This window comes from Bradyrhizobium sp. 197 (genome assembly GCF_023073375.1).
GTDB lineage: Bacteria > Pseudomonadota > Alphaproteobacteria > Rhizobiales > Xanthobacteraceae > Bradyrhizobium.
Window position 1 is genome coordinate 1 of sequence record NZ_JADPJJ010000146.1, and the last position, 115,343, is coordinate 115,343.

The 115,343-nt window shown below is 59.3% G+C and carries 97 protein-coding genes, 6 pseudogenes and 1 other annotated feature (1 of these 104 running past the window's edge); of the genes and pseudogenes, 22 read left to right on the forward strand and 81 right to left on the reverse strand.

All coding sequences use genetic code 11. The features are described 5' to 3' along the window. Positions 1–955 precede the first annotated feature (955 nt). From IVB27_RS33935 to IVB27_RS33970, 8 genes are all read right to left on the reverse strand, one after another. Positions 956–1,825: an ABC transporter permease gene (locus IVB27_RS33935; protein ID WP_247360228.1), complete on the reverse strand. Its 870-nt coding sequence runs from the start codon at positions 1,823–1,825 to the stop codon at positions 956–958. Continuing rightward, the gene (locus IVB27_RS33940; RefSeq protein WP_247447135.1) at positions 1,818–2,678 is read right to left on the reverse strand and encodes an ABC transporter ATP-binding protein; all 861 of its coding nucleotides are present in this window, start codon (positions 2,676–2,678) and stop codon (positions 1,818–1,820) included. The genes IVB27_RS33935 and IVB27_RS33940 overlap by 8 nt, the downstream gene beginning before the upstream one ends. Beyond that, positions 2,675–2,818, reverse strand: coding sequence for a hypothetical protein (locus IVB27_RS33945; RefSeq protein ID WP_247447136.1), 144 nt, complete (start codon positions 2,816–2,818; stop codon positions 2,675–2,677). The genes IVB27_RS33940 and IVB27_RS33945 overlap by 4 nt, the downstream gene beginning before the upstream one ends. A gap of 126 nt (positions 2,819–2,944) precedes the next feature. Then, a complete protein-coding gene (locus IVB27_RS33950; RefSeq protein WP_247447137.1) occupies positions 2,945–3,733 on the reverse strand; it encodes an ABC transporter substrate-binding protein in 789 nt (262 codons plus the stop codon). Positions 3,734–3,754: 21 nt separating this feature from the next. Then, positions 3,755–4,681 carry a TauD/TfdA dioxygenase family protein gene (locus IVB27_RS33955; protein WP_247447138.1) on the reverse strand — a complete coding sequence of 309 codons (927 nt, stop codon included), beginning with the start codon at positions 4,679–4,681 and terminating at the stop codon, positions 3,755–3,757. A gap of 302 nt (positions 4,682–4,983) precedes the next feature. Beyond that, the gene (locus IVB27_RS33960) at positions 4,984–5,610 is read right to left on the reverse strand and encodes a hypothetical protein (RefSeq protein ID WP_247447139.1); all 627 of its coding nucleotides are present in this window, start codon (positions 5,608–5,610) and stop codon (positions 4,984–4,986) included. A 27-nt stretch (positions 5,611–5,637) separates the two neighbouring features. Then, on the reverse strand, positions 5,638–6,057 hold the full coding sequence (locus IVB27_RS33965) for a SidA/IucD/PvdA family monooxygenase (RefSeq protein ID WP_247447140.1): 420 nt from the start codon (positions 6,055–6,057) through the stop codon (positions 5,638–5,640). A 68-nt stretch (positions 6,058–6,125) separates the two neighbouring features. Further along, positions 6,126–6,422: an FAD-dependent oxidoreductase gene (locus IVB27_RS33970; RefSeq protein ID WP_247447141.1), complete on the reverse strand. Its 297-nt coding sequence runs from the start codon at positions 6,420–6,422 to the stop codon at positions 6,126–6,128. Positions 6,423–6,792: 370 nt separating this feature from the next. Here IVB27_RS33970 and IVB27_RS33975 point away from each other — a divergent pair, with 370 nt between their 5' ends. The 3 genes from IVB27_RS33975 to IVB27_RS33985 are packed head-to-tail and all read left to right on the forward strand — an operon-like array spanning position 6,793 to position 9,276. Next, complete coding sequence (locus tag IVB27_RS33975; RefSeq protein ID WP_247447142.1) at positions 6,793–7,629, forward strand: class I SAM-dependent methyltransferase; 837 nt, start codon at positions 6,793–6,795, stop codon at positions 7,627–7,629. 45 nt (positions 7,630–7,674) lie between these two features. Next, positions 7,675–9,018: an LLM class flavin-dependent oxidoreductase gene (locus IVB27_RS33980; RefSeq protein ID WP_247447143.1), complete on the forward strand. Its 1,344-nt coding sequence runs from the start codon at positions 7,675–7,677 to the stop codon at positions 9,016–9,018. Positions 9,019–9,063: 45 nt separating this feature from the next. Further along, on the forward strand, positions 9,064–9,276 hold the full coding sequence (locus IVB27_RS33985) for a hypothetical protein (protein ID WP_247298893.1): 213 nt from the start codon (positions 9,064–9,066) through the stop codon (positions 9,274–9,276). A 750-nt stretch (positions 9,277–10,026) separates the two neighbouring features. Here IVB27_RS33985 and IVB27_RS33990 read toward each other — a convergent pair. Continuing rightward, complete coding sequence (locus tag IVB27_RS33990) at positions 10,027–10,650, reverse strand: NUDIX hydrolase (protein ID WP_039800203.1); 624 nt, start codon at positions 10,648–10,650, stop codon at positions 10,027–10,029. A gap of 151 nt (positions 10,651–10,801) precedes the next feature. Next, positions 10,802–11,290: a GNAT family N-acetyltransferase gene (locus IVB27_RS33995; protein ID WP_247447144.1), complete on the reverse strand. Its 489-nt coding sequence runs from the start codon at positions 11,288–11,290 to the stop codon at positions 10,802–10,804. 515 nt (positions 11,291–11,805) lie between these two features. Here IVB27_RS33995 and IVB27_RS34000 point away from each other — a divergent pair. Then, positions 11,806–13,023 carry an MFS transporter gene (locus IVB27_RS34000; RefSeq protein WP_247447145.1) on the forward strand — a complete coding sequence of 406 codons (1,218 nt, stop codon included), beginning with the start codon at positions 11,806–11,808 and terminating at the stop codon, positions 13,021–13,023. A gap of 435 nt (positions 13,024–13,458) precedes the next feature. After that, positions 13,459–13,751: pseudogene (locus IVB27_RS34005) on the forward strand (chorismate mutase). An 85-nt stretch (positions 13,752–13,836) separates the two neighbouring features. Here the strand turns inward: IVB27_RS34005 and IVB27_RS34010 are convergent. Then, positions 13,837–14,694, reverse strand: coding sequence for a protein-L-isoaspartate O-methyltransferase family protein (locus IVB27_RS34010; protein ID WP_247447146.1), 858 nt, complete (start codon positions 14,692–14,694; stop codon positions 13,837–13,839). A gap of 118 nt (positions 14,695–14,812) precedes the next feature. Between IVB27_RS34010 and IVB27_RS34015 the strand changes: the two genes are divergently transcribed. Both IVB27_RS34015 and IVB27_RS34020 read left to right on the forward strand, forming a co-directional pair. Then, the gene (locus IVB27_RS34015) at positions 14,813–15,397 is read left to right on the forward strand and encodes a hypothetical protein (RefSeq protein WP_247447211.1); all 585 of its coding nucleotides are present in this window, start codon (positions 14,813–14,815) and stop codon (positions 15,395–15,397) included. After that, positions 15,397–15,660 carry a hypothetical protein gene (locus tag IVB27_RS34020; protein ID WP_247396694.1) on the forward strand — a complete coding sequence of 88 codons (264 nt, stop codon included), beginning with the start codon at positions 15,397–15,399 and terminating at the stop codon, positions 15,658–15,660. Before IVB27_RS34015 ends, IVB27_RS34020 begins: the two co-directional genes overlap by 1 nt. Before the next feature lie 96 nt (positions 15,661–15,756). Here the strand turns inward: IVB27_RS34020 and IVB27_RS34025 are convergent, their stop codons facing one another. From IVB27_RS34025 to IVB27_RS34055, 7 genes are all read right to left on the reverse strand, one after another. After that, the gene (locus tag IVB27_RS34025) at positions 15,757–17,016 is read right to left on the reverse strand and encodes an MFS transporter (RefSeq protein ID WP_247447147.1); all 1,260 of its coding nucleotides are present in this window, start codon (positions 17,014–17,016) and stop codon (positions 15,757–15,759) included. Positions 17,017–17,071: 55 nt separating this feature from the next. After that, positions 17,072–18,022, reverse strand: a complete 951-nt coding sequence (locus tag IVB27_RS34030; protein ID WP_247447148.1) for a phosphotransferase — start codon at positions 18,020–18,022, stop codon at positions 17,072–17,074. 357 nt (positions 18,023–18,379) lie between these two features. Continuing rightward, positions 18,380–18,757: a nuclear transport factor 2 family protein gene (locus tag IVB27_RS34035; RefSeq protein WP_247405885.1), complete on the reverse strand. Its 378-nt coding sequence runs from the start codon at positions 18,755–18,757 to the stop codon at positions 18,380–18,382. 353 nt (positions 18,758–19,110) lie between these two features. Further along, complete coding sequence (pyk, locus tag IVB27_RS34040; protein ID WP_247447149.1) at positions 19,111–20,523, reverse strand: pyruvate kinase; 1,413 nt, start codon at positions 20,521–20,523, stop codon at positions 19,111–19,113. A gap of 299 nt (positions 20,524–20,822) precedes the next feature. Next, complete coding sequence (locus IVB27_RS34045; RefSeq protein ID WP_247447150.1) at positions 20,823–22,598, reverse strand: FAD-dependent oxidoreductase; 1,776 nt, start codon at positions 22,596–22,598, stop codon at positions 20,823–20,825. A gap of 30 nt (positions 22,599–22,628) precedes the next feature. Then, entirely contained in the window at positions 22,629–23,453 is an 825-nt protein-coding gene (locus IVB27_RS34050; RefSeq protein WP_247447212.1) for a phosphoenolpyruvate hydrolase family protein, read from the reverse strand. Then, positions 23,446–24,624, reverse strand: a complete 1,179-nt coding sequence (locus IVB27_RS34055) for a Tm-1-like ATP-binding domain-containing protein (RefSeq protein WP_247376955.1) — start codon at positions 24,622–24,624, stop codon at positions 23,446–23,448. The genes IVB27_RS34050 and IVB27_RS34055 overlap by 8 nt, the downstream gene beginning before the upstream one ends. A 323-nt stretch (positions 24,625–24,947) precedes the next feature. Between IVB27_RS34055 and IVB27_RS34060 the strand changes: the two are divergent. Next, positions 24,948–25,474, forward strand: a pseudogene (locus IVB27_RS34060) (transposase family protein); the annotation flags it as partial. Between the two features lie 35 nt (positions 25,475–25,509). On the opposite strand, the gene IVB27_RS34065 reads toward IVB27_RS34060, so the two are convergent. The 7 genes from IVB27_RS34065 to IVB27_RS34095 all read right to left on the reverse strand — a co-directional run bounded on the left by IVB27_RS34065 (position 25,510) and on the right by IVB27_RS34095 (position 32,984). Then, the gene (locus IVB27_RS34065; protein ID WP_247447151.1) at positions 25,510–26,211 is read right to left on the reverse strand and encodes an ABC transporter ATP-binding protein; all 702 of its coding nucleotides are present in this window, start codon (positions 26,209–26,211) and stop codon (positions 25,510–25,512) included. Further along, positions 26,204–26,938 carry an ABC transporter ATP-binding protein gene (locus IVB27_RS34070; protein ID WP_247447152.1) on the reverse strand — a complete coding sequence of 245 codons (735 nt, stop codon included), beginning with the start codon at positions 26,936–26,938 and terminating at the stop codon, positions 26,204–26,206. Before IVB27_RS34070 ends, IVB27_RS34065 begins: the two co-directional genes overlap by 8 nt. Then, on the reverse strand, positions 26,925–27,962 hold the full coding sequence (locus tag IVB27_RS34075; protein ID WP_247396732.1) for a branched-chain amino acid ABC transporter permease: 1,038 nt from the start codon (positions 27,960–27,962) through the stop codon (positions 26,925–26,927). The genes IVB27_RS34070 and IVB27_RS34075 overlap by 14 nt, the downstream gene beginning before the upstream one ends. 78 nt (positions 27,963–28,040) lie before the next feature. Then, positions 28,041–29,258, reverse strand: coding sequence for a substrate-binding protein (locus tag IVB27_RS34080; RefSeq protein ID WP_524536531.1), 1,218 nt, complete (start codon positions 29,256–29,258; stop codon positions 28,041–28,043). Between the two features lie 7 nt (positions 29,259–29,265). Continuing rightward, positions 29,266–30,123, reverse strand: coding sequence for a branched-chain amino acid ABC transporter permease (locus IVB27_RS34085; protein WP_026233434.1), 858 nt, complete (start codon positions 30,121–30,123; stop codon positions 29,266–29,268). A 36-nt stretch (positions 30,124–30,159) separates the two neighbouring features. Continuing rightward, positions 30,160–31,674 (reverse strand): amidase, encoded by a 1,515-nt coding sequence (locus tag IVB27_RS34090; RefSeq protein WP_018457733.1) that lies wholly within the window; start codon positions 31,672–31,674, stop codon positions 30,160–30,162. Positions 31,675–32,096: 422 nt separating this feature from the next. After that, positions 32,097–32,984: a helix-turn-helix domain-containing protein gene (locus IVB27_RS34095; RefSeq protein WP_026233435.1), complete on the reverse strand. Its 888-nt coding sequence runs from the start codon at positions 32,982–32,984 to the stop codon at positions 32,097–32,099. Between the two features lie 246 nt (positions 32,985–33,230). On the opposite strand from IVB27_RS34095, the gene IVB27_RS34100 reads away from it, so the two are divergent. The 7 genes from IVB27_RS34100 to IVB27_RS34125 all read left to right on the forward strand — a co-directional run bounded on the left by IVB27_RS34100 (position 33,231) and on the right by IVB27_RS34125 (position 39,045). Then, complete coding sequence (locus IVB27_RS34100) at positions 33,231–34,166, forward strand: ribokinase (RefSeq protein WP_247447154.1); 936 nt, start codon at positions 33,231–33,233, stop codon at positions 34,164–34,166. Between the two features lie 336 nt (positions 34,167–34,502). Next, complete coding sequence (locus tag IVB27_RS34105; protein WP_247447213.1) at positions 34,503–35,207, forward strand: 3-methyl-2-oxobutanoate hydroxymethyltransferase; 705 nt, start codon at positions 34,503–34,505, stop codon at positions 35,205–35,207. After that, on the forward strand, positions 35,204–35,332 hold the full coding sequence (locus IVB27_RS43060) for a hypothetical protein (protein ID WP_256468487.1): 129 nt from the start codon (positions 35,204–35,206) through the stop codon (positions 35,330–35,332). The genes IVB27_RS34105 and IVB27_RS43060 overlap by 4 nt, the downstream gene beginning before the upstream one ends. Before the next feature lie 109 nt (positions 35,333–35,441). Beyond that, positions 35,442–36,437: a sterol desaturase family protein gene (locus tag IVB27_RS34110; RefSeq protein ID WP_018457737.1), complete on the forward strand. Its 996-nt coding sequence runs from the start codon at positions 35,442–35,444 to the stop codon at positions 36,435–36,437. 154 nt (positions 36,438–36,591) lie between these two features. Continuing rightward, positions 36,592–36,912, forward strand: a complete 321-nt coding sequence (locus IVB27_RS34115; RefSeq protein WP_247447155.1) for a non-heme iron oxygenase ferredoxin subunit — start codon at positions 36,592–36,594, stop codon at positions 36,910–36,912. Between the two features lie 28 nt (positions 36,913–36,940). Further along, positions 36,941–37,816: a sugar phosphate isomerase/epimerase family protein gene (locus IVB27_RS34120; protein ID WP_247447156.1), complete on the forward strand. Its 876-nt coding sequence runs from the start codon at positions 36,941–36,943 to the stop codon at positions 37,814–37,816. Further along, positions 37,813–39,045 (forward strand): NAD(P)/FAD-dependent oxidoreductase, encoded by a 1,233-nt coding sequence (locus tag IVB27_RS34125; RefSeq protein ID WP_247447157.1) that lies wholly within the window; start codon positions 37,813–37,815, stop codon positions 39,043–39,045. Before IVB27_RS34120 ends, IVB27_RS34125 begins: the two co-directional genes overlap by 4 nt. A 154-nt stretch (positions 39,046–39,199) precedes the next feature. Here IVB27_RS34125 and IVB27_RS34130 read toward each other — a convergent pair whose 3' ends face one another. Further along, positions 39,200–39,382, reverse strand: a complete 183-nt coding sequence (locus tag IVB27_RS34130) for a hypothetical protein (protein WP_247447158.1) — start codon at positions 39,380–39,382, stop codon at positions 39,200–39,202. A 161-nt stretch (positions 39,383–39,543) separates the two neighbouring features. Next, entirely contained in the window at positions 39,544–40,803 is a 1,260-nt protein-coding gene (locus IVB27_RS34135) for an MFS transporter (protein ID WP_247447159.1), read from the reverse strand. A 502-nt stretch (positions 40,804–41,305) separates the two neighbouring features. Here IVB27_RS34135 and IVB27_RS34140 point away from each other — a divergent pair. Then, positions 41,306–41,980 carry a hypothetical protein gene (locus IVB27_RS34140; protein WP_247447160.1) on the forward strand — a complete coding sequence of 225 codons (675 nt, stop codon included), beginning with the start codon at positions 41,306–41,308 and terminating at the stop codon, positions 41,978–41,980. On the opposite strand, the gene IVB27_RS34145 is transcribed toward IVB27_RS34140, so the two are convergent. The 15 genes from IVB27_RS34145 to IVB27_RS34215 form a co-directional block, all read right to left on the reverse strand. Further along, a complete protein-coding gene (locus IVB27_RS34145; RefSeq protein WP_018457744.1) occupies positions 41,955–43,730 on the reverse strand; it encodes a phosphoenolpyruvate hydrolase family protein in 1,776 nt (591 codons plus the stop codon). The two genes, IVB27_RS34140 and IVB27_RS34145, sit on opposite strands and share 26 nt — an antisense overlap. A gap of 33 nt (positions 43,731–43,763) precedes the next feature. Then, positions 43,764–44,876, reverse strand: coding sequence for an ABC transporter ATP-binding protein (locus tag IVB27_RS34150; RefSeq protein WP_018457745.1), 1,113 nt, complete (start codon positions 44,874–44,876; stop codon positions 43,764–43,766). Further along, positions 44,876–45,703 (reverse strand): HAD-IIA family hydrolase, encoded by an 828-nt coding sequence (locus tag IVB27_RS34155; protein ID WP_247447161.1) that lies wholly within the window; start codon positions 45,701–45,703, stop codon positions 44,876–44,878. Before IVB27_RS34155 ends, IVB27_RS34150 begins: the two co-directional genes overlap by 1 nt. Further along, complete coding sequence (locus tag IVB27_RS34160; RefSeq protein ID WP_026233437.1) at positions 45,696–46,466, reverse strand: SDR family NAD(P)-dependent oxidoreductase; 771 nt, start codon at positions 46,464–46,466, stop codon at positions 45,696–45,698. Before IVB27_RS34160 ends, IVB27_RS34155 begins: the two co-directional genes overlap by 8 nt. Continuing rightward, positions 46,463–47,404, reverse strand: a complete 942-nt coding sequence (locus tag IVB27_RS34165) for a ribokinase (protein ID WP_018457748.1) — start codon at positions 47,402–47,404, stop codon at positions 46,463–46,465. The genes IVB27_RS34160 and IVB27_RS34165 overlap by 4 nt, the downstream gene beginning before the upstream one ends. Next, positions 47,401–48,231, reverse strand: coding sequence for a carbohydrate ABC transporter permease (locus IVB27_RS34170; RefSeq protein WP_247360773.1), 831 nt, complete (start codon positions 48,229–48,231; stop codon positions 47,401–47,403). Before IVB27_RS34170 ends, IVB27_RS34165 begins: the two co-directional genes overlap by 4 nt. Positions 48,232–48,271: 40 nt before the next feature. Continuing rightward, positions 48,272–49,234: a carbohydrate ABC transporter permease gene (locus IVB27_RS34175; RefSeq protein ID WP_247447162.1), complete on the reverse strand. Its 963-nt coding sequence runs from the start codon at positions 49,232–49,234 to the stop codon at positions 48,272–48,274. 54 nt (positions 49,235–49,288) lie between these two features. After that, complete coding sequence (locus IVB27_RS34180; protein WP_247447163.1) at positions 49,289–50,674, reverse strand: ABC transporter substrate-binding protein; 1,386 nt, start codon at positions 50,672–50,674, stop codon at positions 49,289–49,291. Between the two features lie 762 nt (positions 50,675–51,436). Further along, entirely contained in the window at positions 51,437–53,155 is a 1,719-nt protein-coding gene (locus tag IVB27_RS34185; RefSeq protein WP_247447164.1) for a dipeptide ABC transporter ATP-binding protein, read from the reverse strand. A gap of 1 nt (position 53,156) precedes the next feature. After that, positions 53,157–53,936, reverse strand: a complete 780-nt coding sequence (locus IVB27_RS34190; RefSeq protein ID WP_247447165.1) for an ABC transporter permease — start codon at positions 53,934–53,936, stop codon at positions 53,157–53,159. 89 nt (positions 53,937–54,025) lie between these two features. Continuing rightward, positions 54,026–54,982 carry an ABC transporter permease gene (locus IVB27_RS34195; protein WP_247447166.1) on the reverse strand — a complete coding sequence of 319 codons (957 nt, stop codon included), beginning with the start codon at positions 54,980–54,982 and terminating at the stop codon, positions 54,026–54,028. Further along, complete coding sequence (locus IVB27_RS34200; RefSeq protein WP_247447167.1) at positions 54,979–56,682, reverse strand: ABC transporter substrate-binding protein; 1,704 nt, start codon at positions 56,680–56,682, stop codon at positions 54,979–54,981. Before IVB27_RS34200 ends, IVB27_RS34195 begins: the two co-directional genes overlap by 4 nt. Before the next feature lie 47 nt (positions 56,683–56,729). Next, complete coding sequence (locus IVB27_RS34205; RefSeq protein WP_247447168.1) at positions 56,730–58,064, reverse strand: NtaA/DmoA family FMN-dependent monooxygenase; 1,335 nt, start codon at positions 58,062–58,064, stop codon at positions 56,730–56,732. Between the two features lie 1,636 nt (positions 58,065–59,700). Continuing rightward, positions 59,701–60,093 carry a tautomerase family protein gene (locus tag IVB27_RS34210; protein WP_247285611.1) on the reverse strand — a complete coding sequence of 131 codons (393 nt, stop codon included), beginning with the start codon at positions 60,091–60,093 and terminating at the stop codon, positions 59,701–59,703. A 169-nt stretch (positions 60,094–60,262) separates the two neighbouring features. Further along, entirely contained in the window at positions 60,263–61,945 is a 1,683-nt protein-coding gene (locus IVB27_RS34215) for a methyl-accepting chemotaxis protein (protein WP_247447169.1), read from the reverse strand. 325 nt (positions 61,946–62,270) lie between these two features. Between IVB27_RS34215 and IVB27_RS34220 the strand changes: the two genes are divergently transcribed. After that, the gene (locus IVB27_RS34220) at positions 62,271–63,134 is read left to right on the forward strand and encodes a LysR family transcriptional regulator (RefSeq protein ID WP_247447170.1); all 864 of its coding nucleotides are present in this window, start codon (positions 62,271–62,273) and stop codon (positions 63,132–63,134) included. Between the two features lie 15 nt (positions 63,135–63,149). Here the strand turns inward: IVB27_RS34220 and IVB27_RS34225 are convergent, their stop codons facing one another. From IVB27_RS34225 to IVB27_RS34260, 8 genes are all read right to left on the reverse strand, one after another. Next, on the reverse strand, positions 63,150–64,202 hold the full coding sequence (locus IVB27_RS34225) for a phenylacetaldoxime dehydratase family protein (RefSeq protein ID WP_247447171.1): 1,053 nt from the start codon (positions 64,200–64,202) through the stop codon (positions 63,150–63,152). A 15-nt stretch (positions 64,203–64,217) separates the two neighbouring features. Continuing rightward, positions 64,218–64,922, reverse strand: coding sequence for an ABC transporter ATP-binding protein (locus tag IVB27_RS34230; protein ID WP_247447172.1), 705 nt, complete (start codon positions 64,920–64,922; stop codon positions 64,218–64,220). A 29-nt stretch (positions 64,923–64,951) separates the two neighbouring features. Continuing rightward, positions 64,952–65,731, reverse strand: coding sequence for an ABC transporter ATP-binding protein (locus IVB27_RS34235; RefSeq protein WP_247447173.1), 780 nt, complete (start codon positions 65,729–65,731; stop codon positions 64,952–64,954). Beyond that, positions 65,728–66,927: a branched-chain amino acid ABC transporter permease gene (locus IVB27_RS34240; protein ID WP_247447174.1), complete on the reverse strand. Its 1,200-nt coding sequence runs from the start codon at positions 66,925–66,927 to the stop codon at positions 65,728–65,730. The genes IVB27_RS34235 and IVB27_RS34240 overlap by 4 nt, the downstream gene beginning before the upstream one ends. Before the next feature lies 1 nt (position 66,928). Beyond that, positions 66,929–67,849 carry a branched-chain amino acid ABC transporter permease gene (locus tag IVB27_RS34245; protein ID WP_247360745.1) on the reverse strand — a complete coding sequence of 307 codons (921 nt, stop codon included), beginning with the start codon at positions 67,847–67,849 and terminating at the stop codon, positions 66,929–66,931. Positions 67,850–67,887: 38 nt separating this feature from the next. Beyond that, a complete protein-coding gene (locus IVB27_RS34250) occupies positions 67,888–69,054 on the reverse strand; it encodes a branched-chain amino acid ABC transporter substrate-binding protein (protein ID WP_247447175.1) in 1,167 nt (388 codons plus the stop codon). Between the two features lie 390 nt (positions 69,055–69,444). Next, on the reverse strand, positions 69,445–70,800 hold the full coding sequence (locus IVB27_RS34255) for an MFS transporter (protein ID WP_247396833.1): 1,356 nt from the start codon (positions 70,798–70,800) through the stop codon (positions 69,445–69,447). A gap of 103 nt (positions 70,801–70,903) precedes the next feature. Continuing rightward, entirely contained in the window at positions 70,904–71,893 is a 990-nt protein-coding gene (locus IVB27_RS34260) for an NAD(P)H-dependent flavin oxidoreductase (RefSeq protein WP_247285549.1), read from the reverse strand. Between the two features lie 114 nt (positions 71,894–72,007). Between IVB27_RS34260 and IVB27_RS34265 the strand changes: the two genes are divergently transcribed. After that, positions 72,008–72,955: a LysR family transcriptional regulator gene (locus IVB27_RS34265; RefSeq protein WP_247285547.1), complete on the forward strand. Its 948-nt coding sequence runs from the start codon at positions 72,008–72,010 to the stop codon at positions 72,953–72,955. Here IVB27_RS34265 and IVB27_RS34270 read toward each other — a convergent pair. Further along, positions 72,921–73,808 carry a LysR family transcriptional regulator gene (locus tag IVB27_RS34270; protein WP_247447176.1) on the reverse strand — a complete coding sequence of 296 codons (888 nt, stop codon included), beginning with the start codon at positions 73,806–73,808 and terminating at the stop codon, positions 72,921–72,923. The genes IVB27_RS34265 and IVB27_RS34270 overlap by 35 nt on opposite strands. 106 nt (positions 73,809–73,914) lie before the next feature. Here IVB27_RS34270 and IVB27_RS34275 point away from each other — a divergent pair, with 106 nt between their 5' ends. Further along, positions 73,915–75,414, forward strand: coding sequence for a CoA-acylating methylmalonate-semialdehyde dehydrogenase (locus IVB27_RS34275; protein ID WP_247360736.1), 1,500 nt, complete (start codon positions 73,915–73,917; stop codon positions 75,412–75,414). A 220-nt stretch (positions 75,415–75,634) separates the two neighbouring features. Here IVB27_RS34275 and IVB27_RS34280 read toward each other — a convergent pair whose 3' ends face one another. The 11 genes and pseudogenes from IVB27_RS34280 to IVB27_RS34330 form a co-directional block, all read right to left on the reverse strand. Beyond that, complete coding sequence (locus IVB27_RS34280) at positions 75,635–76,621, reverse strand: pyridoxamine 5'-phosphate oxidase family protein (RefSeq protein WP_247447177.1); 987 nt, start codon at positions 76,619–76,621, stop codon at positions 75,635–75,637. Positions 76,622–76,648: 27 nt separating this feature from the next. Next, a complete protein-coding gene (locus tag IVB27_RS34285; protein ID WP_247447178.1) occupies positions 76,649–77,260 on the reverse strand; it encodes a glutathione S-transferase family protein in 612 nt (203 codons plus the stop codon). Positions 77,261–77,560: 300 nt separating this feature from the next. Further along, positions 77,561–77,705, reverse strand: a pseudogene (locus IVB27_RS43860) (hypothetical protein); the annotation flags it as partial. Between the two features lie 105 nt (positions 77,706–77,810). After that, positions 77,811–78,887 carry a carbon-nitrogen hydrolase family protein gene (locus IVB27_RS34295; RefSeq protein ID WP_018458429.1) on the reverse strand — a complete coding sequence of 359 codons (1,077 nt, stop codon included), beginning with the start codon at positions 78,885–78,887 and terminating at the stop codon, positions 77,811–77,813. Positions 78,888–78,979: 92 nt separating this feature from the next. Then, the gene (locus IVB27_RS34300; RefSeq protein WP_247447179.1) at positions 78,980–79,963 is read right to left on the reverse strand and encodes a molybdopterin-dependent oxidoreductase; all 984 of its coding nucleotides are present in this window, start codon (positions 79,961–79,963) and stop codon (positions 78,980–78,982) included. 88 nt (positions 79,964–80,051) lie between these two features. Further along, positions 80,052–80,945 carry a LysR family transcriptional regulator gene (locus tag IVB27_RS34305; protein ID WP_247377015.1) on the reverse strand — a complete coding sequence of 298 codons (894 nt, stop codon included), beginning with the start codon at positions 80,943–80,945 and terminating at the stop codon, positions 80,052–80,054. A gap of 189 nt (positions 80,946–81,134) precedes the next feature. Then, complete coding sequence (locus tag IVB27_RS34310; RefSeq protein WP_247447180.1) at positions 81,135–81,935, reverse strand: ABC transporter ATP-binding protein; 801 nt, start codon at positions 81,933–81,935, stop codon at positions 81,135–81,137. A gap of 4 nt (positions 81,936–81,939) precedes the next feature. Next, entirely contained in the window at positions 81,940–82,788 is an 849-nt protein-coding gene (locus IVB27_RS34315) for an ABC transporter permease (protein WP_247447181.1), read from the reverse strand. Further along, positions 82,788–84,212, reverse strand: coding sequence for a CmpA/NrtA family ABC transporter substrate-binding protein (locus IVB27_RS34320; RefSeq protein ID WP_247447182.1), 1,425 nt, complete (start codon positions 84,210–84,212; stop codon positions 82,788–82,790). Before IVB27_RS34320 ends, IVB27_RS34315 begins: the two co-directional genes overlap by 1 nt. Before the next feature lie 25 nt (positions 84,213–84,237). Beyond that, on the reverse strand, positions 84,238–85,803 hold the full coding sequence (locus IVB27_RS34325) for a solute symporter family protein (protein WP_247447183.1): 1,566 nt from the start codon (positions 85,801–85,803) through the stop codon (positions 84,238–84,240). Between the two features lie 9 nt (positions 85,804–85,812). After that, a complete protein-coding gene (locus IVB27_RS34330) occupies positions 85,813–86,106 on the reverse strand; it encodes a DUF485 domain-containing protein (protein WP_247447184.1) in 294 nt (97 codons plus the stop codon). Positions 86,107–87,293: 1,187 nt separating this feature from the next. On the opposite strand from IVB27_RS34330, the gene IVB27_RS34335 reads away from it, so the two are divergent. Continuing rightward, entirely contained in the window at positions 87,294–88,841 is a 1,548-nt protein-coding gene (locus IVB27_RS34335) for a Fic family protein (protein WP_247447185.1), read from the forward strand. A gap of 407 nt (positions 88,842–89,248) precedes the next feature. Here the strand turns inward: IVB27_RS34335 and IVB27_RS34340 are convergent, their stop codons facing one another. From IVB27_RS34340 to IVB27_RS34365, 6 genes are all read right to left on the reverse strand, one after another. Beyond that, positions 89,249–91,990, reverse strand: a complete 2,742-nt coding sequence (locus tag IVB27_RS34340; RefSeq protein WP_247447186.1) for a putative bifunctional diguanylate cyclase/phosphodiesterase — start codon at positions 91,988–91,990, stop codon at positions 89,249–89,251. A gap of 80 nt (positions 91,991–92,070) precedes the next feature. Continuing rightward, positions 92,071–92,964, reverse strand: coding sequence for a transporter substrate-binding domain-containing protein (locus IVB27_RS34345; RefSeq protein ID WP_247447187.1), 894 nt, complete (start codon positions 92,962–92,964; stop codon positions 92,071–92,073). A gap of 131 nt (positions 92,965–93,095) precedes the next feature. Continuing rightward, positions 93,096–93,803, reverse strand: coding sequence for a VTT domain-containing protein (locus tag IVB27_RS34350; RefSeq protein ID WP_247447188.1), 708 nt, complete (start codon positions 93,801–93,803; stop codon positions 93,096–93,098). 3 nt (positions 93,804–93,806) lie between these two features. After that, complete coding sequence (locus tag IVB27_RS34355) at positions 93,807–95,156, reverse strand: pyridoxal-phosphate dependent enzyme (protein WP_247447189.1); 1,350 nt, start codon at positions 95,154–95,156, stop codon at positions 93,807–93,809. Positions 95,157–95,904: 748 nt separating this feature from the next. After that, on the reverse strand, positions 95,905–96,546 hold the full coding sequence (locus IVB27_RS34360; protein WP_247342118.1) for a 2-hydroxychromene-2-carboxylate isomerase: 642 nt from the start codon (positions 96,544–96,546) through the stop codon (positions 95,905–95,907). A gap of 33 nt (positions 96,547–96,579) precedes the next feature. Next, a complete protein-coding gene (locus IVB27_RS34365) occupies positions 96,580–97,182 on the reverse strand; it encodes a helix-turn-helix domain-containing protein (protein ID WP_247285523.1) in 603 nt (200 codons plus the stop codon). A 279-nt stretch (positions 97,183–97,461) separates the two neighbouring features. Between IVB27_RS34365 and IVB27_RS34370 the strand changes: the two genes are divergently transcribed. Beyond that, positions 97,462–98,754, forward strand: a complete 1,293-nt coding sequence (locus IVB27_RS34370; protein WP_247447190.1) for an MFS transporter — start codon at positions 97,462–97,464, stop codon at positions 98,752–98,754. A 1,714-nt stretch (positions 98,755–100,468) separates the two neighbouring features. Here IVB27_RS34370 and IVB27_RS34380 read toward each other — a convergent pair. From IVB27_RS34380 to panB, 6 genes and pseudogenes are all read right to left on the reverse strand, one after another. Further along, positions 100,469–100,864: a hypothetical protein gene (locus tag IVB27_RS34380; RefSeq protein WP_247447191.1), complete on the reverse strand. Its 396-nt coding sequence runs from the start codon at positions 100,862–100,864 to the stop codon at positions 100,469–100,471. Between the two features lie 26 nt (positions 100,865–100,890). Next, positions 100,891–101,091 (reverse strand): hypothetical protein, encoded by a 201-nt coding sequence (locus tag IVB27_RS34385; protein WP_247447192.1) that lies wholly within the window; start codon positions 101,089–101,091, stop codon positions 100,891–100,893. A gap of 217 nt (positions 101,092–101,308) precedes the next feature. Then, positions 101,309–101,928, reverse strand: a pseudogene (locus IVB27_RS34390) (aminotransferase class III-fold pyridoxal phosphate-dependent enzyme); the annotation flags it as partial. 55 nt (positions 101,929–101,983) lie between these two features. Beyond that, a complete protein-coding gene (locus tag IVB27_RS34395; protein ID WP_247447193.1) occupies positions 101,984–103,186 on the reverse strand; it encodes a serine hydrolase domain-containing protein in 1,203 nt (400 codons plus the stop codon). A gap of 759 nt (positions 103,187–103,945) precedes the next feature. Further along, positions 103,946–104,803 (reverse strand): pantoate--beta-alanine ligase, encoded by an 858-nt coding sequence (gene panC, locus IVB27_RS34400; RefSeq protein ID WP_247447194.1) that lies wholly within the window; start codon positions 104,801–104,803, stop codon positions 103,946–103,948. Between the two features lie 2 nt (positions 104,804–104,805). Then, complete coding sequence (gene panB, locus IVB27_RS34405) at positions 104,806–105,684, reverse strand: 3-methyl-2-oxobutanoate hydroxymethyltransferase (RefSeq protein ID WP_018459036.1); 879 nt, start codon at positions 105,682–105,684, stop codon at positions 104,806–104,808. 294 nt (positions 105,685–105,978) lie between these two features. Between panB and IVB27_RS34410 the strand changes: the two genes are divergently transcribed. Then, a complete protein-coding gene (locus IVB27_RS34410; RefSeq protein ID WP_198293398.1) occupies positions 105,979–106,452 on the forward strand; it encodes a hypothetical protein in 474 nt (157 codons plus the stop codon). Between the two features lie 917 nt (positions 106,453–107,369). Here the strand turns inward: IVB27_RS34410 and IVB27_RS34415 are convergent. The 7 genes and pseudogenes from IVB27_RS34415 to IVB27_RS34445 form a co-directional block, all read right to left on the reverse strand. After that, positions 107,370–107,594, reverse strand: a complete 225-nt coding sequence (locus IVB27_RS34415; protein ID WP_083926545.1) for a hypothetical protein — start codon at positions 107,592–107,594, stop codon at positions 107,370–107,372. A 1,818-nt stretch (positions 107,595–109,412) separates the two neighbouring features. Then, a complete protein-coding gene (locus tag IVB27_RS34420; protein ID WP_247447195.1) occupies positions 109,413–109,622 on the reverse strand; it encodes a hypothetical protein in 210 nt (69 codons plus the stop codon). A gap of 726 nt (positions 109,623–110,348) precedes the next feature. Continuing rightward, a pseudogene (locus IVB27_RS34425) lies at positions 110,349–110,651 on the reverse strand (integrase core domain-containing protein); the annotation flags it as partial. A gap of 37 nt (positions 110,652–110,688) precedes the next feature. Beyond that, on the reverse strand, positions 110,689–112,062 hold the full coding sequence (locus IVB27_RS34430) for an IS30 family transposase (protein ID WP_247447196.1): 1,374 nt from the start codon (positions 112,060–112,062) through the stop codon (positions 110,689–110,691). Positions 112,063–112,108: 46 nt separating this feature from the next. Next, positions 112,109–113,040: pseudogene (locus tag IVB27_RS34435) on the reverse strand (IS3 family transposase); the annotation flags it as partial. After that, positions 112,643–112,759, reverse strand: a sequence feature (AL1L pseudoknot). (Overlaps the previous pseudogene by 117 nt.) Before the next feature lie 77 nt (positions 113,041–113,117). Further along, positions 113,118–113,981, reverse strand: a complete 864-nt coding sequence (locus tag IVB27_RS34440; protein WP_018458304.1) for an SDR family NAD(P)-dependent oxidoreductase — start codon at positions 113,979–113,981, stop codon at positions 113,118–113,120. Positions 113,982–114,137: 156 nt separating this feature from the next. Next, positions 114,138–115,343 carry the 3' portion of an AMP-binding protein gene (locus IVB27_RS34445; protein ID WP_018458303.1) on the reverse strand. Its footprint extends 282 nt past the window's final position, so only the last 1,206 of its 1,488 coding nucleotides appear in the window; the start codon falls outside the window, past its right edge; its stop codon occupies positions 114,138–114,140.

A 115,343-nucleotide genomic window follows, 5' to 3' on the forward strand; every position in this document is an offset into this window, starting at 1 on the left:
TTCGTTGGCAGATGCGGCTCTATCTGAGCCCACTGCTTGTCGTTGAGCCAGAACAGTCCTTTGCGCATCGAAGTCCCCCGTGCCGAATCAACTTGGCACGAGGGAATCAGAACTCGCTAATCAGGTACAGACCCTAGGTCCCGATCTCGGACCATGTTTCAACAAGTTGCGTACCAACCGTCAGGAAATGGAACGAGGAGCGAGGGGCCGTCCTCGTTGTTATCGTTTGCAGCTTCGGGCCTGCCGGTTGCTAGAGGCTCGGCGGCGAGCTCTTCCACCTCAACGGCACTCGCCGCGTGACGCCCGGCGCACCTTAAATCGCTTTGCATGAACAAAACTCCCCACCGGGGTACGATCAAATATGGAGCGTCTTCAAAGATTTCGATCAAAAGGTTACGACGACAAAATATCAGGTCTCCTTCCCAAGCGATAGGAGCGCGACCCTGTCCTTTCCGCATCCTTATCGTGCAGCGCCATCGGCGTTGCAGTGCAGCCAAGAGTCGCCCCTCATCGTTTGAGCAATGGGCGCTAGTCGCAACGGCGAAGCTCGCTCGCCACAGTCACGTCCATCTCAGACAGCGTACACACAATGTTGAAAGCCGCCGCCGTGATGCTTTGCGGCGGGAGGTGATCGGCCGTCACGACGTCGTCATGGAGCAGCTCGTAGGTAAGGTCATCTTCGTTCTCGAGCCCACTGTTTCGCGAGCACGTAGCACTTTTGAGCCTAGGCCAGAACCGGGGCGCGTCTGCATGTCGTTCTCCTCAACCGCCTCAGCATTGCGCTCGACAGCCTGTGCGACCAGGTCCATCGCGCCGCGCTCTTCATCGGGCGAGCGCGACCATTTTCGGCCGGATCACGATCGGCCGCGGCTCGACGATTGGGGGCAACGTCTGGGTGACCGAAGATGCGCCGCCAAACAGCTTCGTGACGCCGGCTACGGCCCGCAACAACGGGCTAGGCCGCTACGGGCGCCTTCCAGCGCATCAAGCGACGTTCCAGCGCCTCGAGGATCGCGTTGAAGACGAGGCCGATCACGGTGATGCCGAGGATGCCGAAATACATCTGCGGGATCAGGAAACTGTACTGGCTGTTGATGATGAGATAGCCGAGCCCGGACTTGGCACCGACCATCTCGGAAGCGACCAACACCAGCATCGCGGAAGCGCTTGCCAGCCGAATGCCGACGAAGATGGTTGGCAGCGACGCCGGCAGGATCACCTTGCGGAACAATTGGCTTGGCGTCGCGCCCATCGTCCGCGCCGACTTGACCAGCAGCGGATCGACCTGCCGCACGGCCGCGATGGTGTTGAGCAGCAGCGGCCAGGCGCAGCTATAGACCACCATCGTGACCTTCGAGAGCTCGCCGATACCGAGCAACAGAATGAACACCGGCAGCAGCGCCAGCGGCGCCGTGTTGCGCGCGATCTCGATGGTCTGGTTCAGCAGATCGCCAAGCCGGGCGTACCAGCCCGTGAGCAGGCCAAGCGGCACCATCAGAACGACCGCAATCAGGAATCCGCTCAGCGCCCGCAGCAGGCTTGCGCCGACGTCCTCATAGAGTTCACCGCTCTGCGCGAGCTGCCAACCCGCGGCGATCACCTCGGAGAACGGCGGCAGGAACGTCACGTCGATCAGACCCAACCGCGGCGCCGTCTCCCAGACGGTCAGGAACAGCAGCAGCAGCAGCGATCGCTGCCCGATGGCACCGAACCATCGCGCGAAGTCGCCCGGCGCCGCGGTACGCGCGCCGGCGCGTCGTGCGGCTCGGTCCTTCGGACTTCCCTCGGCCAGCTCCAGCAGCGTCAGCACCTCCAGATTAGACATGAGCCAATTCCTTCGCCTTTGCGACGCCCTCGCCGTCCGCTGCGGGGCCCTGAGCTCCTTGCGCCTTCAACACCTCGTCGCGCAGCAAGGACCAGACCTCGTGCCGCACACGCCCGAACTGAGGCAACGAGCGGACGTCCTCGGTTTCGCTATGCAGTTCGTCGGGAATATCGACGATCTGCTTGATGCGGCCGGGACGCGAAGTCATCACCGCCACGCGCTGGCCGAGGACGACGGCTTCGTCGATGCCATGCGTGATGAACAGGATGGTCTTTCCGGTGCTGCGCCAGATCCGCAACAGTTCGCCTTGCAGCGTCTCGCGCGTCTGCGCGTCGAGCGCCGCGAACGGCTCGTCCATCAGCAGCACCTCGGGATCGTAGGCGAGGCTTCGCGCGATCGCGACGCGCTGCTTCATGCCGCCCGAGAGCTCGTGCGGATAGCGGTCGGCAAAGCCGGACAGCCCGACCAGATCGAGATAGTGCAGCGCCTTCTCCCGCCGTGCCCTGGCCTTCAGGCCGGCGATGTCGAGTCCGAACTCGACATTCTGCGCGGCCGTCCGCCAAGGAAACAGCGCGTATTGCTGGAACACGATGCCCCGGTCGCGCGCCGGCCCGTTGATGGCCTTGCCGTCGAGCAGGATCCGCCCGCTGCTCGGCAGCGAAAGGCCGCCGAGCAGGTCCAGCAAGGTCGACTTGCCGCAGCCGCTCGGCCCGACCAGCGCAAGGAACTCGCCGGGCCGGACATCCAGCGTGATGTCGTCCAGCGCGGTGAAGCGTTGCGCCGGCCCGCCATCCTTGCCCCGGACCAGGAAGTCCTTCCGTACATGTTCGAATCTGATCTTGGTCGTAGTCATTTCGCCTCCGCGGTCTTGCCGGGGCGGAAATAGTTGAACTCGTTGGTGTAGAGATCAGACGGCCTGAGCTGGTCCGGCTTCAAGAGACCATCCTTGATCAGCCAGTCGATCCACACCTGCAGCTCGGCATCGCCGATCACGCCGCCCTTGGTCGCAACACCCGTGCTCTTCCAGTACTTGATCGGTGTGGCGTCCTCGTTCCGCTTGCGATCGGCGATGATGCGCTCGAAACGGGCGCGAACTTCCTCCGGCGGCGTCGTCTGCGCTCAGGCGATGGCACGCGACACGCCCTCGACCAGCCTGCGCGAGGTGTTGGGATTGTCCTTGATGAACTTGTCCCTCAGCACGTACGACCCGCCGGTGAAGTTTCCGAAGATGTCGGTATCGGCAAACAGCCTGCGGATGCCGCCGCGTTCGAGCGCCTTGTCGCGCAACACGCCGTTGAGCGTGGCCACCTCGACCTGTCCCTGCCGCAACACCTGCTCGCCGGTGACGGGCGGGATCGCGACCAGCGTCACCTGCTTCGCATCCGCCGGCGTAAGGCCGTTACGAGCCAAGTATTCGCGCAGCACGAATTCGAGATGTGCACCGAGCGTGTTGACCGCGACCTTCTTGCCGATCAGGTCCCGCGCGGTCTTGATCATGCTGTCATCCTTCACGTAATAGCCGTTGTAGGTGCTGTCGTCCGACCCGTAGTAGCCGACCACTGCCTTGATCGGCGCCCTGGCCGCGATCAGTTTGATGATCGCCCCATAGAACGCGCCGCCGATGTCGACGTCACCGGTCACCACGGTCTGGATGTCCTGCGGACCGCTAATGGTGTTGCCGATCCATTTCAGCTTGAGCGGGGCGAGATAGCCGAGATCGTCGGCCAGCTCGACGAACGTCACCTGTCCGGCCCAGCCCTGGTAGCGGATCTCGGTCTTTTCGAGCTGCGGCTCGGCCATGGCGCTGCCGACGAGTCCCGTAAGCCCGAGAGCGGCGAGGCCAAGTTGCTGTCCTCTTGCACGCAGACCGGCAACCAGGCGACCCAGCGCAGAGATAGCGATTTCCATTGTATTCACTCCTTGCTCGTTTCAGGCGGCCTTCGCCTGCGGCTTGGATGACTTGACGCGAGTGACGCTGTTGCGGCCGTCGATGCTGACCGGCACTTCACCGTCGATGGTTGCGCGCCGGACGACGCGATGCTGGTCGCCGTAATCGTTGACCGCGTAGTGCTGGGTGGCTCGGTTGTCCCAAATCACCACGTCTCCTTGGCGCCAGCTCCAGCGTACCGTATTCTCGGGCGCAGTAATGTGGGACTGGAACAGGTCGAACAGCTTCTGGCTGTCGTATTTCGACAGGCCGACGAAGCGCTGGACGAAATTGCCAAGCACCAGCGTCCGTTCTCCGGTCTCGGGATGGATGCGAACGACGGGATGCTCGGTCTCGTAGATCGTACCGGTGAAGACCTCCTCGAAGTGCTTCCTGTCGGCTTCGCTCGCGCGGGTCTTGACGGCGTAGTCATAGGCGTTGCTGTGCACCGCCCAGAGTTCGTCCGCGAGCTTGCGCAGCGGCGCCGGTAGATCGAGATAGGATGCCGCGGTGTTTGACCAGATCGTATCGCCGCCGAACTCGGGGATCACGACGCCGCGCAGCACGGAGATCTTCGGGTAGGCGTCGACGAAGGTAACATCGGTGTGCCACTGGTCGGCGCGGCCGCCGCCGCGTCCGGAATCGAGTTCCAGGATCGACGCCGTTCCCTTGGTCGCGCCGATCGTCGGGTGCGGAACCAGTTTGCCGAGCCTCACGGCAAAACTCTCCTGCCCCGCGTCGTCGAGATGGTTCTGGTCGCGGAAGATGACGACTTTGTGCTCGAGCAAAACCTGGTTGATCGCCGCGATTGTCCAGTCCGGGAGATCGCCCGAGAGCTTGATGTTCCTGATCTCCGCGCCGATACGTGCCGACCGCTTGACGATATCCGCGCGCGGAATGACGTTGTCGATGGTGATTGCGTCCGTCATGTCATTTTCCCCAAGATCGCGATCCCGTTTGGACAAGGCTCCGCCGTTCGCCGATCGCTGATGCGATGGCGGAGTAAATACACAGCTGATGGTCGTGATCGATCCTCTTGCAGTATCGCCGTCTGCTCTGGCGGCGATCGGGTCTGGCGGGATCTTCCCCGAGAGACGGCATCGATGCAGCCTCTCGCTCAGTCACAGGATGCTAACTCAAGACTTTCGGAAATAGCTTCCAAAGTTGGACGAAGGTGGAAAATAGTTGCACGCACCCGCACGACGTATCCGATTGATATCTGCGCTTTCTGCTATTCAGCCGCGACGACGCTCTGCGTGCGCCACACCGCAGGCGCATAAAGTGCAGGTTCGAAATCGTCGGCGATCGGCGCATTGATGCGGGCCTCATGCGAGGCAAGATCGTCCAGAAAGAGATCCCTGCTGATTTGCGCGACGACGGCCGGGATATCACGCTTGAAGCTCGGGACGTCTCCAATTGGCAAGCCGAAGCTCACGAATGCCGCAGGGTTGAAGACGTGGATGTTACGGAGATAAGGCGCGCGGCCGGGTGCCTTCTCGAGGAATTCGTGCCCCGACCCGAGATAGGGATGTGCGCCTAGGGTCTCGTCCTGCTCGTCCGCAGAAGGCGAAAAGCGGTCGCGCCACAACAGGATGTTATCGGAGAAGGCTGCCAGCTCCGGTGTTTTTGCGAGATCGACCCGATAACCCGTACCGGCGATCACGAAATCGAATGCGATATCGCCATGCGGCGTGGTCGCAAGCAGCCGCCGCCCGAACGGCTTGGCCGACGTCCACGGCGCCGCCAGATGAAGGTGGAAATTCGGGAACTTGACGGCGCGCGCGACCGCATCAGGCGGTGGCGTGGATCCGGCACGGCGGAAACGGATGGCCTGGTGCCAGCGAAGAGCGTCCGGCAACGATCCGCAATTGTCGTAAGCTCCCGGTTAGCCGCGCGTCCTGATCACCGGCTCCGAGGCAAACCCGTCGCGCCGCGCGAAGAGATGCACCTCCCTCGCCCCGGCTTCGAGCGCCACCGCTGCCGCGTCGAATGCGGAGGCCGCGCTGCCCAGCACCGCGACTGACCTGTCGCGCAGCTTCTCGAAATCGATCGCTTCCAGCGCATGAGCGTAAACCTCTTTTGGCAGATTGCGCGAGAGCACGTCGGGGACGGACGGACCGCCGTTACTGGGGAAGCCACTGGCAAGAATGATCTTGCGGGCCGTTTCCGTTCGCGCTTCGCCGGCCAGGTCGAGATGAAGCCGCACATGGTCAGCGGCCGGCTCGACACGGAGAAGCCGCGTCCGGTAGCGTACGTTGATGCGAAGCGTGCTGCGATACCAGTCGAGGTAGGCGGCCCAATCCACCCGGGCAATGCGATCGATCGCTTCATACGCGGCGGCGCCGTGGCGGGCTTCATACGAGGCCTGGAAACTCAGCCTGTCAAACCGAGCTCAGGCCCGGGCAACCGCTTCGGCGTACGCAGCTTGTTCATGCGCGCGCTGCTCAACCAGGGGCCGGACGAAGCAGCGTCGCCGGCGGCATCGATCAGGGTGACCTTGCCGATGCCGGCACGACGCAACGCAAAGGCGAACGCGCTTCCGGATTGCCCGCCGCCGATGATGGCGACGTTGTGATCGATCCCCTGACGGTCAGGGATCCAGTTCTGCGGATCGGGTCCAATCAGGCGCAAGGTCTCGCGCGCCGCAGTGTCGACATCGGACTGAAACATATTCGCACCTCGATTGTTCAGCATCAAATGCGGTCAAATCGTAGAAGCGAACGATACTCAGTCAATGAAATGGAATCGGCTTTGTTTTTCAACCCGCACAACGAACCCATCGCCGGGCTACGGCGTGTTGAAAGATTTGCGTAGTGTCGTGGAGCGAGCCAGAGACCGGGCGAGACGCTCGGCATGCGCGGGCATCCAATTGGCACGATCAGTTTGCAACATCATCTCTTCCAGGGATGCGCGCCGCTAGATTCATGCTCGCATCACACCGAACAATGCAAATCAATTTCATCGACATTCCTCGTTCCGACAACATAAACGTCGTCCAATCAAGCCGTCTCGTCGGCCCGTTGGAGATTTGAGAAGCACGATGTCGACCTCCGGCGTCATCAGCCTTGAACGAGACACACCCGAGCATGCTCGCACCTATGAGCAGGCCGGCATCCTCCAATTTCATCACGGTAAATTCCTCGTCGGCCCGCTCGCATTGAAGGCCGGGAATCACGTGCTCGATATCGGTGCCGGTACGGGCCGCCTTACCGAATTCGTCGCAGAACTTGTCGGCCCTGACGGCCGTGTGACCGGCATCGATCCTCTCGAGAACCGTATTGCCATCGCGCGTCTCCGCGCGTCGAAGACGTTGACATTCGCGGTCGGCCGTGCCGAAGACCTTTCGCGCTTTGAACCTGCGGACTTCGACGCCGTCTATCTCAACAGCGTGTTCCATTGGATCGCGGACAAGCGGCGAGCCCTGCACGAAATCCACCGCGTTCTCAAGCCGGGCGGCCGGATCGGGTTGAACATTCAGGACCCGACCAAACCTCACGAGTCCCGCACCGTGCTTCTGCAGGCGATCGAACAGGCTGGGTTCGCCGAGAGGAGTGGTGAAGCGCACCGGGTCCTCGGAGCCACCGACGACGAGCTCAAAATGCTCTTCGTTGAGGCTGGTCTCGTCGATTACCGAAGCGACCTGCGTTCACTGGTCGATTTTCATGACGACGTGAGTTCGGCGCTCGCATGGTCCGAGGCTAGCGCATTCGGTAACTTCCTCGGCGGCTTTTCCACAGCGGAACGGGAAGCGATCGAGCGCGCCTTTGCTGGCTTGGTCGAGGCGAAGCGCACCCCGGAGAGCCTCCGCCTGGAGCGATATCTGCGCTTCGCGTTCGCTCGAAAGCCGGAGCCACGGGATTCCTCTCCGGGTCTTTAATCGTTCAAGTCTCACCATTGGCCATCGCATCGGGACAAACGAACCATGAGCAACCAACGCCAGCTTGTTCTAAATCTCTTCATCTATCCGGGCGGCCATCACGAAGCCGCGTGGCGCTATAAGGGATCTGAACCGGACCGCATCCTCGACATCACCCATTATCAGGAGCTGGCGCAACGGGCCGAAGCGAGCAAATTCGACGCCATCTTCTTTGCCGACGGGCCGGCGCTGGCCGACAACGTTCGGTACGCCCAGCGCCTTCGTTTCGAACCAATCACCTGGCTCGCAGCGATTGCCGCCGTCACGAGCCGTATCGGGCTGATCGCGACGGCGTCAACGACCTATACCGAGCCGTACAATCTGGCACGGCTGTTTGCGTCTCTCGACCATCTCAGCCGGGGTCGCGCCGGCTGGAACATCGTCACCACCGGTGCGCAGCAGGCCGCACAGAACTTTGGGTTGCCTGAACATCCGCCTCACCACGAGCGCTATGAGCGCGCCCGCGAATATCTCGACGTGATCTCCCGGCTGTGGGATAGCTGGGAGGATGACGCGCTCGTCAACGATCCGGCTTCTGGCATCTTCGCCGACACCAGCAAGATCCACACGCTCGACCATATCGGCAAGCATTTTCGCGTTCGTGGCCCGCTGAACATCTCGCGGGCGCCGCAGGGACGGCCGGTCTACGTACAGGCCGGCTCTTCCGACGACGGCCGCGCGTTCGCCGCCCGGTTCGCGGAGGCAATTTTCACGGCGCATCAGACACTGGAGTCCGCGACGGCGTTCTATGCCGACATCAAGCGCCAGGCCCGCACCTTCGATCGCAGTCCCGACGAGATCAAGATCCTGCCCGGCATCAGCCCCTTCATCGGCAGCACGCAGGCTGAAGCCGATCGACTTCAGGACGAATTCAACGAGCTGATCCAGCCCGAATTCTCCCTGACGCAGCTGCGTCAGCTGATCGGCCTCGACCTCACCGGCTACGATCTCGATGGCCAGGTTCCCCGGGATCTCATTGACACAGCGAGCGCGCGCGGAGTCGCAAGCCGCTTCAAGCTCGTGGTCGATATCGTCGACCGCGAGAAGCCGACCATTCGCCAGCTGGTGCAGCGCCTCGCCGGCGCGCGCGGCCACTGGGTCATTGCCGGCACGCCGGAGAAGATCGCGGACAACATCCAGACCTGGTTCGAGGGCGGCGCGGCCGATGGCTTCAATGTTATGCCGCCATGGCTGTCCGGCGGCTTCGATACCTTCGCCGAGCAGGTCATCCCGATCCTGCGCAAGCGCGGCCTGTTCCGCGAGGACTACACCGGCACGACCTTGCGCGAGCACTACGGACTCGCGCGGCCGGCCAGCGTCTACTCCAGCGCAGTCAAGGCGATTGCCTGAGACTGTTTCCGCACCCACATCCAGACTCGCGAACAGCAAGCTGACATGAAGACGGCGTTCTTTCTCCTCTCCAGCCTTTTGGCCATTTTCCTCCTCGCCGCCGGGTCCTATGTCGATTTCTCAACAGGTGCTGAAGCCAACAACGCCGTGTTCAAGTCCGAGATCGACTCCATCCTGATTCGTACAGTCGTGTCGGCCTTCTTGCTATTAACGATCGGGCTGGCCAACTATTTCATTCTAAATCGACGCGACCGATAATAAGGTCCGGTTCTACGCGAAGGGCGGCCGACCGCGTCAACCGACGCAATCCCAAGGACCGAGTGTTGGAGAGTCGGCAGAAATGGGCGGTCGTTCGCCAAGGGCTAGTAAGTTCAGGTTGCGGGAGCAAACACGGTTTCTTGCGATTGATCGACAGTATAGTTCCGCGACGGATTGCGTGGCGTAAATGTCTTCCGCTCGCCGGTCGCAACGTCAGGCGACAGAAACGACGTTTACTGGGTGCCGGACGAGGATTTCGCGCAGAGCTTGAAGGACATGCCGAGGCAGATGCGGGTTGCTGCGGGATCCCCCTCGCCGACCGCTGACGCGGCGCGTGGACAGCCTCCCGATCATCGGCGCCCATCCCAAGCACGGGGCAAACGCATTTGAGCGTGGCATAGAGGCGGTCACCAATGCAGTCGAGTTTCAGCGCCCTTACGTTTGTTGGTCGACGTGATCGCTGATGAAGCTGCTTGACCAGCATCAGCTACGTTGGGCTGCGATGACGCAACCGAAACCATTGAGCGTTCTGCGCACCGACCGCTCTACACCACCGAATGAGTGCCGAAGGGCTCGGTCGCGATCTTCACTAAAAGCGAAGATAGCGACCAGCAACCGACTTTCAAAGCACGCGCAAGGCGCCGTGGTTGATGGCGCCCGAATGATTCTCTCTGTCATGCGGAGCTCTTCATTCGGCAAAATCGTTGCTGACGGAGGAAAGAGTGCGGACCGAGAGAATGGATCGAGCTCTCAATCGAAGAAGGCAGGTCTGTTCGCGTCAGCTGCGAATGCGAAGGCTGCTTCAACGTCACTCTCGATAGTTCTACCTCGCGACAGCGGAGGTAGACGATCTTTCGGGAAAAAAGTCGCCTCGCTCGTCTCCAATCTGGGCCGGGTCTCACCGCCTGAGAGCCTATCGCAAAGAAAGAAAACTTTGTAGAAATCCCGGACATCAGGCGAATAGGAAGCGCCGGCCTTGTGTCGGACCCCGTAGAGGCGACGAACAGACACTTTTAATCCGGCCTCTTCGTACAACTCCTTTGCGATATTTTGGGCAGCAGAAAGGCCAACGTCTGCAAAGCCCCCAGGCAAGGCCCAAAGACCATCGCTCTTCTCACGGACCAGAAGAACCTTGTTCTCTTCTACGATCGCTCCGCGCACATCGACTTTCGGTGTCGCATAGCCCTTCGCGAAATCAGAGACGAGCCTTTCTATCCTCTCGATGGGAACACTTCCCAAGTCGGCGAGCATTTCATTGGCTATAGAGGCAATCTCCTCGTAACGTTCTCGATCAAATTGATCTCGCGCAAAATGGAGCCCACTAGATGCAATAGCTTGCAATCGTTTCCCAAACGTCAGCCACTGAGGCTCCATAGCGCACTCCGTCATCATTCCGATGATATCATAGCAAACGGCGCATTGAGGCGAAAGCTTATGCTTTGGAATTCAGCCAGAGTCAGCGCAAACAGCGATGAATGACCAATCCCGAGTCGCCGCGCAATATAGCGAAGTCGCACCCGCGGCTCTATCGTGCCATTTCCATGAGGACAATCTCGATCGGATCTCCGCCAAGCCCATGAGAGAAGTAGCCCTTCTGGATGGCCCTGAAGCCATGACGTTCATAGAACCGTTGCGCGTTCAAGGTTGACTCGATTTTGATTGGTCTTGAGTGTTCCTTTGCCGCGGCTTCAAGACCAGCTTTGAGCAATCGCTCACCAATTCCGCGGCCTGCTGCCTTCGGCAAGACGAAAAGGCGGGTCACCTCGCCAGGAACTGAGTCGACGAACCCCAATACCTCGCCGTTCTGCTCGGCTATGATCGTGGTGCCCGCAGCGATGACATCCTCGTAATATTTGGCAGTACGTTCTCCCATCCACCGCTCCAGTTGCTCGGGCTTGTAATGGGTGATTGCCAGTTCTTGAACCGATTGTGCCGTCACGTCATAGAGCGCCTGGGCATCGCCAGTGCAAGCCGCGCGCAATACCGTTTCGCCATCAACTTTTGTGCTGCTCATTGGTGATTCCTTCGCAACCATTCACCAAAACTTATCTCAGATTGTGGCCGCAGCATTCCCGCAAAACTTGCAACGGGATGAGCCAAATTGTGATCTGTAGCGGGTCGCGTGCACCGAATCGCTGCATCCTGACGCTCCGCATTTGCACGCCCTGCCGGGCGAGAAGATGTACGCGTCATGCCAGCGTGAAATATCTCCACTTCGAAGGGGCCAGGCTGCGAGACGTCATACTCGCCGAGCTCGCCGGGGTGGGGTAGATCGACGCGAAAGCATCAAATAAAGCCGCTTTTCGAAACAACAGCGCCGGTTGTAGCGAAAAACCTCCTGGAAGGCTTGTATGATGCGGGGCTTACGCAGATTGGTGCTCGAATATCCCGCCGAACTTGAGATCACACAGGATGTGGAGAGGTGCTGGGGCCGTGGCAGCGCCGTCGTCCCCGGGTATTCAGGCACGACCATCGGCCGCCCCTTATCCTGAGTTGCATGACGGCTTTGAACACCTCGCGATGAACTGAATGGCCAGGATCATGAGCTTATCTCCTCCTGATAAACGAACAAAGCTAATCCTTGCCGCTCTGATGATCGCTGCGTTCGCTATTGGCCTAGATACGTTTGTCATCATCGGGGCACTAGAAGTGATTTCTGGTGACCTCAACATTTCAACCGGTGCGGCGGGATGGATAATCTCAATCTACGCACTCTCCTACGCTGTATTTGCGCCGCTGAATGCCTGGATGTTCCGGGCCGCAAGCCGCCGCAACGTCCAGATCCTATCCGTTTCAATCTTCATCATCGGCAACGTGATCTGTGCGATCGCTCCGAACTTTGCAACCCTTGCTGCAGCTCGCGTCATTTCAGCCTACGGCGCAGCCATGTTCACCCCGGCGGCCACCGCATTGGCAACCGAGCTGCTGCCGCCCGGTAGCAAAGGGTCGGCATTGTCCCTTATCTTCGGTGGTATGACCGTTTCACAAGTTGCGGGTGTTCCGGCGACCAGCTGGATCGCTGATGCCATCGGCTGGCGTTTTGCCTTCGGTTTTGTGGCAGTTGCGGGGCTCCTGGCATTGCTGATCTTTGCCCCTATGATGTCCGGTGTCTCTGCAAAGGCGCCGGAGCGCGGAAAAAGCCCGGCTTCGAAAGACTTTCCCAGGGCTATCTACGGTGTTCTTTCGGTTACCCTATTCGTGGTCATTTCCGAGTTCGTTGTTTACTCCTATGTGAGCGTCATTATCACCGGTTCTCTGCTTACAGGCGTGCCGCTGCTTTCAGCCGCGCTCTTTGCGTACGGTTTCGGAGCTGTGACAGGAAACGCAGCGTGCGGCTTTCTAACCGATCGCTTCGGCCCCTACAAAGTTCTCATTGCGGTGATCGGCGCACAACTAATCGTTCTCGTAGCTCTGGTTGGATTCGGGCATCATGGTGCCTTAACCGTGCTCATCGCATTTCTTTGGGGCAACGCGAGTTACATGTATCTCGTTCCGATCCAGCACCGGCTTCTCGATCTAGCCGGGGAGAGGTCGAAGCTAGTTTTGGCGATGAACAGCTCGACCACCTTCGCAGGAATAGCCATCGGGGCCGTTCTCGGCGGTATCCTCGTCGAAACTAGCGGGGTCACATCCCTTGCTGCAGGGTCGATCCTGATTGGCCTCATCGGCTTCGGACTGGCTGTTGCCTTTATGAGTGAAGTTGCAGCTGCAGAAGCTGCCACTCCGGCAGTCCGTGGGTTCGACTAAGGCATACCACCCTATGACCAGACCTCATAGAGCAAGGGCATCCACCACTTGGCACGCTCGACGATCCTTCACCGCGCCCAAATTAAGAATGCGGTGGCCTGGTCGCGCTGGCCCGCACCGCGGCGGCTGGCTAGGCACCGCGGATGCCGTTATTATGCCGAGCCTGAAAGTGCAGTAACGTACGTGGTTCTTGAGATTGTTGGCCGCCTGGCTATCCAAGACCCGCAGACCTCGATGGCCACATGGGCCAATACTGATTTACTGCGCTCGAGTCAGAAATGCTTTCAATGCCGAGGTGGCGTACTGAGATTGATCGAATTAGTTCAATCAGACCGGGCTGTTAGGGCCCAGTGACTCGGAAAGCCTGAAAATGTTTCAGCCAGAGACCCGGGTGTCCAGCTGGAAAGTATGGTTGCATAGAAAGGAGATGCGAACTTGGAAACTCCATCCGAATTGAACGAACTGCGGAGCAGCATCGACAATCTCGACGCGGCCCTTATCCACATTCTCGCGGAACGTTTCAGGTGCACTCGGCAGGTCGGAAAACTAAAAGCGCGACTTCAATTGCCTTCGGCAGATCCAGCTCGTGAGGAACGGTAGAAAGACTACGCACGCTCGCACAGGCAGCTAGCCTTGACCCAGAGTTTGCCGAGAAGTTCCTATCATTCATTAGCAAAGAAGTGATCCTGCATCACGACCTTACTCGTGGAGCAAACGCCGACGTGTAAAATTGCTCGACCACGCGCGTTCTCGTCGGAGCCGGTGATCTTCAACTTGGCTGAACAGGTATGCGCTCGATCAGTGTAGGTCGTCTTAGCATGGAGGATCACGCTCGAGCCAGAAGCCCGGCCCGCTAAACCACACATTCTCTGAGTCGTTAAATCTCGGCTCACCTACGTGCAACGCGCGAATTGGAAGGTTGCGAAGCGGCAACCCGTCGATCGCGTTATGTAGACGTCTTGCAGCGTCCTCATCGCGTCCACCCGTGCAAGGATAAATAGAGACGGCACCAATGGAAGAGGCCTCGAAATGGTCTCGACGCCGTACCACATGGAGAAGAAAGCCTTTCCAGGTATCGTCGGTCATAGGCATCAGAAGCCGGCCACCTTCGACAAGGCGATCAAGCCAGACACGGGATGGGTGAGTGGCTCCGGCGAACACGATGGCGATATCAACCTTGCCGACATCTACCGCCCGGCCGTCGCCCGAGACGACATCGACCTGGGGCCAGCTCTCGAGGTTCACTCGGGCCCGCGACGCCAACTCTGTGTCGGTTTCGATCGCCGTCACACGACCAGCGGGTCCGACAATCTCGGCCAGCACCGCCGAATAGTATCCGGTGCCGGCACCGACCTGAAGTACCTGCTCGCCGGCGGCGATGTTAAGATTATCAAAATTGCGGGCCCAGAAGCTGGGCATCCCATTGTTGAGGTTACGACTCGCATCGATCGTCACGAGAACGTCATGGTAGAGCCAGCGCGGGTCGTCATCAGGGGTCAGAAATGGGTCGCTGTATGGGTCGGAGATGATGCTCCACGGCCCAGGGCCTACGAATTGCTCGCGCCGAACGGTGGCGAAGGCCTCGATCAGCTTCGGGTTACGCAGGACCGGGACTTTGTATCCCAGGTCTTCTGCATACCAGCGGCGCGCCGCTGCCAACGTGTCGTCCATGAAGGCTCTCCTGTTGCGATACAGACGATGCGTCTGAACTCCGGTCGGGCAGACACGTCAAAAATGTCTTTCTTCGGCTGTCCGCACTGGGCTGGCTGGAGCGCATAGCACTGTGAACATGGAACCATTGACTATCACTCCCCATCCTGCCAACGCGGTCGCCCATGCGACTGATGTCGCATCTGCGATAGATGCCCTGTCCGATATCGATCTCGTGCGGCTCAAAGCTCTTGCACGATTGTGGAGCCGCGACCTGCCGGGAGGGCTCTCCTGGACCGACATCCTCCACGAGGCGATTGCACGCACCCTCGACGGCTCGCGCCCCTGGCCGCCCGGCGTGCCCATCCTGGGCTTCCTGTCGGGCGTGATGCGCAGCATCTGCAACGACCATTGGCGTCGTGCGCGGCTTGAGCAAAGGCTGTTCGTGAGCCGCGATAACGAGGACCAGCGGAGCGGGCCCGGTGGAGATGCCGACGAGGTGCCCGATCCGGAGCGGATCTTGGTTGCCGCACAGACGCTGGCCAACATCTATCGGCTGTTTGAGGGTGATCCACTGGCGCTGAAAATCATCGCAGGCATGGCTGATGGTCTGGCGGCTAGAGAGATTTGCAAGATCCATGAGATGGCTGAGCTCGATTACGACACGACACGACGACGGATGAGGCGCACGTTGCTGCGCCAACACCAGTACTGGAACAAGTGATGACACGCTGGCACCCGAGTCTCGATCTGGAGCGATTGTTCGAATCGCTAAGCGTGGAAATCCTTTCCGCCACCGATGAGGAGGTGCGCCAGATGTCCGACCGGCAAGGATGGAAGGTCGCTAATACGGCTCAAGAGCTCAGAAAACTCATCAGGGCTGCGGGGGCGGATGTTGGCGTGAAACAAGACTGCGACGGGCGCGGGAGAACTGGCGCAGGCGGCAGTATTGGCGCCGTTGAGCAAGCGGAGAAAAATCAGCAATAGACAAAAGTATGCCGGAGGATATCGTCCGCGAGCGTCCACGATGTCGCCCTTCGGCCCCAGAACTCGGCGGCATCGCCCATCGTCGATGCTGACCTGTCAGGTGCGAGCGGGTCTGCCGCGGCGAGTCCAGAGAGCGAGGAGCGCGGTCGCGACTAGGATCATCACGCCGCATGCCATGTAGAGCTGAGCTTCCGTCGTACTCGGAAGCAAAGTGGGAAGCAGGAAGATCAGCGCACCAATCGCTCCGGTTAAAAGACTAGTAAAAGCTTGAACGCGTCCGATTAGCGCGGAATCGACCACGGTTAAGAGATGTCCGTTCGCCGCCGCCCGCGATAGGTTCCACAGCATCCCAGCCGCCGCATAGAGCACAATTGCGACAAGCGGGTCGGTCGCAAAGGACAGGACGAGCAACGAGCCCGCCGCGGCGGCCACAAGGGGCGTCGTCATACGAGCCATTCTTCTGGCCACGGCTGGGATCCCCGCAGCGGCTAGAGCGGCCATGCCCGCAATCGCAGCCGTCATCTCGAGTGTACCGAAGAGGCGACTACCTCCGCCGAGCGAATGACTGACGAATCCAGGTAACAACAGGTTTGTGATCTGAATGACGGCAAATACCAGGCCCACTGATACCGACGCGGATAAGGTTTGGGGCTCGTTCACAAGATAGTTGATCGCTTCACGAGAAGCCGAAAACAGGTTGAGGCGCTTCGCTGCGTGTGTGCGCGTAGGATAGGTCAGATTCCTCAACAGGGGCAGAACGGAGATCGCGACGAAGGCAAACAGGGCGGCGGTCGTCGCGCTGCCGACGTGAGCGATGCCGTAGCCGGCCGCACCTGTGCCCAAAGCCATCCCCGCCTGATTGAAGAACGACAATCGCAGGTTAAAGCGCATGCGCTCGGTCTCGGGAATCAGCGACTGCAGGATGCCGCTCATCGCGCCTGCTAGAAGCGCGTAGCCGAAAGCTCCGAGAACTGTTGATAGAAGGAGGATAGGACGCGAGAGCGCATCGCGCAAAACTTGTACCGGAGCCAACATGAGCAAGCCCAAAGCTCTGACGAGTTGTCCCGATGCGGTGACCCTGAGGTGATTGTGACGGTCGACGAGATGTCCGCTAAGCGGCGCCAGGGCAAAACCGGCAAGACTGGAGGCCAGCAGAACCAGGCCCACCAGGTTCGATCCGCCCACATCGAACGCAACCCACGCCGGCATGACAATTCCGGCGCCGACGATGAAGAAGGAGATGGAAGAAAAGCCAATGAAGCAACGTCGCTGCATTACTTGCGAATGGAACCCGTGCATCTCTCTCGTTGGCTCACTGAAAGCGATCTCGGAAAACCCGCCCGTCGGGGCGGTCACAGTTTACGCCTGAGTAGCCTCGAGTGCTGCAGGCAATCACGAATAGATCCTCGCATCAGGAGACAAATGCGCGAAGCTGGCGGTGGGCGGCCTTGATCACGGTCGTCTTGGCCTGGGTCAGAACATCAGCCCACAGCGCGCCGTCGAGCTCGCAATAGTCAAACAAGAACCGCAGTATGCGCAGCTGGTGTCCAGCCACCATCCGGCACACAAAATAGACAAAGGACTCATTTTCGTCCACGCCATATCCGGTCAGGAAGGCCTTCCACAGTGCGCCAACACGGTCATCGGCCGTGAGTTCTAGCCAAAGCACCATGGCCGCCACGTCGAGCCATTGAGGGCCGCGGCCACAATCATCGAAATCGAAGAATGTGACGCGCTCGTCCTGAACCCGCATGTTCATCGGCCTGACATCGCCATGACAAAGCCCTGTCGGGCCAATCGACTGGCTTGCACCGGCGCCCAGGAGCAGACTTAGTGATTTGCTGATGTCGTCGGCAAGCCTTGGAGACCTCTCGGCGATCATCGCGAGCGTCTCCTTGTCCCTCGCCTCGCTCAGAACTTCCCTGCTCGGCGCCAGTTTCGTGAGCCTGGTCTGGCGGTGCAAATCGGACAGGGCAACGCCGGCGCGATACCAATCGGCCGGTGTAGCCGCGAGTTCCCGCCCCGCAGCCGGCGCGAAGACGCCAAGAAGGCGCTTGGTGCGGTCAGGCAATTCGAATGTGGAGAACGACCTTCCCTCATGGTCGATGAGGGGCCGAGAAGCGTCAAGCGCAGGCGTACTTTGAAGGGCTCGGAGCACGGCCATTTCGCTGGCCACGTCGGCAGCGGAGCGGCCCCATGTTCGATACAGACGAACGAAAGCCCGATCTTGGGCGCCGTCACGAACCACGAACGTCCAATTCGCACCTTTCACAACTGTCGAGACCCTGCCGGTTAGGCCATAGGTATCGGCAACGTAGGCGTGAATCGCTCGCTCGACGGCCGCGCGTAGTTCCTGTTGCATGTCCACCTATCCGATCGCCGATGCGCCGCCCGGATATCACGAACACCACGCCTCGTCTTGTGACGGCCGACAAGCGCCGAGCAGAGCAGATATGCGAGAGCATGGAGCTCTGGTCGGATAAGTGGGTGGGCGGCCTGGTCGCGCACCAGCTCGAAGGCGTCGCTTCGTTCGATCGAGGGACTGCCCTTCTGCCGTCACTCGCTTCAGCAAAACAGGCGTTACCTCGCTGCCGTCCTGTTTCTCGTTGCGAGCGCTGTTCGACAAATTTGGGCGATCCAGAGGCACGATGGGGCGAGAGGCAGCTTGAGTATGCCACTTCAGCTACAAACTCCGATACCGCAAAGCTTGGTTCGGCGATCAATCGGGGATGGCAGATGAGTGATGGTGTACGATCTTCCACACGCCGTCCTCGAGACGTAATACGAAGGTGAACCGAGCCGGCGTCGACACCTCATGACCATTCCGCATCCGTGAAAAGACATAATGTCCCACCACCAAAACAACGTTGTACGCCAACGTGACGGAATGCCATACGTCCATTCTTACGGTAGCGATACCATGAAAGTAAGTGCCTATCTCTTTAGCCCCGATGCAGAGCTTAGCACTCGATGTACCCTGAAACAGCGCATCATCGGCGTATAGCACAACCAGACGTTCCGGCGCGTGCACATTGAAGGTTTGCTCCCAGAGCTCCAGGAACTCGTTGACGTCCGGCACCAAGAAGTTGTTTTTCATTACAGATCTCGTTCGACGCTAAGACTCTGAAAAGCTGGAACGCCGTTCCCGTACGCCGTATATCACGGCTGACACCGGCTACTCGCAATCAAGCACTGCCTGTTCGAACCTCCGAGGAGCTCAAAAAAATGCCAGAGCATTGCATCCGGCCTGCCGCATCACTGCGCCATTTCGACCGAAAGCGTTTCTTCGATAACCGGGAGCAAATCAACGAGCCGAATGCTGTAGTCGAGCCCAAGCAAGGTCAGCTCCTGGTCTCACCGATGAAGAATCAGAGCGTTGTCGGCGATCATTGTTCGGCCCGCAGTGCTTCGTTTCTTAGGGCAGATGTAGCGAAATTGTCCTGAACCATTTTAGCAGGTGACAATACGGACGTTGTTGGTTGCACCTATTTGCCCAAACGGCACGCCGGATACGACGATCATCAAATCACCTGCTTCAAGATAACCTTCGTTGCACGCCACCGCTGCGGCTATCTGCGTCATCTCCTCGTCGGTGGCGGGATCGTCTGAAACGATGCTGTGCACTCCCCACAGCAGGCACATGCGCCGCGCGACTTTCTCATCTGGAGTGAGAGCAAGAACCGGCACCGGGGGCCGCTTGCGCGCGATGCGCGCCGCCGTCGTGCCGCTTGCGGTGAAACCGATGATCGCCTTCGCATTGAGGGTCACCGCAAGGTCTGCACCAGCGGCGGCGACTGCATGCGGTGGGGACATCTCTTCGTCGGCTTGCGAGGCTTGGACCAGCGACCGATAGAGATGATGCCGTTCAGTACTTCTGATTACTTTGTCCATCATGACAACTGCCTCGATTGGATAGGCGCCGCTTGCCGACTCAGCCGACAGCATGACCGCGTCAGCTCCATCGTAGATGGCGGTAGCGACGTCTGAGGCTTCCGCGCGCGTCGCTGTCGGTGCAGCCACCATCGACTCCAACATCTGTGTTGCGACGATCACGGGCTTTCCGGTCAGCCGACAGGCGCGGATGAGTTCCTTCTGTCGGCCCGGCACCTCCTCGGGCGGGATTTCGACACCGAGATCACCGCGTGCGACCATAATGCCGTCTGACAGGAGAATGATATCGTCGATACGATCGAGCGCCATAGGCGTCTCGATCTTCGCTATCAGACCGGCACGCTCGCCGATCAGCCCGCGCGCCTCTAGGAGGTCGGAAGGCTTCTGGACGAACGACAGGGCGACCCAGTCGACCCCGAGTGCGAGGCCGAAGGCGAGGTCGCCGCGGTCCTTCTTCGTCAGAGGAGATATAGCAAGCAGCGAACCTGGCAGGTTTACCCCTTTGCGATCGCGGATCGCTCCACCGACGAGAACTGTCGCGATGATCTGCCCATCGCCCGGACTCTCAACGCGCAGGCGCACTCGGCCGTCGTCGACGAGAAGAGTCTGGCCCGGACGTGCGGCCGCGAATATTTCCGGATGAGGTAGTGGGATCGATTGCGTTCCGCCCGTAGCTCCGTCGAGCACAAATCGAACCTTCTCGCCGGCGCGTAGATCGAGCTTGCCGCCTTCGACGGCGCCGATGCGGATCTTCGGTCCTTGCAGATCCTGCAGGACGCCTATTGGCGTGCCGAAGTCCCGTTCGAGATTGCGGATCGAGTCATAGACCCGTGCGTGATCGTCCGGGCTCCCGTGACTGAAATTGAGTCGGAACGTATCTGCGCCGGAGAGATAGAGAGCACGCAATCGTTCTGGTGCAGCTGTCGCCGGACCAACGGTCGCAACGATTTTGGCGAGGCGCGAACGACGCATGTTGATTCCAGACGTAAGAGGATGAAACGCGTGTGAATAAAATGCGAAGGTCAGTCTTCGATGATGGCGTTCAGACTCTCGCGTGATGGGCTCGCATCCCGCCGCCACAATGCACCTGCGCCGAAGGCGAAATTGATCACCCCGGCTCAACGCGGTCCGGGAGGCATCCAGCAGAGATTCGAACAGGAGAACGCCGCCAGAATGAAGACATGGTCCTTGCTTCCCAAAGTAGCAAAATCGACGGCACAAGATGACCGAATTGACCTCGTGTCGCGATACAGATGCCGTGAGTCGCGATTTCACGTTGCGGATGCAGGCGCCTTCTGCACGCGATGAGCGGATGCCAGAATGTTCGAAACTGCCCGGTAAGCGAAGACTATGCCGGGGCCGATGGTGATGCCTGCTCCCGGATAAATTCCACGCATTGGTGAGGTCATATCATTGCCGCAGGCATAAAGACCCGGGATTGGCACGCGTTCTGCGTCCAGAACCTTGCCGTAGCTATCGGTCGCCAAGCCAGCGGCTGTGCCGAGCGTTGCCGGAACGATCGGCAGCGCGATGAAGGGGCCACTCTGGATGGGCCCAAGATTTGGATTTTTCGTTCCTACCGAGGGATCGCCAAGCGTGCGGTTGAACGCCGATTCACCGCGTTTGAAGAGCGGATCGACGCCAGTGGCGGCGTGCGCATTATGCTCCTCGACCGTCCTTTGGAGCTCGCCGGGATTCAACCCAATTTGCATGGCTAGCTCCGGTATCGTTCGGCCCAGTGTGACGTAGCCGAGCCGCGCGTACTTTCGGATACTCAGCGTCCATGGCCAAGGCAGCAGATGTCCCATGCCCCTCAGCCGAACGAACTCCTGATCGCAAACGAAGTAGAACCGCTTGTCTGCGGGATATCCGTTTCCAAACATCGCGAGGCAGATATCGTGGTATGAATTGGATTCGTTGACGAAACGTTGCCCATTCGGGGCAACCGCGATGACGCCGGGTCGTCCGCGGTCGAGCCATCCGTAGGGGACGATTTGGGAGCCTGTCCCACTCCTGAGCATCGAGACTGGAGTCCAGAACCCTGCAGAAGCGACGTCCTTGTCGATTGCAGCTCCGAGCTTCGAGGCAAGGTTAATGCCATCGCCTGTAACATCGGCATGAGCCAGCGTGTCGTCATGCTGGTGTGGGCCGCTCAGCTCGGCTCTCAGCCGCGCGTTGCGCGCGAAGCCGCCGGTCGCGAGAATGACAGCGTGGGATGCGCGCACGCGGATCTCAGAATTGCCGCGTTTGACGATTGCCCCTGTGACGCGCCCGTCTTCCATGACGAGCTCAACGAGAGGAGACGCCGGCCATATTTCTACGCCTAACTTCCGCAAACTCACGAGCAGGCGCGCAATCAGGGCATTGCCTCCGCTGAACTCGGTGCCGCGCCTGTAGCTCAAGCGATCCCGCGCGTAGCGAGTCACGCGACGCAAGACATGCTTGAGGGAAGCAAACGATTGGAACGGATTCAGGAAGCTTCGGACTTCGCTGGAAGAAATCATCATCCCCCCGAGCACAACCCGAATGGGGTCGCCGATCAGATCGAAGTCGGGGCCGAGCAGCCGCGCATCGTAGGGTGCAGGGCTGAGTGCCCGGCCTTTGTCGACTCCGCCGACCTGGCTTGAGTGATAATCGGGCGCGGAGGCCAGCGTGAACTTGACCTCTGTCCCGGTCTCGAGAGCGGCAAGCGCAGTCGGCCCGTCCTCAAGATAGGCTTCGATGAAGTCTTGCCGATAGTAATTGCCAAGCTCATGCTCGAGGTATGTCCTGGCTTTCGGAAGCGAGTCATCGATTTTGGCGGAGCGCGCCTGAAGCGAACAGGGAACCCAGATCATGCCATTCGACAGCGACGTGGTCCCGCCGAGACGCGAAGACTTTTCGCAAACCGTCACGCGAAGTCCATTCTTTGCGGCGTAGAGTGCCGCCGAAAGGCCGGCTGCCCCGCTACCGACTACGAGCACCTCTGTTTCGAACGTTTGAGTAGCATCTATTGGTGGCAATGCCGCTGTCCTTTGTTCGCCTGATTGGTTGATCGGCTTGTCCATCTCCGCCTCGCTGCGGTGTTTCTTTGAACGTCAGTGATGTCGCGGAAGGGGAACGGCTTTGAACTCCTCTGCCGCCGCTTTGACCGAGCGTTCAATCGGTATTCGTTCGATTGAGGAGGCCCCGACAAAGCCGACACACTCAGTCGACCGATAGACCTCGAATGTGTGCTGGGGCTCCGCGACTGCCCCACCATGACAGAGCAGGATGACGTCCGAGCGGACCGCTTGCGCGGCCGCGTTGATCTCGTTGATGCGCTGGATCGCCTCCTGGATGGACTGGCCCTCCTCATGGCCCACGAGCCCGCCGCGCGTCGCGCCGACATGTGGGACGATGCAGTCGGCTCCGCTGCTTGCCATGGCTTTGGCATCTTCGGGGCTCGCAACGTAGGCAAGCGAGAAGATGTTCTTCTTGCGGGCAGTCGCAATCATCTCGAGCTCGCGCTCGTACCCAAGTCCAACGCGACCGCGGCGGTCACGCCATTTCTCTCCCATCGTGGAGATGGTCGGATAGTTGATCACACCGGAGAATCCGGCGGCTAGGAAATTGTCGAGAAGATCGTCGAGATCGAGCCGCAGGGGATCCCAGGCCTCGACGCCGCCTATGACGGGTACGGAAGACACGACGTTGCGGATTTCTGCCGCAAGCTCCAGCGTACGCGCGTTGGAGTCACCAATACGACTGGTGGGGAGCCCCATGAGCCGCGAGAGCCCAGTAGAGTAGACCACCAGCATATCCGCCCCTCCGAGTGCCGCGCATTTTGCGACGAGGCCGCAGCTGCTCGCCGCGGCAAGGACCGCTTTTCGCTCCGCGACCTGACCTGCAATCCTCGAGAGAATTTCGGTTCGCTCAAACATCTGCACGGGACGTGCCTCCTTGACCTAATTGTTTGAGGAGCCACGTCACGGCGGCCTCGGCAAATTCGGGGTCGTTGATGTGACAGTCCAGCTCGCAGACAACGATCTCTGGCCGGAGATTGTCCTTAACTGCCTGGAGCCATGCCCCATCGGCATCGGCATCGCGAAAGACGCCGCCCTCTCGGTCGTAATCTGACACGCCTTTGGCTGGCCAAAGCACGGCTGCCGGCCCGCGTGCTTGCGAGAGCCGCTCGGCCGTAACCCGGCCGATTTTTGCGCTCTCCGCAGGCGTGGTTCGCATCAGTGTCGTGTACGGTGTATGTGAATAGAATTGGCGGCCGCGAAATTGATCGGGAACGCTGGCCGGTGGACCAAAATTGACCATGTCGATCGCGCCGGGCGCGATGACTTGTGGGATTGAGCGGCGCGAGGCCGCCTTGAGCCGATCGGGCCCGGCGCTGGCCGTGCCTCCCATGAGTTCATCGGCCAATTCCGTTGTGGTCAGATCGAGCACGGCATCGAATTCGCCGGCAGCAATCAGCTGCTCCATTTTGCGACCGCCAGCACCGTTGGCAGGAAAAACGATCGCGTCTGCGCCGGCCTCTGCAAGACGTGCCACGCATTGAGTTGCCGCGGGCGTCGTCACACCGAAGGCCGTGATCGCAACAATCTTTCTTTCGCACCCATGCTTGGCCGGCACATAGCGCATGGCCGCAATGGCTCGGCCTGCATTCTCCAGCACCCTTGCCGTGAACGCGTTAATGCCGAAGAAATCGACCAAGGTCGGATAGAGCATGATGTCGTTGTGGATCGCGAGTTCGGCCAGGAGCGCTGGTCTTGCACTGGTCACCAGCAGCTTGGGGAAGCCGTAAGGCAAATCAGACACGACCTCGCCGAAAACAGCGCTTCCCTTGCCTCCTGCAATGGCCACAATCGCGCTGATTGCGCCCGAGGCGAGCAGGCCAGCCACCTTTATGCGGGTAGCTGCGGCAATCTCTTTCAGGAGCTCGGCGGGCGAGGCTGAGCGCGCGCGGCTCGCGTCAGTTGCGTGGGCGGCCTTCACCTCATTATTCGAGGTCCCGATATCGATCAGGATGGTCTTTCGGCCGCATGTTTGGATGATGTCCGAGAGGAAGGATGCTTCGGGGCCTTTGGTGTCCAGCGTAGCCACGATTGCAACCGCGCCTGAGGCGCCGGCCGAAATCCCAGATCGATTACCATCCCGGACCGACCCCTGGTCGCCCGTGCAATGGTGAGACACGATCTTCCTCCCGGATCATTCTTAATAGCATGTGGTCTAAACCGAGCCGACGCTGGCTATAACATCGGCGAGGAGTGTGATTGGGTAAGATTGGGTAGATGCCCTGAAACGGCGGCTTATAGGAAGACTGCCGGCCTCCCCTCAGCTTTTCTCAAAAGCGCGTCCTTCTGGAACTTGATGTAGCGTGTCTGTGGGCTCGACCAAGCAATCCTGGCGCCCCTGCAAGCGCAACCCATGCCCCGGAGCCGGAGTGCATTCGGCAAAGGCCGCCGCGCCTTACGAATTGGACGTGAGGACCTCCGTCCTCAGCAACAAACCGCCGGGCCCGTGGTGGCCTATTCGTGGTGCACGCCGGCGCAATGCCCGCCCCCTTGCGAAGGTCAAACGTTTGCGGGACGTCATCGACTGCGCCGAGACACTCTGTGGCTGTGCGATTGAGCGGGCCTAGCAGGGGCACTGCGGTCACGACGCACAAAATTCACCTTCGCGTCTCCATTTCCGGGAGAAGCGCGGCGTCTTCGGTGTCATTAGGCGAGAGCTGCGCCGCCGCTTCCCCATCGAGCCATGATCGGACACACAAAAGCCGAAGGTGACCTCGGCCACGTACCTCAAGTGCAGCGCCGACGATGCCGCAAATGTCATCCTCTCAGCCGTTGGCCACAACATGCCGCCGCATCCTCGCTGACTCAGACAACGCTTGAGCGGCCTGATCGCCGGACTGCTATGGCGAACCCTCGCCTGCTCCGCCAAGCTCACTTAGCGAGTGAGTTAACTATCTCGGACTGGCGCTAAAAACTAAGGTGCGAGGTACCGCAGAAGTTCCGGATTGCCGCGGACATCGCCTGCCGCGCCGTGCAGCGCGATGCGGCCGCGATCGAGTACGTACGCGTGGCTCGCCACGCGCAAAGCGAGATCCAGGTGCTGCTCGACGATGACCACCGCGATCTCCTTGGTGAGCGCAGTCAGGCGTTCAGTGATCTCCTCGATCACGCCGATCCAAACTCCCTCGGTCGGCTCATCCAGCAGCAGCAGCTTTGGGCTTCCCAGTAGCGCACGTCCGATCGCTAGCATCTTACGCTCGCCGCCCGAAAGAGTGCCGGCTGCCTGATCCAAGCGGTGGCCGAGCTTGGGAAAGATCGTCAGGACCCGATCAATCGCCGAAGCGTCGGTGTTGGAGAGCGATCCCACTGCGAGATTATCACGTACCGAGAGGCGTGCGAACACCGAGTGCTCTTGCGGCACATAGCCGATACCGGCGCGCACACGCTGCTCGGTCCGGAGGCGATTGAAATCGTGGCCATCAAAGAAAACCTCGCCTCTCCAGCTTGGTAGCTCGCCGACGATGGCCTTCATCAGCGTGGTCTTGCCTGCACCATTCCGGCCAAGCACGGCGACACCGCCGCGCCTAGGAATGCCGAGGGTAATGTCAAACAGCACCTGGCTGCGGCCATAACCCGCGTCGAGATGCCTTATGTCGAGGAGCTGTTGTTTAAGCACGGCGTAAGTAGATCTCCTGGACACGTTTGTTGGCCTGGATCTCCGCGACGCTTCCTGTCGCAAGCACCTTGCCTTGGTCGAGGACGGTGAGGCGGTCGCAGATATCGCGGATGAAATCGAGATCGTGCTCTACGATAACGAGAGAGCAATGCTCTTTGATTGGTCGCAAGAGTTCGCCGGTGACGCGGCGCTCCTCCAGACTCATGCCCCCGGTGGGCTCGTCCAAAAGCAGGAGCCGGGGCTTGCCCGCGAGCGCCATCGCAATCTCCAGCCATTGTTGCTGACCATGAGAAAGCGCTGCTGCGGCATCAAACGCGCGATCGGCAAGACGAAACTGGGTGAGCATCATCATGACTTGGTCGTGCAACTGTCTGCGGCTGCGCGAGAACACAAGATCAAGAAGCGAGCAGTGCCCCTGCAGCGCGAGCAAGATATTGTCGTAGAGGGTGAGGGTTGGCAGCACCGATGTGATTTGGAACTTCAGGCTCATGCCAGCCCGAGCGCGCTCGGTGGGCGTGAATGCGGTGATGTCAGTGTTGATGAAGCTGACCTTGCCTTTCGTCGGCACTTCCGCCCCGGCAATGCACTTCATCAGCGTGCTTTTGCCCGAACCGTTTGGCCCGATCAAACCGTGGAACTCGTTCTCGCCGACCGTGAGAGCCGCGCCATCGAGTGCCGTAAGCTTGCCAAAGATCTTTCTAATGCCTGCGGCTTCAAGAAGCGGCATGATGCTGCGCCCTCTTCTTGCTTTGCCCTTTCGCGGCGAAGCCACCCACGCGCTCGCGCTCCGTCAACACTATGCTGATAAGCCCGAGCGGCCGGAAAAGGATCACGAGTAGCAGGAGCAGGCCCAGAATGATCGGCCAGATGTCGCGGTAATTGTCCGACAGCCAGAAAGAGAGGCCTTCGACGATGGCCGTACCGATCACCGCGCCTATCAGCGTGCCGGAGCCGCCGAACAGCACGTAGAGCACGACCTGCGTGGAGACCACAACGCCGATCATGTTGGGCCACACAAAACCCTCGTGGAAGGCATAGAGGCTGCCGGCCAGGCCTGCGATGGCGCCGCTGATCGCGAACACTATGGCCTTCAGATGCTGTGTCTTATAGCCGAAGAAAGCGATGCGCTGCTCGTTCTCGCGGAGGCCAGCGAGCGCGAGACCGAACTGCGAGCGCACCAGGAAGCGGCATGCTAAGTAGACAATGACGAGAAGCCCCAGTGCGAGATAGTAAAAGATCGGCCCTTCCGAGAGTTCGTAGGAGCCGAGCGTCATCGGCGGAATCGAGGGAATGCCGTTCTGGCCGCCAAGATAGTACCAGCCTCGCGCGAGACGATCGGCGGCATAGGCGCCGGTGAGCGTACCGAGCGAAACGAAGATCACGCTGGCTGGATGCCGGCCGAGTAGGAGGAAACCACCGAGCAGCAGCGCGAAGACGAGGCCGATTAGTGTGCCCGCCGGCAGCACTAAAAGGATTGAGGTGATGTCGAGATCGCGTGCAAGCAGCGCGACGCCATAGCCTGCCGAGCCGAAGAAGAGGGCCTGCCCGAAACTCATGATCCCGGCATACCCCCACACCAGATCGAACGAGAGAGCGAAGATCGCCAGGATCACGACGCGAGTCGCAAACACCGTAAGATAGTCGTGCAGCATCACCGGGAGGACTAGTGCTCCAATCAGCACTAGCCCTTCGATGATGAGCAGGACCCGTCGCGCAGGGCCAACTTGCCCTGCAAAGGCGGTTTCCGCCATTTCAGCCGTCGCACAGTTCACTTCTAATGTGGGCACCGATGGCCTCTCTACCGCGCTCATCGCTTCCGCCGCGACTCGTCAGCATTCCCTGGGATCAACAAGCCCATTGCTACGTTCCACGATTTCAAACTTCCCGCTTTTGCACACCGCCGTGTACATGTTCATCTTACAGTGCCGCTTGCCCGGCACCATCTCGGCGGGACCGCCCGGACCTTCCGCGATCTTGGCGTGATCGAGCGTTGCAGCAACCGACTCGCGATCGACCTTCCCGGCTTCCTTGACCGCGGCCTCCCAAAGTTTCAGACCGCGATAGGTGCTGGGCGCGGCACTGCTCGCGGCAAACAGGGAATCTCCAGGATAGTCCTTTTCATAGGCCGCCTGAATTCTGGCGGAGACGGGATCATCTTTGGCGACTGCTTTGTAATAGTCGAGGCAACTCGCAAGCCCTTCCATCTCATTGACCGGATGGAGGCTAAGATAATTCTCATCCTCATTCACGGCAGCAAGCCGTCCGCCGTTCTTGAGATAGCCCGCTTCATAGAGCTGCTTGAATAAGGGGCCGACACCGGGTGGAATGACAGTGTTGAAGACAGTGTCGACCTTGTTAGAGATAATCCCGTGGACAGTAGCGGAGAAATCGACCTGGTCGAGAGGATAATACTCCTCGAACACGACCTCGCCGCCATTTGCGTCAATCAACTTACGGGCGTATGCATTAAGATTACGCGGCCAGATATAGTTAGAACCTGGAAGGGCAAACCTCTTGCCGCCGTTTTTGATCAGCCAAGGGATAAATGTGTCGCATTGCTGCGCCGGCGTGGCGCCGGTGCAGAACAGGTATGGTGTGCATTCCTGACCTTCATAGAATTGTGGATAAATATAGAGCGTCTTGCCCCGTGATACGATTACATCCTTGATCGCGTTGCGCATCGAGCTCGCGAGGCCGCCGAGGACCATGTCCACCTTGTCGCGCTGGATCAGCTTGCGCACATTGCCCACCGCCACCGATTCATTAGAGGCGGTGTCTTCGATATAAAGCTCGAGCGGTCGGCCCAAAAGTCCGCCGGAATTGTTGATTTCCTTGATCACCATTCTGGCGACGTTGGCATCCGCCTTTCCGGCAAAGCCGATTGGGCCGGTGAGATCGATCGCGATGCCGACCTTGATGGGGCCTTCGGCCGCATTGGCCCAGTCGGGGCGGATCACCCAACTGCTGGCTCCTGTGGCGATCGCACCAGCCGTGAAAGCGAAGTTCGAAAGGAAACGACGACGTGTGAGTTGGACGCGATCAGCAATCATATGACTACACTCCCCTTTGCGCGATGAGGCCTTGCGGGCGGAACTTGATGAAACAGATGGCAAGCACGAAGACGAGCACGTCGGCGACTACCGGTGCCACTGCCCAAGGTAGCGCCGCGGTAAGAGCGCCGATTACGCCAGCCCCTGCCACCGGTCCGATGAAGGAGCCGACGCCACCGACCATGACGGCAACAAATCCCTGGATCAGAAAACGAATTCCGAGATCGGCAAATAGATCGAAAACCGGCACGATAAGCGCACCGGCGAGCCCCGCTAACGCTGCGCCGAAAGCAAAGGTGGCGCCATAGATGAACGTCGTCGAAACGCCAGAGGCGCGCGCCAGCGCTGGATTTTCCAGCGTCGCCCGAACGCGCAGGCCGAAGCTTGTGCGCGACAGGAGCAGATAGCAGGCCCCCATCACCAAACCCGTGATCACGAGTATCGCGAAGCGCCAGGCCGAGATGTGCATCGTGGCGATAGCGATAGATCCGCCAATCGGCTCCGGAACCGTCAGATAGAAGCCGCCAATCAGGCCCCGCACCGTTTCTCGGATGATAAGACCGAGGGCATAGGTGCCGAGCATCGCCACGATCGGTGCCGCATAGAAGCGGCGGATAATGAGTGCTTCGAGTACAAAACCCAGCAATCCGACGAGGATCGGTGCGGCCGCCATACCGACCCAAACGGGGAGACCATGGCTATAGGCGAGATACGTAATATAGGCACCGAGCAACACGAACTCGCCTTGGGCAAAATTGAAGATGCCCATCATGCTCGCTATGACTCCGAGGCCCAGTACGATCAGGACCATGATCGCGCCGAAGCTCAGAATGTCGAATGCCGCCATGAATGCGTTAGTCATATGTTGCGATCCACCCGGACGCCATCGCAGCCCGTCTCACATCTTCTTCCAGTCGCCCATCTGTTCGAAAGCATGGGCGGCGCGGTAGACGGTGGATTCCTCGAAGTAACGACCGACCAGCATCAGGCCCACTGGTAGGCCGTCGACCATTCCGCAGGGCAGTGACATGGCTGGATGATGCGTAATGTCGAATGGCGCGGTATTGGTGAACATCTCGATGGCGCGCGTGAAATAGTCTTCGCGACTGGCGCCGGCAGGCGGCAGCGGCGTTGCCTTCATCGGCGTCGTCGGCATGAGTAGAAGGTCATAGGTCTCCAGAGCCTTGTCGTATGTTGCAGCGAGGCGGCGAGAAATATTGACGGCCTTGCCGTAAAACCTGGAACCAAAAGTCTGGTTGATGTACGTGCCGAGCAACAGGAACAGCTTGTTCGTCTCGGACAACGAGTCTGCCTGCCGCCGCCACCCGCGATGGAAATCCATCAGGGAGGTCGGGTACAGATCGCCTCGGCTGAGACCATAGCCGTCGCCGAACATCATGGTCTGGACGGCGCCCTCGGTTCCGATCGGGGTCCAGATCGCCGCCCCGAGGAGATGCATCGGAATGGAGACGGTCTCAACAGTCGCACCGAGATCTTTAAAGCGCTTGGCTGCCTCGCGTACGCTTTCATTGACCGCAGCCTCCGCGGACGGCTGCTCGAAACCTTCCTTAAGGATGCCAATCTTCATCCCTTTGATGCCTGCACCCAAGGCCTTGGTGTATTCGTCAACCTTTGGTGCCTTGATGCGCGAATCGTAGCCGTCGTCACCGGCGATCACCTCGAGCAGCAGCGCGTTATCGGCCACTGTTGCCGTGATCGGTCCGGTGTGATCAATAAAGACCTCGATCGGCATGATGCCCGTGTAGGGAACGAGACCCCAGGTCGGCTTCATACCGTATGTGCCGCAGAACGAGGATGGCATGCGGATCGAGCCGCCTTGGTCGCCCCCGATCGCCATGTCGACCTCGCCGAGCGCGACCACAACCCCGCTTCCCGAGGAAGAACCGCCGGCCGAATAGCCCATCCTGTGTGGATTATGCACCGGACCGGTCGCATTGGTGTGGCTGCCACCCGAGAGACAGAAGGCCTCGCAGTGAACCTTGCCGGCAATCTCGGCACCAGCATCGAGCATGCGCGTAACAATGGTGGCGTCGAAGTCGGGTACGTAGCCTTCGAGGGTGGCCGAGCCATTCATCATGGGCACCCCGGCCAGCATGATGTTGTCCTTCAGGGCCACCGTCTTGCCCTTGAGCTTGCCGCTCGCCGCGCCCTTCACCGTCGACTTGCGGTACCAGGCGTTGCGCGGGTTCTCCTCCGGTGACGGCCGATAGCCCGGAGTGCGTGGATATTTGACGACCGGCAATTCGTCGGGCATTGCAGCGACGAGATTGTACGCTTCGAGTGAGCCCTGCATCAGGCCTCGGAACGAGGCAACGTCCTCATCGGTCAGTGAGAGACCACACTGTTCGGCGATGCTACGAAGCTGGGTTGGCGTGGGAAGGGCGACTGACATGAGGCTCTCCTAAGAAATTTCATCCCGGCATTTGGACGTGCCGCCCATCGATTATTCTACGATGGCCACTTACTCGCCACATACTGCGGAGCAAGTGCATTCGCCCGAAGTGGGCGCGCAACGTGATCTGGGTAATATTGGGTAAAACGACTCCGGTGCTGAATGCGTTTGGCGGTGTGGAGCCCCTGCCGACCCCGCACACCTTGCCACTTCCTGTCGCGGTCCACGTCGGATGTTCCGAAGATGCGCGGCGATTCAAGCAAACCAGCATCATCAGCTTGGAGTTGCAATGTGGCAGCGATCTGACAGAGTAACGCGCTGCATTAGCAGCGAGTTTCCGCAGGGAAACATCCAGCTACTTCATCTTGGAGATGTGCCCCAAACATTTAATGGCCAAACGTTGAAGGCTGCGACGTATCGATTCAGTTCCCTTCGGCGCGCCGCCAAGTATGGGGGGCCGTGCCAGTGCTGCGCTTAAATTCACGACTGAAGTGATAGACGTCGCAGAAACCGCAGCGTTCGGCGATAGCATCGAGCCCCGCGTCAGTTTCCAAAAGTAACTTTTGCGCCATCAAAATGCGCTCTCGGATCAGCCAGCGCCGCGGACTGATCTGTAGATACCTTTGGAATAGCCGCCGCGTTTGCGCGGCACTGAGCCCGGTGACGGAGGCCAGTTCCTCGGCATGCCAGGATCGCGCTGGAGCCTGCCGCATCTTTGAGACGATGGCGCGCAATGGGTCTGGAAGACGAGACTCACCGTGCTTGGGTGAAGGCGCTGCTATGAGGTGCAGCAGTTCTGCCACAAGGTGATTGAGGGCCATATCAACGTTGTCATCTCGAGAGCGCAAGACACCAAACAGCTCTTCGAACCACCGGTCGATGTTGTTCGGCGCCAATATTGTTGCGAGGGTTGCACCACCGCCGAACACCTTTCGCCGAATGGCTGCACAGTTTGGTCCGTCGATCCGTACCCATAGAACGGTCCAGGGATCGCTCTCGTCGGGCCAGTGCGCATGCGGTGTCTCGTTGGCGATCCACATCAACTGATTGCGCCCAACACTCAATGTCCTTCCCTCGCTCGATACGAAGCCACGACCCGCTGTGCAGTAGAGAATGTCCTGGCCCGGATAGCTATCTCGCGCGATGTGATGGTCAGGGGCAGTGATGACTTTACCGGCCCTCAGCACCGTAAAGGCGCACCGAGTCCAGGCGACATCAGGAAGGACATACTGATGGCTCTCAGGGAAAAATGTGCGCTGCGGTATTTTTACCATGCGCGTTTTATATAAATCAGAGCGTGCTTTGTCCATTTCTACGCACGAGCTGCACATCTATGCTCGCTCACAACGACTAATAAGCAAACTCGCCGATGGGCCATTCTGGATGCACGTTTTGTCTCCTTGGGCGGCTGCTGCGAGTATTTAGGGAGGAGCTGGTGTCAATACTCAGCGCCCGCGAACAGCGCCGTCACGCTGAGCGCCGCACTTCCCTTATGCCGATATCGTGGAGGCAATCCACACAAGCGCGAGCTTTAAGCACCTTCAAGGGAGGAATCGATGGGTAAACCGAAAATCACCGTCGTTGGCAGCTTCGCAGTGGGACTTACCATTCGGGCTCCGAATATTCCCGTCTTCGGCGTCACAATGCTCGGCAGCAGTTTCGATATGGGGCCTGGCGGAAAGGGCTCAAACCAGGCGGTTGCGACCGCGCGGCTGGGGGCGGACTCCTCGCTGGTGGCCATCATCGGCAACGACAAGTTCGCCGATATCGCAATCGATCTGTTCAAGGCCGAGGGCGTTGGTACAGCGCATGTCAAGCAAATCGCTGAGAGCCCGACGGCGGTGGGCTTCATCATTCTCAACGAGCGCGGTGAGAACTTCATCATCATGGACTATGGCGCAACCAACGCTATGGATCCGGCTTATGTAGATCGCGCCGAGAGCCGCATCCGGGAGAGCGACGTCGTCATGGCGGTGCTCGAACCCCCGGTCGAGGTAGCAATGCGAGCCATGGAGCTGGGCCGAAAACATGGCAAGAAAACTGTCCTTAATCCAGCTCCCGCCGCGCCGCTTCCTGATGAGGTTTTCCCGCTAGTCGATTACCTGACGCCGAACGAGAGCGAACTTCGTATTCTGCTCGGTCTACGGCCGGACGATCCGCGCCCTTCGCGCGAGCTAGTGGGGATGCTGCGCAAGCGCGGCGCCGCCAATGTGATCGTAACCCTTGGCGACCGCGGCGTGCTCATTGTGACCGACACGATCGATACAGCCATCCCAGCCGCCGAGGTCGACGTCGTGGACACGACTGGCGCTGGCGACGCGTTTAATTCCGGCTTCGCCGTGGCTCTGGCCGAAGGACGGGATGTGATCGAAGCCGCGCGGTTCGGGGTTTGCTGCGGCGCCCTGGTCTGCACCAAGCTCGGGGTCATTCCTGGCATGGCAACACGCAGAGCAGTCGAAGAAATGTATCGTACAATTTTCGCGTCGGCTTGAAAGGAATCAGAATGAGCCTGAACCATATGCTTCCAGATGCCGACTTGGCCTGCTCCGTCGTCAAGAGAAGCAATAGCGAGGTGAGGATCGGCTGTCAGCCAGCGTGTCGAAACCCGCCGCACTCCGTTTGGCATGGTCTCGCTGTCGCTGCAGGGCATCCGCATATCGAACCATGTGCACAGTGATGGCCGGCGGCTTGACGACTTTGTACATGAACGCTCGACCGCAGGACGACACGCAGTTGATAGGGGGCGAGGCGACCCTCCGAAATGTCTTCACAGGCGCCGAGTCGACGCGCCGGACCTTTGGCAAAAACTTCGAGAGCTAGTGAGCAAGATGCCGCGGATTTACGATTGGGCCGCGCGCGAAGCTGAGCGCACGGTGACCGTAGCCGATCTGTGCGCGGCCCGAGACTCGGGCAAGCGCTACACTCAAGTCACCGCTGAGACGGCGGACGAGGCAGCAGCTGCGGAGAAAGCTGGTGTCCAGATGCTGGTTGCCCGCGCCCGTAACGTGGAGGCCGTGCGCAAGGGTTCGAAACGGCTTTTCGTCACTGCGGCGCTGGGCTTTGCCGATGCCGTAACCCGGGACGATATCCTACGCACCGCATTGAAGGCGCTGACGGACGGCGCCGATGCGGTGATCACGGCACGCGGCATGGCGACTGTCTCTATGCTCGCAGCCGAAGATATCCCGGTCGTGGGTCACCTGGGACTCGTTCCAAGGAAATCGACCTCGGTCGGAAAGCTTCGCGCTTTCGGCAAGAATGCCGATGAAGCCTTGACGCTTTTTCACCGCTTCCGCCGCCTCGAAGAGGCCGGCGCTTTTGCAGTCGAATGCGAGGTTATCCCCGCCAGAGTCATGGCAGAGATCCGTCGGCGAACCGGACTGGTGACGGTTTCGCTTGGCTCCGGACCTGATGCGGACGTGATCTTTCTCTTCACCGAGGACATATGTGGTGGCGAAGGCCGCGGCCCCGGCACGCCCGGACCTATGGGAACCTGCAAGCGCTGCAAGAGCGTGTCAAGGAAGAGCGTGTGAAAGCCCTCAGTGCATTTCGCGCTGACGTCAGTGCGAATGCGTTTCCGGGGCCGCAGGAAACCGCGATTATCGACGACGACGAATTCGCCGCGTTTATGTCAAGGCTGAAACAAGAGGGCTTTTGAGTTTTGATCTGAGTCTCGTGCGGGCGATAACCGCGATGATGTCTCGGCGCCTGAGGATCTGGCCGCGTAGGCGAGCCTCTCTCTTCAAAACGTTGATGGAGTAGCAAATATGGATGACATCCTATACGGGGCGCGCGACAAACGCGGGAATTGGACACCGAACAAGAGGCCCGAACGCGCGCCGATTTTTGTCTGGCCAGTGCAACCGAAGAAAGTTATTCGTTGGTTGCCGGGGTACTTCTTGCCCTGGAATACCCTCTATTTCGTGATCTCGCTTGTATCGTGGATCTATCTGACACCCGCGCTTGATACAATGCGGGAATTCCGCGCTGACTGGATTTTGCTCATTCTGCTGCGCAACGCTGGGCTAACGCTCCTAGTCTATGGCAGCTTTCACTTCATCCTCTATATCCAACGACGCCAGGAAACCAACTTCAAGTATAATGCAAAGTGGCCCGACACCGACAATACGGCCTTTATGTTCGGAAGCCAGACGGCTGAGAACGTGTTTTGGACCATGTGTAGCGCGGTGCCAGTATGGACCGCATACGAGGCGGCCACCTGGTGGCTCTACGCTAACAGCTATCTGCCGTACGTCGATTTCGGACAGCACCCGGTGTACTGCGCCATCCTCGTGTTGGTGATGCCGGTCTGGCGCGAGTTGCACTTCTATCTGATTCACCGGCTCATTCATATCGGGCCGCTGTACCACTTGGTACACAAAGTACACCACAAGAACGTAAACCCGGGGCCGTGGTCGGGCTTGTCAATGTCTCCCCTTGAACACATCGCCTATTTTTCCGGCGTGCTGATCCATTTCGTCGTGCCCTCCCACCCGGTACATGCAATGTTTCAGCTCATGCACGCAGGGTTGTCCGCCGCGAAGTCTCACACCGGTTTCGACCGGGTGGTCGTAGACGATGCGAAGGCCGTCAACACAGACAACTTCTATCACTACCTCCACCACAAGTATTTCGAAGTGAACTACGGTGAGCGTCGCATCCCGCTCGACGAGTGGTTCGGCACAGCTCACGACGGTTCTCCGGAAGCGGACGAGAGGATGTACAAACGCATAAAGGCCAAGAAGTGGGCGCGCGGCAGTTAGCTCTGATGTTGCGGAATGTCCGTCCGGCTCTCTTCTTACTAGCACTGCGCAGGCGCGGGAGCCTCCCGTCCGCCCGCCAAGGACATTTGCGCGGGTCGCGGATTTGCCAAGGCATCGGTGCAATTGTTGCGATTTAGATTCAGAGGGATACGGAATGACTAGCCAAGGAGAATGGGTTGCCGCCTGTGCTACCAATGCATTGATGCCCGAAGAGACCCTTCGCTTCGATCATGGTAGCTGCACGTTTGTAGTTGTTTGCTCTCCCGAGGGAGACTACTTCGCGATCGATGGCCATTGCTCCCACGAGAAAGTCCATCTAGCGGATGGCATCGTCGACGGCGGAATCATTGAGTGTCCCAAGCACTTCGGGACCTTCGACTACCGAACGGGCGCGTCGGGTGCTTTGCCCGCACGCGTCGACTTGCGCAGTTACGAGGTGAAGGTCGAGAACGACACCGTCTTCATCAAGCTCTAATTGGAGCCAAAGGGCGGAATGCAGGACAATGTCGAAGCAGAGCTTGCTTATACTACAGTCCCTTTGGGCGATGGAACGGCGCCAGCCCGACGGGGTCGAACGTTCCATCGATCAGAACATAGCGATGATCCAAGAAGCCGGGTTCGACGGCATTAGCACCTCGTGCACTGATCCTGCGCGCGTCGCCCTGATTGCACGTGCCCTAGCCGGCTCGGGACTTGCAGTCGAGGGCATGTGCTTCCCGCAGACGATCGATCACCTGAAAGCTGCCATTGACCTTGCTCGGCGCCTCGACGTCGTGCATCTCGACGTCCAGCCTGACATTCGCCCGCGCCGTGTCGCCGACTGTGTCCCGCTGCTAAAAGGCTGGATCAGGGTGGCGCAAGATGCGAACATGCCGATCTACTTCGAGACGCATCGCAATAGGATGACGACAGATCTCCTGTTTACACTCGAGTTGATGGATCAGGTTCCCGAGATGCGCATGCTTGCTGATCTCTCGCACGTCCTATTGGGCCGCGAGTTTTGGTATCCGATCTCGGACGAAGACGAAGCGCAGGTGCGGCAGGTGCTCGACCGCACCTGGGCATTTCATGGCCGCGTTGCATCGCGCGAGCAGATACAAATTGAGATCACGTTCCCTCAGCACAAAATCTGGTTGGATCTGTTTCTCTGTTGGTGGAAGTATGGATTCAAGAGCTGGCAAAGGCGCGCTGGTGCGGATGCTCGTCTCGCTTTCGTCTGCGAACTTGGTCCGCAGCCTTATGCAATTACCGACCGACAAGGCAACGACAGCACAGATCGCTGGAAGGAAGCTCTCTTACTCAAATCCCTCGTGCGCAACGTGTTCGAGAGTGTGGCAAACGATGCGCCGCCTTCAACTGGCGATCGGGTGGCCACTTGAGTGCAAAATCCACAATAGTGATTGTCGGCGCGGGCGAAGCCGGCACAGCCGCCGCCATCGCCCTGCGCGAACGTGGATGGCGGGGCAGACTGGTCTTAGTAGGCAACGAATCTATACTGCCGTATGAGCGCCCGCCTCTATCCAAGGCGCTCCTGCTCGACAAAATGAACCCTGGACCCAAGCTGATTGTGACGTCACAACGCCTTGCCGAGTTGGAAATAGAGTATCTTCAGGGAAGCGAAGCGGTCTCAATTGATCGCGTGACCAACATGGTTGCGCTCTCAAACGGCTCAGCGATAGCGTATCACCGTCTCCTACTGGCCACGGGAGGCCGACCTCGGAAACTGATCGTTCCGATCGCCGAAGGAGCCGAGGTGGCGACACTACGGACGTACGAGGACGCCACGCGCATCCGCCATGTCATTGGTCAAGGATGCGACGTGATCGTGATCGGAGGCGGCTTCATCGGGCTTGAGGTTGCCGCGAGCGCCGTCTCGAGAGGTGCTTCGGTGACCGTACTCGAGGCAGGACCGCGGCTACTTACGCGGGCAGTGCCAGCTTCTATGGCTGAGTTGATCAAAGCCAAGCACGAACGTTCTGGCGTGCGCATCGAGGTAGGCGCGGTCGTCGAACGCATCGATAGGAGCGAAGGCCGTTCCAAAGTGGTAATGGACGGTCGCTCGCGTGACGCCGATCTCGTGATCGTTGGGGTCGGAGCGACGCCGAATGTCGGCCTTGCGCAAGCGGCGGGACTAGCAATCGAGGACGGTATCGCTCTGGACGAGACGCTCGCGACTTCAGATCCGCACGTTTTCGCGGCGGGTGACTGTTGTTCGTTTCCTCACCGCCTCTATGAAAGGCGAATCAGGCTGGAGGCCTGGCGCAACGCCCAGCGGCAAGGAGCGGCGGCGGCGGCGAACATGCTGGGCGAGAACCGTCCTTACGAGGACGTTCCTTGGTTTTGGTCGGATCAATACGACGAGACACTGCAAATCGTGGGCCTTGTTCCGGAAGGAGGAATCCCCATAATCAGAGACTTTGGTGCGAGAGCTCAGATCTTGTTTTACCTCGCAGCAGATGGGCGCCTGGTGGCCGCATGCGGATTCGGGAGCCTAGGTGTCGTAGCGAGAGAAATTCGTGCCGCCGAAATCATGATCGCGAGGCGGCTTAGACCTCCAGCAGACGCGCTCGCAAGCCCCGAGATGAACATGAAGAAACTAATGGGTTAGAATAGAATTCAGTATCCGAGACCGCCTCAGCGCCGATCCTGATTGCAGCCGGAGAACTGGCGTTAATCCGATGCCTATGCTGCTCGCCGCTCGGGCGCGCTACGCGGCTGGCCTACGTGGTCCTCAATGACGCTGGAGCTATACGAGTGCGGGGCTAGAACGGCTGGATGCTGATGGCTGTTCTCCCTGCGCCGATCAGCTTGCGCTCGACGTCGCGCCAGGATCCATCCGCGGCCGACTTCGGGGGCGCCGCGGCCACCATCGACTGGTCGTAGATACGAGGAACGAAAGCCTGCCCATTGTGCCCGCCGAGGCGAAGATTGCGACTATAGATCACAAACGTCCTTAATCTGCGGATGACGCTCGATCCAGAGCAGGCCATTTCTCCGTGTTGCAATCGGTCTGAATGAGAAGGGCCCCGTCCAAAGGCGGGGCCTTTCGTGCTGGGTATCGTTCACGCTGGGGTAGGCAGAGGTAGGAGACGAAGCCGCGCCGTGCCTAATCCCCGACGTACACGCCGCCTCGTTTCTTCGCGATCAGATAAACTATGATGCTAAGCAACGCGACGGCTGTGCCATAGAATGGAAACACCCAGGACAGATTAGAGCGTTGGAGCCATAGCAGCAGGAATGGTGTGGTACCGCCGAATATCGTTGCGCCAATAGCGTACCCGAGGGCGACGCCGGTGGTCCGAATATTTCTGGGCATCAACGTTGTGGCAATAAAGTTATATAGCGCCATATTGCAGCCGACCAGAGTTCCGCCCACCAACATAACGATGGAGAAGGTCAGAATGCTCTTCTCGGCATAGAGCAGGGATAGAAAGAACGACGGGATTAGCAGCAGGCGCATCATCACGAACGCCCGCGACGGTTTCACCTTATCCGCAAAGGCACCGATTGTCGGCGAGAACACCATCCAAATCGCGCCCATGACCGTCACGATGCCATACACATAAGTGCTGTTTTCCTTGAATACGCCGTTGGCAATGTTAGGCAAACCGAAATTGTACGTGTAATTAGCGATCTTCACGCCGCCAACAACCAGAATCGCGGCGAAAAGCGACAGCCTTGCCTTCCAAAGCGCTTTCCACACTCCGCCAGTCGTTTGTTGGATGCGCGAGTCCTCGTCGACCCGATGCATAGCGCGAGCGATTAGGGTTTCTGGAAGGGTCTGCCGAAGATAGATGATGAGCAAGCCTAGAACACCTCCGACTCCAAACGGAACGCGCCAAGCCCAATCGCGCATGACTTCAGGGGACACGGCGCCGCTGACCAGGAAAGCAACCAAGCTGGCTCCGATCGAGCCCACCATGATGAATGTGCCATTGACCAGTCCAAGGTATCGTCCCTCCTGACCTGCCGGTGCCAATTCGATCGCGATCGCATTGGCAACGCCCGCTTCGGCGCCTACGGCGAGGCCTTGCACCAGTCGGAGGGAAACCAGCACGATGGTGGCAGTGATGCCAAGATCCTTGTAGCCTGGCAGCACTGCGATCGTCAGCGACGATAGCGCCATAGCGGAAACAGCGATCAGCATCACGGCTTTGTGGATGATGCGATCTGCGATGGGGCCGAGCAGCGCCGCCCCTAAAGGCCGTGCGGCAAACCCTGCTCCGAATACTGCCAGTCCCGCGAGCAGCGAGACGACAGGGTCAGTGGCTGGAAAGAAGTGCGGCGACAGGAATGCCGCTATGAAGCCATAGAGCTGCGTCAAACGCAGTGCCGAACGTGAGCCTGCGAGCGCCTCGGCCGACATGAGAGACCAGCTTCAGTAGATCGTTCGAGACGAACATTCCGCAGGTCATAGCCAAGATGAACAAGTTCTATCTTGAGCACCAAGAAAGTCTGCGTGCTTCTCCATCGCCGTCCTTGTGTCCGGGATCGAGGACTTCGACTAGGAGGAGATCGCCGCGCCGTACAGACTTATCGGGTGTCGCACGCAGAATGCCGACCTGCTTTTACCTGCAATCTGATTAGTATGTCCGCGGAAGGACCGGATGGAGCCACACTCCTGCGAGTGTTTCGAAGATGGTCCCCCGCAGTTCAAAGAAGCACGCCTGCTCGGAAAGCTTCTGACGGAATGGGTGGCATCGCATGCCCTCACTGGCCCGGAGCCTGAAAAAGAGGCCGCTGCTGGACTTCTCCAACAGCGGCTTAAGTCGAGGGAGGAAGCAGACAAGCCCGGTCTGCCAGCGGATCCGGCGTGCGCTCACATGTAGACCGGGTTCAAATCACGTGTAAGATCGGCGAATGATACGATGAGTAAAATCGGGTATAATGCGTTGAAAGTGACAGGCGTCGGGAAACTTGCCAGTCTTCTGCCCGTCGGCCGTAAAGGTGCGTCGTTGGAAATCTACGCACCATCTTTGCGCAGCCTTCCGAAGGGCTCCATACTCGTGATGGCTACCTTGCCCATTATCGATTGGAATGACTGTCTGCTGCGCGGCTTGCAAAACGTTTCCGAGATAACGCGCGCCCACACGTACGCGGCCATCATGATGATCGATCCGTTCGCGTGTTGGGAGGACGTTGCCGAAGCGTTGAAAAAAGCTGGGGTCAGCGGAGTAGTAAATTTCCCACCAGCGTCCATGATTGAGCGATCTGCGGCTGGCGAACCGGTCGATTCCGGCCAGGAGCTCGAACTTCGGCGCATGGAATGGTTTGCTAGCCTGGGGTTTAAGATCTTGTTCGCCGCTGCCGATGATGCTGCGATGATATCGGCAGAGAGACGACTTGGTCCGCATCTCCATGGCATTGTCTACTTGCCGGAAACGGCTCTCGCGCTGAGGATTTGCGACGAGATGGAATTGGCCAGGCTTGACCAACAGGGGTCGTCGATCCCGAAGTTCGCGCTCTTGGACGTGACAGCTTCAAGGCGGCCGGTGGGCAAAAACAAGAGGGCAACTGCTACTCCAAGATCCTCAGCCCCTTGATCTTGTTGTACAGAGTTTTTCTTGAAAGCCCCAGATACCGGGCAGTCTTCCCTCGATGCAGCTTGTTTCGTTTCAAGCCCTCGATGATCCACTCGCGTTCGGAGAACGCGCTTGTCGGCTTCAGAGGTGATGACGCCGTCAAGAGTGGCCTCAGGACATCAGCCGTAATGTGCGTTTGTTGCAACGTCACCAGCTGATTCACGATCTGGCGTAATTCTCTCAAATTGCCCGGCCAGTTGTGGCCTGCGAGCGCCAAGAACGCAGAATTTTCTATACCGAGCGTCTGGGCATTCGAATCTCCTTTAGCCTCCACCGTGAAATGCTGAACAAGTTGCGGAAGGTCCTCGAGACGATCGGGCAGCGGGGGTAACCCAATATCCAGCCCGGCAAATAGCGCAACAAGCCGAGGGCATAGTACAGCGTTAAGAGCCCCCCCGCGAGCAACGGTTGCAGTTGCAATGATCCGTGCAGAGGAACGTGCCAGTGCTACGCTATTCAGCGGCGTGAAACTGCCGGTTTCCAGATAGTCGGCAAGACGCTCTTGCCCGTCCCGGGACAATTGATCGACATGCATGAGCAGGATCGTAGAATCCGTTGCGGTTTCCAGGAGCGACACTTGGCGTCGCCTGGTCTCAGTCTGCCCGGCGCCGAACAGGACGCCGACCGTATCGATGGCTGGGCCGGGCCGACATTGAAACAGCGCAGGCTTGGTCAGTTTCTTGTCGCTGAAGGCGTGGACCAGACTGGCTATTCGTCGCTTTCCTGACCCCGCCTCGCCCCACACCAGCACAGGACTGGGATGGCCTGCCAAGCGCCTTGCGGTCTCGAGCACGCGCTTCATGATTGAGGATTGCGCGATCACACCGTGCCTGAATCCGCTCAGTTGGAGCTGACGCTCGAGAAGATCGACCTTCTCCCGCAACAAGTGAATGGTCTTGAAGCCTGAAGTCACCTCAAGGACCGACATTTCCAACGGGACGCGGTCGAGCGACGAGCCGCCGATGAAGCCCTGAACACCTGTTTCGCGGCAGATATCGAGGAGTTCGTCAGGCTTCGTAATTGGCCCGCCCCCCATCAGGCAGATCGTGTTCCTGTCGATGGATTGAGCGACGCGAGCAACAGCGCTTGTGCGCGCGGCGAGCTCGGACAGGCTGATCGTGGGGTCGCATCCGCTTTCGATCGGCCGGTTGAGATTGAAATTGATGCAGATGGCCTCGACGCCGGCTTCGACCATGCGCCTTGCCTCGGGCTGGGTGCGCGTATAGCCGATTGCCATCAGGCCGTGTTGTGCAGCTTTGACCAGGAGTTCGATTTCCCGCTCGTAGCCAAGGCCGGACTTTTCCAGCAGAGATCTTCTGTAGTCATCGATGTGGATCACGGAAGGAAAGTTGGTGACTCCGGAAAAGCCCCAGCTGATGATGCGCTCGAGAAAGCGGTCGATGTCGAGCTTTGGATCGAAGGTACAGGCCCCGAAAAAGACTGGCAATTTCGTTGAAGGCAGGATCTCGGTCCGGCCGAAGCCAGCCACGAATTCATTGCTGTTGCGGATCGGAAGGATTGAGGCTGGTGAAGAGCCACCCATTGCGCGAAACCGGCCAGCATTGAGCGCAAGCACGAAATCCGCGCCCGCCCGCTCGGCAGCTCTGGCGGCCATGCCTGATCCGATCCCCGCCCCGAGTACAAAAGAACGAGAGTTCCGGAAGAACCGCCTGATCCCGCCGCCCTTGACCTGGTCCACCCGCGTGTGCATGCCGTCCCGCCTCCTGCAGGGCAGGTCGGAAGGCTAGCTCCAATTTGCCGGCGCATGCAACCGTCGCAGCGCATTTCCGTTCATCATGAAGAGGTGGCAGTCCGCCGGCGAAGCCGCAAGACGGACCTTGCCCGACCTACTGGGCGCCGCCGCGTTCGGTGCCTTGGCAACCATCGATTCTCTGCCAGCATTGCCGTAGATGTAGGTGACGCTGCCAAGATGCTCGACGAAATCGACGTCGATCTCGATCCCAATATCGGTCTTCTCCGCCGCGGATGGAGAGAAATCATCGGGGCGAATTCCGACCGTGATCGGCTTGCCGACAAGCGATTGGTTCGGCTGGACGGGAACGAGGATTGTCGCGCCTGCATCGAGCTTGACGCCCATGCCCGTCGCGTGCGCTGATTCGATGTGGCCGCTGAGAAAATTCATCTTAGGCGATCCGATGAACCCGGCGACAAAGCGAGATGCCGGATTGTGATAGAGGTCGTGCGGACTGCCCACTTGCTCGATATTGCCGTCCTTGAGTACGACGATCTTGTCGGCCATTGTCATTGCCTCAACCTGATCGTGGGTCACGTAGATCATGGTGTTGCCAAGCTGCTTGTGTAACTTGGCAATCTGCACCCGCATCTGCACCCGCAACTCAGTATCCAGATTCGACAGCGGCTCGTCGAACAGGAACACTTTGGGTTCGCGTACAATGGCACGCCCAATAGCTACGCGTTGCCTTTGTCCGCCTGAAAGTTGCCGAGGCTTACGTTCCAGCAGATGATCGATCTGCAAGAGTGATGCAGTCTCGGTGACCCTGGCCTCAATCCCGGCCTTCGGAACTTTGGCCATACGCAGGGGGAAGGCAAGGTTCTCGCGCACGGTCATGTGCGGATAGAGTGCGTAGCTCTGAAACACCATGCCGATGTTTCGGTCGGCGGCATCAACGTCATTGACGACTTCATTGTCGATCAAGAGCCGCCCGCCGCTGATACGCTCGAGCCCTCCGATCATTCGGAGCAGCGTCGACTTGCCGGAACCCGATGGTCCAACGAACACGACGAATTCGCCATGTTCAATGATCAGGTCGACATTCCGCAGGATTTGGATCGTCCCATAGGCCTTATTGATACCTTCCAGGCGAACATCGGCCATCACGCTCTCCTCGGTCGCTGGCTTCCAATGGTGGCTCGGGCTATCCCAACCTCAGACAGGCTGGACACGATGAAATCGGGCGATACCAGTGAGGGATCATCTCGGGGCGGCACGCCGGTCGTGACCAGCACGGTCGGAAGCCCTGCTCTCTTGCCAGCCTGAATATCAGTTTGAATCTGGTCTCCGATCATCAAGGTGGCGCTGCGTACCGTGCCCAGGCGGGAAAGTGCAGTCTCGATCATATGCGGCTTCGGCTTACCAACGATCAAAGGCTCCACTTTCGTGGCAGCAGCCACGGCCGCGATCGTAGCTCCTGCCCCGGGCTCGAACCCACCTGCCGTCGGCAACAGGAGGTCGGGGTTGGTGCCAATGAAGGCTGCTCCATTTAGGATCGCGTCGACCGCAATCCGCAGCTTCTCATGCGTAATTTGTCGATCGAGCCCCATGACCACGGCGTCGGGCTTTCGATCCGTCACCTCGAGCCCCGCCTCTGTCATGGCTTTCGTAAGGGATGGCGCGCCGATGACGAATATACGCCCAAACTCCGGGTATGTAGCGCGGATGAGCTCGGCGGCGGTGATGGCGCTGGTGACCACGTCCTTCGGGGCAATAACAAGCCCAAGGCCTGCCAGTTTGCTGACGACATCCGCTGGCGTGTGCGTCGAGTTGTTCGTCACGAAGCAGATGGGCAATCCGGCCGCCTGCCACCGTCCAAATGCCTCCACGGAATCGACGATAGCCGCGTTGCCGCGGTAGACGACGCCGTCGAGATCCGAAATGATACCGTCCACTGGCGGCCAAATGGGGGGAGAAGCGACACTAGCCATTCATCAGCATCCCGCCATTCACGTGTACGATCTGCCCGGTCATGTAGGAAGCTGCAGGACTTGCAAGAAAAACAGCAAGACCTGCGATATCCTCCGGCACGCCGACCCGTCCGAGCGGGATACGGCCCCCGTGACGTGCCTCGGTTTCCTCGCGCGGGCGCCCATGCATCGGTGTATCGATGATCCCGGGCGCAATGGCATTCACATTGATCTTGTGTGGGGCACATTCATAGGCGAGCAGCTTGGTGAGGTCGTGAACAATTGCTTTCGACAAACAATAGTCGGCGCCGCCCGCCTGGTAGTTAAAGACTGCACCTTGGGACGATAGCGAGGATCCGATATTGACGATCCGGCCCCCTTTGTCCTTCATGAAGCGCTCGATCGCGAGCTTTGAGCAGCGCAGGACCGCGACCGAGTTGATCTGGATGGTCCGCTCGATTTTGTCCGCATCGCCATTCAGGAGCGGTTGGGCAGATTTGACGCCCGCATTGTTAACCAGCACATCGAGCCGGCCAAAGTGCTTGGCGACCGCGTCCAGAACCCTGTTAACATCGTCCTCGCTTGCGACATCCATCGCCATCGGTAGTACGCCGTTGCCATGGGGCAGGCTTGCCAGAGTGCTCCTGAGAGTTTCCAGGTTGGCATCGGTGGCAAGGACATTCGCTCCACCAGATCGAAACGCATTCACGATGGCAGACCCGATGCCGCCCCCGGCACCGGTCACGAGCACCGTTCTGTTTGAAACTGAGAACTGTTCGGTCATTCCAACTCCAGGATCGTTTGGGATTTCAGAAACTCGTCAACGGTCTCGGCGCTCGGCATGGAGCTTTGCGCGCCGCGTCTAGTCACACAGAGCGCGGCTACCGCCAGCGCTTTCCTAACTGCTTCTCTCAAGGGCAGCCGTTCGGCCAGTGATGCGGCGAATGCTCCGTTGAAGGCATCGCCTGCGGCGGTAGTATCGACCGCTCTCACGGGAAAGGCTCGCAGGGCAAAAGAGCGGGTCTTATCAGCATAATAGGCGCCCTGTGCCCCGAGGGTGATCAGCGCGGCACCTGGCCCGAGATCAAGAAGCTTGGACGCAGCGTGGGCGGCACCTTCAAAGTCGTCGACCTCGATACCTGTCAGCTCAAAAGCCTCTGTCTGGTTCGGTGTGACGAAATCGACACAGCTCCACGCTGTCGACGGAAGCCCGGACCTCACTGGCGCCGGATTGAAGATCAGCTCGAAGCCCTTGTCCCGCTTCAGCTCGAAGAGCCTGTTGAGCGCTCCGACCGGCATACCCATTTCGGCGACCACGATCGCATTGTGCTGAATGAATTCCGCGGCGTTCTCAATCATCTGCGGCGTGACGTTTAGGTTGGCGCCGGGATCTATGACAATCATGTTAGTGCCGTCGTCACCGACCATGACCAGAGCGGAGCCGGAGACTTCGCCCGGCGCGATTTTGATCGCGTCGGCGCAAACGCCGGCCTCTGTCAGGGACTGCAGGAGCCAATGACCCGCATCATCATCGCCAAGGCGCGTGTAAAAGTGCGGTCTCAAGCCAAGCCGAGCCGCGGCCACAGCCTGATTGGCGCCTTTCCCTCCAGGGTGACGGGTCAGCGTTCCCATCAGGCTTTCACCTGGCGTTGGCAGCCGCTCGACATTGAAGCAGAGATCGAGGTTTGTCGTTCCGAAGAACATCAACGGCCTGGCACTCATTTTACAGCACCAAAGGTAAGGCCACGCTCCAGGTGGCGCTGGCCGATGACGATCAGGATCACGGGAATGATCATCGTCACGACCAATCCTGCCGCCATGACGGGATAGAATTGCACGCCCGGGTTTAGCAGCTTGAGCAGAGCGACGGTTACCGGCGCCTTGGTCGAAGAGAGGATCAGGCCGAGGGCAAAATTGTGCCACGCGAGCAGGAAGATGAGCAGAGAGGCCCCTATCAGACCGGGCTTCAAAAGCGGCAGCACGATGTGCAACACGACCCTGACCGGCTTGGCGCCATCCATGGCAGCCGCCTCTTCGATGTCCTTTGGGATATCTTCGATATAGGAGCGGCTCAGCCAAACGATCATCGGCAGTGTGACGACCTGGTAGACCCAGATCATGCCGATATAGGTGTCATACAGGCCAATCGTCTGGAAAACGCTGAACAGGGGGATGACGACCAGTAGGACCGGGGCAAAGCGGAAGCCCAGAATGAAGAAGGCAATGTCTTCTTTGAGGGGAATGTCCCGCCTTGCCAGCACGTAGCCGGCAGGGACCCCCACGAGCAGGGACACGAAGACAGAGCCAAGCGCTATGACGACGCTGTTCGTGATCGGGGTCAGGAAATCGATCTTGATAGTGCCGTAGCTGGTTGCTCCGGCTTGGGCGACGTCAAACAAGACGCGAAAGTTTTCCAATGTCGGCGAGAACAAGAAGGTCGGCGGCCAGGTCATGACCTCTGCCTGCTGCTTGAGCGACATCATCACGATCCAGACAAGCGGGAAGGCGAGGATCAATGCGCAAATGCCGACGAGCAGGTTCAGGATCAAATTGACGGAGGCGGCGCGTTTCAGTCGCATACGTTGGCCCTCAGCTGACGCGCTGCCGCACGACGCGCCACAGCTTGACCATGGCGAACGTTCCCACCAGCACGATCATCCAGTTGACGACCATGAGGGCTGCACCACGCCCGAAGGCGAGATTCTGGAATGCGATAATGTAGGCGCGCACGGAAAGAACGGAGGTGCTATCTCCAGGCCCGCCTTGCGTAGTGCCAAAAATGATGTCGAACTGATTGAGCGATTCGATCAGCCGAAACACCGCGGCGATCAGAATGTAGGGAGCGATCAGCGGCAACTCGATATGCACAAAGGTTGCCCACCCCTTTGCGCCATTGACACGCGCGGCCTCCCTCACTTCTTCATTGATACCCTGAAGGCCTGCGAAAATGATCAGCGCAAAGAATGGCGTGTAGGTCCAGACGTCAATCAGGACGAGCGAGAACATTGCGGTGTTGGGATCTGAAATCCATGCAAAGCGCGCGATTCCTGCAAGCGAGAGCAGATAGTTAAGGATTCCGCTTTGCGGGTCCATCATCGTCGTCCACATGAGCGCTACGCTCATCGGAGGCAGCACGAGGGGCAAGAGGATGACCGGCCGCATCAGCCGTGCAACGATGACTTCGGTCGCGAACAATTTTGCAAGTGCAAGACCGAAGGCAGCCTCCGCAACCACCGCCGATCCGGCGTAGACAAGAGTGGCCCGAATGCTGTTCCAGAAATCATCCGACTTGATCAGCGCTGCATAGTTGTTGAGGCCGACGAAGTGGACCAGCGGCCGACCGAACTTGAGATCCGTCAGCGACTGAAAGACGCCATAGAAGAACAGAAAAAGAAAGCCGAGCAATATCGTGATCGCTGGCGCTATGGCTGCGATGCTCCACCAGTCAAGATGCGACTGCTCGGCGCGCGCGACCGCCTTATCGTTTGACGCAACAAGTGGGCTGGCTGAAGACTGCAGCGTCACGAGCCCGTCGGATCCTCGAAGGTCCATCTCAGCTATCTCTAAAATGCATGGGGCGGCGATGAGCTCGCCGCCCCGTTTGTTTCACATTGACGAACGGATTTCCGAGGCAAGGGCGGCCAGCGTCGCCTTCACGTCGGCTCCGTTGACCATTTTCTGCATGGCTACGGCCCATGCGTTCATTGCTTCGGCAAAGCCAACGCGGGCTGTGAAGGCGAGTTGCGCCCGTTCCTGCACGGTTTTAAACGTGTCTACGAAATTGTTGAACTCTGGCTTTGCCGCATAGTCGAGCCAGGCCTTGTCGCTCCAGGTCGAGGCGCGCGGAGAGTTGACGAGCTTGCCGGCGATGGCGCCGTTCAGCTCGACTTGCTTCGATGTCGCCCATTGGATGAACAGCCAGGCGGCTCCTTTTTTCTGGGACGCAGCGTTCATCGCAAGCGACCAGATCCAGATATTCGACTCGAAGTTCTTGCTAGTCGGAGCGTGCAATGGGGGTGCGAACGCGATTTTGCCGGACGCGGGCTTGCCAGCCACGTCGTTCCAAAACCCGAACATATTAGAATCAATCGCCATCGCGGTGCGCCCTGAATTGATGCCATCAACGACCTGGTACCAGTTGTCATTGGCAAAGGACGGCGCCGCGCATTTCTTGATCATGTCCACATAGTCTTTGTGGAAGGCGATCGACTCGGCCGAATCCAGCCCTGTCTCCAACTTGCCGTCCTGGACGACGAAATCATGCACGCCATAGGACCTGGCAATCGAGATGGCAGCTGTGTGGATGCTGCTCCAAAAGCGCACGCCGCGCACGCCCAAAGGGGTGATGGCGGGATCCGCAGCCTTCAGCTTATCGCAGGCGGCGGACATCTCTGGCGGAGTCGTTGGGACCCCGATGCCGTATTTGGCAAGTATGTCCTTACGGTAGAACAGCTGGATGTTCTCAAAGCCATGCGGAATCGCCCACACCTGCCCGCTTCCCGGCTCGATTTGGCCTTCCTTGACTTTCCAGGTCAGCGCATCCCGCAATGCAGGGAAGAAATCCTTGTAGTCGTAGCCCGCGGCCGTGAGCTTAGCGTCGTTCAGATACTGATCGAGCGGCTCGAGCAACTGGCCCGGTGCGAGATCCCAGGCCGGTTGAATGCCCGTGCCCACCACGTCCCAGCTGCGGGATTTTGTACTGAGCTGGATGGTCAGCTTATTCCAATAGGCATCGTCGGGATAGAGTTCGGGCGTCACCTTTATGCCGGTGAGTTTCTCGAATTCCGGCAACTGGGCCGCGACCGCGTCGGCATACGGATGAATGTCGTAGGCCCAGACGATCGACGTGCCTTCGAACTGGCGCCAGTTGATGTCGTCCGCCTTAGCTTGGGAAAACGCCATGGCCGTTCCGGCCAAAAGTGTGGAGCAGATGAGAGCTTTTTTTGCAAAACTAGCCGTATGGCCGCGCAAAGCGGCGAGCGTCCTTGGCATGATTCCCTCCGATGGGCTCTTTGGCCCGCAAACCACGCGCCCCCTCCTCTTCAAGCGGCCGCGGCGTTGCCGAGGCTAATCTTCGCGCATCCAACGAAAGCGGCCTTTGAGGCTCGGATTGGGTAAGGTTGGGTAAGTCAAAAAGTCGGGCGATTGGGAAAGTATCAATTGGAAGAAGCGGAGTTTGGAATGGGCCCCGGTTGACGCCACAGCCTGGCGAGCGCTGTGATGGCTGCGTTTATACCCCAGTTCGAGACGAACAGCACTAAGGCGCACAGGGCGAGCATCGCGATCGGTGCTCCGTTGCCGTATACGATATACGGCTTCTGGAGCGCGATCCAAGCGGCGATATGATGGGCGTTAGTGCAGCCAAGTGGTATGGGCGCAGCAATATCCGCGTTGAAGCGGTCGCCGCCCTGCACGGCAATCGTGTCAGGAGAAAGCGTTCAAATGAGTCTGCACCTACTCCATCCCGTCACAGGTGGAGAAGTCGTGAGATGCCCGGACAGATCGTCGTGCATGGCAATCAGCAAGCAACATAGACTCTAGAGAAGCTTGTGCGGCTTGGACCGCCCGCATACTCACCTTCAATGAGCCGGCTCAACCATATCAGGAGGGGTCTCGTCTATTGGTTGAGACGGATCCTCCGATCCGCGGGCAAGATGTATCAGCAGCCCCGATGGGATTGGCGGGACATCGGTCTCGGCGGGCAGTCTATTGGTCCCCAATCCACGCTAAACCTAACCGAAAGTACTGGCGCATTCATGCGACCTCTCCGCTGACGAGGCTCGAGGAGCGATCGGTTGCGACAGGTCGGACGAGGCGAGGTACCGCAGCAATCAGACGCTTGGTATAGTCCGCCCGTGAATTGAGGAAAACCTCATCCGTATCGCCACTCTCGACGACGCGTCCATGGCGCATGACCATGACCCGGTCGCTGAGATGGCGAATCACGCCGAGATCGTGCGAGATGAAGAGATAGCTCATACCGAGCTGCGCCTTGAGATCCCCGAGCAGATCGAGCACCTGCGCCTGGATCGAGACATCCAGAGCGGAAACCGGTTCATCGCAGACGATCACGGCTGGCTTTGGCGCGATCGCACGCGCGATCGCGACGCGTTGGCGCTGGCCACCCGAGAGCTCCAGTGGCCGGCGATCCAGGAATGCTGGCGATAGGCCCACCGACTCGAGCAGCTCAATAATGCGCAGGCGACGCTCCGACCCGGTGTTCAAATCAAGGAGGCTGTCAGATATGATGCGGCCGACGGTCCAGCGTGGATCAAAGGAGCTGAGCGGATCTTGATAGATCACGGAGATCGAGCGGCGTCGCGCCCTACGCTTGCGTTCGGCGATTTCGCTCCACGCCTCTCCCTGGAACAGGACGGCTCCCTCGTCGGGAGTATCCAGAGCCATCGCCAGGCGGGCTGTGGTGGATTTACCTGATCCTGATTCCCCCACAAGGCCCAGCGTTTCGCCTGACCGAAGCTCGAAGGACACACCGTCAACCACCGTCCGCGGGACGCCATCGGGGCCGTTGAATCGCTTCACAAGATTGGTCGCACTGAGGATGATTGCAGTGGATTTAGGCGAGGGTTGTTGTTGCAGCGGGCTCAGAGACTTGGGTAGCCGTGCAATCGCCGTGGACGACAAACGGGAGCCGCGGGGACGTCCCGAGGGTACCGCGTTCAGGAGCTGCGAGGTGTAATCGTGTTGCGGGTTGCCGAAGATCTGCGCAGCTGGTCCACGCTCGACGACCTCGCCTTCGCGCATGACCAGAACATCATCCGCCATGCGCGAGACCACCGCCAGGTCATGGCTGATCAGGATCAGAGCCTTGCCCCGTGCCTTGGTTTCCTCCAGCAGCGCCAGCACCTGCGCCTGCACGGTCACGTCGAGCGCGGTGGTTGGTTCATCGGCGATCAAGAGGTCTGGATCGAGTGCGAGCGCCGACGCAATGAGGGCTCGCTGGCGTTGGCCACCGGACAATTGATGTGGCAGCTGCCGGGCTTTGATCTCAGGCTCAGGAACCCCAACGAGTTCGAGCAGCTCAACCACGCGGCGTTTGAGTTCCTCACGGGAGTGGACAGCACGATGGAGAAGGAGGCCCTCGCCGATTTCTCTGCCGACCTGACGGAGTGGATCGAGCGAGAGAAGGGCGTCCTGCAGCACGAAGCCGATCTTCTTGCCCCGGATGAGCCGCCATGAACGTTCATTGAGGTCAGTCAGGTCTGTCCCTGTGAAGTTCATCTCGTGCGCATGAACATGTGCGCCATGGCCCGCAAGCCCGACGAGAGCGCGCGCGGTTACGCTCTTGCCCGAGCCGGATTCGCCGACGATCGCGAGGCAACGCCCCGGTCGAAGCGAGAACGACACGCCACGCACGGCCGTGCCGTTTGGATTGTCGCGTTCGAATGACACGCGCAGCGAATCTACGTTGAGAAGACTTGGCTGAGGAGGCTGGGGAGAAAGAACATGCAACATGTCAGCCCTTTCCTTCGAGGCGGTTCTGCAGATAACGTCCGATCACCGTCACGCTGAGAGCAAAGATCACCACTGCCAGACCCGGCATGATCTCGAGCCACCACGCATAGATCACGTAGTTGCGGCCAGCATTCAGGAGCGCCCCCCATTCAGGGGCTGGAGGGGGAACACCGAGTCCCAGGAACGCAACGCCCGATGCCCAGATGATGGCCTGGCCGACGCCAAGCGTGATCATCGCGGTCAACGGGTTCATGGCATTGGGGAGGATGTGCCTTCGCACGATACGCCAATAAGGGTGTCCAAGCGCCTTGGCTGCCTCCACATATCCTGCGCCTTTCACAGACAGGACCTGCCCCCTGATCATCCGGGCATAACCCGGGGCCGTTCCGATCCCGACCGCGATGACCAACGTCAGCACAGTCGTGCCGAAAACGGCCACGAACAGAAGCGCAAGGAAAAGCACCGGTAGCGCGAAAAGTGCGTCGAGCAAACGGCTGAGAACATTATCGATGACTCCGCCGCAAAGACCGGCGGCGAACCCCAGAACGAGTGCAATTGACACGCTTAACGCGGTCGCGCCAAGACCGATGGTCAGGGACTGCCCTGCCCCTTCAACAATGCGGGAGTATAAATCGCGACCGGACTGATCAGTCCCCAGCCAGTGGCTGGGCGACGGGGCCTGTAGTGAGGACGTCAGGTCAATCGCCAGCGGATCATGGGTCTGTAGCAGCCAGGGCGCGGTCGCCGCTGTTAAGAAGAACGTAACGATGGTTATGGCCAAGCAAACCCGCAAAGGAACTGCCTGTGCCGTTGAAAGTGCTTCCTTCCAATAGTGAGATTTGAGGACGTCTGGTAGCGCGGCAGAGCAAGTCATGCCAATTTGATCCTTGGGTCAACGATACTGTAGGCGAAATCGACGGTCACGCTGACAATGACAAACAGGCCAGCGGAGACCAGAATGACGCCGGAGACGACGGGAACGTCGCGCGTGGATGTAGCGGCGACCAGGACGCCGCCAAGTCCCTGTCGGGCAAAGACGGCCTCAATTAAAACGGCACCGGACAGAAGCTTACCGAACGCCCAGCCTGACAAGGTGATTGCTGGCAAAGCTGCATGGCGCAGGACATGACGAAACCGCACGCCGAGATCGCCCATGCCTCGCGTTCGCGCCGAAGTTACAAAGGGCAACTCGAGCAAACGTGTGAATTCACTCGTAACGACTTGCCCGAAGAGCCCAGACAGTTCCAACGCCAGCGCCAGAGTTGGAAGAATGAGGCCGATCGCCGAATTGCCTCCCACCACAGGGAAGATGCGAAGCTGTACGGCAAAGACGACGAGCAGGATGGTAGCTAGCCAGTAAGGCGGCACGGTCGCCAACAGAACCTGCATCCCGCCCAGCAGCTTCGCCCAGAAATTATCTCTCCCGGCTGCAAAAACTGTGGTCAGAATAGTGATCACCCACGCGGTTACGAGCGCGGCGACCGCAAGGAGGACGGTTGGCCCAATCTGTTCGGCAATGATGGCTGCCACTGGCCGATGCTGGTGGTAGGATTGGCCAAGGTCCCCCTGCAAAATCCCGGAGATGTATTTTGCGTATTGCAAGAAAATCGGCTGGTCGAAGCCATATTTTGCGTTGATTGCCGCAAGCTCTTGTCGAGGGGCCGCCCCTACATTGCCGCTGACGACGTTGAGGATGATCTGGGCGCGGTCACCTGGCAGCAGACATTGGACAAGGAAGGTGAATGTTGCCGCAGCCCATACGGTCGCTGCGGCGGACAGGATGCGATGTGCGAACCACACGGCCTGTCTGCGGGCTGCGACTTTCACGGGGCGGATTTCTTGTCGAAATAGCTATCATAAAAGACCGGCTCGCCGACGGAGCCGCGGTCGAGCCAAATGTCCTTTAGATGTGCTTGCACAGCTAGAGTGACGTCAAGGACTGCGAACCCCACGACAGGAGCGTCAGCGACGATCTTGCGCTCTGCTTCCTGATAGAGCGCGCTTCGCTCAGCATTGTCGAAGTGCTTTTCGGCCTTCTGAATAATGTCCCACAGTGCCCGGTCCTGGTAGCGTGAGGGATTGAAGCGATTGAGCTCACCATTAAGGTCAGGCTTCCAGGAGATGCGGAAGATTTCAGCGCCGGGAGCAACCCAGTAGAGAAGGACGACCTCGTAATCGTTCGGACCGAGATTTTTCCCGGCGAAGAAATCGGCCTGGTTCGTTGGCTGAAGCCGCACGTCGAAGCCGGCAGCCTTTGCCTGCTGTTGGATCACCTGCACGGCCTGCTCACCGTCGGGCTTCAAGAACGAACTCGAATAGGAGATGCGTACGACGAGCGGCTTGCCATGCTTGAGGCGAACGCCCCTGCTGTCACGCTCGGTCCAACCTGCCTGATCCAGGAGCTGATTGGCTCTGCCGACGTCATACCTGTATGACGGGGCAAGCTCGCTGATATATTCGGGCGAGCTTTGGCTTAGCGCGCCATTGCCTTCAAACGGCAAGGAGCCCAGGAACGAGGACTCGACCGCGGCTTTTCGGTCGGCGGCATAGGCAAACGCCTGGCGAACGAGCAGATCGTCAAAAGGCGAGCGAGCCGTATACAACGCCAAGCGCAGGGGCGTGCCACCCGTAATGTGCCGCAAGACAGTGAAGCGCGAGTTGGCATCTTTCCAAGCGACGGCTGGAACGTCGTAAGCTGCATCAGATTCCCCGGTTAGCAGAGAGCCATACCGAACGGTCTGATCGGGGAAGAACTTCCACTGGATCCCGTCAACGTAAGCCGGTCCCTGGTGCTTGGCTGTTGCCGGCGCGGAGTTGTAGTCGGGATTGCGGCGGAATATAACCTCTTTTCCCCGATTCCACTTCTGGACGATGAATGGACCCGATCCGACCGGGTTCTCGCAGTTCACCGCAAGTCCACGCTTGAGCGCCGTTGGCGACAGAATGCCCTGGGACGACTGGGCCAGAACATTGAGCAACGGCTGGAACGGCGCATTTAGCGTTAGTCGAAGTGTCGCGGGCGCGATTGCCGCTGCCGATTCAAAGTTGTCGCTGAGGTAAGGAGCGGCCGTCGGATTGCGGAGGTCCGGATTGGTGCTGAGCCAGCCATTGATGTTGTCGGCAACTGCCTGTGCATCGAGCGGTGTCCCGTCGGTGAATTTCACGTTCGGCTTGATCTCAAACGTGTACACTTTCTTGTCGTCGGAGATGGTCCATGATGTGGCCAGCCATGGCACAATCTCCCCGTCCTTGGTCCGGGCGACTAGATTGTCGCTATATTGCCGCTGTAGATACCATTGCTGGACCCATCCTCCGAACAAGCAAGGCGGCTCCTGAAAGTGGCCATATCGAATAATGCCACCGCGCCTCGTACTATCGCTCGAACCGTCCTGAGCAAAAGTGCTGGGCGCATAGGCGATCTGGGACAGCGTGGAGAGCGCGATTGCAATGGCTGCTGCCTTTTGCTTTCTGTAAGCGTGTGGCTGGCCCGCGAGAAACGCAGATGATTGTGTGTCGGACAGAGACATATCGAACTCCAAGCTATTGATAGTGAAACCGCGAGGCAGACGGGCGATCAGGCCGTCGCCCGCTCTTGCGACGGAACGCCCCCTGGGAGCGCAAGGCCGAAACGGTCACGCAAGGTTTCTTCCCGATACTCGGTGCGAAACAGTCCGCGGCGCTGCAGTATTGGAACGACATGATCGATGAAGGCGGGCGCACCATCCTCCAACACATCTGGGATGATGTTGAAGCCATCAACTGCGCCGGCGCGGTACCATGCCTCGATCGAATCGGCGATCTGTTCCGGTGCGCCCGCGATCACGCGATGGCCGAAACCCTGAACGCTGCTTATGATCTCCCTAACTGTCCGGCCTTGGCGTGCCAAGCTTTCGATGGTGCGGTGATGACCGACCGAAAATGGGACATCATTCGGATCGGGTAGCAGTTCCTCCGGAATGGGTTTGTCAAGGCTGAGCTTTTCGGGCGCCACATTGATGCCTCGCGCCAAAGCGGCAAGCGCGCCGGGCAGATCGAGTAATTCGTCGATCGCTCTCTTGCGGCGATACGCCTCCTCTTCCGTGCCGGCAACGAAGGTGACCAGGCCCGGCAGTATGATCGGCGCCGTCCGCCGGCCGAGTTGATGCGACAGCGCACGCAGGCGTCCGGCCTCGCGCAGCGCTGTCTCCAGGTCGCCCGCAGCAGCGAACACCAGATCGGCGCTGCGCGCAGCGAGCCGCAATCCGTCGTCCGAGCCTCCCGCTTGAACGATGATCGGGTGCACTTGTGGCGAACCGGGGTGCGTGAGCGGACCGCGGACGCTAAAGATATTGGTGTTGGGGTCGAGCAGTCGAAACTGGGGATTGGCGTAGATTCCAGAGGTCTGATCCCCGACGATTGTTCCATCTCCCCAGCTCAGCCATAGCCCTCGGACGGTTTCGACGAAGTCTTCGGCGCGCTTGTAGCGCTCCTCGCGACCGAGCTCGCGCCCACCGAAATTGCCGACCGTCGCGGGGCTGGAGGTGGTGACTGCATTCCAGGCGACGCGGCCGCCGCTAATGACATCAAGTGATTGGAAACGACGCGCCAGGTTGTACGGCTCATTGTACGTCGTCGATGCGGTTGCAATCAGTCCGATGTGTTTCGTCTCACGTGCGATTACCGTGAGAACAAGCGTAGGTTCAAGCCCGTTGAGTGGCGGTCGGCGGGTAATATCCCAAGATATTGCCGGGGTATCTGCAAGAAACACCGCGTCGAGCAAGCCGCGCTCGGCCACCTTCGCTGCCCGAAGATAATGCTCGATGTCAAAGAAAGCGCTCGGATTGGTGCTCGGCCAACGCCATGCTGCGGCGTGTCCGCCTGCGCCGTGAAGATTAAGCCCAAGATGAAGCGTTCGGATTGCAGAAGACATGAATTCTCCAGGCGCGGGATGGCATGCGCAGTTCAAGGGGTGTGTTGGCTCGGCTACGCTATCTGGCTGCTGCTTGGGCTCCCGCGCAGAGAACGTGCGGCATCCGAGGACGCGGCGAGGCCGCGGTCGAGATTAGCGGATCAGGTGAAGCAACTCGCGCGCTCAAAGAGCCCGAACACTCGCCCAAGCGTGAGCCAGCTGGACCTCTGACGAATTCGATCGAGCGACGGGTGGTCGGGGGACATCGCGTATTGTACCTGCCCGAACCTCTGCTGGTGAGCCTTACAATGCGTGCAACTCGCGCGATGACCAAAGCTGCTGTCACGACAACTCCACGGCCGACACCGGCGGCCTTCAATCGCGAGAGAATCAAGCGACGGGACATCAAACGCAATAGTTGCGTATTTCAATCTGCTACCGCGCGCTGGCATACTCTTCTACGACAGCCTTGTTGTCTTCGAGCTTGCAGGATTTGTGCGCGTGCAGCCTGCTTGTCGCAGTTTCGGAGCGCGATCCCAAAGTCACGCCGAGGCGAGTGATTGCAAATCTGGTATGTCTCTTGGAGCACCGTCGTTCGGGGCGCGCGCACGGTGTTGGCGATGGGGATCCTCGCGTGTCCCTCGATAGGGTAGAAGAAGTCTCGGGCCGATCGGCAAGGGACATAGCCCCGCGGCTTGCCGGGCACCCTTGTTGCGCGGGCAGCGCTCTCCGCCCGAGCATCGCCAGCATGAGCTTTAGTGGCCTCGCGTGCCTCTGTGGTGTGACTGTCAAAGCGCGCACTCGAAACGTGATCGACTTCGGCGCGCGAGATCAAGCGTCTTGAGCAATTGTGCCTCCTGACCAAGCCTGCGCTCGCATGTCTCCCGAAACCGGCGCGATCAATAGGGAGCTGAGATAGGGCGCTCCGCCAACCCAGCAGCGACGCCGCTGCGCGCTGGTCGATAGCTCGTTCGCCGCGGCGCTTTGCTCGTCAATCGCCGCGGGCTGCCGACGTCACATAGTTGCCGACGTTGCTCACGACCTTCTTGATCGAGGCAGGATGCTGACGACTTCGCCGGAGATGCCGTCGGCTCAGCCACCTGGGTTGCGCTGCGCTTCTGGGACACCGACCTGACTGGTCCACCGCTGCTGTTCATTCGTAAGCAGCTCTTGACGTGTAATGGAATTTAAAGTCCGCTTGAAGCGAACCTGTCGCGTGCATCCTGAATAGAATGCGACAGATCCCGCGACAGCTCGATGATCGGTCCAGCTGCGGACGCACCATCAAGGTCGCGCATAATGGCCCCGATGCAGCAATTGGCTGCTTCCAGCACCGCTAATGAGACCGACATTTCTGCGGGGGTGCGAACCCGAGCAAAATCGAATTGCGCCAGAGCGGCACCTAGTTCGCGAAGGTGTTCAGCGGCGGAATTGTACGCTTGCCAACCTGGGTTTGGGAAAGCAAGGAGAAATCTTGTTGGCCTTCTGGGGGAGGAAATCCGCAGCCAAGGGGCAATTCCGGCCCCGAATCGCTTATGTCAGTCGAACGGGACAACGCGTTTCCGTTCATGGGCGAGGCAGGCGTCTCGGCTCGGTGCGGGCGGGCAGGGTCGGTTCCCTGCATCAACACTGCGGGAAACTTGCTCCAGGCCTAGGCCTAGTGTAACTCGCCGGTAACGAACTGGGCTCGTCCCATGCCGAATGACCAATCTTCGTCCGCATTGATCACGAAGCTTATCATGAGGTCAGTTGGCGCTACTCCACAGGACGACGACAGCCTCTCGGCCAGGACGCGATAAAACTCCAATTTGGACGCCTTGTCGCGCGGTCGGCTCGTCAACTGCAACATGACCAATTTATCGGTCCGATTGATATCAAGACCTGTGTCAAGCGCGACGATGCTGGACTTGGGGTGCTGATGCACCACCTGATAGCGGTCGCGGGGCGGCACGTGGAGCGTTTCGACCAGAACTTCGTGAGTGACATCCAAAAGCCGTTGGATCTCCGCATCACTTCGTCCCTCGATCAAATCGAACCGTAAAAATGGCATGGCGATGCTCCTCACTGCCGGCTCAACTAACAAAGCTGCGGCGGGCAACCAAGGTGGACCGAGCAATAAAAAGCTGCAATACTCGGTGTATGTTTTCTCTGGCGAAATCGACATCATCATTCAAGATGACGGTCATCTATCTTTAAGATGTACGACGGAGCACTCCAACTCACGCGGCCCGAACACTTGCCAGGAAGCGATCGACATCCGCTTTCAGCAAAGTGGACTGGTGGTTCAGCCCACCTGCAGCCGCAAGCACACCAGCCGCAGCCACCCCGGTTTGGGCAGACGCCTCGCTCACCCCGACGATGTTGCGCGTTACGTCTTCGGTGCCTTGCGCGACCCTCTGGATGCTGCGTGCGATTTCGCGCGTCGCGACGCCCTGTTGCTCCACGGCGGATGCAATCGCAATTGCGATCTCGTTGATCGAGGATATCGTGCCGCTCACGCCCTCGATTGCTTGGACAGCCTCGCTCATGGCGCCCTGCATGCCGTTGACTTGGGTCGAGATCTCCTCCGTTGCACGTGCGGTCTGCCCTGCGAGCGACTTCACCTCGCTTGCCACGACGGCAAACCCCCTTCCCGCCTCGCCGGCACGGGCGGCCTCGATGGTTGCATTTAGCGCCAGCAGGTTCGTCTGGCTTGCGATCGCAGTTATTAACTGAACCACGTCTCCGATCTTTGATGTCGCGGCTACAAGACCTTGAATTGTGGTATTAGTCCGTTGCGCCTCTTCAACGGCGCCTCCGGCGACCTTGGTCGAACGCGCCACCTGATTGCCTATCTCGGCGATCGAGGCCGAGAGCTGCTCAGTGGCCGACGCGACCGACTGCACGCTTGAGCTGGCCTCTTCTGCAGCAGTCGCAACCACTCCGGACTGGCGGCTGGCAGATCTCGCCGTCTCCGACATGCCTTGGGACGTCGTCCTCATAGCGGAAGCCGAGTGAAAGAGGGCATCGAGTGACGTGCTTACACCTTGTGCGAACTCGTCGGCCAGCTTGCCCAGGAGGCCCCGTTTTTCCGTCTCGGCCATCAATTTCATCTCGTCCTGTTCCTGGCGAAGGCGAGCGGTCTCTATCATGGCGTCCTGAAACACTTTGACGGTCGTCGCCATCTCTCCCACTTCATCCGCACGCGAGAGCGCAGGAATCGCCGATCTTGTATCGCCACTGGCGAGCTTTCGCATCGCCCCCGTGAGACTGGCGATCGGCCGCGTGATACTGCGGCTGAGAAGAATTGACGTGGCCACGACAAGCGCAAGGGCTATAAGGATGAGAAGGCCAATGCGCTTTGCTTCTGCCATGAATATCGCGTCTACGTCGTCCAGATAGATGCCGCCCGCGACTGCCCAGTCATAGGGCTTGAACCCCACGACATAGGCGATCTTGGGAAGTGGGTCGCCGACGCCGGCACGGGGAAAGCTAAAGGCGACAAAGCCGGATCCGCCGGACTTCACAAGATCGACTTGCAGCCGGGAGAAAAAGACACCGTTGGCATCCGAGGTGTCCTTCATGCTCTTGTTCTGAAACTTGGGATTGGGATGCGCGACCAGTACGGAATCCATGTCGAGGGCATAGAAATAGTCGTCCTTGCCGAAACGCAATGATTGAAGCAGTTGCTTGCTCCGTTCCAAGGCCTGCGCATCGGAGAGCCCTGCCGCTCGGGATCCCTGGTAGTCCAATTCAAGCACCTGCTTCGCCAGGAGGACGAGCTGCTGAAGCTTGTCTTTTCGGTCCTCGAGCAGGCTGCTCTTGAGGGCCGACAAGCCGACCCCGGCCACGGATGCAACACCTAGAATAGAGAGAACCACCATCAACATCAGCCTGGAAGAAATCTTGAACTTGGCAAGCATGAAAAATCCTCAACACGCTGAGTCCGACCATCACTCCGCCTCATCTATCGCACATTGATAAAAATTGCCTTTAGCCCACAGGGCCACCTTGATATCAGGGCCAGTCGAACAAGGGCGCTGGGATGTGAGTTTATGCAAGCCTCGTTGCGATCACTGCGGTTCGCGGCGAACCATTACCAGTTGAGATGACGGTCATCTCTTCTCTAGATGACGACGCGCGCCGCATCGTTCCCCAATGCGTCTTTCACGCGGCCCACATTGGTCGTTAGGATGATTGTGACGACATTCAAAATGTTGCTGCTGCTGGCTTCAAGAGTGGACTGGAATGGATCTCTCCGATCTCAAAGTGTTCGAGACGGTTCTGCGTCTTGGAAGTATCAGCCGTGCGGCAACGCAGCTGTGTACTGCTCAATCCAAAGTCACAACTCGTATCCGAGTGCTTGAGGGCAAGCTTGGCATTTCACTCTTCGAGCGTCACGCACGGGGCGTAACGCCAACCCCGGCAGCCCACAGGGTCCTCCCCTATGTCGCGAGGCTTTCAAAACTTGCCGCGGATGCCCGAGCTGCGGCACGGGATGATGGTGTGCCGAGGGGCACTCTGCTGATCGGAAGCCTCGAGACGACCACCGCGTTGCGATTGTCTCCGCTTCTGCCAAGGTTTGCCAGCGCCTGTCCCCACGTCCAGCTCACGATCACGACCGGAAACACTACACGCTTGTTGAATGACGTCCTCGAGTATCGTCTCGACGGCGCGTTTGTCGCGGGCCCGGTCGATCACCCGGACCTGCATCAACGGCCTTTCTTCCACGAGGAGCTCGTGCTGGTAACGGCCCCTTCGGTCCGGACAAAGGACCTGGCTGCCATCGGGCCCTTGAAGATGATCGTCTTTCAGACCGGCTGCTCTTATCGCACCCGTCTGGAGACGATGCTGATGGAAATGGGGATCACTCTGTCCGAGCCGCAAGAGCTTGGTTCTCTCGACGCCATCATCAGTTGCGTCTCCGCCGGCCTTGGTGTCACCTTGATGCCGAGAGGTGTCATTGCAGCTGCCGCCCGGGACGGCAGGGTCGCTGCACATGCGTTGCCGCCTTCCCAGACGGCCGTTGAGACGGTGTTCGTCTGGCGAAAGGATGTCTATGTATCGAGCGCGATGACAGCCCTGTTCGATCTGATCGAATCCTGGACGTAACTCGAGCCGTCCAGCCTAGGACCGCCGCTCGCCTTCGAAGTAGTTCAATAGGCCCGTGCCTGGTGCGCAGTTGACATACTCGAAAAGCTGGTTGTTCTCCGGCAGCACGAAGACTTCATGCCAGGTTCTGAGCTGGTTCTTCGCGCCGAACTTGCGGTAACGGGCCATTGCGGCGCGGAAGATCGCCCCGTGCGACGGATGATGCTCAGCCCAGTTCTCCATGTGGCCGAGCGAGAGAAAATATCCGAGCGCATGAGTCTCGAGCTCGGGTGCCCCGCCGACATCGCATGTTTGCTGAAACCGCAGCGAGCAGCAACCCGTTGCCTCAGGACTTTCGCGCAAGAAGTCCATTCCGCGTTCGAGGGGAGCTCGCAGGTCGCGCATGTAATCTTCGGTTTGGTCGGCATCGCAGCGCCCCCAAAAGGCCGCCGATCGAATGACGGTGAGGTTCCGGGGCGTAGCGATCCGCCACCGATTGGACCTGGTCTCGCGCGGCGTCGCCGATGGGAGCTCAGGCAGCGCCGACGGCAAGGGATCGACCGCGGCTAGTGGGATCCGGTCGCGCATCGCGCCGTAGTAGCCGCAATACGGTGTCGGGTAGAGCGCCACTTCGTTAGAGCGACTCATTCCGGCTGGATAATCGTTCCAATACAGCGTCTCAAGGCGTTCGATCGGAACGGTCAAGCTCTCACGGAAGTAGCCCGTTGCCTCCGAACACCTCGCCGAATCGTTCCACCAATTTGCCACGCGACTATCTTCGAGCCAATCATCACGACGGGTCGGGTCAACCCAATAGCTCGCAACCACATGCGTATAGAGGCCGTTGTGATCGACGAACCACGCATGATCGTGCACCTGCGGGCCGTTCGGCAGGCTGACGGCTTCGGACATCCACCGTATGAAGCCGGACTTGTAGACGGCTTCCGCGTTCGGTCCCTGGATGCCGTGAAATGCAACACACAAGGCGTCGCATTTGCGTGGGAAACCGACGGACCAACGCTGGACCACCGGCTCGAAACCTTTCGGCTTACGCAGCGGATTGATCCGCTCCAACACCTGAAAATTCATAGCGAGCTCCGTTCCCTAGTGGATTCCAAAATATGCCTTGTGAAGCTCGGAATTCTCTTTCAAGAGTTCAGCGCTTCCTTTGGCGACAACGAGTCCTTGTGCCAGCACGTAGCCGTAATCGGCCACGTCGAGCGTTTGACGCACGTTCTGCTCGATCAGCAGAACCGAAAGTCCGGCTGTCTTCAGTTGTCGGACTATTCCGAAAACCTCCGAGACAAATAACGGCGACAGTCCGAGCGAGGGCTCGTCGAAGATCACGAGTTCCGGATCGGCCATGAGCCCTCGCGCGATGGAGAGCATCGACCGCTCACCGCCGGACAGTGTTCCCGCGAGCTGGCTTCGCCGCTCCTTCAGACGCGGGAACACCTCGAACATCTCGTCCATCCGGGCCGCAACGCGCCTGTCGTCACGCATGATCAATCCGCCCACCCTGAGGTTATCAAGGACGCTCATGCGCGGCATCACGCGATTGCCTTCCGGGACCGTCGCGATCCCGAGGGCCGCGATCTTGTGGGTAGGCATGTTTGTAGTCGCTACGTGCCCAAAGCGAACCTCGCCTTTCCGGATCCGGGTCAACCCGAGGATGGCCCGGATCAACGTGCTTTTGCCGGCGCCGTTGGCCCCCAGGATGGCCGTTACCGTACCGGGCCTGACCTCGATGGTCACGTTCTTCAGGACGTCAGCGCGATCGTAGCCGGCGTTGATCGCATTGGCCGACAACGTCCGCGCCGCGATTCGTCGCACGCTGATCATTGCCCTATCCCGAGATAAGCTGCCTGCACTTCGGGGTCGGCTATCAACCCGTCAAAACTGCCTTCGAAGACTTTTCGGCCGAAATTGAGCACGATGCAGCGATCGGAGACACGCCGGATAACGTCCATTTCGTGCTCCACCAGGACCACGGCGAGGTCCGGCATCTCGGACCTGAATGCGAGGAGATCGTCCATGAGTTCGCGCGTCTCATCCGGGGTCATACCGGCGGAGGGCTCATCCAGCAACAGCAGGCGCGGCCTGCCGATCAGCGCCCGGCAGATCTCGATCCGCCGACGATCGATCATCGCGAAAGAGTTCACAGGCTGGAACAGCCGGTCGGCAATCGCGGCGTTGAAGCGGGACGCAATCTCCCGTGCGCGATTGACCGTCTCCCGCAGCTCTCTGCCCCACCGCGCGCGCCGAAACAGATTTGTAAGGAGACCGAGATCGCAATGGCAGAGGGCTCCGACCGCAATATTGTCGAACACGCTCTGATCGAGCATCAGCCTCGATCGCTGAAAGGTTCGCGCGACACCGGCACGACCGATCATCTGGGGCGCACAGCCAAAGAGGTCGCGGCCATCGAGCCGGATCGTTCCCGCGTTCGGGTCGTAAAGTCCCGTGATGACGTTGAAGAATGTCGTCTTCCCCGATCCGTTGGGCCCGACCAGCCCGATCGTCTCGCCGCGGCCGATTTCGACGTCGAAACGGTCGAGCGCGACCAGCCCGCCGAATGTCTTGGTGAGACCGGCACAATGCAGCAGAGTGCTACTCATTTTGGCGCTCCGTCGATGAAGCGGGACAGGTCCCTCACCGGACGTGGCAGGATGCCGCCCGGGCGGAACAGCAAGATGACGAGCACGAGCAAGGCGAACAGCAACAGGCGGAATTCCTGGATCGACTGCAGTTTTTCCGGCACTTCCAGGATGATCAGGGCGGCTACGACGGAGCCCCACAAATTGCCGATTCCGCCCAGCACCACGATTGAGAGCAACAGCAGGGAGTCCCCGAGGCCCGCGCCGTTGGGTGTCACGAACCCGTTCATCATCCCGTAGAGCGCTCCAGCCATGCCGATGATGGCGTTGCCGAGGACAAAGCCGACGACCTTCCACAGCCGGATCGACAGGCCGAACACCGCCGCGGCGGTCTCATCGCTGCGGACAACGTCCAGGGCGATGCCGACCCACGAGTTTTCCAGACGACGGACGAGGATGAACACGAGGCCGAACATGCAGACCGAGAGCGTTGCATAGGGCAGATAGAACGACACGCTCCATGGACCAATCTGTTTGAGCCGGGCGAAATCGAGCCCCATGATCGAGAAGCTTCCGATCTTCAGCCCCTGGGGCCCGCCGAGGACGTCGTTGACTTCGAGCCAGGTCCGCAGCAGCACGCCGAATGCGATCGTCACGAGCGCGGCATAGTGCCCGCGCGTTCGCAGCACCGGCAGCAACAGCACGAGGCCCATTGCACCCGTCACAATCGCGCCGATCAACGGCGCAAATGTCCGCGGAACGGTGGTGTATGCAGTCACTAGGGCGGCCGTATATGATCCCACGACGAAGAAGGCCGCGCCTGCGAAGTTGGCGATTCCGGCGAATGCGAGCTGCAAGTTGAGAGCGATGCAGGCAGTCGAGAAGATTGCTACCGTTGACAACATGAGAAGCGCGTAGTGATCGGCGTGAAACAGGACAATCAGGATCAACGCACACAGCAATGCCATGCCATTGGCAACGCCTCGGTAGTCGCCGCAGGTGGCGGCAATCTCCCGGCCGATCTGCGTTCGATCCGACACTCCAAACGCCAGAACGAAGGCTGCGAGCAAGGCGAGAACGACGGGCTGGGATTCGGCGTGCATCATCACGCCGCCGCCGGAAAACAGGAGCGCCACCACGGCTGCGACGAGGGCGCGCGGATGACGACGAATCCCCGGGACGGAGAGCGAGGGAGCCGGGCTTGAAAGGCTGCTCATGTCACACCCGTTCGCTGCGCTGTTCTGCAATGATTCCTGTCGGGAACAACGCAATCAGGATGATGATGACGGCAAAGGCCACCACATCGCGATAAGCGCTCGAGATCGGCATCGCCACCACAACCAGCGTCTGCACGCCGGCGAATAGAAATCCCCCGATGATCGGCCCGATCAGGCTTCCAAGTCCGCCCACCACAGCCGAGGCGAATCCGATGATGCCGAGCAGAACGCCCATGTTGAAGCTGATCTCGCGGTAATACAGCCCGAGCATGCAGCCGGCAAAAGCGGCGAGCCCCGATCCCAATGCGAAGGTCCCCAGCACCACGCGCTGCTGGTCGATGCCTGCAAGGCGTGCAACCTCGTCATCCTGGGCCACGGCGCGGATCGAGAGCCCGAACCGGGTGCGGGTCACGAACAGATGCGTTCCCACCACCAACAGCAGTCCGGCACATACGATGATCACACTATCGATACCCACACTGAAGGAACCGGCATTGATCATGCCACTCGGCAACAGAGCCGGAAACGGCTTCGGGTTGCCGCCGTTGGGCACGCCAAGCCGGATGGCCTCGCGTAGCACGGTGCCGGCCATTAAGGTCGCGAGCAGCACATTGATGCTGGGGGCGCCGCGCAAGGGGATCACAAGAATCCTCCCGATCACGATGCCCGCGAGCGCCCCGGCACCGACCGCAGCCGCCAAGCCGGTGAGCAAGGCCAGCGCAGGGGGCAGCGCAAAGAGAGCTCCCGAAACGCCGGCGGCTCCCAAGGCTGAAAAACTTCCGAGCGTCACGACGTCACCATGCGAGAACTTGATGACGTCGAGCACCCCAAAGAACAGCGAAAATCCAACGGCGATCATTGAGTAGATCACCCCCAGCATGAGGCCGTTGAACAGCTGCTGCGCTACGATCCCGATGTCCATCAATGTCTCCGCACGCTAGGGCGACGCATGACGTCTGGTCAATTGAGGCGGAGTTTTCGTTTGCTGGCGGCATATTCGCTATCCGGCCAATAGACCCATTTACCATCCTGGGCGACATAGACGTTGGCCCTCAGAATGTTCTGCCTGTGGTCGTCGAAATTGATCTCGCCGACCAGCGACTTGTATGCCTTGGTCGTATTGAGCAGGTCCTTGACCTTGGCGCGGTCGGGGCCAACCTTCTCGATCGCATCCATGATCAGAGTAGCGGCGGAGTAGGCGAAGGGGCCATAGGCGTCCGGGTCTTCGCGAAAGCCCGCCTTGGCGTATGCGTCGAGAAACGCTTGACCCTGCTCATATTTGGTGATGGGAGCACCGTTGTGGAAGGAAATCGTTCCTTCCGCCGCGGCACCTGCGCCTTCCAGGAAGCCTGCGTTCATGATGCCAGAGACGCCCGCAAGCTGAGCGGTGACACCGACCCGATCCATTTGAGCCCGCAATCGGACGCCGAGCGGCGTCAGGCCGCCCACCATGATCAGATCTGGCTTCAGCTCCTTGATCTTGGTGAGCTCAGCCGTGAAGTCCTGCTGATCCGGGCTGACCGGAAAAGTAGCGACGATCTCGCCGCCGGCCAATTTGAGATATTCGCTGAAATATTTGTTCTGTCCCTTGCCGTAGTCGGTGGTGTCGTGAACGACAACATATTTCAGGAAGCCCTGCTTGGTGAGGAACTCCGCTGCGAGCTTGCCTTCATTGATCATCGTCCCGTTGACGCGATGAATTTCGTGGTAGTCGTTGCCATAGGTAATCTCGGGCAGGATGGCGCCCCACACCACGACCGGTAATCCGAACCGGGCATAGGTATCAACCGTCGCGATGCCTACGGCCGAGCAATAGTGGGTCACACCGGCGATGATGCTACGATCCGATGCGGCCTTGGTTGCGACCTGGATGCCGATATTCGGCTTGCATTCGTCGTCCAAGGTGACGAGCTCGAAAATGTACTTTGCCGATGGGTCGGCGTTTCTCAATTGCACGGCCAACTGCGTGGAATTGCGGCCCCCGATACCGGGAGCTGAATTCCCACCCGACAATGGTCCAATAAACGCAAGCTTTACGGTCTCCTTGGCCAAGGCCGGAACTGTTCCGGTCGCCGCCGCGACCAGCGCGCCGCATGTCAGCAGCAACAATTTGTTTATCAGCTTCATTGGCAATGCCCTCCCCTGCTCGGAAAAACTGTATCCATCCCGCACGAGCGAGACAGTGCGAATCTTCGCAAATGGGCGTGCGCAACGGAGCACGAGCAGGTGGACCGGCGATGATCGCCTACAATCGAGACAGATTGCTGCTGCTTTGGGCAACGGGTTGCCTTCGACGAGGCGGATGCGGACGCAAAAAAACACCCCGTTGCAATCGGCAACGGGGTGACTGGGTCGCAGGACATCTGCGACAAGTCGAGGGAGGTAGTCTTCGCAATCACGACAGCCAGGGGCTCATCGCAGACGTCGAATTACTCCTTCATACCATCGCCACGGCAAATTCCCGCGGGGTGTTCGTGCAAAGGGTCTTGCACGAACACCTTGATGGCAATTGGCGGCTCATGCGATCTGGCGGCTGGCTGCCGGTGTGTTGCCGAATTCACTGGAAAGGTCGACTGCGACGGTCTTAGGCAGGCAGAGGACATTAACCGCCGCGGTCATCAGTGCGATCGCGATGGGATAGATCAGGCCGGCGTAGATGTTGCCGGTGTAGCTGACGAGCGAGAGGCTGATCAGCGGAACGAAGCCGCCGAATATCCCGGTGCCGATGTGATAGGGAAGCGACAGCGAAGTATATCGCAGCCGCGCCGGAAAGAGCTCGACGAGAAATGCGGCATTCGGCCCGTAGACCAGCGCTACGAAGATGAGTTGCGCCAGGATTAGCGCGGTGACGACCACGTAATTGTGCGCAGCCGTGGCGCTTGCAATCCCCATGTAGATGGGAACGTAGAGCGCGGCGGCGAGCAGCAGGCCGGTGACAATCAGCGGGCGGCGTCCGATGCGGTCTGACAGGGCCCCGCTCACGACGATCAGGGGCGTGCCGAGGGCTAGAGCAACGGCCACGCAGACATTCGCCGTCAGGAAGTCGACCTTGAGAACGCTCTGCAGGAAATACAGCGCATAGAATTGCCCGGTGTACCACACGCATCCCAGACCCGCCGTCGCGCCGAAGAGAGCATAGAGTGCATAACCCAACCCTTGTCTCGTGCCGAAACTTTCGCGAACCGGCGCGCGCGAGACCTTGCCGGCCTGGCGCATCTGCTCGAAAACCGGCGACTCGCTCAGCTTTAGACGAAGATAGATCGAAAACACGACGAGAAGTGCAGACAGCAAGAACGGGATACGCCAGCCCCAAGCACGGAAACCTTCCTCCCCGAGCGATAGCCGACACGCCAGCACGACCAGAATTGCAACGAAGAAGCCCAACGTGGCTGTGGTCTGGATAAAACTGGTGAAGAAGCCTCGACGGTTTACCGGTGCATGCTCAGCCACATAGATGGCAGCGCCACCGTACTCGCCGCCGATGGCCAAGCCCTGTACCAAGCGAAGCACGACCAACGCGACAGGTGCAGCAAAGCCGATAGTTTCATATGTTGGCAAAAGACCGACCGCGGTGGTTGAAATTCCCATCAAGATAAGTGTCAGCAGAAACGTGTGCTTGCGTCCCAATCGGTCGCCAAGACTGCCGAACAGGATGGCACCGAACGGCCGGATGACGAATCCGGTCGCAAAGGTCGCAACACTGATCAGGACGGCGGCGGTGGGATCATTGGCGGGGTAGAAAAGGGTCGAAAAGAACACGGCAAGGCTTCCATAGAGATAGAAGTCATACCATTCGATAACCGTGCCTGCACTTGAGGCAAGCACCACCGTCCAGATGCTCGGGTTCGGGGCGTCCGCTTTAGGTTCGCTCATCATATCTCTCCATCGGCCTTGTTGGGCACGTGTTTTCCCGGTCGCGTGCGCCGCAGCGCACGCGCCGTTTCCACCCGGCAATATGTAGAAAGTTGCGGACCCGTTAGGCCGCGATAGAATTTCGGGTCGGCGCATAGCGCGCAAGACATGCGCTTGCTTCTGCCGAAATTCGCTTCACCAGCTCACCGGCGGTTGGAATGTCGTTGATGAGACCGATTGCTTCTCCGACCGTGACATTGGCCGTATCATAGTCGCCGGAGACCCACGCCTTCTCGACGCGCTGCAGCTCGGCTTCTTGCAGTGTGCGCAGCTCGTCTTCCCGGCCATGCCACCTTTCGATGAAGCCGTTCTTCATCAGGCGTCCAGTGTACTCAGAGGGCCAAGCCTTTTTGCGGACAACGTCGTAGACACGTGTCCGGATCGTTTCATCGCCGGTGGCTGCCAGCACCTTTTCCTTGGCGTTGCGATGAATGACCGATTCTTGCGTGGCCCAAAACCGCGATCCGATCAAAGCACCGTCGGCACCTAGCATTAGCGCGGCGGCGAGACCGCGCCCGTCAGCAATGCCTCCGGCGGCAAGAAGGAGAACGCGCGGCGCTCGTTGCGCGATCATATCGGCGACTGCAGGAACGAACGGCATCGTCGAGCGCGCCGTGAGTCCGTGGCCGCCGGCCTCCGTACCCTGTGCGATGATAACGTCCGCGCCGACGTCGATCGCCCGCTGGGCATGCTCGAGCGTATGCGCCTGACAGATCAGGGGGATGCCGGCCTGCTTCACTTTCGGGGCATATGGCGCAGGATCCGAGAACGACAGCATGATCGCTTTCTTGTGCCGCTCCAGAGCGAGATCGAGCAGACCCGGATCGTTCGCCAGCGCCCAGGTGATGAATCCACAGCCGACGTCCGGCCGGCTCACCTTTGCGGACTGTTCTTCGAACCAGGCGCGGTTGGCATAGCCGCCGCCGAGAAGGCCGAGAGCACCTGCCGCGGAAACCGCGGAGGCCAGCTCGCCGCCGGAGGCCGGATCCATCGGCGCCAGCACGATCGGGTGCTCGAGCCCAAAAAATTCGGTCAGTCTCGTCTTGATAGCCATGTCTCTTCCTCTCCTAGGCTTATGCCCGTCTCGGATGCTGGGAAGCTAGATTGGCTGTTGACAACATAAAAGTGATTATTATTGATCAGAGTCATCATTCCGGGAGATGACCACATGGACAGCACGGATCTGAATTTCTTTTCCGCGGTCGCCACGGCCGGCGGAATCGGCCGCGCCGCCCACAATCTCCACACTGTGCAATCGAACGTGACCCAGCGAATTCGAGCGCTGGAGAACCAGCTCGGTGTCCGACTTTTTGATCGGTCCAAGAAAGGCGTTACGCTCACCTCCATGGGCAACAGGCTGCTTCCTTACGCCAAGCGCATCAGCGATCTGTTGGCCGAGGCGCATTGCGCAGTGAAGGACGAGGCGTGGCCGGGCGGGGAGCTGCGCATTGGATCAATGGAGACGACGGCGGCGTTGCGCCTACCACCGTTGCTCACCCATTACGGCATCGCTTATCCCGATGTTGACGTCCAGATCGAGACAGGCCCGACCGCAGCGCTGGTCGACTGCGTATTGTCTCGGAAGCTTGACGGAGCTTTTGTCTCTGCACCGGTCACGCACGGTGAACTGACCTGCACACCGATCGTGGAGGAGGAGCTGGTGCTGATCACGCCGCCGATGGTGACGTCCCCCCAACACCTCGGCAAATTCCTGGCTTCGGGAAGCGGCCGGAAGGTGATCGTGTTTCGTGCCGGTTGCTCCTATCGACAGCGCCTGTCCGAATATCTTGCGCATCGTGGTTTCGTCGACCTGCGCTGGATGGAAATGGGAACGCTCGACGGAATCATCGGTTGTGTGGCGGCTTCGGTCGGGCTGTCATTGGTGCCGCGCGTCGTCGCTGATTCTGCCGAACGACAGGGCTTGATCCACCTGCATTCGCTGCCGAACGGGACCGGCAGGGCCACCACGGTTTTCGTTCACCGCAAGGACGCATTCGTGTCCTCCGCTCTGCGGGCGTTCATGGAATGCGCCGGATCGGGAACGAACCAAACAGCTCCGCCCGAGCAACCGGCAGTGGCGCTCAAGCAGCCTCGAAAGACGGCCTCGCCGCCTTGACTGATGCCACGATAAAGCGATGCACTTCTGCAACCCGCCGCGTTTCGTGCGTATCGGGATGCGACGTCAACCAGTAATTCCGCACGAAACGAATGTCGGGAAGCAGACGCTGCAATTCGGGATAGCGCTGGGCCACGTAATCATGAAGGATTCCGACGCCGTGTCCACCACGAACGGCCTCCATCTGCGCGACGACGCTACCGCATTCATAGCGTCGCGACATGAGCCGGCCGAGCACTGAGGCATAGTCCAATGCCCTGCTGTAGACGAAATCCTCGACCTGGGTGACGAACAGGCGCCCGGCAAGATCGGCCTGCGTCCTGATGGGACCCTCGCGCGCGAGATAAGTATCAGCAGCATAGACACTGAGCGTGTAGTCGGTGAGTTTGGACAGGATCAGCTTACCCTGCTTGGGCCGGTCCAGCGTGATCGCAACGTCGGCCTCGCGCCTTGACAGGGAGAATGTGCGCGGAAGCGGCACGAGTTGAATGACAAGGCCCGGGTGCTTCGCGGCCAGCGCGCCCAGCCGATCGGCCAGGAAGTAGTTGCCAAGTCCGTCCGGTGCCCCTACGCGCACGGTTCCGGTGAGGGCCTCGGCGGCGCCTCCAATGCTCGATCCCACTTTGAGGAATTCGCTCTCTGCGCGCTCGGCAGCGGCGACAAGCGCCTCGCCCGCCGCCGTCAGCGCGCACCCTGTAGTGTGTCGTTCGAGCAGTTTGGCATTCAAGCTACTCTCCAGCGCGGTCAGTTGCCGGGCGACCGTTGCATGGTTCAGCCGTAGGCTTTTCGAGGCCTTCAGAATCTGGCCGGCACGCGCCACTTCTAGGAATATCCGAACGCGCTCCCAATCCATTGACTACACTTTCTGCACAACGGAGCTGCGAATTCGGCCGTTGATGCCGCATTTTTATGCGCTGCATATCTGGCTCGATCAAGCATCATGTTAGGGAGAGCAGCCAATGCCCGTGACTATTCTGAACTTCATCAATGGCGAGCTGGTGCCGAGCCGGGGCCCTCGCACCGCGCCGGTTTACAATCCCGCGACCGGCGAGCAATCGGCAACGCTCGGACTTGCCACGACGCAAGACGTGCGGTCGGCCGCTGCAGCCGCCCGCAAGGCCTTCCCGGGCTGGGCGAACACACCGCCACTGCGCCGTGCTCGTATTCTCAACCGCTTCCTGCGGATCATGGAGGATCGAATCGATGAACTTGCCCAAGTGATTACCGCCGAACACGGCAAGGTGCTTTCGGACGCGAGGGGCGAGATCCAACGCGGCATGGAGGTGGTGGAGTTCGCGACCGGCGCGCCGCAACTGCTCAAGGGAGAGATCACCGAGAATGTCGGGACCCGTGTCGACAGCCACTCGCTGCGTCAACCGCTCGGGGTGGTCGCTGGCATCACGCCATTCAATTTCCCGGCAATGGTCCCGATGTGGATGTTCCCGGTTGCGCTGGCCTGCGGCAATACGTTTATCCTCAAGCCATCAGAGCGCGATCCCTCGGCCTCGCTCGTGCTTGCGCAGTGGCTGAAGGAGGCCGGGCTGCCCGACGGCGTGTTCAACGTCGTGCATGGCGACAAGGAAGCGGTGGATGCCATCCTAACGGATCCCGATATCGTGGCGGTCAGCTTCGTCGGCTCGACGCCGATTGCGCGATACATCTATGAGACGGCGACCAGCCACGGCAAGCGCTGCCAGGCGCTGGGCGGCGCCAAGAACCACATGATCGTGATGCCTGACGCCGACATGGACCAGGCCGTCGACGCTCTCATGGGCGCGGCTTATGGCTCCGCCGGCGAGCGCTGCATGGCGATCTCGGTAGCCGTTCCGATCGGCGACACCACCGCCGATCGTCTGATCGAAAAGCTGGCGCCCAAGGTCCGCGCGCTTAACATTGGTCCCGGTACCGACCCCGAGGCCGAGATGGGCCCGCTGGTGACGAAGCAGCACCTCGACAAAGTCCGAGGCTATATTGACGCCGGCGTTGACGAAGGCGCGAAGCTGATTGTGGACGGGCGCGATTTCCATCGCCAGGGCTACGAGAAGGGCTACTTCATCGGCGGCAGCCTGTTTGATCGCGCGACCACGGACATGAAGATCTATCGCGAAGAGATATTCGGACCGGTGCTCGTGGTGGCCCGGGCCAAGTCTTATGACGAGGCGGCCGACATGATCAACCAGCACGAGTTCGGCAACGGCACCGCAATCTTTACCAGGGATGGCGATGCGGCGCGTGAGTTTGCGCATCAGATCCAGGTCGGCATGGTGGGCATCAACGTACCGATCCCGGTGCCGATGGCATTCCATTCGTTCGGCGGATGGAAAGCCTCTCTGTTCGGCGACCATCACATGCATGGCCCCGAGGGCGTTCGCTTTTATACCAAGCTGAAAACGATCACGACCCGTTGGCCGACCGGCATCCGGGCCGGCGCCGAGTTCGTGATGCCGACGATGTCCTGATCTTCTCCGAATGGAAGGCCGTGGCAGCTCCACGGCCTTCTCAACCCGCCAGTTGGCCCGGCCCCCAAATGGTGAACTCTGGCAGTCGCGCCAGAGAGCTGAATTCCGCCGATCAATCCGTGAATATCGCCCTAGAATCTCGGGCCGGGATCAGATTGGCCCTGTCGATCTCCATCGGCCGCTCGAGGCTGTCATGCTCGCTCTCATCAGCTCCATTGGGTCACTGGAAACGCTCACCTCTCGGCCAAGCTCCCGTGGTGAGCGCCCTCGGAGAATATTCGACCACCTCTCCGATGAGAGGGATCGCCGCAGCACGCACTCTCCGGCCGGCCGTGACATGAAGCCGCCAGGCGCGCTCGGCGCCCTTGAAGCCCTGAATCGGCGGATCATTCCAGAGCAACTCGATCGTCCCGTGCAGAATTAGGACATCGCCGACGACAAAGTCGACAAAAAGCAGTCCCGCCCTGGGATTGGACATAAAATTCCCAAGCGTGTTGAAAAAGGAATTACCCGCAAAGTCCGGAACGGTGATCTGGTTATCCGCCACGTGAATGAAGCCTGGCTTACCGCCGCGGTGAGAAATATCGCAATCGAACGATGATCCGTCATCTGAAGCCGCACATGAGGCGACGAAGAAGGTCGCCGACTGGCGGATCAGCTCTCGTGCCGCATCGTCCAAGACGGCGAACGCCTCGACCTCGCCGGGACCGAGTTGCTCCGGTGGAGCGGATGGTGCCGCGCTGATATGGCGCGTGTGGATGTATTGAGGGCAATTGCCAAAGCTCTGCACGACCGCCACCTCGAAACTTGTCTGGTCGAGGGTGATCAGCGTTCCGTTCATGCGGTTTCGCCGACGATTGGTCAGGTCTATGCCCAGCACGCCCAAGCTGGCGCCCACCGAAAGATTCGTTCCGAGCAGGTCGAAGGTTTTCGGTAACGATTCGATGCGCAGCCGTCCTGGATCCGGTGAAGAGACGAATCCGCGCGGGCCGAACAGGACCGAAGGGATCGGCCAGCCCGCTCGGTCCGACGAGCCGACAAGGAGGTATTCGAGTCCTGCGAAGAATTCACGGTGCTGATCGGGCATCCATGTGCGGATGGAGGTTTTCCCGCGCTCGCCCACTCTGTCGGCCACGCCGACGCGTCGCTGCACGTCGATCTCGCCCTGGTGAAAAGGAGACGAGCTCCGTTCGGAAAGGCTGGTCATGACCGCACCTCGAAGAAGATTTGCCGATCAGCTCGCAGGCGCGCTTGGCATCCGCTGGAAATTCGGAAGTGCTTCCAACCGCCCCAGCCAGGCGACAATGTTCGGGTAGGAGGACAGTTCAATGCCTCCCTCCGGAGCGGCCCGTGTGTAGCTGTAGCAAGCGAGATCAGCCACGGTCGGATGGGCTGCTGCGAGAAATTCGTGCTTCGCAAGATGACCATCCATCACGCTGAACAGATTGCTGGCGACCCCGGCCGCTTGCCGGCCATCGACGGGCAAGTTGAACACCTTGCCCAGCCGAGCTGTCGCTGGTCCATATGCGATCTGTCCGGCTGCCACGGACAGCCAACGTTGCACGGCAGCCGCACTGACGGGATCTTCCGGAAGCCAGGTCTCGGTAGTGTCGTAGCGCTTGGCCAGATAGATCAGGATTGCATTGGAATCGGCAACGACGGTGCCGTCATCATCGACGACAGGTATCTGCCCGAACGGGTTCATTGCGAGATAGGCCGGCGTCTTCCGCTCGGCAGGGGGCGTTGGGATCAACTCGTAAGGAAGCGAGAGAAGCCCGAGCATGAGCTCGACCCGGTGGCTGTGTCCCGACAATTTACCGCCATAGAGCTTGATCGTAGCTGACATTCCCAACGCGCTTTCGCTATTCAAACGATGTCTCGGTACTTATCATTTCCCATTCGGTCGATAATCGAATGTTCCTTCAATTTACCATTGCGGTTTTTGCAACGATCCAGACGAGCAGAATGACTGGCCGCCGTTTTTCCCTCTGAACTCGCGCAACACGTTCTTCTGAACCTCTCCGATCGTATTCCGGGCAGCTCGCTCACGCAGAAATCGTTGATCGGCAGGTTGTAGGGAACCAGCCGTCCTTCAGCACCGCCACGCCATCCCTTTCCCCTGCAGCGCCTCCTGCCGTCGGGACGGCGGCCGCGACAACTCGCTCGCCGAAATCAGGATGTGGCAGTCCGACGACGGCGCTTTCGAGCACATCTGGAATGCGGTCGATCTCGAGTTCGAACTCCTTCGGATGAACGTTGTAACCGCCCGAAATGATCACATCCTTCGCGCGCCGACCTTCAAAGGGAGCCGACGGCGGAACGCACGAGTTCTGTCGGTCACTGCTCCAACAGCTCGCTGAGAACGCGCTTCATCTCGGCCCCCCTTGATGGATCACTCAGTCCGCAACTGCCCGCTCAAGCTCGGCCACTCTGGGTCTGACCGTCTCCTGCTGCGAGGACTGGACCGGCCGTTCGTCCCCCTCGCCTGTCTCCATGTCGATAAAAACGGCCGGCTCGCGCTGCGAACGGTCAATCGTCAGCGAAAACACATCGAAACGATTATAGTAGCCTACGACATCGTGAAATTGCTTCGGTTCGACGCATTGCGCGACGTCAATATCGGCATATGCGATGCCTTCGCTGTCTGAGAGGACGTCGCTGATAATCTGCCCTGTTGGATCGAGGATCATCGATACAGCATGCGGTGTGCCCTCGATCAGATCCAGCATGGCGGGGTTAGCCTGTCCGAGCGCGTCCTTCATACCTACGTCCATGCAGGCGGACGAAACGATGTTGAAGCATTTGGCTTCAAACGAATGAGCTCCAGCCCGGATCTCGATGGCCCTGCGTAGGTCATAGCCCCCCTTCTCCTTGGAGGGACGCGTCGGCCAGATCGGCGGGTAGGTCGAAATATGAACTTGCTCGCCCTGCGCCATCAATGAATAGCGGGCAAGTGGATTCGTATTCTCACCACAAATCAGCATGCCAATGCGGCCGATGGAGGTCTGCGCGACGCGCAAGCCACGCGCATCTCCGGCAGCCCAGATCAGCTTCTCGTAAAAGGTCGGAACGAGCTTGCGATGATGATTCAGGATCGATCCATCTTGGCCGATCAAAAGATTGGAGTTCCAGATACAGCCAAGGCTGGCAACCGTCCCTTCCGTAAAACCGATAGAGACCACGACGTTGTGGCGCTTGGCCGCCATCCTGACCTTTGTCAATTCCGCGCTGTCGAGCCGCAATGCCTGGGCCGACAACGCTCTGAAGAAATCATGAGACATGATCGGCGCCTGCAGCGCCGCCCACACGGGAAAGCCGGGAATGAACGATTCCGGGAAAGCAACCAGCGAGGCACCGTTGCGTGCCGCCTCGGCAACGAGGTCGCAGGCCTTGTCTGCACTTTTGGCCGCGTCGAGGAAAACTGAAGATGTGTGGCACGCGGCAGCTTTGAAGCGCGGCAAATTCGACGGCATTTGAGACGATCCTCTCGGTTTCTGGCACCACAGGTTAGTCTTTCGCCGGCGGGTGGCGAATGCGGAAAATCTGCACGAGCGGTTGCGCGTCTTCAGACGACCAGGACCGGCACGCGATAGATCGCGTTGCGTCGGCCGCCGGCCGGCTGATTCTCGCCCGATCGCGAGATCGCCCGAGACAGGAGACCGCAGCATCCCTCTTTTACTATCCAATCACAGGTGAACTTGGTCCAGGATCGTCCTGACACCTTCTCCAAGCGGCATCCCTGCCAGCTCCGCCCTTCATCGGCGCTCAGTTCGACCGCCGCAATTCCGTCGTCACCCCAGGCCCATCCCCAGACCTGCAAAACCTCGTCACGCCTGAGCTGACGATTCGGCTTTGGCGCCACGATGACCGATTGGGGGGCGATCGCCCACACCGGCTGGGTCGAGCCGTCCGGCGCGAGGTCGTTGTACCATGTGGTGGTGAAGACGCCCGGAGCCCGCTCCGAGCGCAATTCGAGCTTGCGGAGCCATTTGACGCTGTTCGTGCCGTAGAAGCCCGGGACCACCAACCGCAACGGATACCCGTGCTCAGGAAGCAGCGGCGCTCCGTTCATCTCGTAGGCGAGCAAGACGTCGTCGGATATCCGGGAGAGCGGCAGATCCTTGATGTAATGTCCGCACGCGATGCCTCCGAAGTCGCCGGAGTCCGCCCCCTGTGACCAAACGAAATTTGCGCTCCTCGCCACGCCCGCTGATCCTAGCACATGATCCAGACGAACGCCCGCCCAGCGCACGTTGCAGACCCGCTGCGTGGGCTTGTCGGGCGCCAGCGGGCTGCCTGCACATTGATGCACCGAGACCACCTCGGTCTTTGGAAGCGACTTGAGCTGACCGACGGAGAAGCTCGAGGGCGTCTCGACCAGGCCGGCGATTTCCAGCGTCCAATCATCCCCATGAGTGACATCGAGAACACCGAGATGGCACAACACGATGCAGCCTTCGACTGGCGTGATGCGGTCGGTCAGCAGATGCGGTTCAGAGGGAATTCGGCCGAAGAAGCCGCGTACCTTGTACGTAAAGTCGTCAGCCATCGCAGCGCTCCCTCGCGCCGGCATTCTAGTACATCACGGGAGGACGTCGACCGTAAGAAATTCCGCAGATACACTTGCGCGGATTCGATCACCCGAATTCGTTCAGGTACGCTCTGTCCGCCTTGAAGATCTCATGAAGGAACCGCAGCAGCGTACGCACCCTACCCATATATTCGATATCCTCATGGACGGAAATGTAGAGCGACCGCGTGACCACCACATCTTTCATGAGCCATACAAGGCGAGGATCCTTTTTTGCCGAGAAGAAGGGCAGAAGGCCGATGCCACGCCCGACAGCGATCGCATTCTGCTGGGCTGCCATGCTGGTCGATCGAAAAACGACGCTCTCCGGCACCAGGACGTCGTGCAGCCACTGCACCGGCTGGATAGCCACGAGGTCGTCGACATAATCAATGAAATCGTGACGCTTCAATTCTTCCATGGTGCCCGGCGTCCCCCGTTCCACGATGTACCTGGACGACGCGAACAGCCCAAGCTTGAACTCGCCAGCTTTTTTGACCGAAAGTTTGGGGCCCACGAGAGGAACGAAGCTGATGCACACATCCGCCTCGCGTTTGGTCAGATTGATCAGATGCCTTTCGGTCACAAGCTCCACGACAACGCCCGGGTGCTTCTCATTGAATTGGACCAACTTCTCGGCAAGGTAGAAGGCGGCAATACCCTCCATGCTCGTCAGCCGGACGCGGCCAGTGGGCTCGGCGGGCGTGGCGCGGAAATCTTCCGATATCACCAGGGCCGCGCCCTCAATTTTCTCGGCCTCTTGGTAGAGCTTGTGCCCGTCCTCCGTCAGCACGAACCCGTTCGGCTTGCGGTCGAAAATCTTGATACCAAGATCTCGCTCAAGCTCTGAAATGCGCCGGCTGACCGTCGTGTGGTCGACTTTGAGGCGCCGCGCGGCCGGCATCAACCGCCCCTGCCGGGCGAGTTCAAGGAAGAATTTCAGGTCGTTCCAGTCGAACATTCGCTCCTGCGTGCCAATCCGGAAGAGGCCAACGACGAAAATCCGACGGTGGGTGACCGCCTCGCCCGCCCGATCAAACAATCTTCTACGGCGGCTTTCAAGGTGCCTGCAGGCGATTTCCGTGCCTTCGGTGCCTGAAGCCACGGGGCGCAGCCCGCTCTCGCGCTCCAGCCGCAACGATCTCGGCCGTTATAGCTCTACCATTCCCTGAGGCACGCATTCTCGTTGATACAGATACTCGAGAATTTCCTTTCTATACCGCAGGCTCCCGGCGTGGGTCGCCAGTTTGAGCCGGTCCCGCGGTCGCAAAGTATCAATCTCCCAAATCCGGCCGATTCGCGCAGCCGGTCCGTTCGAGAGCGCGACAATTCGATCGCTCAGGAAGATCGCTTCGTCTATGTCGTGCGTGACCATTACGACCGTGGTCGGGGTCTTTTCCACGATGCGAACCAGTTCGTCCTGAAGGCTCGACTTGGTCAGCGCATCGAGCGCGCCGAACGGCTCGTCCAGCAGCAGCACCTTAGGCTCGACCGCAAAAGCGCGAGCGATGCCCACCCGCTGCTTCATTCCACCTGACAGCTCGAATGGGTATTTGTTGATGGCGTGCTCCAGGTGAACAAGCTTCAGCGCCTGCTCTGAGCGATCCTTCAATTCGGATGCCGCGGCACCTTTGAAGGCCTGTTTGACCGCAAGGCGAACATTTTCGTAGCAAGTCATCCAGGGCAATAGAGCATGGCTCTGGAAGACCATTGCGCGCTCCGGCCCCGGGCCAGAAATCGTCGTCCCGGCGCAGCGTATTGCACCCTTTGTAGGCGCCAGAAGGCCAGCAACAATGTTTAGCAACGTGCTCTTGCCGCAGCCTGAATGGCCGATCAAGCAGACAAACTCGCTGTCTTCGATAGCGAGCGAGATTCTATCCAGCGCAAGAAGCCCCTTGCCAGAACGGTCAACAAACGACATTGACACATCGTTGATCTCGAGATCCGCCATCGTCCTATTCCCGGAAGCTGAGGCTTTCGCCTATTCGCTTGAGCAAAATATCTAGCGCCAATCCAATACCGCCGACCAGGACGATGGCGACGATCATGCTCGCGATCTGGAGATTATTCCATTCGTTCCAGATGAAGTACCCGATGCCGCTCTGTGCGCCGACCATCTCGGCAGCCACGATGACGAACCAAGCGATACCGATCGAGATCCTCATTCCCGACAGGATCATAGGCACACTGGCGGGAAAGACGACGCGCGTGACATGCTCTAATCGTGGAAGACCGAATACGCGCGAGACGTTCAGCCATTCAGCCCGCACGGAAGCTGTCCCGGTCGCCGTGCTGATCAACATCGGCCAGACTGCACAGATGAAGATGATGAAGATCGTCGAGACGGTGCTGTCGCGGAACGTATAGAGCGCCAGCGGCATCCACGCGAGTGGCGATACCGGCCGCAGGATCTGAATGAAAGGATCCAACGCGCGATGGCAAGCAGGCCATAGACCGAGCAAGAAGCCTAGGGGCACCGCGACGAGTAAGGCCAGCGTGAAGCCCAGTGCTACGCGGCCCATGGAATAGGCCAGATGCCATGCGATGCCCAGATTGTTGGGATTGTCGTGATCGAAGGCGTGTGTGATCAGATCCCGGCCGCGGAGCGCGACGATCCACGGTGAGGGGATCGCACCGGCCTGCTGACCCGGCGCGCTCTGGCCGGCAAGGCGGGCATATTCGGCGTCGACAGCGCTAACGCCTCCCGACGAACCGGCGGTGAACCAGCCCCAGACGCTTACAAATACGATGAAGATCGCGACCGAGGATACCCAGGGCTGCTGCAGCCGGCGTGACACCTCCATCAGCCCCCCTTCCGGAGCGAAGCCAGGTAGTCCTGCGGCTTATTGGAATCGAATTCGTTCCCGAGAATCCTTTCGGTGCCGAAGCCGACCGCTGGCGGCGTCACGCCCTGCTCGCGCATGATCCGAGCGGCATCGGTCGCCAGCATCACCTTTTCGGCGAGCACCTTATAGTCGACATCCTCCTTTAGCATGTTCCAGCGCCGGAGCTGGGTCATCAGCCAGACTGCTGCCGAATATTGCGGAAACGGCTGATAATCAACCCGCCGCGGATCTTTCCGGATTGTGCCAAGGCCGTCGGCATACGTGCCGCTCAAAACCTGCTCGAGGACAATTTCGGGAGCATTGAGATATTGCGGCTCTGACAGCACCTTCGCCATGCCGACCCGGTTCTCCGGCTTCGAGACATGAAGACTGGACGCGATGATGGCGCGGTAGAACGCCATGAATGTGTTGGGATTTTGCTGGATCCAGCTTTCCGCGGCGGTGACAGAGCAACAAGGATGTCCATCCCAGATATCCTTCGAGATCAGATGAATGAAGCCAGCGCCTTCGTAGACCGCGCGCTGACCGCCCGGCTCTCCGCCGAAAAAACCATCGATGCTTCCGACGCGAAGGCTCGCCACGTATTCGGTCGGAGGTACGATGCGGTATTTGACATCTTGGTCCGGATCGAGCCCGGCGGCAGCCAAATAGTTGCGCAGCTGCAGGGTCTGGTGACTTTGCTCGAACGGGACCGCGAATGTGAAGCCCTTCCAGTTCTTGGGATCCCGATTGTCCTTGTGCTTGTTGGCCAGGACGAGGGAGTTGCCGTTCTGGTTCAAGATGGTCAGCACCTTGATCGACTGGACGTTACCGCCGAGGCCGGCTGTCATCGTCAGGGGGACCGGCATCACCTGCTGCGAGACGTCCAGCTCGCCGTTGAGCATCTTGTCGCGGATCAGCGCGATACCGGCGATCTTCTGCAGACTGACATCCAGACCTTCCTTGCGGTAGCTGCCGAGCCTTTCGCCGTAGATCAGCGGAACGGCGCAGGTGATCGGGAGGAAGCCAACAGCCAGCTTGGTTTTCTCGAGAGGCCTTCGCTCCTGGGCAATTGCCTTCAAGGTGTCGATTGGCAGGATGCTGGAGAGAGCGCCGATGATCACCCCAGCGCCAACGGTGCGAAGCAGTTCCCGCCGCAAAACCGGCTGCGGGAAAAGGCCATGCAGAAGTGACTGCTGGACGCTTTCGGACACGGCCTCTTCGACAGTCGGCTGCGCGGGAGCATGCGCTCCGCAACTGCACAGGCTGCCGATGAAACGATGGTGATGTGAGGCTTCGCGCATTTCTGTCCCCCTGGTCAAAATGTCCGGCTCAAAATCGTAACATTGACGCTCGAAAGGCCAACGGCGAAATTGTGCAGGAGCATCTGCAGTTCCGCGCATGCCATTCGGAATTCCCAGCTCTGGTTCACTCCGCCGATTGCGGCATCGTCCTTGAGCGCCCGAACAGGATGCGATGCTGCATCTCGTCGAAGCGGCCATCCGCGTTCGTTTCCCGCGTTAACAACGACACCGCGATCGCCACGGCAAACGACAGCGGCATGCTGATGATGGCCGGGTTACGCAGCGAGACGAACCACCAGGCGCCGCTCACCTGGGCCAGCGGCTTACCGAGCACGTCGACCTGGATGGTCGGTGACAGCGCAATGAGCACCAGCGAGCTTAGCGTGCCGATCATGATGCTAGCGACGGCCGCTGGCGTCGTGAAGCGACGCCAGATGATAGCGAGGACCAGTGATGGAAAATTGGCGGCACAGGCGATGGAGAAGGCGAGCCCGGCCATGAAGGCCACGTTCTGGCCTTCGAAGGTGATGCCGAGCACGATTGCCAGCACCGAGATGGCAACGGTGGCGATCCGCGCCACTTTGAGCTGCTCAGCCTCCGATGCCGTACCGTGGCGAACGACGTTGGTCCAGACATCATGGCACAACGTAGCCACACCGGAAAGCGTCAGGCCTGCCACCACCGCCAGCATGGTGGCAAACGCAACTGCGCAGATGAAACCGAAGAAGGCGTCGCCGCCGACTGTGAGGGCGAGCAGAGGTGCAGCCATGTTGCCGCCACCGCCGGCTTTCATCACCGCCTCCGGGCCGACCAGCACCATGGCCCCAAAGCCGATGATGAACACCATCAGGTGGAAGAAGCCGATCAGCCCGGTGGCATAAAGTATCGATGGTCGCGCGGCCTTCGAGTCCCGAACCGTGTATACCCGCATCAGAACGTGCGGCATCGCCGCGGTGCCGAACATCAGCCCGAGGCCGAGTGAGATCGCGTCCCATTGCCCCGAAACCACCTTCGAACCTGGCTGCAGCACTCTTGTGCCGTACTTCTCCGCCGCTGCGGCGAACAGCTTGAGCGGGTTCATTTCGAAATGCATCAGGACCAGGACTGCCAGGATCACTCCGCCGGCGAGCAGCAGCGCCGCCTTCACCACCTGCACCCAGGTGGTGGCGAGCATGCCGCCGAACAGCACATAGATGAGCATGGCAGCACCGACCAAAGCCACCGACCAAGTGTAGGGCAGGCCGAACAGCAACTTGATCAACGATCCGGTCGCGACCATCTGGGCGATCAGGTAGAACAGGATCACCGCCAGCGTACCGACCGCCGCGGCGAGCCGCACCGGCTTTTGGCTGAGCCGATAGGCGACCACGTCCGCGAACGTGAATTTCCCGACATTGCGCAGTGGCTCGACAATCAGAAAGAGGATGATCGGCCAGCCGACCAGCCATCCAATCGAGTAGACCATGCCATCGAAGCCATTCGAGGTGACAATGCCGGCAATGCCGAGCAGCGCGGCCGCGCTGAGGAAGTCGCCAGCGAGCGCCCAGCCATTCTGCCATGCAGTGATCTCGCCGCCCGCGGCAAAGAAGTGCTCCGTGGTACGGGTGCGCCGCGCCGCCCAGTAAGTAATCAGGAGCGTCAGGACCATAAATGCGAAGAAGAAGCCGATCGAGAGCGAGTTGTTGGCCATCGCGAGGTCCTATCGTTCGAGGTCACGAAGGCTGGCATCAAATACCCGGTTCGCCCACAGCACATAGATGAGGCAGAGCAGGAACGATGAAACGATGACGAGAGGGCCGAGCACGATGCAAAGCGAGAGCCCGGGCGCAAGCACAGTGCCCAAAAGCGGCTTGTCGAATGCGAACAATGCCATGAAGCCGAAATAGATCGTGATCATCGTCGCACAAAGCAGCAGCGCGATCCGAAGGCGCCTGCTCGCAAGCGTGACAGAACGAGGCACGACGCCGGAATTGACGGAAGTCTGCGCGTCCATCCACCCTCCCAGAAGGTCTTGATATCCACTACCGGCCAGCTTCCGCCGAGCCGCAAGCGTCGGGAACCACGAAACTTTGCAATGTACTGTGCAGATTTGCGGCCTCGTCGAAGGCGATGCTGTGTCGTCTCGACGGTCGCGGCGACAACAACCATGCCGGCAATGACGGCGCGCCTGCGACGGCATTGATCCTTGCATGCAAGGATTACGTTTGGCGGCGCGGGCTTGGGCAGGCGTGAGGGCGGCACCACGATGGGTGGCGTGAGTACATGCAGTCAAACCGGAAACCTCGCAGAATAGCGGGCGCGACCTCCATCGGTACCGGAAGTACAAGAGGAGTTCTATCGGGGTTCTCGCGCAGCGCGTCACACTGCCGATCTACTCGACTTTCCAGGCCCTGCACCGGGTCCGCGGTCGATTTGTCGGTCAGCGCACCCGTCCATCAAACAGACCCGTGCGTTCCTCCTGGAGCGAGGCATGGTGTGCGACAAAGCCTACATTCCCTGTTCGAGTTGCCCGGTATCTTGGCAATTAGCGCCAATGTTTTTCGCCTTGCATGTTGCGCATCATCGAGGGTTTAGCGGAAGACTCGCATCGACTGGATGGGCGTATCGAGGGACTATCGAGCGAGATCGAAACGCTGGCCAGTCAAGACCGGGCCTGCCAGCGAGCCGAGCTAAGCGGACCCCACCAGCATGACGAACACGCTTGCTCATCCCGATGTCACCGGCGACGGCCTCTCTCTTGCGGTCAGGGTCGGAGCCGCGATTGACAAGGATGTGGCCTCGCCGGCTTCTGGACGCCCGGGTCGGTCTTCAAGAGCGGCAGCGCCTCGCAGGTCGTGCAGTGCGGTTGGCTGGACCGCGGTCGTGCCGGGCATCGCAGCGCGTCTGAATGCCAAGAGAATTCGTCGTCTTCAGCGTAGAATCAGCCCTATCTGAACGTCATGAAAATGATGGCGAATTTGAAAACCGGAACGTCGGCAGATCACCGGCGCCATGACGGTTCCATCCCGGACCGACCTGGGCCGCTACTGGAATCGTGGGCCGGGTTCTCAGTCCAAAGTGAACCATTTTCATGATTAATCCGTTGAGAGACTATTTTTCACGTGGTATGATGGAATTTCGAAATCCAAGCCCTCAGTGACTGAAATTCGAGGTCGGGAAATGTTTTTCAGAGGAATGTAAGTGAGCGCAGAATTTTCAGGATCGGTGAATGTTTTTCACGATAGGCGATTGCCTGAGTCCGCTGTCCCCGCGGGTTATGCCGCGCTCATCGACACTTACAAGCTGGCCGTGCCGGTCCCCCGCACCCTTTCGGCCATCGGAGCCCGGCACCGCATCATTGAACAGGATGGTTGGCGGATCTACACGCCTCGCCATGCTCCCCAGGCCTCGCTTGAGGGACACCTGACTTTTGCCCTTAAGAACGAAGGAGTCGATCTTTCCGTCCTGAAGCGGCTTTTCCTAGTCGTTAACGAGGGTGACATCGCGGAGCTTGTCCGGCAGAAGCCGACCGGCATTTACACACGACGCATCTGGTTTCTGTACGAGTGGTTGCTTGGCTGCGAGCTGAATCTGTCGCTTACAGACAAGGTCTCATATGTAGACGCCATCGATACCGACCTCCAGTTCGGAGGGATTGGCACGAATTCCGCCCGGCATCGCGTTCGCAACAACCTTCCCGGCACCCCGGAATTTTGTCCGCTCGTTTTCAAGACGGCCGCGCTGAACCAATTTCTCGCGCAGAACTGGAAGGAGCGCGCGCGCGCTGTCGTCAGCGAAGTCCCGAAGGATTTGCTCGCGCGCACCGCCGCCTTTCTGCTGCTGAAAGATTCAAAGTCTAGTTACCTCATCGAGGGAGAAAGGCCGCCTCAGGATCGCATTCAAAGATGGGGACGCGCCATCGGCGAGGCTGGGCGCGCGCCGCTCGATGAGCGGGAGTTTTTGCGCCTGCAAGGCATCGTCATCGGAGACGAGCGTTTCGTGAAGCTCGGGTTCCGGCAGGAAGGAGGCTTTGTCGGAGAGCATGACCGCGATACACAGCGCCCTATCCCGGACCATATCAGCGCGAGGCATGAAGACATCGCCTCTCTTATGGCAGGATTGATCGCATTCGATCTCGCCGCCGAGAACGAGCTCGATCCCATTATCGCGGCGGCGGTGCTCGCGTTCGGCTTTGTTTATATCCATCCATTCGAGGACGGCAACGGACGCATCCATCGATATCTGATGCATCATGTCCTCGCGCGGCGCGGATTTAATCCGGCCGGGGTCCATTTTCCAGTGTCGTCGGCGATTCTTGACCGGATCACCGAGTACAAAGGCGTGCTGGAAAGCTATTCCAGCAGGCTACTTCCGTGCGTTCAATGGGAAGCGACCCCAAAGAATAATGTGAAGGTTTTGAACGATACCGGCGATTTCTACCGCTTCTTCGACGCCACCCCGCATGCGGAATTTCTCTACGAATGTGTACGCCAGACGATTGAGCTGGACCTTCCGAATGAGACGAGCTTCCTGCGCAACTTTGATATGTTCCGATCCGGAGTCGAAAACATCATCGACATGCCCGAGCGAACGCTCAACAACCTGTTTGGCTTTCTGCGACAGAATCAAGGAAGACTTTCAAAGCGGGCACGAGAGAACGAATTCGCCGAGCTCACTCAAGATGAAGTTGTGAAACTTGAGCAATTGTACGCGGACTCATTCGGTCAAAGCGGAGCCTTAAGTGACTGACGGCGCGTCTTGCGCAGAGACAGGAAGCCCATTCTTTCCAGCGGTGGTACGGGTCGTCTCCACGGTTTTGGTGTAGCTCGGTAGAGCAAAGCCACCCGGTCGTGCGCCTCTAATAGCGCCGTAGCAGGCGGGCGCCATTGCGCTGGCCACCGGAAATTCTCCGGTAAGATCGGGTTGCGACACGCCAACGGCAACAACGTAACCAGAGGAACCACGGAACCACCGATGATCGACGACATAATGCGAGCAGGCGCGACATCGCCCATCGCCGGGGCGCGGCCGATTTGGACCACGAGCCGCCGCTGTGGCCTCGCTTGGGCTTTGGCTGTGTCGGTTGCATTCGGACGGCTGCTTCGCCACTCAGAACGAGCAGGAAATAACAGCAATTGGCGTCTCCCGCCGACGGCCTATGCGGAAGCCTGATTGACCGACCCGCGTACCCGCTTCAAACGGTGACGCGGCGAGAAAGCTCGGGCGAGACTCACGAAATCCTCGGCCGGCATAGGCCGTCCGAACAAATAGCCCTGGTAACTGAGCTGTCCATGTCGCGCCAGGAACGCATATTGCTCCTCCGTTTCGACGCCTTCGGCAATGACTGAAAGGCCGAGGCTTCTGCTAAGCGCTATGATCATCTGGGCTATCGCGGCGTCGTTAGAGTCAACCAGAACGTCCTTGACGAAGCTGCGATCGATCTTGAGCTGGTCAAGCGGCAAACGCTTCAGATACGAAAGCGCTGAATAGCCGGTTCCGAAATCATCGAGGCTGAAACCGATGCCAATCGCTTTCAATTTGCCCATCTTGGCGATCACATCGTCGACGTTGCTGACTAATGTGCTTTCAGTGAGTTCGATTTTGAGGCGATGGGGATTGGCGCCGGTTTGCTCAATGATCGCGCGGACCTCTTCGACAAAATTCTTCTGACGCATCTGCAGGGCGCTGACATTGATTGCGATGGTCAGGCGTTCGGTCGCCGGATCGCTTGACCAGCGAGCCAGCTGACGGCACGCAGTCTTCAGCATCAAGGCGCCGAGCGGAAGGATGAGGCCGGTGCTTTCTGCGACCGGGATGAATTCGCTAGGAGAAATCATCCCTTTATGAGCATGCGGCCAGCGTGCCAGCGCTTCTGCCCCCAGCAGCCTTCCTTCGTGATCGACCTGCGGCTGGTAATGCAGCAAAAGCCGTTCCTTCTTAAGGTCTTCTCGTAGATCGGTCTCGAGGGCAGCGCGGGCTGTAATCATGGTCTGCATGGCCGGGTCGAAAAACCGGAGGCCATTTCGTCCCGCCGTTTTCGCGTCGTACATTGCCAGATCGGCTCTCTTGAGCAACTCGTCGACGTTGCACTCATCAGTCGAAAACAAGGTCACGCCAACACTTGCGGTACAGGGATATTCATACGCATCGAGTTGGAAGACCTCGGTGAAGGCTGCGAGTATCTTTTCGCCTATCGCTTCCGCCTGTAAGGCAGCGGCCTTTGCTTTCTGTGTACCCAGATTGGCGAGAAGAACGACAAATTCGTCGCCGCCAAAGCGGGCAACTGTGTCATCCGCCCTCACACAATGGGAGAGGCGCTGAGCCGCACATTTCAGCAGCATATCGCCCATGTGGTGACCCAGCGAGTCGTTCAGTGTCTTGAAATTGTCCAGATCAATGAACAGCAAAGCGCCGTAGGATTTGCTACGGATATTCGCATTGACGGCCTGGCGCACGCGGTCGATTAGCAGGACGCGGTTCGGCAGACCTGTTAGCTGGTCAAAGAAAGCGAGTTCTTGGATCTTTTCCTCAGCGTGCTTCAGTTTAGAAATGTCATAATACGAGCCGATGTAGTTGGTGACCTCGCCCGCCTCGTTTTTTACAGCGGATATAGTCAGCCAGCGCGCGCAGTTTTCGCCGCTCCTGGTCCTGAGACTCATATCACCTTGCCAGCCGCCAGTTGCTTGAACGGAACCCCACATACTGCGGTAGAATTCGCCATCACGCCGATGAGACCGGAACAGTCGCGGGGTTTGTCCAACCAATTCTTCGATCGTATAGCCGGTTAAGCCCACGAAGGCGCGGTTGGCACTCAAGACTACGCCTTTGGTATCGGTGACGATCATGCCCTCCTGAGAATTGAAAGCAGCCGCGGCTATGCGCAATTCAGAGTTTGACTTGTCAAGAGCCTCCCTCTGTCGCTGCAGGTCGGCCTCAATGGCTTCGCGCCGCCTGATCTCTTGAGAGAGAGCGAGATTGTTTTCGGCCAGCTCCGCTCTATGTCGATTGGACTCGACGAACTTGATTTGTAACCGCGCCGCATTTTGACGCATTCGCTCGAAGCCGATGGCCAGCATAAATAGCACGATAGCGAAGAGGCCAACATAGAAAACGGAGAGGGATGAAAGCGTACGACCGTATAGCTCATCCTCGCTGGCCAGCCTCAGGACGGAAAGTCGAGTACCGGCAACTGGCGAGCGAAGTGCAAGATATCCTCTCAGCTCGGAGGCGCTGAGATTTGACAGAGGTTGTATGCGGCCAGACGGGAGCTTGGCCAGCGAGAGGCCTTCGGCGACAACGGCCGAGTGCTCTCGCTCGATCGGGAGCAGCACCTGCCCATCGTCTCCCAGGAGGAATTCGCGCGGCTGGCCGAGGTCGTTGGTAGACACCAATGAGGAAAGTAGATTGAGACTGCTCACGGTCTCGACCGTTCCCCTTATCTTGCCCTTCTGGAGTACCGGTACGCTGACCACAATCAGGCGGCGCTTGTCGTCAATCTGAATATATGGTTCGGCCAGGGCGTTACGCACCGGCGAAGCTGTCGTCGCGCTGGACGAGCCGACATTAACTTGCGCAACGCCGTTGCGATCGAAGAAAGCCAACCGCAAATAGGCGGCTTGGCCCTGATATTTCTCCTCACCCACCGTCGCCTGAAAGCGCCGCTCGATTGCAGCCAAATTGGCGAAGAGGCCGTATTTGACGGACATTCCGAGATCGAGATTGCTGAAATAGTTGGAAATGTCCTCGCTGGCTGCGAGCCGTGCGGCGGCCTGCCGCCGTTCGGCTAAGAAATCGCTGACCTCCGCGGCGCGCGCTTCACCGAGCGACACCAGACGCGCATCGGCGTTTTGCCGCAACTCCACTTGCGACGTATAGAGATTGCCAGTCAGATAAAACATAGACAGCAGAAACGCCGCTGCTGCTATCAAGAGCCAGCGTGGAGCTAACGATCGACTGAATCTAATCAGCGAAGATATCATCAATTCGTTTTCGCGAAGTATTCCGGGAAAAATCGACGAATGCCGGGATAATATTTATCCACGAGCCGGTCATAGAAGCCGGAGGCCTTGATCTCGCTCAAATACGCGTTGAATTCATTGCGCAAAGCTGGCGCGTCCTTCGGAAAGGCGGTTGCCAACGTTTGCTGCTCGGAGATCGGCCCCAGAATCTTGATTTTGCCCGCCCATTTGCGCAAATCCAGAATGGCGTCCGGCACGTCGAGCAGTGTCAATTCGGCTTCTTTGTTGAGCATGGCCGGGACCATCTCGTTCAGGTTGGCGCTCTTGTTGTAAGCCTTTAAATCGATACCGACGTTGACCAGGCCGTAATTGGATGGATCCAAGCAGGTGCGCTCCATCACGAGTACGCTCTTGGATCCGATCGCCTTCCGGGTGTTGACGATGTCTGCCGCAAGATCCGCGCCGTCCTGGATCGGCTGCAGATCAGACTCGGCTGGTGCCACCAAGAGAACCTGCGAAGGAAGGGTCGGCTCGGAATATAGAAGAATGGCCTCACGCCACGGCAGCACGGTGAAGCCGCTCGATATCACATCGCCTTTGATGGGATAGTCACCTGCCAGCGTCACTTCGCCATTTTTGCGCACCACATCCTTACCGAGCAGGTCGCGGATGACCGAATAAAAATCCGAGTAGACGAGCTTGTAGGAGACGCCAATTCTTTTGGCGAAGCCCTGCATCAGCTCGACATCCAAACCATCGCCCGCGCCGGTCACAAAGTTGGCGTAGCGGATGCCAATATGGCGGATTTCGCCTCGCTGCTTGATCTCTGCAAGATCAGCTGCCCAGCCTGAAGTCGCGAAAAGGAAGACCATGGCGCCGCTCAGCGACACGCGGACAAAGCGTTTCAGGGACATGGAGGCGCTCTTTACCTTTGTACCAGGAGAAGCGCCTGCAATCTATAGCTGTGAGTTTAAGAAAGGATGGCGAAATACAACAAAGTAGATTTCAGTTTTCGGAAAAACCAAGTTTGTCGGTAAAGGATTGATTACAGACCAGGTGCTGAGTGCAGCGGAAGGTTTGATCCGGGCGTGCCTTTCAGTTTCTTGAGGTCGTTCAGCACCGACCGCCACGGACCCATCGCGCTCAACAGCGTGCTTAAGCATAAAATGGTCAAATATCCGGAAAACTGCTGCCAATGCGGTGTTTCGCCGGACAATAAGTGATGCCCTTGCTGCCCTATTTGCGCATAGAACAGGACCAGCGGCGCGCCGCCCAACATGCTGGTCGTCAGGTACTGAAGAGGGGTGACGTCAAGCATCGCGGCGATGAAATTCACCAGTGGTGCGGGCACGAGGGGCGAGAGGCGTAGTCCGAGCAAGGTCAACCAGAGTCTCACAGCCGATTGCTGACATAATGAAGCGCTGGGACGTTGAATGTGCTTTCGATAGAAGAGAAACGCGCTCAAACCGCCAAAGGCACTGCCGAGCAGCACGGTGATGCCTCCCTCCAGCCCGTTCATGTAAAAACCGGCGGCCAGGCAAATCATTGGCATGGAGGGAAAGGACAGAAATGCAAGGACAGTGGATGTGACCAGAAACGCCACAGCGGTGCCGAGTGGATGCGCTTGGGCCATTGTTTCAAGCCCCGGAAACACCTGCCAAAAGGCCTCTCTCGAAATAGGTGATGCAAGATATGCCAGCGTCAGAAACATGACGACTGCTATATAGACGATCAAAGGCTGGTAACCACGCATCGGCTATCCCAAGCTGGATAGAAGAGGCGGCATGTAATCAAAGCTGTTGTAAGTATTCCAGAAAAGAACCTTCTTGTTCTTGAGCGCCCCCGCTTTAGACATGGTGAGCAACGAGCGCCATGCTTTCAAAGTAAAGACTGGATCAAGGCTGAGTCCCGCCTCCTCCAACTCGTTCGCCCACGCAACGTCGGTGGCTTCGACCAAGCCGTAGCCGGGCTGCCAGCTGGTGGAATCCGGCACGAATATCTCGCCTTGCATCACCCGAAGCACATCAGGAGAGATGCCTGGAAAGCGGATTTGCTGCAGCCACTGGACCGTGCTGCGAGCGAGTTTGGCGACATTCCCCTCCACAAATGGCAAGGAAGGTTGCCGGTTGACAAGCCATCGCGTCAGATATGATTTGTCCTGATCGGCCACTCCCACGACCTTGGTCTTCCATCCCATCAAATGGACGCCCAGGAGAAGGCCCAAGACCGTCGAGCCGCTGCCCATGGCGACAAAAATCACGTCGGGCGGTGCACTCCACGCCTGAGCGGCGCTAAGGAACTGCGCCAACTCGGCAATCGCATTCATATGTCCCAACACACTCAGATCGTTCGAGCCGCCGGGGGGAACGAGCGAATCCGTATCTGGATGTAGCCAATTTCTCGCATATTCCTGGGAAGCTTCGCCCACCAATTCAATGTTGTTCTTGGCTATGGCAACGTGTTCAACCAGGCCTCGCAAAATCCCCAGCCGCGCCATGTCCGTGGTAGCTCCCGGCACCTCGAAAAGTACCAAGTCCAGGGCACAATTCAGCGGCTGTCCGTCACCGGTCAAATCGGCCACACGATTGGCCAGGGCAAACTGCAGAGCATGATTGCTGGAGACCGCGCCAACCGTCCCTAAACGCTTGGAGCCGGACCACTTCAGATTCGGGAGCAGGAATTCGTACTTGCGCGCCTTGTTGCCAAAGACGGGATAACGCGCACTACTCTCATTCATCACCAAAAGATCAGAGCAGTCTATTTGTCGCGTCACAGACGACGGCAACTGCAATAGCTGGTTGTTTCCCCTCAAGAAAACGGGGGTCCATGGAATGGTGGCGCGGGACTCAACCTGCCTCAGGAAAACCGAATTACCGGGTTCGCCCTGGCGAATGTAATCGGCAATAGAATTATCGCTTGAAAGCGTGTTGCAGATGAAAGGACCGCCTTCGGCATCGGGATCCAGCAGGGACGGAAAGTATCTACCGAGCGCCAAGGATTGCGATTTCAACGCTGCGGACGAGGGAGCCAAGCCTGCAAGATCAGCGGCGTGCGGGAGCGGCGACAACGGGAGGGGGCGACCTTGATGGGTGGCGACCGCGCTCAACGCGGCACCTCCGCCCAACGCGGCGCCGCCTAGGAGGGCCGCTTGCATGAAGTTCCGGCGAGAGAGGTTCATTGCCTGGATGCTACTCGGTGTAGCTTCAGGTTAACGCTTTTTTAACCCTATTCCAATCCGCATGCGCGCTCACGGGCGAAATACTCAAAGGTTTGCTTAACGCAGACGCGTTGAAGGTGTGCTCAGGATCAAATCTAGCTCAAACCAGCTTGGCAGTACGGCGATTAGCCCCGCCGTATTATTGTTTTGGCGCAAGGGCTTCGCCCATCGGACCGCATCAAGAGATATACTCCGGGTCGTCCGGAAAGTGGATCAGAAGGGCCCTTTGCTAGTGCGCGCGCACTTCCCGTCTGCGCGCCCATTGTATCCGGCGTTGGCGCCACTCGGCTGTCGCGCAATCTCCGCACGTCGTTGGTGTAGGCGCCGACGCACGGCACGATCAGCTGGCGCCTTGGCCAGCACCGCGCCCGAACAATTGCGAATGAGAGTGGCTGACTCATAGTCGAGGTGAGAAACACCAGACCCAAGCGCTTTTCCGATCCGGAAGGCGTGTCCGGCCTGCGGCAAGCCAATGCCAGGCGTGCCGACGACTCCAACGAGGGGCGGTTGTGCTACGCTTGTACCGTTTGGAAGACGACCCGCTGCCGAGCCGCCTGCCCGCAGTTGGGCCGACAGTCCTCTGAAGCCGACACGGTGACCGCGTCGACGTCGGATCGGCTCAGACACTCGAAACGAATCAGGCTTGCGGCCTGCGCCCCAGCGGAGCGCCTTTTGTGCGGATCAGTCGCTCCTCAAGCATATCCAGCCGATCCTGCCCCCAGAACCGTTCGCCTTTGAACACATAGAACGGCGATCCAAAGACACCAGCTTCCAATGCCCGAGAGGTATTGGATACGTATTCCAGGCGGGCAGCACCTGCCGCCCCCTCCAACAGCTTCAAGCCGTCATAACCCGCGCGATCCGCGGTTCTCAGCAGCGTGTCGCGGTCGGCGAGGTTCTCGTCCTCGACCCAAATCGCGCGCATCATTGCGTTCGCGAGACGGTCGACATTCAAGCCTTGGTTTTGCGCCGCAATTACCATGCAGGACGCAACATCCACGTCGACAGGAAAATAGGAAGGCTCGATGTTGACGATCATCCCGAGCCGCTCGCTCCAACGCTTAAGCTCCTCGATGCGATAGTCGCGTCGCTGCCATGAACGCTTTTCAAGAACGATCCCGCCGCTTGCTGCATAGACATCCTGCATGCGCATTGGGATATAGTTGACACGAACTCCGTGACGCGCGCTTATCTGTGACAATCTGACCTGCCCTAAATAGGCCCAGTCCGACATCAGCCAGACATAGTAGTCGATGAATGGCGCATCTTGATCAAGCATAGCATCAGGCCTTCGGAAGGTGGTGGGCGTGGATCAGTCTCGGCTAATGACGATAAGGACGGTTGCGCGGGCGCCAACCCGCCGCACGTGGTGAACGAGGTGCCCCGGAAACTGCAGGAAATCTCCGGGGCCCATGACGACACTGCGGTCCGCGAACTTCACTTCGACGCGGCCCGTAATGACGTAGAGCGACTCCTCGCCGGAATGTTCTGCGTAGGTTGCCTCACTGAAGTGGGCCGGCGGCGTCATTAAGAAAGCTTCCGCCCGTCGGCCCGGCCCCGCTGGCGATAGGGATACAAAAGAGTATCCATGGACCGGATCCTCCTCCGGCTGCCGGTTCGCTGTACGAACCAGATGGATGTCCGAGTCCGCGACCTGTTCACCAAATAGCAGCGCCACGGGAATGTCCAAAGCACGAGAGAGCTTCATCACGGTTGCGATCGACGGTGCCTTGGCGTCTTTCTCAATCCGGGACAGGAAGCTTTTGTTCAGTCCCGTCGCGAGAGCCAGCTCGTCGAGTGTCATGTTCTTGTTGCGGCGCCAGGCACGCAAACGAGCGCCGATCCGTCCCGCCGGCAGCTGCTCTGAAACACTCGCTTCGAATTTGGTCGTCCGAATTGTCTTCTTGCTCATCATTCTTCATCACCGGACTGGCAGACCAGATTTCCACGATTTTTTGTCTCCCCAAGCATCGTGGCGACTAATGTGCTTTGTCAATGAACGAAGAGGTCCAGCGCGGAGCGGTAGGCCTCGGGCGCTCGTCATGACCACACCTCGCCTTACCGTTACAGCCGCGCCCTTTTCAATAGTGACGGACTGTTATATGGTTCCCAGCGGGCAACAAGTTGCCCTACAGACTACGCGTGGAAAAAATTGTCAAGGCAGCCGGGGCCAATCAACTTCAACGGAGAAGAGATGACTGTCTATGAGAATGCATCAACGACAACCGCCGCAAAGCCGACCTCGAAGGGATGGGTTGTGGCCGCGACAGTGGTCGGAACAACCATCGAATGGTACGACTTTTTCATCTTCGGGACGGCCTCCGCCCTGGTCTTTAGCAAGCTGTTCTTCCCCAGCATTGATCCCGTCAGCGGCACGCTGGCTTCTTTCGCGACCTTTGCCGTTGGGCTCTTTGCGCGACCGCTAGGCGGCCTCGTTTTCGGACATTTCGGAGATAGGATCGGCCGAAAGAGTATGCTTCTCCTCAGCCTCTTCCTGATGGGCATCCCGACTGTTTTGATTGGCCTGCTCCCCACCTACTCTCAGATCGGTATCTGGGCGGCCGTGCTGCTCGTCCTTCTTCGAATCTGCCAGGGAATTGCCGTGGGCGGCGAATGGGGCGGCGCGGTACTGATGGCCGTCGAACATGCCGATGGCAACAAGCGGTCGCTATTCGGCAGCTTGCCGCAGGCAGGCACTCCAGCCGGATTAATCCTCGCGACCTTGGTATTCGCCCATATGAGCTCCTTCTCCGAGAGCGATTTTCTGGCTTGGGGATGGCGAGTGCCCTTCCTCGCGAGCATCGTCCTCATCCTGCTGGGAAGTTTTGTCCGATCGAAGGTTCCCGAGAGCCCGGTATTCTTGCAAGCCAAGAATGAAGGACAGACCGTCGCTATGCCGAGCGCTGAAGTCGTGAGCACGCATCTCCGCCCTCTTCTCCTGGCCGTGGGAGCGAAGCTGGCAGAGGTCACATTGTTCTATCTCGTCACGATCTTCATCCTTCAATATTCGACCGTCACCCTCGGTCTCTCGAGGGCTGAGGTATTGAATAGCATTCTCATTGCGGCAACCGTCGGACTGTTCGCAATTCCAATATATGGACATTTCGGCGACAAGATCGGCGCCCGCACGATTTACGGCGTCGGCGGCATTCTGCTCGCGCTGTTTGCCATTCCGTTATTTCTGATGGTCAATACCAAGGATCCCCTATTGATCCGCCTCGGTATCGTCGTCTCCTTAGGCCTTATCTATCCAACAATGTTCGGGCTTCAGCCCGCGCTGTATTCGGCTCAATTTCCGCCCGGGGTTCGCTACAGTGGCATGTCGCTGGGCGTTCAGATCGCGGCTGCAATTGGCGGAGGCCTTGCCCCTATCATCGCAACCACGCTGCTGACCACGACGGGCAGCACGTTGGCCATCGGCTTCTATTTGGGAGGGCTGGCCCTGGTGGCTGCCGCTTGCGCCTTTTCGATGAAACCATCGAAATAGACGCTACCAAGCACCGAAGCGTTCTCGTGAAATGCTGACGCGTTGTTCTGCGCGCCAGCATTTCGCACGCTCGTGCTATCCGGCTCGAGTGCGGCCTTCTTGTGCCGCGTGGCGACCATTCTCGTAACGACTGCAGTCCACCATCAGCGCCGGTCTTGACAGAGCAGTGACGTTCGCAGCGATCATCGCTTGACTTTGGCTTAGGCGGAGAGGACCTCAGGCCCCCTCCCCCTTTGGCTGATGACAGAGCTCACGCACCTCGGCGCGTCCGTGCGCACGTCATCTGACAGCTGCGGCGTAGGCGACGCACACTCATCGATTGCCGGCAGCTCACAAACCGCCTTTTCATCTGATCGATAAAATCGAGGCGTTCCTTTTCGGTCGTCACCTCGACAAAGTACCTTCGAAGGGCGGCCGACCGTCCTCTTGCCACGTCTACCCACGCGGTGGACGATTTCAACGTTGTGCGGGGACGGGGGAATCGATCTCTGCGCCGGGCTAGTCGATCGGCTCCTGCAAAAAGTGACCCATTTCGTCAGAACAACCGGCAGGATGTAAGCTGCCTGCTCCTGCGCGTTTTCTTCAAGCGGGGGCGTGCTCGCTTGCAGTTCCCCCTTGTCACATGCGGCCAACACTAGGAGTGCTCAAACCAGCAGTGCTACGCACGACGAACTGAACGTCGGCTTCCGGGCCATCTAGCCTGACCAATTCGCACCGGCGAAACGCCAATCCAGTTCTGGAAAGTAGCAAGAAAAAGTGTCGTGATTTGAGCACGTCTGGAGATCCGTCAACGCGTAGGCGAGCGCCAGTTTCGGAAATCTCAACGAGAACGCAATCGCGCCACCATTTTCCATTTACCCCCAAAAGGGTGACCCAATGCTCTCGTTCGAAACGCACGCGCTTTGTTGGTCGCTTGCTCCAAAGCATCAAGATCACACCGCTCAGCGGCGCCTTCAAATCATTTCGTCAGAAAAGAAGCCGAAGAGCTGTTTGCGAGCGACATCAAGCCGGCCACGCTGGCAAGTCGGCAGTTGAAAGAGAATTATTGCCTTTGACCTCAGAGGCAAAGCGAGGTCTTAAATTACTTAACCTTCATAATAACGCGAAGAGGCTCGAACATAGGAGTATAATCCCGCTGCAGTCAGCGCTAGGAGCGCGCCGAAGCACAATTGTTTGCGCTTGAGCGCCCCTCGTTGGGGTCCTGGATAGCAACAGACCTTTCCTGCGCCCGCGCCGTCAGTTCTTATCCTGATTTTGCACAGATTTCCGGCTGTTGCGTCTGGAAAATGCATTTTTTGAGCACCACACAAGGCTACTCGGCCGTGTTGCGGCACGAATAATCGTTATTGCTTTTGGCTCAGCAAACGGGACCTGAAGAGCGGCGCGATATTATGCGCGCGACGCGCGTCGTTTGGCCCGGGTGTGAGGGGTTTCATAATTGCGATATGGATTCTGAAGTAAGTCTTGGTCATGACTCGGTCTCTGATTTTCCTCGTGGTTTTTGCGATCATCCTGGCAGCGCGTGGGCAGCAGCGAGAACAATTCGTGTTACGCCCGACTGCGGCCATGCCTCCGGTCAACGTACCCTGAGCGCAAGCGCACGGAACGTGTCGGCGAGATGATGATCATTTGGGGCACTTATCTGGTCAATCAAATCCGGCGGGCCATCCGCCGGCGGAGATCGTGAGAGTCCAGCATCGTTGCGCCGGCCTCGTTAGCCATCAGTGACCCTGGAGGACCGGCGCCGCCCCAGTCGTTCGGGCTCACGCCGGCGTAGTTCGACAGGAAGAGATCCTGCCGGCACTGGCGATGGCAGCTCACGAGCTCTCGTGTCCTCTGGTTGGAGTTGGTGCGTAGTAGGGCGCGGCTCCATCAGCTCGAGCACCGCTCGTCCCTTTTCCGTGATGCGCCACCCTCCATGCAAGCGCTCGACGAGTTGCTGCGAAAAAAGGTCGAGCTCGGGCACACGGGCGCCCATTCGTTTGGTGCGCGCCGCCCAATCCGGACCGCTCGTGGCCAAAATGGCCATGTCTCGCTTGAGGTCCGGCATGGATGCGAAGCCGTTCGGGTAGCTCACAAGGATCTTCAACACCGTGACCTGGAAATTCACATGAGCACTATCGGTCTTGTCCGTATCTAGCGCCACATGGTTGGCGCGGAGCGAAGAGCTTGCATTGCGACCTGCCGAAGGCGCTCCGCCGTGATCTCACCTTTATTGGCGGCCTCCAAGATCTTGGAAGCGACATGGGCCCGAGTGCCGGTTTCGCTGCGAGGCAGGTTGTCGCAAACCTCCTCAAGAACAGCACGCAAAAGCGTAGTGGTCGTTGCGTCCAACACTTGGCGACTCCGCAAGGCGCAAAGAATGGTAGCAGAGAAAGCGCGGTGACCCCCTCAAAGAGACTACTAGCTGATTCCAAAGTCGAGTATGAACTTCACCACAGTTCGTTGCTCGTGGGTGCCCGAGACGTTGCTGCTGTGCCCTCCTCGTACGGAGTGGTTGTGCTGGTCTTGCTCCGCTACGCCAGTCCTGGAGGAACCGCCTCGTTAATGGAATTCAGCGCTGGAGGCGCTCTTTTTTTGACGATTTTCGCCGCGATGCGAACGAACGCGATCGAAGAAGCCCCGTCCGCGCCGCCAGCGTCAGAGGCGAGAAGCCGAGGATCTCGCCATGCGGCATCGCGCGAGAGATGAGCCCAGGCTTGCGAGCAGCCTTCGAAATCCGAGCGCCGGCCTTTAGGTGCGGTTCAAAGCGCGGCTTCCGATCCCGATCAGCGACGAATACGATCGCCCCATCATGCCGACGCCGCGCGCTTCGCCGACGATCGGCAGTTGGCTAAAACATCCGGGTCGATCCAGCTTGAAAGCAGGCTCCGAGCTCATTGGCCTTGTTGGGAAGGTTCTCGCGCTCGACAATATCCAGGACCGCCTCCGCCGGCCGCGCCCGTCGGATGCCCGGAGTAGGTGAGCCGTGGGGAAGGCGGCGGCGTTGTGGGCCCCCTCTTCTAGGACCTCGTAGACCTTTTCTAGCACCTTGTAGACCTTTTCGCTGACGATCCATCCGGACAAGAAGAAGTAAGCCGAGGTAAGCCCCTTCGGGACCGCGATAAGATCCGGCTCGATCCCGTACTTGTCCGAACCGAACATGGCTCCTGTCCGGCCGAAACCCGTGATCAGGCCCATCTTGAGCAGTGGCCGCTGTAGGCCGACCGTCGTCAATGCCAGCAAATCGTCAACGCTCGGCGACAGCCGCCGCGCGCGAAGCTTCGGCGAAGGCGTCCCGCGCCTCGGAGTACTCGGAGTCGGTCGGTTTGGGCCAAGCCGAATTGATCGCGATCACGACCTTGTCTTTTGGATAGACGAAAATATTCTGGCCAAATATCCCCGAGCCCGCATATCCGTTATCGTAAATCCACCAGAAATAACCATACCCGATGCGGCGGCCGTTGTGGGTCTTCCCCGCTGCGTTCGGCGCGAACTTCATGTGAACGCTTGTCGCGTCCTGCACCCAGCCGGGTGGCAAGACTTGAACGCCGCCGGCCTCTCCACCGTCGAGGATGAACTGGCCGATGCGGGCGTAATCGCGCAGAGTCGCGGAGATGCAGCAGCCGCCATACTCTTGTCCGGACGGATCGACCTGCCAGACAGCGTCGCTTTCCATCCCGTAGGGCCGCCAAATCTTCTCTGACAGATACTCGGCCATTGACTTGCCGACCGCCCTCGTGAGCAAGAGTCCGACCAAGTCAGTTTCGCCGGTATTGTAGACGAACTTGGTGCCTGGTTCGTCGGCCCGTGGCAGCCGGCGCATGTAGGAGACGATAGGATTGACGCCAGACTCTGAAATGGCGTTGTAGTGCAGATTGACGTCAGAGTTGCGGTCAACATAATCCTCGTTCCACTTCACACCCGAGCTCATGGTCAGAAGTTGGCGTATGGATACCACTTCGTAGGCGCTGGCCTTAAGTTCATGGATGTAGTCGCTCACTGGCGCATCGAGGCTTTTGATGTAGCCATCCTTGATTGCCGCGCCAATTAGAGTCGAAGTTACCGACTTCGCCACGGACATCGAGATCCAGCCGTCAGTTTCTTTGCGCCCCAGGCCGTAGCGTTCAAGCACCACTTCGCCGTCCCTGAGTACGATGACGCCCGAAGTGCGCCGTTCTCTCATGTAACGGTCCACGTCCATGGCCTGGCCGCGCGATATCCAGCGGGGCGAGATCTGGTGGGCAGCCTTGGGCAGGGGATGGACATTCGTTCCGCGGCGCACGACATGAACTGGCTTGATCTTCTCTATTGCTCGGAAGCCGATGACCTGCTGCTCTGGCGTCCAGAGAATAGAATCGCCCGATGGGAGAACCTCTCCTTCTTGAGCTGCGACAGCGATCGGCCAAAGCATGGACAACGCGCCCAAGGACGCCACAACTGCATACTTCATGTTGATGCCCTTTGTTACCGTGGCCGAGCAATACAGCCGCGCTGCGCGGCAGCATATCGTGTGCGGAATGTGATTTTTCAGGCGTCTTGCCCGGATCGAAGCCGAATTCAGGCGAGAATCGATCCTGGTGCGCCGAATTCCCTTTGCCTGGAGATTCCCAGATCATTCGTCAGGTTAGACCAGGCGCTTAAGCGCCGTGGGCGAAGCTGGTCATGGTCCGTCTGCACGAGCGACGGCACGCCGCTTATAGCAGGCTCACGAAGCAGTCGAGCAGCCGCCAGATACGAAGCGAACAGGGCGCTCTTTCTGCTGCTTGATTTAGCGCGCCTATTCGCGCGCCTATGTCGGCTTGCTCACTCCGAGCTGGCGAGCGGTGTCGCTCACGGCGTTCGCTCCCACGCCATTCAGCTTGGTCTGTGACCGCCTATGGCCCTGACCATATCCCAGGTCCTCGTATTCTGCTCCAGAGAACGTCCGTGAAGCAGGCCAGGCGGAACGACCGTCAAAAGGGCTGCCTCACCGCAAAGTACCTGATAGAAAAGCGAAACATTGACCGCGACGATGAAGGGCCGTGCCCTCAAGAGAAAAAAATCTGATCGACCGGATCTAACATCTCAATAAGGACGCGCTGCACGCCTGCTCGCACCAACTCGCACCAAGCTCGTCTGGTGGCGCCCTGGAAGGGTCGCTCGCTTTTCTCCACGGTCCCTCCGCACCTGCTTGCTGTCCAGTGTGAGCGTCACGGCGACGGGAAGCTTTCTATCGGCAGGCGGCGTCTGGATCGAGCACGACGTTGTCGATAAGCCGGGTAGAGCCAACATACCCTGCTGCACAAATGGCGACCGGGCGCGATAACGGGTTCGTGGCGGGCTCTAGCGTTTCAGCGTCCACGATTTCGAGGTATTGCAACTCATCCAGTGCCTCCAGAGGATGCCTAACAATCGATAGCAGCCGTATGGGATCGCGCTCCCCTTCGCGAAAGGCGGCTTCCGCCGCGAGCAGGCCTCGACTGATTGCCTGTGCACGGTTGCGTTCTGGGGCGCTGAGATAGCGGTTTCGGCTGCTCATTGCGAGGCCATCCGGCTCGCGGACTGTTGGGACGGTAACGATTTCGATCGGCAGGTTGAGATCAACTGACATGCGGCGGAGGACTGCGCATTGCTGAAGATCCTTCTGGCCGAAGAACGCGACATCCGGCTGGACCATGTTGAACAGCTTGCAGACAACGGTCGCAACACCGCGGAAATGTCTGGGCCTGAAGGTTCCGCACAGCGATTGCGCGAGCGCACCAGGTTCAATGAAAGTGTCAAACTGCGGCGGATAAACCTCCTGCGCCTCCGGTACGAAGACGATATCGACCCCTGCATCGCGGCACAGTTGTTCATCACGGAGAAAATCACGAGGATAGGTGGTGAGATCTTCCTTGGGGCCGAACTGCGTAGGATTAACGAAGATGCTGACGACCGTGGCATCACAACTAGCCCGGCTCTCGTCGACGAGGGCCATGTGGCCTTGGTGCAGGCAACCCATTGTGGGCACAAACCCGATGCGCCTATCTGGGGCCCGAGCCTCGGCCAAAACCCGACGCAATTCAATAGCGCGTGTTATTGTTCGCATGATCACGACCCTGAGGTTAGTTCGTGCGGAGTCCAGTTTGCGACTAGCTCCTTGAGCTCGTCCGGGAGGCGATAGGATTCCTGCCCTCCTGGGAATGCACCGTCACGCACGTCAGTCGCCCAGCGCGAGAGCGCCTCCTGCATCAGCTGAAATCCATTCGAATAGGGGCGCACGAATTTGGGCGGCTTGCCCTCGGTAAGACCCACCACGTCATGGAACACGAGCACCTGCCCTGAACATCCTAGACCGGCTCCGATTCCCATGGTCGGGATCTGGAGGATCTCCGTCGCCCGCGCTGCTAACTCGGCCGGGATTCCCTCCAGCACGAGAGCAAAACAACCAGCGTCCTCCAGAAAATGCGCGTCCTCGAGCAGGCGCAAAGCGTCATTGGCCGTCCGACCCTGAACCTTGAAACCGCCCATGACATTGACGCTTTGTGGGGTGAGACCGAGATGTCCCATCACGGGGATTTCGCAGTCGACCAGGGCGCGTACCATATCGAGGCGGTTTGCACCGCCTTCGAGCTTCACCGCATCGGCGCCACGCTGGATGAAGCCGCCGGCGTTGCGGATGGTTTCTTCCCGGCTGATATGGAAGCTGAGGAAGGGCATATCGGCAACGAGCAGGGCACGAGGTTTTGTGCGCGCCACGGCTTCGAGGTGATGATTCATCATGGAGACGCTGACTGGTAGAGTATTGTCGAATCCGAGGCAAACATTGCCAACGCTGTCACCGACGAGGATAATATCCACGATCGGATCAGCGATGCGCGCGGCAACCGCGTCGTAAGCCGTGGTCATTGCGATCCGCCGCCCCTCCTCCTTCCATTGCTGAAGAAAGGGTATGGTGATTCGCTGGTTTGGCTGCGGCGTGTGGCTCATCTCAATCCTGATCTGTTTCTAACGGGGCACCTCTAGTCCCGGCGCTTCCTAGGCGAGAGGACAGATAAGTCAATGCACCGGTAGACAAAGAAAGCTTTCCCTGCAAACTGGAAGAAGGAAGCACTGAACAGCCCAATGATCGCGCAATCATAGTGGGAGTAATTCTCTCGGCCCAGCGAAAGGTCGGTACGAATGATAGATCGCGAAGCGGCGAATATGGAACAAAAACGCCGATGATCAGCCCGGCTGAACCGCTACAATGCCTCAGCAATTCCGATGGGAGGTCGCAAGCTGATGGCGGACAAGGTCTGCAACGCCGCCGCTGCACTCACTTTCAACGTGGTGGTTGTCGGTGGAGTGTGGAGCATTTCGAACAGCTATTTCAGTTGCGGCCTCGCCCTGGTCGCCGCAATATTTGCTCGTCGCGCGGTTGAGCGCTCGTTCATCAAGCGGGCCCACCGCGATATGTTGCGCATTCATGGCGCGGACTGGGGCTGCGCGGATCATATGGGCACGCGCGTAGCCGACACGCCATCGAGCGGCCACGCTCGTCTTGACGTCCAGGTGACGAGCCCTCGCATTCGAGCCGATGGACCCGTCTTGATGACCAGCCCTGCTTCGCCTTTCCAGCGCGCCCGCGTCGAACGCCTGCGGGACTTGCTCGGTCAGGCCGCCGAGGCTTGCAATAGCTGTGGGAAGGACACTGGGCACAACGCAAGGTCTGATCAAAGAACGGGAGAGAATCCCTCAGCATGCGGCGGCAGCTGATATCTTGCGGGCCTGAACTCTTCGCTATCTGCCATCGGCGTCCCTTAGAGTTTGGAGAGAGCGTGCGGCACAAATCGCTGCACCAAGCCGTGCAGAGAGGCATCCTGGCCTGGTCACGAGCGGATTCCTGCTCTATTGATGCAGGGCTATACCGCCATTGGAAGTGAAGCACTGCGCCCGTTGCGTCGCGCGCCGCCATGTTTTCGTCCAAGCCGGTGTGGGAAGTAATACTGCAGCCGAGGGCGGGTATTCTTCAGTTCTGCTCGGGGAAGAACTGCCCGTTTTCAGGGTAGTCAACGCCGCGCGCGCAGCGTGTCTTCTTGATAGTGCGCGTGCCTCGTTGTGACGGTAAGTCATGGGCAGTCGCAGGTGACGGCGACGCTCGAATGCTAGCAATCCTCGCTCGTCGCGTGGTGCATCCTTTCGCCCACGGCGGATGCGTGATCGTCGATGGACGCAATAAGCGTTATGAGGCGGCTCACCAATGCCCAGGGATGCCGACCCTGCCGTCGTTTCAGGCGAAAGTGGTGGTGTTGGTCTGGCCGGCTTACTGAAGGTCGCTTCCGACCAGACCCTAGGGGCAACGTCGCCCTTGCTCGAGATGCTCGGGTTCTGCTGATCAATACGGAGGGGGCGGCCGATGCTCACCTTTAGGAGGAATTCATCGGTATGTCTCAAGCTCCGGTGTCTCTGACGAGCGCTCCGCCGGGCTAATAAGCTGCGAAAGCGCGCAGCATCGGCGCGCCAAGCAGCTTTCGGTTCGATCGGCGTCCAGCAATAGCCAGTTATGTCCTGCTTTGCTTTGCGAACGCTAGGCGTCGGTCCGCTTTGAAGCGTGTAGTGTCTGAAGTACATTGAGGAGCCTGCCAGGCGTGACCGCCTTGGCGAAGCCGTCGCACGCCACCGAGAGCTCAGTGTTAGCGCCTTGAGATGGGATCGAGCGGCGTCCGATAGATTTCGGTGTCATCAGCACTGATAACGCGAACTGAACAGCCTTTGGCCTTCAGCTCTGGATGTACAATAGACAATTCCGTCGCAAGCTGGTCAGCTCTATCGGCGGCAAGGTCAACATTCTCGAGGATAAGGCCGCCCTGATTCTTGTGCTCCCCATCAATTACGAGATCAAATGAGTAATACGGCATCCGAATGTCTCCCTAGTTTTCGCATACTCCCGCGCTAGTGAGTATGGGGTTACCCGATGTGTCCCCTCGTATTGCGTAAGTTGATCGGTACACATTTCACCGCTCGATCCGCCATGAAATGCGATTGGAAACTTCGCCAACTCATGAGGGGCGAAAGGCTGATCTAGGTCCCTAAACCATCACAAATGTGAGCAGGCTCGAGCGGAGAAACGCGATGCCCGGAGCAGTCGGCACCGACAGGCCGCCTGAGACATGATCACAGTCGTACATAAAGGCCCTCGAATGCGTAAGAGAAAGCGGCCGGCGCGAGCGTCAGCGAGTGATTTGGAGATCAATACTCAATCGAGACGCATTGTTTCTGCTAGTTTCAAGTAGCCATTGCATTTTTTCGACGCGGCCGAGCCCAATTCGCTGTCTTGCGTCCATAAAGCCGCTAGAGCGCGCGGGAGCAAGACCTGACTCTTTTTGAATACGCAGCGCGGTCTCAAGGCGAGACTACGGCTTGCTCCCGGCGCCGAGAAGGGAACTCTGGGGTCCTAGGAGCAGGCCAGGCACATGCAACCTCCCGCCTGAGGCTTTGGTGCGTTACCGCGCTCTCCGTTGCCGCGACACTTCGCGCCGAGCGACAACGCGCGACTGAAGTTGTCGCGCGATAGCCCGTCTGCTTGTCATCGATCGAATAGTGCTGGGTTGCGATTGTCTCATCGCTGCGTCTCCGTCTCTCCAGCTCCATCGAATCGCATTTCCGGTGCAATGATAAGAAGTGCAGCATATCAAACAGCTTTGGCCGATTTCACTTTGCAACCCGACGTCGCGACCTCCGAAGTTGCCGATGGAAGGACGCGTTCACCGGTCTCGGGACGCGTCGCGGAAAGCCCCGGGAATCGCCGAGCGCAAAGTTTCTCTGCCGCGATTCACGAGTGCCGACTTATTGAGATTGGATCCGAAATCCTGAAGCCAACCCGATCAGGCGATACGAGCGCGTACACCCGGCGACACGTTCGATTGGCTTCAATGAACAACACGCAACGCGAATATCACGCGAGAACCGCTAAATGATAGCAGTTGCTGCGTAGTTGGTGAAATCTTCGCACAAAAACTGCAAGATATCACTGCGAACGCCGCCAATCCCCTCGGGTAAATGAGTATCCGATGTGGGCTTGCACGATGCTAGGGCGTTTCGTGCAAGATGGAGTGGCCAGCGGGTTCATTTACTTGCTGAGCTCTTCTGCCCTTCGGGGCGTTTCCTCCCTGACTTGGCCGCGCGGTGTCTCGCGCGGCCTTTTTTCGCAATCGAGCACACCTGATTCCGCGGAGTTGAGGGCCGGCAGGAGCAACGCGATTGCCCCAACCGCCGCCGCGCGATCCACACAACGCTCGTCCAACCTGCGATTTAGTTTGACGACCTGTCACTTCCGCAGGGTGGCTGCTACATTGATCGCCTGCGTCGGCTCGACTCGCGTTTTCGATAAACATCCGGCGACCGGCGTCGAACTCGCCAAACTGCCGCAGCTCTAGCCAACGTTTGTTGGCGCCGGATGAGCGTTTCCTGCATAGGTTGAGCTCCCAGCCAAGCAACGCTCGAATATCCTGCGCAAATGGTACGAACGGGTCCTGGGCCAATCGTCAGGATCTCGCGGTCATACTGACCTCCGAGCAGGGCAGGCCGCTCTCCGAGACGCTAAGCGAGCACATATCGGTGGCGCTTACGTCGAGGTCTATGCCGAAGAGGCTCGCCGCGTCTATGACGAAACCATTCCCGCGCCGCGCCCCAATGCAAGCTGCTTGCACCCACGCAACCTATTGACGTCCGCGGCGCTATCCGTGCACTTTGGCGGCATCACCGGTTATGGCGACGTCGGCAAGGTCCTGTACGAGCCGGCCTCCCCGCGATTGGCGACCTTCCGGCGCCCCGCTGACGTACATGATAATGAGCACCAATCTCGGAAACAGCAGGTAGAACATGATTGTCCGATAAACACGGCAACCACGATTGTCCACCCCCCGCACGTGGTAGAGCGTGGCCATCCAGCGCTTCGCACCATAAGGCGCGCGAACTCATCAAGATAGGCTTCCAGACCGCCGAATGATGGAAGTCTGGTGCTCCAAGCCGCACGACGGGCTCGGGCTGACGAACGCAGAAGGATCGAGCCTAACGATTGAGAGCACGACCGGCGCGATGCCAAGAGAGTGAAAGCCGAGCTGGAATATATGCCATTTTGAAGGGAGCTGCGACTTGCGCGGCAATGAGGGTCGGCAGCATGACTTCACGTAACCCGCCCATAGCCCCTGGTGTGATTTAGAAGCCGAGACAGAGCACGATGGCGGGCAACACGATGTGCACTATCCCGACATGGACCGCTATGCCGCTGTAGGTAAGCGGCAAATGGGGCTGCAGATCAGGTGCAGATCGGGAGGATGTCGCTGATGAGGCTGGGGTCGCCGTAGATCACGATCAAAGCATTAGTGCACACCGAGAGACATGTCAGATGCGGAATGACGACGACTACAGGGAGCACCCGGGCGCAGGCGCTTCTATACAATAGTGACCGGGTAAGCCGTGGGGTAGCCGATGATGATGATGCAGATGGTGGTGGCCACCAAGCGCGAAGCTCCGCACATGACATCCAGGCTGAAGTGGCCTTCGCAAATTAATCGCAGCGTTGAGTCGGTCCGGAACGCATCCGGCGAGTGAGCCTTTCTACTCTCGCGGTTTGAACCGCCCCGGGATTGCCGGAGGCTGTTTGATTTAAGTTATGCGGCCATGCCCGATTGTTCCAGCATGGCGTAGTAGCGTTGCTCGGCTTCGGCCGGCGGTATGTTGCCGATGGGCTCCAGGAGCCGCCGGTTGTTGAACCAGTCCACCCATTCGAGGGTCGCGAACTCGACGGCTTCGAAGCTGCGCCATGGTCCACGCCGATGGATCACCTCTGCTTTATAAAGGCCGTTGATGGTTTCGGCGAGAGCGTTGTCATAGGAATCTCCGACGCTGCCGACAGAAGGCTCCACGCCTGCTTCAGCGAGGCGCTCGGTGTACTTGATGGATACGTATTGGGCGGATTCAAGCGGTCGTCGCAACATCGATTGTGTTCATTCATGGTAGCCACTCGTCAAGCGCCTCCGCTGGCGTTTTCCATCCCAGCGTCTTTCTCGGTCGGGCGTTTAGGGCAGCAGCAACGGCGGTGATCTCTTGGACGCTATGTACGCTGAGGTCAGTGCCTTTGGGGAAGTACTGATGCAGCAGCCCGTTGGTGTTCTCGTTAGTGCCACGCTGCCAAGGACTCTGCGGATCGCAAAAGTAGATCTGCACGCCGGCGTCGATCTTGAGACGATCATGTTGGGCCATTTCGGCCCCTTGGTCCCAGGTCAGCGAACGGCGCAGTTCTTGTGGCAAGGTGGTGATGGTACGAGTAATCGCGTCCCGTACGGCTTCAGCTCCGTGTCCCGCGAGTGCAGGTCCGTTCTTGATGCGCAGAGCTTCGCCGTGCCCCACGAGACGGGGAAGATGGAGCAGCATCGTGAACCGCGTGGTACGCTCGACCAACGTACCAATTGCTGAGCTGCCAAGACCCAGGATGAGATCTCCCTCCCAGTGTCCCGGCACTGCTCGATCGGCTGCTTCGGCGGGGCGTTGACTGATCATGATCTCCGGCGAGACAAAGCCCTTGCCTCGCCTTCTTACGCGCGCTCTAGGTACTCTTAGCACGCGTCCCGTTCGCAAGCAGGCCGTCAGTTCGCGGCGTAGCGCTCCCCGGCCTTGAACGAAGAGGGCCTGATAGATGGCTTCATGGCTGATGCGCATCGTGTCGTCGTCCGGGAAGTCAATCGGCAAGCGTCGCGCAATCTGCTCCGGGCTCCAGGCCTTGGCCCATCGCCGATCTCTTCGCGGGCCATGCCGGCGACTTTTCCACGGAACGACCGGGCCGGGAACGGGAGCGCCGCTCGGTGCCACGACGACGCCGGCAAGTCTCTCCTCCACATAAGTGCGCAAGGTTTTGTTGAGCGCAAGTTTGGTCAGCTTGGGCCGACATGCCGATCGGTCTGCATGCCACTGGGCAGTCGTCGCCCGATACTCCAGCCCGCCGCTTCGGGTAGCCGCGTTGCGTCGTAGTTCACGGGAGATTGTCGAGGCGGACCGACCGAGGCGGCGCCCGATCTCTTGCATGGAGTGGCCCTGCACCTTGAGAAGTGCGATCTCCTCGCGCTCGGCCAACGATAGGTACCGCCCGGAGAGCGGCTTTGCCGAAAACCGGAAAATTGCTGGTGGCATGCCGCCCGCCTTTCGGAACAATCTGTATCCGACAGGCTGCGATACTCCGGCTTCAAGCGCAGCTGCTTCACTGCTCAGCCCCGCGGCAATCCCCCGCCAAAATCTGCTCTGTTCATCACGCCCCGCCGCCTGAGGCCGCCCCGGCGATGGCAATGGCGCGCGTCCAGACCGTGCCGATCTCCGTCCTCCAATACTCATCGCGACCTCCAATGTATGAGTGTTGCGACGACCGCTTGAATCCGCCTTGGCTGCCCCTGTCGCTGTGGTGCACGAGCCCGCCACGATGGACCGGCCGTCGATCATGGAGGGCTTGCTCCAGCGCATCGAGCACGAAGCCCGCATGCGCCGTGCGCGAGGCTCGCCAGCCCACGATCCTGCGGGCATAGGCGTCGACCACAAAGGCGACGTAGACAAAGCCGGTCCAGGTCGCGACATAGGTGAAGTCGGAAAGCCACAGAACGTTCGGCCGTGGCGCCTTGAACTGGCGGTTGACGTGGTCGAGCGGGCATGGCGCGGCCTTGTCGCTGATCGTGGTCTTGACCGGTTTGCCGCGGATAACCCCTTGCAAACCCATCTCCCGCATCAGTCGCGACACCGTGCAACGGGCAACATCGAAGCCTTCGCGCTTGAGTTGGCGCCAGACCTTGCGCACGCCGTAGACGGAGAAGTTCTCATCGAACACGCGCCGAACCTCGATCTTCAGCGCGGCGTCCTGCCTGGCGCGCGCCGACAGCTTGGCGGGATCGCGCCGCTTGGCCACATGGGCGTGGTAGGTCGAGGGGGCGATCGGCAAGACCTTGCAGATCGGCTCGACCCCATGCGCCCCACGATGATCGTCGATGAACGCGATCATGGCTTGGACCGGCGGTCGAGCTCCGCCATCGCAAAATAGGCGCTTGCCTTGCGCAGGATCTCGTTGGCCTGCCGAAGCTCACGGTTCTCCCGTTCGAGCGCCTTCAGCTTCTCCGCCGCGTCGGTGGGAACGCCGGCCCGCTGCCCGCTATCGACCTCGGCCTTCTTGACCCAGTCATGCAGCGTCTGCGGCGTGCAGCCGATCTTGGCCGCAATCGACGTCACTGCCGCCCAGCGCGAGGGATGCTCGTTCGCGTGATCCAGAACCATCCGAACCGCTCGGGTCCGGACCTCGGGTGAAAACTTGTTCGTCGTCTTGCTCATAGTGGCTCCGCCTTCTCAAGAGTTGGAGCCTCCGGCAATCCCGGGGCGGTTCAGTTCCGTTAAACTGCGCTAGTTGTTCAAACGCCGCTGGGGTCCGTCGGAAAGAATACTGAAGCCGCGTGGGCCGCGACATCCGAGGCGGTGTAAGCCCCTTTAGGACGGAAGCCTTCTGCCGTTAACATCTTCACTTCGGAGATCTCTTCGCCTGATACGGCAAGAACCTTGCCCGAATGCTCGGCCGCTAAATCTGACGCCATGAACAGCACTCCGGGCGCAACGTTCTCGGGAAGCAAAGCGGGGCGATCAGATTCGATCGCCTCCGTTCCTGGAATCCGTGCCCACATGCGCGTCACTGCGTTGGGGGCCACGGCCATGACACGGATTCCGTACTTGCGTCCTTCGATGGATAGCACGCGCATAAACCCATAGATGCCGGCCTTCGCCGCCCCATAATTGGCCTGCCCAAAATTTCCAAACAACCCAGAGGTTGAGGAGGTCATAATGATCACACCAGGACGACGATTGTCCTTTAACCAAGTCCACACAGGCCGCGTGCAGCAGTAGGTTCCCTTCAGGTGAACCTTCATAACGGCATCCCAATCCTCCTCCGCGGTATTGGCGAAAGTCCGATCGCGCAAAATGCCCGCATTGCAGATCAAGATGTCGACTTGACCGAAGGCATCGAGCGCTGCCCTGAGGATGTTCTCCCCACCCGCCAACGTCGATACGTCGTCGCTATTGGACACGGCCCTTCCGCCGGCGGCAACAATTGCGGCCACCACCTTCTCAGCAGCAGCACTCACCCCGGAGCCATTTACAGTCGTGCCAAGGTCGTTGACCACGACGGCCGCGCCTTCTTTGGCAAATAGGTTTGCATAGGCTTCGCCGAGACCACCTCCGGCCCCGGTAACGATCGCGACCTTGCCATCCAACAATCCCATTTTGTCCTCTCTGAACGCTCACCACCGCGAGCCCTATGTGCCTGCGTGAATAAACATCATGGTGCGCGGAATTCTCTGGCCGGACTCTCGGACCCACGATGTACGACTTGCCTCTCGCGCCCATCCTGCGCACCTTTTGATAGCACGCAGGGGCGACTAGGTTTGGCTGACCGCGGACTTCATTCGAGCGATACGTTCGTCACGCAAATGCGTTCGCCGCACCTTGCCTGCTTCATCGCGAAGAGGCTCGTCGACAAACTCAATCGTGCGCGGAAGTTTATAGGTTACAAGCCGCTCGGCCAGATGCGCCAGTAGCGCCTCCTCTGTCAGACCCGGACGTGCCTGAACAATGGCGTGGACGGAGGAGCCCATGTCCTCATGCGGTAGGCCAACCACTGCGCTCGATATGACTTGCGGGAGCTCGTCGATCGCGGCTTCGACCTCTGCCGGATAGACGTTTGACCCTCCGACCAAGATCATGTCGGTACGACGGTCAGAGAGGAAGAGGTAGCCGTCTGCGTCAAAGTAGCCGATGTCTCCGAGGCTCTCCCAGCCGCCCGGCAGGGTGCGCGCCGTGGCGCCCCGGTAGTTGTACGTCGGCGGTGATCCCGCCGATCGACGCATATAGATCTCGCCTATTTCGCCTGGCGACAGCACGTTTCCATCAGCATCGAAGGCTTTCATTTCACCCGAGCTCACGCGCCCGACCGAGCCGCGGTGAAGGAGCCATTCGTTCCCGGTGATGGTGGTACCCGCTTGGTTCTCAGAGCCGGCATAGAGCTCCATTATCACCTCCGGGCCTAGCCAGTTGATAAACGCCTCCTTGAGCCACGGCGGACACGGCGCGGCGAAATGCCAGAGCGTCTTCAGCGACGAGAGATCATATCGACCTCGCACCTCTTCCGGCAATCGCCAGATGCGGCTCATCATGGTTGGCACGAGATAGACCCAAGTCGCTCTATGACGCTGGATCTGCGCCAGTACGCCCTCGGCGTCGAAGCGCGGCATTACCACAACATGAGCGTCGTGAGTTAAGGCGTCGAGCGCGCACCCGAAAGGGCCATTGTGATAGAGCGGCCCAGGAATAAGCGCAGTGTCGCCAGGGCCGAAACGCCAAAAACTTGGGCCATCGGCCGGCTGCGCCTGTGTTACTCCACGCGAGCCGGACAGGATCAGCTTGGGCCGTCCTGTCGAGCCGCCCGAGGTTACCGCCTTCAATACTGGGGCCACGCGTGAGTTAAACGGCTGGTCATCCTCGCAAAGCGCGAGCAGATCCTCAACGGTGAAACGGCGTCGGCCAGCTTCCATGCCAGGCAATGCGATCACCACTGCCGGATTGGCGAGGTCGATGATCGCGCACAG

What these genes read in the sequence shown, in the direction of transcription:
- IVB27_RS34265 (WP_247285547.1), top strand. Translation starts at nt 72,008, where the DNA reads ATGGACAGCACGGATCTGAATTTCTTTTCCGCGGTCGCCACGGCCGGC.
- IVB27_RS33935 (WP_247360228.1), bottom strand. Translation starts at nt 1,825, where the DNA reads ATGTCTAATCTGGAGGTGCTGACGCTGCTGGAGCTGGCCGAGGGAAGT.
- IVB27_RS34430 (WP_247447196.1), bottom strand. Translation starts at nt 112,062, where the DNA reads ATGAGTATTGGAGGACGGAGATCGGCACGGTCTGGACGCGCGCCATTG.
- IVB27_RS34185 (WP_247447164.1), bottom strand. Translation starts at nt 53,155, where the DNA reads ATGTTGCATGTTCTTTCTCCCCAGCCTCCTCAGCCAAGTCTTCTCAAC.
- IVB27_RS34410 (WP_198293398.1), top strand. Translation starts at nt 105,979, where the DNA reads ATGGCGGACAAGGTCTGCAACGCCGCCGCTGCACTCACTTTCAACGTG.
- IVB27_RS34200 (WP_247447167.1), bottom strand. Translation starts at nt 56,682, where the DNA reads ATGTCTCTGTCCGACACACAATCATCTGCGTTTCTCGCGGGCCAGCCA.
- IVB27_RS34240 (WP_247447174.1), bottom strand. Translation starts at nt 66,927, where the DNA reads ATGAGCAGCCTTTCAAGCCCGGCTCCCTCGCTCTCCGTCCCGGGGATT.
- IVB27_RS34075 (WP_247396732.1), bottom strand. Translation starts at nt 27,962, where the DNA reads ATGGCGGAAACCGCCTTTGCAGGGCAAGTTGGCCCTGCGCGACGGGTC.
- IVB27_RS34000 (WP_247447145.1), top strand. Translation starts at nt 11,806, where the DNA reads ATGGCCAGGATCATGAGCTTATCTCCTCCTGATAAACGAACAAAGCTA.
- IVB27_RS34160 (WP_026233437.1), bottom strand. Translation starts at nt 46,466, where the DNA reads ATGACCGAACAGTTCTCAGTTTCAAACAGAACGGTGCTCGTGACCGGT.
- IVB27_RS34260 (WP_247285549.1), bottom strand. Translation starts at nt 71,893, where the DNA reads ATGGCTATCAAGACGAGACTGACCGAATTTTTTGGGCTCGAGCACCCG.
- IVB27_RS34350 (WP_247447188.1), bottom strand. Translation starts at nt 93,803, where the DNA reads ATGCGTGGTTACCAGCCTTTGATCGTCTATATAGCAGTCGTCATGTTT.
- IVB27_RS34315 (WP_247447181.1), bottom strand. Translation starts at nt 82,788, where the DNA reads ATGGAGGTGTCACGCCGGCTGCAGCAGCCCTGGGTATCCTCGGTCGCG.
- IVB27_RS33985 (WP_247298893.1), top strand. Translation starts at nt 9,064, where the DNA reads ATGAAGACGGCGTTCTTTCTCCTCTCCAGCCTTTTGGCCATTTTCCTC.
- IVB27_RS34360 (WP_247342118.1), bottom strand. Translation starts at nt 96,546, where the DNA reads ATGCTTGATCAAGATGCGCCATTCATCGACTACTATGTCTGGCTGATG.
- IVB27_RS33990 (WP_039800203.1), bottom strand. Translation starts at nt 10,650, where the DNA reads ATGGAGCCTCAGTGGCTGACGTTTGGGAAACGATTGCAAGCTATTGCA.
- IVB27_RS34220 (WP_247447170.1), top strand. Translation starts at nt 62,271, where the DNA reads ATGGATCTCTCCGATCTCAAAGTGTTCGAGACGGTTCTGCGTCTTGGA.
- IVB27_RS33950 (WP_247447137.1), bottom strand. Translation starts at nt 3,733, where the DNA reads ATGGAAATCGCTATCTCTGCGCTGGGTCGCCTGGTTGCCGGTCTGCGT.
- IVB27_RS34270 (WP_247447176.1), bottom strand. Translation starts at nt 73,808, where the DNA reads ATGGATTGGGAGCGCGTTCGGATATTCCTAGAAGTGGCGCGTGCCGGC.
- IVB27_RS34110 (WP_018457737.1), top strand. Translation starts at nt 35,442, where the DNA reads ATGGATGACATCCTATACGGGGCGCGCGACAAACGCGGGAATTGGACA.
- IVB27_RS34255 (WP_247396833.1), bottom strand. Translation starts at nt 70,800, where the DNA reads ATGAGCGAACCTAAAGCGGACGCCCCGAACCCGAGCATCTGGACGGTG.
- IVB27_RS34120 (WP_247447156.1), top strand. Translation starts at nt 36,941, where the DNA reads ATGTCGAAGCAGAGCTTGCTTATACTACAGTCCCTTTGGGCGATGGAA.
- IVB27_RS34165 (WP_018457748.1), bottom strand. Translation starts at nt 47,404, where the DNA reads ATGAGTGCCAGGCCGTTGATGTTCTTCGGAACGACAAACCTCGATCTC.
- IVB27_RS34050 (WP_247447212.1), bottom strand. Translation starts at nt 23,453, where the DNA reads ATGTTTGAGCGAACCGAAATTCTCTCGAGGATTGCAGGTCAGGTCGCG.
- IVB27_RS34205 (WP_247447168.1), bottom strand. Translation starts at nt 58,064, where the DNA reads ATGTCTTCTGCAATCCGAACGCTTCATCTTGGGCTTAATCTTCACGGC.
- IVB27_RS33970 (WP_247447141.1), bottom strand. Translation starts at nt 6,422, where the DNA reads ATGTTTCAGTCCGATGTCGACACTGCGGCGCGCGAGACCTTGCGCCTG.
- IVB27_RS34150 (WP_018457745.1), bottom strand. Translation starts at nt 44,876, where the DNA reads ATGGCCGATGTTCGCCTGGAAGGTATCAATAAGGCCTATGGGACGATC.
- IVB27_RS34415 (WP_083926545.1), bottom strand. Translation starts at nt 107,594, where the DNA reads ATGCCGTATTACTCATTTGATCTCGTAATTGATGGGGAGCACAAGAAT.
- IVB27_RS34095 (WP_026233435.1), bottom strand. Translation starts at nt 32,984, where the DNA reads ATGGACAAAGCACGCTCTGATTTATATAAAACGCGCATGGTAAAAATA.
- IVB27_RS34225 (WP_247447171.1), bottom strand. Translation starts at nt 64,202, where the DNA reads ATGAATTTTCAGGTGTTGGAGCGGATCAATCCGCTGCGTAAGCCGAAA.
- IVB27_RS34115 (WP_247447155.1), top strand. Translation starts at nt 36,592, where the DNA reads ATGACTAGCCAAGGAGAATGGGTTGCCGCCTGTGCTACCAATGCATTG.
- IVB27_RS34045 (WP_247447150.1), bottom strand. Translation starts at nt 22,598, where the DNA reads ATGGACAAGCCGATCAACCAATCAGGCGAACAAAGGACAGCGGCATTG.
- IVB27_RS33940 (WP_247447135.1), bottom strand. Translation starts at nt 2,678, where the DNA reads ATGACTACGACCAAGATCAGATTCGAACATGTACGGAAGGACTTCCTG.
- IVB27_RS34105 (WP_247447213.1), top strand. Translation starts at nt 34,503, where the DNA reads ATGCCGCGGATTTACGATTGGGCCGCGCGCGAAGCTGAGCGCACGGTG.
- IVB27_RS34300 (WP_247447179.1), bottom strand. Translation starts at nt 79,963, where the DNA reads ATGGCTGACGACTTTACGTACAAGGTACGCGGCTTCTTCGGCCGAATT.
- IVB27_RS34010 (WP_247447146.1), bottom strand. Translation starts at nt 14,694, where the DNA reads ATGGACGACACGTTGGCAGCGGCGCGCCGCTGGTATGCAGAAGACCTG.
- IVB27_RS33975 (WP_247447142.1), top strand. Translation starts at nt 6,793, where the DNA reads ATGTCGACCTCCGGCGTCATCAGCCTTGAACGAGACACACCCGAGCAT.
- IVB27_RS34135 (WP_247447159.1), bottom strand. Translation starts at nt 40,803, where the DNA reads ATGTCGGCCGAGGCGCTCGCAGGCTCACGTTCGGCACTGCGTTTGACG.
- IVB27_RS34145 (WP_018457744.1), bottom strand. Translation starts at nt 43,730, where the DNA reads ATGCACACGCGGGTGGACCAGGTCAAGGGCGGCGGGATCAGGCGGTTC.
- IVB27_RS34370 (WP_247447190.1), top strand. Translation starts at nt 97,462, where the DNA reads ATGACTGTCTATGAGAATGCATCAACGACAACCGCCGCAAAGCCGACC.
- pyk (WP_247447149.1), bottom strand. Translation starts at nt 20,523, where the DNA reads ATGCGTCGTTCGCGCCTCGCCAAAATCGTTGCGACCGTTGGTCCGGCG.
- IVB27_RS34180 (WP_247447163.1), bottom strand. Translation starts at nt 50,674, where the DNA reads ATGCCAAGGACGCTCGCCGCTTTGCGCGGCCATACGGCTAGTTTTGCA.
- IVB27_RS34295 (WP_018458429.1), bottom strand. Translation starts at nt 78,887, where the DNA reads ATGCCGTCGAATTTGCCGCGCTTCAAAGCTGCCGCGTGCCACACATCT.
- IVB27_RS34420 (WP_247447195.1), bottom strand. Translation starts at nt 109,622, where the DNA reads ATGGCCACGCTCTACCACGTGCGGGGGGTGGACAATCGTGGTTGCCGT.
- IVB27_RS34245 (WP_247360745.1), bottom strand. Translation starts at nt 67,849, where the DNA reads ATGGACATCGGGATCGTAGCGCAGCAGCTGTTCAACGGCCTCATGCTG.
- IVB27_RS34030 (WP_247447148.1), bottom strand. Translation starts at nt 18,022, where the DNA reads ATGCAACAGGAACTACGCGCGGCCGTCGAGCGAGCGATTCACGCCTAC.
- IVB27_RS34015 (WP_247447211.1), top strand. Translation starts at nt 14,813, where the DNA reads ATGGAACCATTGACTATCACTCCCCATCCTGCCAACGCGGTCGCCCAT.
- IVB27_RS34395 (WP_247447193.1), bottom strand. Translation starts at nt 103,186, where the DNA reads ATGAAGTATGCAGTTGTGGCGTCCTTGGGCGCGTTGTCCATGCTTTGG.
- IVB27_RS34275 (WP_247360736.1), top strand. Translation starts at nt 73,915, where the DNA reads ATGCCCGTGACTATTCTGAACTTCATCAATGGCGAGCTGGTGCCGAGC.
- IVB27_RS34235 (WP_247447173.1), bottom strand. Translation starts at nt 65,731, where the DNA reads ATGAGTAGCACTCTGCTGCATTGTGCCGGTCTCACCAAGACATTCGGC.
- IVB27_RS33955 (WP_247447138.1), bottom strand. Translation starts at nt 4,681, where the DNA reads ATGACGGACGCAATCACCATCGACAACGTCATTCCGCGCGCGGATATC.
- IVB27_RS34090 (WP_018457733.1), bottom strand. Translation starts at nt 31,674, where the DNA reads ATGTCAGTCGCCCTTCCCACGCCAACCCAGCTTCGTAGCATCGCCGAA.
- IVB27_RS34320 (WP_247447182.1), bottom strand. Translation starts at nt 84,212, where the DNA reads ATGCGCGGAACTGCAGATGCTCCTGCACAATTTCGCCGTTGGCCTTTC.
- IVB27_RS34100 (WP_247447154.1), top strand. Translation starts at nt 33,231, where the DNA reads ATGGGTAAACCGAAAATCACCGTCGTTGGCAGCTTCGCAGTGGGACTT.
- IVB27_RS34325 (WP_247447183.1), bottom strand. Translation starts at nt 85,803, where the DNA reads ATGGCCAACAACTCGCTCTCGATCGGCTTCTTCTTCGCATTTATGGTC.
- IVB27_RS34305 (WP_247377015.1), bottom strand. Translation starts at nt 80,945, where the DNA reads ATGTTCGACTGGAACGACCTGAAATTCTTCCTTGAACTCGCCCGGCAG.
- IVB27_RS34085 (WP_026233434.1), bottom strand. Translation starts at nt 30,123, where the DNA reads ATGACTAACGCATTCATGGCGGCATTCGACATTCTGAGCTTCGGCGCG.
- panC (WP_247447194.1), bottom strand. Translation starts at nt 104,803, where the DNA reads ATGCGAACAATAACACGCGCTATTGAATTGCGTCGGGTTTTGGCCGAG.
- IVB27_RS34340 (WP_247447186.1), bottom strand. Translation starts at nt 91,990, where the DNA reads ATGTTTTATCTGACTGGCAATCTCTATACGTCGCAAGTGGAGTTGCGG.
- IVB27_RS34210 (WP_247285611.1), bottom strand. Translation starts at nt 60,093, where the DNA reads ATGCCATTTTTACGGTTCGATTTGATCGAGGGACGAAGTGATGCGGAG.
- IVB27_RS34280 (WP_247447177.1), bottom strand. Translation starts at nt 76,621, where the DNA reads ATGACCAGCCTTTCCGAACGGAGCTCGTCTCCTTTTCACCAGGGCGAG.
- IVB27_RS34035 (WP_247405885.1), bottom strand. Translation starts at nt 18,757, where the DNA reads ATGAAAAACAACTTCTTGGTGCCGGACGTCAACGAGTTCCTGGAGCTC.
- IVB27_RS34440 (WP_018458304.1), bottom strand. Translation starts at nt 113,981, where the DNA reads ATGGGATTGTTGGATGGCAAGGTCGCGATCGTTACCGGGGCCGGAGGT.
- IVB27_RS34250 (WP_247447175.1), bottom strand. Translation starts at nt 69,054, where the DNA reads ATGAAGCTGATAAACAAATTGTTGCTGCTGACATGCGGCGCGCTGGTC.
- IVB27_RS34345 (WP_247447187.1), bottom strand. Translation starts at nt 92,964, where the DNA reads ATGTCCCTGAAACGCTTTGTCCGCGTGTCGCTGAGCGGCGCCATGGTC.
- IVB27_RS34155 (WP_247447161.1), bottom strand. Translation starts at nt 45,703, where the DNA reads ATGGCTAGTGTCGCTTCTCCCCCCATTTGGCCGCCAGTGGACGGTATC.
- IVB27_RS34330 (WP_247447184.1), bottom strand. Translation starts at nt 86,106, where the DNA reads ATGGACGCGCAGACTTCCGTCAATTCCGGCGTCGTGCCTCGTTCTGTC.
- IVB27_RS34175 (WP_247447162.1), bottom strand. Translation starts at nt 49,234, where the DNA reads ATGGACCTTCGAGGATCCGACGGGCTCGTGACGCTGCAGTCTTCAGCC.
- IVB27_RS34215 (WP_247447169.1), bottom strand. Translation starts at nt 61,945, where the DNA reads ATGCTTGCCAAGTTCAAGATTTCTTCCAGGCTGATGTTGATGGTGGTT.
- IVB27_RS33995 (WP_247447144.1), bottom strand. Translation starts at nt 11,290, where the DNA reads ATGAGCAGCACAAAAGTTGATGGCGAAACGGTATTGCGCGCGGCTTGC.
- IVB27_RS34070 (WP_247447152.1), bottom strand. Translation starts at nt 26,938, where the DNA reads ATGCCGCTTCTTGAAGCCGCAGGCATTAGAAAGATCTTTGGCAAGCTT.
- IVB27_RS34285 (WP_247447178.1), bottom strand. Translation starts at nt 77,260, where the DNA reads ATGTCAGCTACGATCAAGCTCTATGGCGGTAAATTGTCGGGACACAGC.
- IVB27_RS34140 (WP_247447160.1), top strand. Translation starts at nt 41,306, where the DNA reads ATGAGTAAAATCGGGTATAATGCGTTGAAAGTGACAGGCGTCGGGAAA.
- IVB27_RS34020 (WP_247396694.1), top strand. Translation starts at nt 15,397, where the DNA reads ATGACACGCTGGCACCCGAGTCTCGATCTGGAGCGATTGTTCGAATCG.
- panB (WP_018459036.1), bottom strand. Translation starts at nt 105,684, where the DNA reads ATGAGCCACACGCCGCAGCCAAACCAGCGAATCACCATACCCTTTCTT.
- IVB27_RS34310 (WP_247447180.1), bottom strand. Translation starts at nt 81,935, where the DNA reads ATGGCGGATCTCGAGATCAACGATGTGTCAATGTCGTTTGTTGACCGT.
- IVB27_RS33980 (WP_247447143.1), top strand. Translation starts at nt 7,675, where the DNA reads ATGAGCAACCAACGCCAGCTTGTTCTAAATCTCTTCATCTATCCGGGC.
- IVB27_RS34365 (WP_247285523.1), bottom strand. Translation starts at nt 97,182, where the DNA reads ATGATGAGCAAGAAGACAATTCGGACGACCAAATTCGAAGCGAGTGTT.